The following is a 104,109-nucleotide window of genomic DNA, read 5'->3' as shown; positions in this document are numbered from 1 at the left end:
AGAGCGTCACGAACTGCATGCCAACGCGGAGCATTGGCACGATAGTCATCTTGATACGTCAGTTAACTATCGTTCCACGCTCCAGCGTGGGAATGCCGTTCTGGACGCTCCGCGTCCGATCTTGAGTATTCGGTGCGGCGCAAACTTGTGACGCAGAGCGTCACGAACTGCATGCCAACGCGGAGCATTGGCACGATAGTCATCTTGATGCGTAGGTTAACTATCGTTCCCACGCTCCGCGTGGGGACGCGGTTCTGGACGCTCTGCGTCCGATCTTGAGCATGCGGGATGGTCAAAAGCGCACGTTCAGCCACCCTGGCGCAGCAGCGGCAGGCTGGTGGTGGATTTGATCTCGGACAGCGCCACTGTCGAGTTCACTTCCTGAATGCCGGGCACCAGCGACAGTTTTTCGAAGAAGAACCGCTCGTATGCCTCGATATCCGGCGTCACGATACGCAGCAGAAAATCCACTGACCCCATCAGCACATAGCACTCCAGCACTTCCGGGAAGCCACGAATCGAGTCGGTGAACTCGGTGAAGTTGGAGCGCCCGTGGGCGTTGAGTTTCACCTCGGCGAAAATCTGTGTGTTCAGGCCGATTTTCTTGCGATCCAGCAACGCAACCTGACGACGAATGACCCCTTCATCCTTGAGCCGCTGAATGCGCCGCCAACAAGGCGATTGCGAGAGGCCGACCTGCTCGGCAATCTGCGCGCTGGAGAGCGACGCGTCCTCTTGCAGCAGCGCCAGAATCTTGCGGTCGTAAACGTCCAGCTCGGTTTGCATAATTAATTTTCCGCATTGGCTTTTTACGCATTAACAAGTCCAATCAAGCCTAATCCAGATGATGATGGACCAGAAATTTCTTTTTTGGCATGTAAAGATTCTCCCACTGTTCTGGAGTATCCACATGCCTGACCTTGAAGCCGTTACCGCCCCCTTGCAGCGTCCCGACAACTGGTCATCCAGGAATGCGGCATGCTGTGCGCGCTACCAAATTGTTGCTGCAGCCGAGCCTGCATTGCTTTGTCAGGTGCTGAACCTGTTTGCAATGCAGTACCTGATTCCCGACCAGCTCAGTGTGGCGCGACAAGAGAAGACGCTGCTCATCGGTCTGCAAGTTGCCAGCCTGAGCTGGCACAGAGCGCAGGTGATCGGCGAAAAAATGCGTAACCTGATCGATGTCTGCTCGGTGGAAGTCGAACAGATCGACGCGCAGAACAGCCCACAAACACATGTGGCGCTAGCGACCGGCTGAATCAATTTAGCCGCTTCGGCAATTCCCGGTCGCATAGAACGAGTAACGCTGTCACGCTTGGCGTCTACTCTTGTTCATCGCCCAATGACGAATTGCCTCAAGGAGCGCACATGGCAGCCCTGGCCCCCTCTTCACAGGATCGCTGGCTTGACCTGAATGATGTGCTGCGAGATCTGGTTGCCGAAGGCTATCTCGGCCAGGACGACGCAGAAACGGCACTCACACAGCGTCGCAGTGCGGTGAACATCCAGCTGCATCCTCTCGAATTTCTCGCTTCGCTGCAGTTTGACGACTTGAAGCGGCCTGGCAAGAAGCTGGACCTGGAAACCCTGACCGCTTGGCTGGCCAAAGCCTGTGGCCAGCCCTACATGCGCATCGACCCGCTGAAAATCAACGTGGCAGCCGTCACGCCATTGATGTCCTACGCCTTTGCCCAGCGCCACAAGATTCTGGCTGTGGCGGTTGACCGCGAGTCGGTGACCATCGCCAGCGCCCAACCCTACGTGCGCTCCTGGGAAGGCGATCTTGCGCATGTGCTCAAGCTGCAGATCAAGCGTGTGGTCGCCAACCCGACAGACATTCAGCGCATGGCGATGGAGTTTTTCAGGCTGGCCAAGTCGGTCAGCGGTGCCAGCGCCTCTGAGCAAAAAATGAGCAACATGGGCAATTTCGAACAGTTGCTCAAGCTAGGCGCCAGTGATCAGGAGCCGGACGCCAACGACGCGCACATCGTCAATATCGTCGACTGGCTGTTCCAGTACGCATTTCAGCAGCGCGCCAGCGATATTCATATCGAGCCGCGCCGCGAACAGGGCACCGTGCGGTTTCGCATCGACGGCGTGCTGCATAACGTTTACCAGTTTCCGGCGCAGGTGATCATGGCGATTGTCAGCCGCCTGAAAAGCCTTGGCCGGATGAACGTCGCCGAAAAACGCAAACCACAGGACGGGCGGGTCAAAACCACCACACCCGAGAATCGCGAAGTGGAGTTGCGCCTGTCGACGCTGCCGACGGCGTTCGGCGAAAAAATGGTGATGCGGATCTTCGACCCCGAGGTGCTGCTCAAGGACTTCGACCAGCTGGGTTTTTCCAGTGATGACCTGCGTCGCTGGCAGGAAATGACCCGCCAGCCCAACGGCATCATTCTGGTCACCGGCCCGACCGGTTCGGGTAAAACCACCACGCTGTACACCACCCTCAAGAAACTGGCGACCTCCGAGGTCAACCTGTGCACCATCGAAGACCCCATCGAGATGGTCGAGCCGGCCTTCAACCAGATGCAGGTGCAGCACAACATCGAACTGAGCTTTGCCGCCGGCGTGCGCGCGCTGATGCGACAGGACCCGGATATCATCATGATCGGCGAGATTCGCGACCTGGAGACCGCTGAAATGGCCATTCAGGCGGCACTCACCGGGCATTTGGTGCTGTCGACGCTGCACACCAACGACGCACCCAGCGCCATCAGCCGTATGCTCGAGCTGGGTGTGCCGCATTACCTGCTCAAGGCGACCATCCTTGGCGTCATGGCCCAGCGTCTGGTGCGGACCCTGTGTCCGCACTGCAAGGCACCGATCAATCTGAACGAAACCGACTGGCAAACCCTGACCCGCCCGTGGCAGGCACCCGTACCGCCCGGCGCGCATCAGGCGGTCGGTTGTGTGGAATGTCGCGATACCGGCTATCGGGGACGGGCCGGGGTTTACGAGATCATGGTCATGTCCGACAACATCAAGGCATTGATTTCTGCGGACCTGGACCTGACCGCCATGCGTCGCCAGGCCTTCAAGGAAGGAACGCGCAGTTTGCGTCTGTCCGGTGCTCAGAAAGTCTCGGCAGGTCTGACTACACTTGAGGAAGTGCTGCGAGTGACACCGCAGAGCGAGCAACGCTGATCAGGGCTGAAAGCGTTGTTCCAGAAGGCTGTGCATCGTGGTGAACCAGCTAAAGTGAACTACTTGGTACACCTTGATTGAACTAGTTCGTGGCTTTAGCTATCCAACCCCTCAGAACAACCACAGTTGGAGTAACTCATCATGCGTCTCAAGTTTGCTGTCGCCACCGTAGCCTTGCTTTCCATCCCAATGGGTTCAGCGATGGCTGACACCTTCTGGCGTAATGTGCTGTCTTCCGGTGCAACCACCGGCTCGACTTACCTGACCTTCAAGGATCACAAGCTGATCGTTGCCGCCCAAGACGACGCAGGCAGCTTCGTCGCCAGCGACGGTGGCATTCGCGGTCCGTTTCTGGAAGCGGCCATCGAGCAGGTGCGCAAAGACAATCCAGGCCTGAAAGCCACCGACATGGAACTGGCCAACGCGATCCTGGATAAGAATCTGGTCGCTGAAAACCAGTAAGCCTTGCCGATTAGCTTCGCGCATAAAAAATGCCGCTCCATGAGCGGCATTTTTGTGAGCGGCAATCGTTTATTCGCCGATAGCGCTCTTGTACCCGGCTGCATCCAGCAGCTTGGCCAGATGACCGCTGGCGTCGCTTGGCTTGAGCTTGAAGATCCATGCGTCGTACGGATCACTGTTGAGCGACTCGGGCGAATCGCCCAGTGCTTCATTGACCTCGACCACCTCGCCAGCAACCGGCGAGTAGATATCCGAAGCAGCCTTGACCGACTCGACGACACCGGCGGTGTCACGGGCAGCGAACACTTTGCCGATTTCCGGCAGCTCGACGAAGACCACATCGCCCAGTGCTTTCTGTGCATGGTCCGAGATGCCGACGGTCACGGTGCCATCTGCTTCAAGACGTGCCCATTCATGACTTTCGGCGAAACGCAGCTCGGCGGGAATATTGCTCATTTAGTCATCCTCAACATCGGGTCAGCGGAAAACCCGCCATAGGTTAAATCAGGGTCTTGCCGTGGCGCACAAACGCTGGCTGCACCACCCGCACCGGATACCACTTGCCGCGGATTTCCACCTCGGCCCGGTCAGCGGTTGCCATCGGAACGCGCGCCAGAGCAATGGATTTGCTCAGCGTAGGAGAGAAACTACCACTGGTGATCTCTCCTTCGCCAATTTCTGCGACACGTACCACCTGATGCGCCCGTAAAACGCCGCGCTCTTCGAGCACCAATCCCACGAGTTTGAAGGCGGTTCCTTCAGCCCGTTCGCTCTCCAGCGCCTTGCGACCGATAAAATCACGGTCGGCAGGCTCCCAGGCAATGCTCCAGGCCATATTCGACGCCAGCGGTGAGACATGCTCACCGATGTCCTGACCATACAGGTTCATGCCTGCCTCCAGACGCAACGTATCGCGAGCGCCCAGACCGATCGGGGAGATACCCGCGCCGACCAGTTCATTGAAAAAGCGCTGGGCCTCTTCGGCAGGCAGCATGATTTCCAGGCCGTCTTCACCGGTATAACCGGTGCGCGCGATGAACCAGTCGCCATCATCAAGACCTTCAAACGGCTTGAGCTGGTGGATCAGTTCGGCGCGGGCGCTTGAAACCAGCTCGGCGATACGGGTTCTGGCCTTTGGCCCTTGAATCGCGAGCATCGCCATTTCGCTGCGCGCGATCAGTTGTACATCGAAGTCGCCCAGCTGCGACTGCATCCAGGAAAGATCCTTGACCCCGGTCGCGGCATTGACCACCAGCCGATAACCTTCGGGCGTGAGGTAGACGATCATGTCATCGATGACCCCGCCTCTTTCGTCCAGCATGGCGCTGTACAAGGCTCGACCCGGGGTCTTCAGTTTTTCCACATCGTTGGCCAGCAGGTAACGCAGCCAGGTTCTGGCTTGACGGCCAACCACATCAATCACGTTCATGTGTGAGACATCGAAGACCCCACAGTCGCGACGCACCTGATGGTGTTCCTCGACCTGCGATCCGTAATGCAACGGCATGTCCCAGCCACCAAAATCGACCATTTTCGCGCCAAGGGCGAGGTGCAGGTCGAACAGGGGGGTACGCTGTCCCATGGGTTTCTCCTTCCGGGCGTGGCGAAGGTGCGGGCAGAAAAGATCGGCAAGCCCCCAATAAACCGGAGTTTGCAGCACTTACAGCTGGCCGAATTTTCTGACAGACCGCACCAATTGCGGCGCATTGTAGCGGCAAGGTGAAGGGCCCGCACCTAGCCAATCTGACGGGCAGAGCGACGAATCAACCCGATGACGGGTAATAATCCTACAAGCACCAGCGACAAAGCTGGCAATGCCGCTCGTGCCCACTCACCCTCGCTGGTCATTTCAAACACGCGTACCGCCAGCGTATCCCAGCCAAACGGGCGCATCAGCAGGGTCGCAGGCATCTCTTTGAGTACATCGACGAACACCAGCAACGCAGCACTCAAGGCTCCCGGAACCAAAAGCGGTAGATACACGTTGAGAAACAACTTTGGTCCGCTGACCCCCAGACTGCGTGCGGCTTCAGGCAATGAGGGACGGATACGCGACAGGCTGTGCTCCAGCGGGCCGAAGGCGACCGCGATGAAACGTACAAGGTAAGCCAGCAGCAGCGCCGAAAGGCTGCCCAGCAACAACGGCTTGCCTGCACCGCCCAGCCAGCCGGAAAGCGGAACGACCAGCTCACGGTCCAGATAACTGAACGCCAGCATGATTGAAACGGCCAGTACCGAACCCGGCAGCGCGTAACCCAGGTTGGCGAGGCTGACGCCAGAGCGGATCGCAGGTGTGGGTGCCATGCGCCGCGCGAAGGCCAGAATCAGCGCCACGCTGACAGTGATCAACGCCGCCATACCGCCCAGATAGAGCGTGTGCAAAATCAGGCCGGTATAGCGCTCGTCGAGGTCGAATCGGCCGCGCTGCCAGACCCAGACGATCAATTGCAGCATCGGCACGACGAAGGCACAGAGAAAAACCAGCCCGCACCATAAACTGGCTCCCCAGGCCTTGATACCGCTAAGCGGATAAAGCGCAGCGCCACGCGGCCGTTCATTGGTCGGTCGGCTTGCACCGCGGGCACGACGTTCGCCATACAGCAGCACCAGGACTGCCAACAGCAGCAGGCTGGCCAGTTGCGCGGCGCTGGACAGGCTGAAGAAGCCGTACCAGGTCTTGTAGATTGCGGTGGTGAACGTGTCGAAATTGAACACCGATACCGCACCGAAATCGGCCAGGGTCTCCATCAGCGCCAAAGCTACGCCCGCACCGATGGCTGGACGCGCCATTGGCAGCGCCACACGCCAGAACGCCTGCAAGGGCGTGTTGCCCAACACTCGTGCAGCTTCCATCAGCCCCTTGCCCTGCGCCAGAAACGCCGTGCGCGCCAACAGGTAGACATAGGGATAGAAGACCAGCACCAGCACGATGATCACCCCACCGGTGGAGCGCACACGAGGCAGGCGCAGGCCGGAGCCGAACCATTCACGCATCAGGGTTTGCACCGGGCCGGAAAAATCCAGCAGCCCGACAAATACAAACGCCAGTACGTAGGCGGGGATAGCGAAAGGCAGCATCAGCGCCCAGTCCAGCCAGCGCCGACCAGGGAATTCACACAGGCTGGTCAGCCACGCCAGACTCACCCCCAGCAGCGTTACACCAAAACCGACACCCAGCACCAGAATCAACGTGTTACCCAGCAGACGGGACATCTGGGTTTCCAGCAGGTGTGACCATATCTGTTGGTCAATGGTCTCCCACGACAGCAGCAGCACGCTCAGCGGCAATAACACCAGCGCAGCGATGGCGAAGACCAGTGGGTACCAGCGGCGTTGGACAGGATGGGCCAAGGAGGTTCTCGAAATGAGGGGGTTCAAGAGGGTAAGCAGAGCGTGCGCACAGGTCTGCTTCTGATTCTGGCTGAAAGCCGTAGGAGCGGACTTGTCCGCGAAAAGGCCGGTACATTCTCAGAAAATGCACTATCTGAACTGACGGCTTCGCGGACAAGTCCGCTCCTACGCCCTGCGGGCAGAAGCCTGAAAGCCACGCTTTTCGGGCTATTCAAGATTTGTGTAATGAGCGCGAAGCGTATCAACGAGAGCCAGGCACTGGGTATTAAATCAATTCCAGCCCGCGCGATCCATCATGCGGATCGCTTCTGCCTGACGCTTGCCTGCCACTTCGACCGGAATGGTGTCGGCCTTGAACTGGCCCCAGCTCGCCACTTCTTCTGACGGCGCCACGTTCGGGTTGGCCGGGAACTCCTGATTGACGCTTGAGAAGATCTTCTGTGCATCGGGACCGGTCATCCACTCGACCAGCGCCTTGGCAGCCTCAGGGTGCGGTGCGTACTTGGTCAGGCCGATACCCGACAGGTTTACGTGTACACCCCGGTCCGCCTGATTCGGCCAGAACAGCTTCACCGCCAGGTCAGGTTTTTCCTTGTGCAGGCGACCGTAATAGTAGGAATTGACGATGCCCACATCGCACTGCCCGGCGTTGATCGCCTCAAGCACTGCGATGTCGTCGGAAAAAACATCGGTGGACAGGTTGTTCACCCAGCCCTTGAGGATTTTCTCGGACGCTTCGGCGCCATGGGTTTCGATCAATGTGGCGGTCAGCGACTGATTGTAGACCTTCTTCGCGGTGCGCAGGCACAGGCGCCCTTCCCAGTTCTTGTCGGCCAGCGCTTCATACGTGGTCAGCTCGACAGGTTTCACCCGGTCAGTGGAGTAGGCGATGGTTCGTGCGCGAAGGCTCAGGCCGGTCCAGCCGTGAGTGGATGAGCGGTATTGCGGCGGAATGTTGGCTTCTATCACCGGTGAGGTGAATGGCTGCAGAATGCCCATCTGTTCGGCTTGCCAGAGGTTACCGGCATCGACCGTCAGCAACAGGTCGGCAGTGGCATTCTCGCCCTCGGCCTTGATGCGCTGCATCAATGGCGCTTCCTTGTCGGTGATGAACTTTATCTTCACCCCGGTCTTGGCCGTATATGCATCGAACACCGGCTTGATCAACTCGTCGATCCGGGACGAATACACCACCACTTCATCGGCAGCCTGAGCGGTACTGCCCAGTAAAGTCAGTGTCAGAGCAGCCAGAAGACGCTTGCTTGCCTGCATCGGGGTATCTCGAGTTCGCAAATGAGGCGAAATGGTAGTGAATCCCATTTGCTATCTCAATCGAAGAGGCAGCGGAGCCGTTACCGGATGTTTCTGGCTGACAGCCTGATCAGCAAACGGTCCTGGCTTTGGAAAAGTTCGCAACCCTGCGCAGCTTGTCCACATCGAACACTTCCAGCTGCCCTTCTCCCAGGCGCACGATCTTGCGTTCATGCAGATCCTGAAGCACTTCCAGCAAGGCCGGCGGGGATAGCGCGAGGCACTCCACTGCCTGAATGTCCTCCAGCACAATCAGGCGGCGTGCATGGCTCAACGGGCCATAACCCTCACTGAGCATCAACAGACGCCATGCGACCCTCGCTCTGGGAGGCAGTCGGCGCATTTTCTCGGGGTTCTGCAGCGGCAAACCGATTTTCTGGCTGAGTAACGCGGCAAACCAGCGCCAATATTCCGGGTGCCTGTCGAGCAACTCGAGCAGAAATTGCTGAGGGACATGCAGAAAGATACTTTGCTCCAGTGAGCAGACCTCGAAACGGCGCGGCAACCCGTCGAACAGCGAGACTTCGCCAAACCACATAGGCGCACGCATCGGCTCCACACCCGAAAGTCGCTGCTCATGGGCAGCGCCGATACGCACACAGCCCTCCAGCAACACATAAAGACCGCAAGGCAGATCGCCTTTCTCGAACAGCGTCCTGCCAGGCGTCCTGCGCTGCTGGCGAGCAGCGTCCAGCAGGCTATCCTGCAAACCGGCAGGTAAATGAGAAAACCAGTAATCGGATAGCAGTCGTGACCGCCACGACACTCCATTTGTCATTTTTGCTCCCTTTTATTTCAGGCATGCGTGTTGTACAACAATCCTGGCTCAAGCCGATCATCGTCTCAGGCAGGAATAATAATGAAAACCCTTGTCGATCATCTCAGCCAATACGCTGCGTATCACCGTGATTCACGCAATATCGTGACGCACTTCGTGGGCATTCCATTGATTGTACTGGCCGTGGCGGTACTTCTGTCGCGTCCCGGCTGGACTGTAAGCGGCGTGTGGGTTTCGCCTGCGGCCCTGCTAGCCCTGGGTTCGACGATTTTCTATCTGCGCCTGGACCGTCCGCTGGGCGTGGTCATGACAGTGCTGCTGGCACTGTGCATCTGGGCCGGGGCCAACTTGGCGCAACAGGCGACCATGGTCTGGCTGAGCGCGGGCGTCGGGCTCTTTGTGATCGGCTGGATCATCCAGTTCATCGGCCATTACTACGAAGGGCGCAAACCGGCGTTTATCGATGACGTGACCGGCCTGATCATCGGCCCGCTGTTCGTGATCGCGGAGCTGGCGTTCCTGATGGGCTTGCGCAAACCGCTGCAACACGCCATCGAAGAACGCTCCGGCCCAGTGGGGCGCAATACCCGTAAGGCTGCGATGTAGCGACCGTTAACGATCAGTCTCCGTGCTCTGGCCCGTCAGTCCGCTGGTCCCGCTGGTGTGGTGCAGCCCGGCCAGCAGCAGTCGCTGATACAACTCTTCGCGCAAGCCCTGAGGCTGGTCGAGTTGCATTCGTTGCAAGTGCTCCGGGAAGGCTTCGGGGGCCGGGGCGTCGAGAGTGGCCTTGCCCAATTCCAGAATTTCGGTAAGTTTGAGCTTGCTCTTCAGCCAGTTCAACGCACGCATCAGGTCGCGCTCTTCACCTGTAAAATCGCATCCCAGCGGGTATTCAGTAAACAGCGACGGATAGCGCGATGCCGTCTCCTTGAGGCGTTCCGGGGTGTTTTCTATGAAGCGTGGATCAAGGCGGAATTCCCTGGGCAGCTTTCCGGCCTTTTGCGCCTGCTCGATCAAGCCGGGCTGAAAGCGCGAGTCAGTGATGTTGAGGATGCGCTCGATCACCGTGGCGTCGGTCTGACCGCGCAGATCGGCAATGCCGTATTCGGTCACGACAATATCGCGCAGGTGCCGGGGGATCGTGGTGTGGCCGTACTGCCAGACGATATTGGAGCTGACCTCGCCACCTGACTCACGCCAGCTGCGCAGCATCAGGATCGAACGAGCGCCCTCCAGGGCGTGAGCCTGCGCCACAAAGTTGTATTGGCCACCCACACCGCTGAGCACTCGGCCATCTTCCAATTGATCGGCCACGGCTGCGCCCATCAGGGTGACGGTGAACGCACTGTTGATGAAGCGCGCATCGCGGCGTTGCAGGCGTTTGAGTTCTTCCTGACCGTAAAGCTCGTTGATATAGCTGATGGCAGTCATGTTGAACTGCGCCAGTCGCTCGGCGGGCAGCTCGCGCAAGCGCTCGTAGAAACTACTCGGGCCAAGGAAAAAGCCGCCGTGCACCACCACGCCTTCGGGATGGGCGTCTTCATCCAGCGTGCCCAGGTTGGCCAGCCGTTGCAGCTCTGCGTCGGCATACACCTTGCGTCGCACGATCCCGGCATCGGCCAGTACCAAAAGACCGTTGACGAACATTTCGCTGCAACCGTAAAGGCCGCTGGCGAACGGCTGAACGCCGCCTTCGCGGTCGATCAGGGTCTGCCAGTTACTCATGTTCAACTCAGCCAGAAGACTGCGCCAGGTTTCATTGTCGGCTTGCCTGGCCAGCAGTGCGCCGGTCAGTGCATCGCCCATCGAGCCGATGCCGATCTGTAGCGTGCCGCCGTCGCGCACCAGTGTACTGGCATGCAGACCAATCAAATGGTCTTGATAACCCACCGGCATGTTCGGGGTGGAAAACAGCGTGCTGCGCTCATCTTCGTTGATCAGCAGGTCAAACGCATCGACATCCAGCTCCGAGTCGCCCGGCATGTAAGGCAGGTCGGCGTGGACCTGACCCAGCATGAGGATCGTTTCTCCGGCGGCGCGGCGTTTGGCGATCATGGGCAGCAGGTCGAGGGTCACATCAGGGTTGCAACTCAGGCTCAGCTTGCCCGGGTGCTGATCGTCACGGGCCACCAGTTGCGCGACCAGATTCAGGCCGTTGGCATTGATATCGCGGGCGGCATGACTGTAATTGCTGCTGACGTAGTCTTGCTGGGCTGACTCGCTATTCAGCAGGCTGCCCGGCTGCATGAAGAATTGCTGCACGCGAATGTTGTGTGGAAGTTTGTCGCGACGCAGCGCGGCTAGAAACTCCAGCTCCGGATAGTCACCGAAGACCCGCTCCAGAAACGGCTCCAGAAACCGCGCCTGCAAACCCTCTCCCGGCGTTGGCCGCCCGAGTGTCAGCGCGGTGTAGATCGTCAGCCGTCGCTCGGGCAACTGGCTGATGCGCTGGTACAGCGCATTGACGAACCGATTGGGCTTACCCAGCCCGAGCGGCATGCCGAGGTGAATATGCTCGGGCAACTGCGCCAGAACGTGATCGACAGCGTGCTCGATGGAACAGGAATACGGCATCCCAGCTCTCCTGAATTGTTATTGGTGCAGCTTGGACCGGTGGCAATCTGAAATTGCTGCATGCTCGCTGCGCAACTATCGTTCCCACGCTCCAGCGTGAGAACGGAGTGCACCTCACTTCAACCCGGACATGCTCTGAATGGCGCTCTTCAGTTCGTCGTTAGTGCAATCGCCGCAGGTGCCTTTCGGCGGCATGATGCCAATGCCTTTGATGGTGCTGGCCAGCAGGCCGTCAAGGCCGCCTTTTTGTCTGGCCCGCTCTTCCCAGGCGGCCGTGTCACCGGTTTTCGGCGCGTTGAGCAGGCCGACGCTGTGACACGCGACGCAATGGGCGGCGATGATGTCGTCAGGGGCTCGGGCGGTATCGGCGGCTTGCACATTGAACACCCACAACGTCAGAACGCCAGCGTTGCTCAGAATCTTCCGGGTCAGCTTCACGCGTCACTCACTGCAAGGGGCGGGTCAGAAATTGGCTGGCGTTGCCGCACTGATCAATCGTGCCGGGACGTCGAACGGGTTGCGGAAGCGGTGCGGCCGGGTGCTTTCAAAATAATAGCTGTCCCCGGCTTCCAGTACGTAGGTGTCGAGACCCACCACCAGCTCCAGTCGCCCCTCGACGAGGATTCCGGTTTCTTCACCGTCGTGGACGAGCATTTCTTCGCCGGTATCGGCACCCGGCGGGTAGGTTTCGGTAAGAAAGGCGATGGCACGGCCCTGGTGCGACTTGCCGACCAGCTTCATGGTCACGGCACCGTCCGAGATATCAATCAACTCGCTGGCCTTGTACACCACCTGCGCTGCGTTTTCCGGAACGGTTTCTTCCGAGAAAAACTCGACCATGGACATGGGAATGCCGCCGAGCACTTTGCGCAGCGAGCTGATCGAAGGGCTTACGCTGTTTTTTTCGATCATGGAGATGGTGCTGTTGGTCACGCCTGCGCGCTTGGCGAGTTCACGCTGGGACAGGCCCTTGAGCTTGCGGATCGATTGCAGTCGTTCACCCACGTCCAATGCGATATTCCCCCAGGTTTTGTCAGGTCTAGTCGAGATGAACGCCATCATGGCAACAGCGTTCAATATTTACAACACTTCGACAGACACCAGACATACAGCGGCCTGACGGACAGGGGCTCGATCAGTCTTGGGAATAGATACGCGGAACGCGACGCAGATTGCAGAAGATTTCGTAGGGAATCGTTTCTGCCAGTGTGGCCACTTCACTGGCGAGCACGTGCTTGCCCCATAACTCGACCCGGCTGCCAAGCCCGGCCTGCGGTACGCCGGTCAAGTCTACGCAAAGCATGTCCATGGACACTCGCCCGAGCAGCCGGGAGGCCTGACCGTCGATCTGCACAGGCGTGCCGGTTGGCGCATGACGCGGATAGCCGTCGGCGTACCCCATCGCCACCACGCCAATACGCAATGGCCGATCACAGACAAACGTCGCGCCATAGCCCACGGCTTCACCGGCAGGCAGTTCACGCACGCTGATGATCTTCGATTCCAGGGTCATGACCGGTTGCAGGCGGTCAGCCAGCGGGTGCGCCTGACCAAACGGCGTAGCGCCGTAGAGCATGATGCCGGGGCGCGACCAGTCGCTTGGAATATGCGGCCAGCCCAGAACGGCCGGGGAGTTTTTCAGGCTGGTTTCTGCAACCAGGCCTTTGCGAAAGCTCTCGAATACAGCGAACTGTTCATCACTGCATCCACTGTTCAGTTCATCGGCGCGGGCGAAGTGGCTCATCAGGACGATTCTGGCCACTTTGCCGGTTACCAGCAGGCGTTGATAGGCGGACTGATATTCATGCGGGTACAGGCCGACGCGGTGCATGCCCGTGTCAATCTTGAGCCAGACCGTTAAAGGTTTGGCGAGCTGCGCCTGCTCGATGGCCTCCAGCTGCCAGGTCGAATGCACGACCGTCCAGAAGTTGTGCTCGACAATCAGCGCCAGTTCATCGGCTTCGAAAAAACCTTCAAGCAGCAGAACAGGTGCGTGGATGCCTGCCGCGCGCAGCTCAAGCGCTTCTTCGATGCAGGCCACTGCGAAACCGTCGGCCTGGGCTTCCAGTGCCTGGGCGACGCGTACCGCGCCGTGACCATAGGCATCGGCCTTGATCACCGCGAGCGCTTTGCCGCCGCTGTGTTCACGAGCCAGTTGGTAGTTGTGACGCAGTGCCTGAAGATCAATTAAGGCGCGGGCTGGACGCATGATGACGTTTCTTGCCTGAAGGGTGAAAAGGGTCAGAAAAACCCCGACGCAGAGATGCGTCGGGCACAACAGTATGAAGACAGCAGACTCAAGGCAGCGCGGCGACAACCGACAGTTCGACGAGGATTTCCGGCTCGCACAGCTTGGCCTCGACGGTTGCACGCGCAGGCGCGACACCCTTGGGCAGCCATTTGTCCCAGACGCTGTTCATGCCGGCAAAATGAGCATCGATGTCTTTCAGATAGATCGTGACCGACAGAATGCGAGTCTTGTCAGTGCCGGCCAGGTCGAGCAGGCGCTCGATACTGTTCAGAACCTCGCGAGTCTGTTGCTCGACACCTGCAGTCATGTCATCGCCGACCTGGCCCGACAGATAGACGGTGCCGTTGTGGACAACGACCTGACTCATGCGCTCATTGGTGAGCTGGCGCTGGATTGACATGCTGTGCATTCTCCTGAGTGTTGCCGTAACGAGAGATATCGAGGCCTTCGGCACTGATACGGGGTGTCTTGCGGGCAATGAGGTCTGCCAGCAAGCGACCGGAACCACACGCCATCGTCCAGCCCAATGTGCCATGGCCGGTATTGAGGAACAGGTTGCGGAACGGTGTTGCACCCACAATCGGTGTGCCATCGGGAGTGGTCGGACGCAACCCGGTCCAGAAACTGGCCTGGGTCAGGTCGCCACCCTGAGGATAGAGGTCACCGACGATCATCTCCAGTGTTTCGCGTCGACGCGGATTGAGCGACAGGTCGAAACCGGCGATTTCCGCCATGCCGCCGACCCGGATGCGGTTGTCGAAGCGGGTGATGGCGACCTTGTAGGTTTCATCGAGAATGGTCGAGGTCGGAGCCATGGCCGGGTTAGTGATCGGCACCGTCAGCGAATAGCCCTTCAGCGGGTAAACCGGAGCCTTGATACCCAGCGGTTTGAGCAGTTGCGGAGAATAGCTGCCCAGCGCCAGCACGTAGCGGTCGGCTGTTTCCAGATTGCCGTCGATCCACACACCATTGATGCGGTCGCCAGCGTGGTCGAGGCGCTCGATGTTCTGTCCGTAGCGGAACTCGACACCCAGCTCTACGGCCATTTCTGCAAGGCGCGTGGTGAACAACTGGCAATCGCCGGTCTGGTCATTAGGCAAGCGCAGTGCACCGCTGAGAATACCGGTCACACCGGCCAGTGCGGGCTCGACACGGGCGATGCCTTCGCGATCCAGCAGTTCGTAAGGAACACCGGACTGCTCGAGCACGGCAATATCCTTGGCAGCGTTGTCCAGCTGGGCCTGAGTGCGGAACAGCTGAGTAGTACCCAGGCTGCGCCCTTCGTAGGCAATACCTGTTTCCAGGCGCAGTTCATCCAGGCAATCACGGCTGTATTCGGACAGGCGCACCATGCGCTCTTTATTCACGGCATAGCGGCTGGCGGTGCAGTTGCGCAGCATTTGCGCCATCCACAGGTATTGATCGATATCTGCCGTGGCCTTGATCGCCAATGGCGCGTGGCGCTGCAGCAACCACTTGATCGCCTTCAGCGGAACACCCGGCGCTGCCCATGGCGAGGCATAGCCTGGCGAGACCTGGCCGGCATTGGCAAAGCTGGTCTCCATGGCGGCAGCTGGCTGGCGGTCTACCACGGTCACTTGAAAACCGGCACGCGCCAGATAATAAGCACTGGTTGTACCGATTACACCACTTCCAAGGACCAGAACGCGCATGTAGATGACCTCATCGCGGATATCCGCTGACGTTTTGAAGTTTTAAGCAAGAATGTGCGCAGTATATTGAGCAATGGGCAGTGCTTCTCACTGTATAAACATCTATATTTGGCGTTTATTCCCGGCGATAAACGCTTTGGTAGAGGGGAAATAACCCATGCGCACTCAACACCAGTCAAATCGTGAACTGGACAAGATCGACCGCAATATCCTGCGCATCCTCCAGGCAGATGGGCGTATCTCGTTTACCGAACTGGGCGAGCGCGTCGGCCTCTCGACCACTCCGTGTACCGAGCGGGTTCGCAGGCTGGAACGCGAGGGCATCATCATGGGCTACAACGCCCGCCTGAACCCGCAAAGCCTGAAGGCCAGCCTGCTGGTATTTGTGGAAATCAGTCTGGACTACAAGTCTGGCGACACCTTCGAGGAGTTCCGCCGTGCCGTGTTGAAGCTTCCGCATGTGCTGGAGTGCCACTTGGTATCAGGCGACTTTGACTATCTGGTCAAGGCGCGCATTTCCGAGATGGCGTCCTACCGCAAACTGCTGGGCGATATCCTGCTCAAGCTGCCGCACGTGCGTGAGTCCAAGAGCTATATCGTGATGGAAGAAGTGAAAGAGAGCCTGAACCTGCCGATTGCCGACTGATTGCGCTAGGTTCTGTACGAAAAGTCGGCGAGCGAAGGTCAGGCAAGGCAAAAACAGGCGAGGAAGCGGAGTCTACGTGTTGTAAATGAGCATTCCGAGCCTGTTTTTAACGCAGCATCACCGAGCGCAGCCACTTTACGTACAGAGCCTAGACCAGCACTTGTCGGGTGGAAGCCATATATTCGTGTATCTGCTTCTCTACCCGCGGGTGAATCAGTTCGACCGGGCGACGGCCATTCGGGCATGGCAGGCTGTCGGTGGTGCCGAACAGACGGCAGATCAACGGGCGTTCGTCATACACGGTGCAGCCCTGTGGGCCAAGGTGCACGCAATTGAGCTCATCGAGCGCGGCGTCCTGTTCGGCGGCAGTCTTGCGCGGCAAGCGCGACATTTCTTCGGGCGACGTGGTAACCGGGCCGCAGCAGTCGTGGCAGCCAGGCACACACTCGAACGAGGGAATCTGGCGGCGCAGATCACTTATTTTCTGACGGTTGCAGCTCATTGAATCAACCATTCCTACACAATGCGCTGAGTTTGCCCCAGTTGGCAGGCTCATGACAGCGGCTTATCCTCCCCACACGCAAACCGCCACCGACAGGACCCGCTCATGAACGCCCGCGTTCAGCACCCGACTCTTCACGACGACCAGCATGTTGCCTCCTACTACGCCGCCAGCAGCCATCCGCAACCGGATCACCCTGCGCTGCAAGGCGAGGTGAAGGTTGATGTGTGCGTGGTGGGCGGCGGATTTTCCGGCCTCAACACTGCCATCGAGCTGGCCGAGCGCGGGCTGAGTGTCGCGTTGCTTGAGGCACGCAGGATTGGCTGGGGTGCCAGCGGACGCAATGGCGGCCAGCTGATTCGCGGGGTCGGCCACGGCGTCGAGCAGTTCGCCAATGTCATCGGCAGCGAAGGTGTGCGGCAGCTGAAGCTGCTGGGCATCGAGGCGGTCGATATCGTGCGTCAGCGCATCGAGCGGCACGCTATCGATTGCGACCTGAAATGGGGTTATTGCGACCTGGCCAACAAGCCGCGCGACCTGCACAGCCTTGCCGAAGATGCCGATGAACTGCGCAGCCTGGGTTACCGTCATGAGCTTAAGTTGCTGCAAGCCGATCAGATGCGCAGTGTCGTAGGCTCCGACCGTTACGTCGGCGGTTTGATCGACATGGGTTCCGGACATCTGCACCCGTTGAATCTGGCTTTGGGAGAAGCGGCCGTAGCGCAGTCATTGGGCGTTCGGTTGTTCGAACATTCTGCAGTGACGAGAATCGACTACGGCCCGCAGGTCAAAGTGCATACGGCTCAGGGGGCGGTGCTGGCGAAAACTCTGGTGCTGGGCTGCAATGCCTACCTCAACGATCTGAATCCGGAAATAAGCGGCAAGGTATTGCCCGCGGGCAGTTACATCATCGCGACCGAACCCTTGAGCGAGGCTCAGGCCCGGGAAGTGTTGCCGCAGGACATGGCGGTCTGTGATCAGCGCGTGACTGTAGATTACTACCGGCTGTCAGCGGATCGGCGTTTGCTGTTCGGGGGCGCCTGTCACTATTCGGGCCGCGACCCACGGGACATCGCCGCTTACATGCGGCCGAAGATGCTCGATGTGTTTGCGCAACTGGCTTCAGTGAAGATCGATTACCAGTGGGGTGGGATGATCGGCATCGGTGCCAATCGCCTGCCGCAAATTGGCCAGCTCAAGCAGCACCCCAACGTTTTTTATGCGCAGGCTTATTCGGGGCATGGTCTGAACGCGACACACCTTGCAGGTCGCTTGCTGGCCGAAGCCATCGCCGGGCAACACAGCGATGGCTTCGAGTTATTCGCCAAAGTGCCACACATGACCTTTCCGGGCGGTAAACACTTGCGCTCGCCGTTACTGGCATTGGGCATGCTCTGGCACCGGCTCAAAGAGCTGCGCTGAACGGCTCAGGGCCTCCAGAACGGTTTCATCGCTTCGACCCGCGCCTGCTGGAAATCCAGCCCGATGTCGCGCAACTGATCGTCCGTCAGCTCCAGCAAGGTGCGGCGAGAGGCCCAGCGGTGACGATACAGCGCCCAGCGACCCATGCCCGCCAACAGATCGGCCTTGTTTGAGCGGACCGTTCTGACCGCAGTTGGCCGATAGTCATTCAATTCCTGGCTGTGAAGCGCAAGGCGTACATCGCTGAACCCGTTCATTTCCGATTCCCTCATCCTGGGTGGGTGTGGGTCTATGATGAAACGAACGGCCAAACCATTACAGATTCAAAAACAGGTTATATTTTCCATACAGATGAGGCAAAAACAGCACTGAATGCTATATTTTTGCCCAATCTGTATTGCTATACCACGCTCACCAGCCTGAGAGTACGTCATGACGCTTTACGTCAACCTCGCCGAACTGCTCGGCTCGCGGATCGAAAACGGCTTCTACCGCCCCGGCGACCGCCTGCCATCGGTGCGTGCGTTAAGTGTCGAACATGGCGTCAGCCTGAGCACCGTGCAGCAAGCGTATCGGGTGCTGGAGGACAACGGCCTGGCAGCGCCGAAACCCAAATCCGGCTATTTCGTATCGGTCAGTCGAGCGGCACCTGCGTTGCCTGCTGTCGGGCGACCCGTCCAGCGGCCTGTGGATATCTCTCAATGGGATCAGGTACTGGACCTGATTCGGGTGGCACCTCTCGAAGCGGTCACGCAACTGGGGCGCGGCATGCCCGATGTCACCAGCCCTACCCTGAAACCGTTGATGCGCGCGCTGAGTCAGCTGAGTCGCCACCAAGACATGCCGGGACTGTATTACGACAACATCTACGGCGTGCGCAGGCTGCGTGAGCAAATCGCCCGACTGATGCTCGACTCGGGCTGCAACCTGACCGCCAATGACCTGATCGTCACCAATGGCTGCCATGAAGCGCTGTCAGCGAGTGTCCGGGCCATCTGCTCGCCGGGTGATATAGTTGCGGTGGACTCGCCCAGCTTCTTCGGCGCCATGCAGACGCTCAAGGGTGTGGGCATGAAGGCCCTCGAAATCCCCACCGACCCATTGACCGGCATTAGCCTCGAGGCGCTGGAACTGGCCCTTGAGCAATGGCCGATCAAGGTCATTCAGCTGACGCCCAATTGCAACAACCCGCTGGGTTACGTCATGCCCGAAGCCCGCAAACGTGCGTTGCTGACGCTGGCGCAACGTTTCGATGTGGCGATCATCGAGGACGATGTGTATGGCGATCTTGCTTACAACTACCCTCGCCCGCGCACCATCAAATCCTTCGATGAAGACGGTCGTGTCCTGCTGTGCAGCTCGTTTTCCAAGACCCTGGCACCCGGCCTGCGGATTGGCTGGGTAGCGCCGGGGCGGTATCTGGAGCAGGTGCTGCACATGAAATACATCGGCACCGGCTCGACTGCACCGCAGCCACAGTTGGCCATCGCCGACTTCATCGAAGGCGGCCATTACGAGCCGCATGTAAGGCGCATGAGAACCCAATACCAGCGCAGTCGCGACCAGACGATCGACTGGGTGATGCGCTACTTTCCCGAAGGCACCCGCGCCAGCCGCCCGCAAGGCGGTTTCATGCTGTGGGTGGAACTGGCCGAAGGCTTCGACACGCTGCGCCTGAACCGCGCGCTGCTGGGCAAGGGTGTACAGATCGCGGTGGGCAGTATTTTTTCCGCCTCGGGCAAGTACCGTAACTGCATGCGCATGAACTTCGCGGCCAAACCGAGCCGCGAAATCGAGAACGCTGTGCGTATCGTGGGCGAGACAATTGCACTACTAAATGCGCAAACTGACTGACGTTGGCAAATCTTTCCCGGTTTTTCGGGTCATAACGCCAAGTCGAGCCATGTACAGACGCGGAAGATCAATTTGAATAACTCATGGGCCTTGCCCTTTTGCCTGCTGGTTGCACTGTGCGTCAGCGGTTGCGCACATCAGCAACTTGCCAGCGAGCCAAGCCAGGCCATGCCGCCCTCGAGTTCTGCTTTCGGCCGCTCTATTCAAGCCATGGCGATGCCCCACGACGGGCGTTCCGGCTTTCGCCTGCTGCCCGACAGCAGCGATGCATTCAAGGCGCGCGCCGAGCTGATCCGTAACGCCAAAAGCAGCCTCGACCTGCAGTATTACATCGTCCACGACGGCCTGAGCACGCGCGCTCTGATCGACGAACTGCTCAAAGCGGCAGACCGTGGCGTGCGGGTGCGCATCCTGCTGGACGACACCACCAGCGACGGGCTGGATCAGGCCATCGCCACCCTCGCCGCGCACCCGAACATTCAGATTCGCCTATTCAACCCGCAAAATCTGGGGCGCGAGACCGGCATCACGCGCAGCCTGGGGCGTTTGATGAACCTGTCGCGTCAGCACCGGCGCATGCACAACAAACTGTGGCTGGCCGACAGCAGTGTGGCCATCGTTGGCGGGCGCAATCTGGGCGATGAATACTTCGACGCCGAGCCGAACCTGAACTTCACCGATATCGACATGCTAAGCGTGGGACCGGTCGCCGAACAGCTCGGCCACAGCTTCGATCAATACTGGAACAGCACGCTCAGCAAGCCCATTGATGCGTTCATGTACTTCCTGCCCGACGGTGAGGATCTGGCCCAGGCGCGGCAGCGACTGGACGATTCACTGGAGCAGGCGCATCAGCAACACAAGGCTCTGTATGAGCGATTGATGGCCTACAAGACTCAGCCACGCATGAAGACCTGGCTCAACGAGCTGGTCTGGGCGCACAACCAGGCATTGTGGGACGCGCCGACCAAGGTACTGGCGCAGGGAGACCCGGATCCGCACCTGCTACTGACCACGCAACTGGCCCCCGAGCTGCTGAACACTCGCAAGGAACTGATGCTGATTTCGGCGTACTTTGTACCGGGTCAGGAAGGTTTGCTGTACCTGACCGGCCGTGCCGATGCCGGCGTCAACGTCAGCCTGCTGACCAATTCACTGGAAGCCACCGACGTTCCTGCCGTGCATGGCGGCTACGCGCCTTACCGCAAGGCGCTGCTGGAGCATGGCGTGAAGCTGTTCGAACTGCGCCGCCAGCCTGGCGATACCGAAACCATGCGCGGCAGCGGTCCGCACTTGTTCAAGAAAAGCAGCTCGTTGGCCAGTTCGGAATCAAGCCTGCACAGCAAGGCGATGATCTTCGATCGGCAGAAAGTCTTTGTCGGCTCATTCAATTTCGACCCGCGTTCTGTGCTGTGGAACACCGAAGTCGGCGTGCTGGTCGACAGTCCGCAACTGGCCGAAGAGCTGCGCGAACTGACGCTTCAGGGTATGGCTCCCTCGCTCACTTACCAGGCGAAGCTGGAGGATGGCAAAGTGGTGTGGGTGACCGAAGACAATGGCCAGATCCACACGCTGCATACCGAACCCGGTGATTGGTGGCGGCGTTTCAACGCGTGGATGAGCCGTGCCATCGGCCTGGAAAGAATGCTTTAGGCGGGCGCAGCCTGGGCAACCCCGAACGCTCCACGTCGCCTGATCAGAATCAGCAAGCCAAAGGCACCTGCCGCCATCAGCAACGGCAAGGCCTCACCGCTGACCCACTGACTGCCCGCGCCCGCTATCAGGGGCCCGATCAGACAACCGATGCCCCACAGTTGAGCGACATGCGCATTGGCGCGGACCAGTGAATCATCTCGGTAACGCTCGCCGATCAGGATCAGCGACAGGGTAAACAGCCCGCCAGCACTGGCGCCGAACACTGTCCAGAGCGGCCAGATCAGAATGGTATCGATCAGTAACGGCACCAGCAGACTGGACGCCAGCAACAAAACGGCGCATCCGGTAAACATTGCGCGGCGCGAAACGCGATCAGCGAGCATGCCGATCGGCAGCTGCAGTAACGCGTCACCTATCACCACCACACTGACCATGATCAGGGCGATTTCCGGGGTGAACCCGTGGCGTATGCAGTAGAGCGGCAGTAGCGTGAGGATCAAGGCTTCGAATGCAGCGAATAGCGCCACTGCCCAGGCGATAGCGGGCATGCCGCGACAGAAGCCCGCCAGATCAGTGAAGGTCACGTTGCAGGATTCAGTCGATGGCGCACCCGTGCGACCCAGCAGCAGGAACGGGGAGCCGACCAGTAGCAGCACGCCAATCCAGAAGCCGTAGTCGGCCTGAGTGCCGATAACGCCCAGTAACAGCGGGCCAGCCAGTTGGCTCAAGGCGTAAGTGCTGCCATACAGCGCTACCAGCCGTCCGCGCAGACGCTCGATCACCAGCTGGTTGATCCAGCTTTCACCCAGCACGAAGACGATGGTCAGAATCACCCCGAGCGCCAGGCGCAAGACCAGCCAGACTCCGTAATACGGCAGCAGCGCCAGTGCGCCGACCGAAACGGCGCCGCCCCACAGGCACAGGCGCATCAGGTTAGCGGTACCGAAGCGCGCGGCGAGACGACTGGCCAGCGCCGCCCCCACCAGCACACCCATCGCAGGCATCGCCGCCATGATGCCAATGGCAAACGAGCCGTAGCCCCAGCCTGCCAGACGCAATGAAACCAGCGGCATGCTGACGCCCATTGCCAGCCCGACGCCCAACACGGACGCCAGCACGGCAAAATAAGTACCCCAACGCATTATCAAGCTCCTGCTGCCCTAACGGCGCAATCAAGACCGGACGCAGAGCGTCCAGAACGGCATGCGACGCGGAGCGTCGCACGATAGTTGAGGTTATCGCTCCTCACGCTCCAGCGTGGGAATGCCGTGCGTGACGCTCCGCGTCACAAATCTGCGCCACGCCGCAGACGCAAGCCAGGACGCGGAGCGTCGCACGATAGTTAAGGTTATCGTTCCTCACGCTCCAGCGTAGGAATGCCTTGCGTGACGCTCCGCGTCACAAATCTGCGCCACGCCGCTAACGCAAGCCAGGACGCGGCGCGTCGCACGATAGTTAAGGTTATCGTTCCTCACGCTCCAGCGTGGGAATGCCGTGCGTGACGCTCCGCGTCAAAAATCTGCGCCGCGCCGCAGACGCAAGACCGGACGCGGAGCGTCCAGAACGGCGTACCGACGCTGGAGCGTCGGCACGATAGGTATCACGCTCCTGACTTACAGCTTGATCCAGGTGGATTTCAGCTCGGTGTATTTGTCGAAGGCGTGCAGTGATTTGTCACGACCGTTGCCTGATTGCTTGAAGCCACCGAACGGGGCAGTCATATCGCCGCCGTCGTACTGATTGACCCATACGCTGCCCGCGCGCAGTGCCTTGGCGGTCAGGTGTGCTCTGGAGATATTGGCGGTCCACACGGCAGCAGCCAGGCCATAAGGCGTGTCGTTGGCTATCTGTATCGCTTCTTCGTCGCTGTCGAACGTCAGCACTGAAAGTACCGGGCCGAAGATCTCCTCTTGGGCGATCTTCATGGCATTGTTCACGCCGTCGAAAATGGTCGGTTCGACGTACGTGCCGCCGGTCTCCTGCAGAACGCGCTTGCCGCCCGCAACCAGTCTGGCACCCCCGGCGTGGCCGGCTTCGATGTAAGACAGCACTGTGTTCATCTGCTGGGTGTCGACCAGCGCGCCCACATTGGTCGCAGGGTCCAGCGGATTGCCGGGCTTCCAGGTGGCCAATGCCTCAAGCACCATAGGCAGGAAACGTTCCTTGATAGAGCGCTCGACCAGCAGCCGAGAACCGGCAGTGCAGACTTCGCCCTGATTGAAGGCAATTGCGCTGGCGGCTGCTTCGGCGGCGGCCTGCAAATCCGGCGCGTCGGCAAAGACGATATTCGGGCTTTTGCCACCGGCTTCCAGCCAGACGCGTTTCATGTTCGACTCGCCTGCGTAAATCATCAGTTGTTTGGCGATTTTGCTCGAACCGGTAAACACCACGGTATCCACGTCCATATGCAGCGCCAGCGCCTTGCCGACGGTATGACCGTAACCCGGCAATACGTTGAGCACGCCCGCAGGAATGCCTGCCTCGATGGCCAACTGCGCAATACGAATGGCGGTCAGCGGAGACTTCTCCGACGGCTTCAGGATCACGGAATTGCCGGTGGACAGTGCAGGACCAAGCTTCCAGCAAGCCATCATCAACGGGAAGTTCCACGGCACGATGGCGGCGACGACGCCGACCGGCTCTCGGGTAACCAGGCCCAATTGGTCATGAGGCGTTGCGGCGACCTCGTCATACAGCTTGTCGATGGCTTCGCCGCTCCAGCTCAGGGCTCTGGCAGCACCGGGGATGTCGACACCGAACGAGTCGCCAATCGGTTTGCCCATGTCCAGAGTCTCAAGCAGGGCCAGCTCTTCGGCATTTTGCTTGAGCAGCCCGGCGAAACGGATCATGGTTTCCTTGCGTTTGGCCGGAGCCAGTCGCGACCAGGCACCCGAGTTGAAGGCGCTGCGCGCACTGTCGACAGCGCGTTGCGCGTCAGCGGTGTCGCAACTGGCGACCTTGGCAAGCATCCGGCCATCGACCGGGCTGATGCAATCAAACGTCTCGCCGGAGGAGGCTGCGGTGTATTCACCTTGAATGAAGGCACGGCCTTCGATCTTCAAATGCTGGGCGCGTTGCTCCCAGTCGGCACGAGTCAGGGTGGTCATTTGCATGTCCTCCTCTTGTTGAATGTGGGTGTGTCATGGTTGATTAAAGACACAATCTGAAATTTTTCAGGAAGACCGTTACCCTAAACCAGCGGCCCGACAAAACCAATATATTTGACATAAATAGCCGCCAAGGCGCTTTTTTGTTGATTTTATTAAACAGCTCCGCGCGTGCGAGGCACTAACGCACAGCACGCACGTCAAACCCTCAACGCATTCAGGACAAGGGGCCCATCATGAGCATCGAAAGCATCGTCGACTTCAGTGAAGCGAGCACCGCCGCCGAGCACTATCGCCCTGCACCGGAAAAGGTCTTTAAGGGCGATCCGGCACAAACCCTCTACAACCACTACAACAGCCCCTGCGGACAGATGAGCGCGGGGGTCTGGAATGGCGAGCCCGGGCAGTGGCGGGTGAGTTACTCGGAGCATGAGTATTGCGAGATTGTGCAGGGTGTTTCAGTCCTGCGCGACGAGCAGGGCAACGCGAAAACCCTGCGCGCAGGCGACCGTTTCGTGATTCCGGCCGGCTTCAAGGGCACCTGGGAGGTGCTGGAAACATGCCGCAAGATTTATGTGGTGTTTGAAGCCGCTGCGGATAAATAAGTACTGCCCTTGCAGCTATGCCAGGAGCGCAGACACAAAAAAACCCGCCGAGGCGGGTTTTTTTGTAGCCGACAGAATCAATTACTTGATTTTGCCTTCTTTGTAGATCACGTGCTTGCGTACAACCGGATCGAATTTTTTGATTTCGATTTTATCCGGGGTAGTACGTTTGTTCTTGTCGGTGGTGTAGAAATGGCCTGTACCAGCGCTCGACACCAAACGGATCAATTCACGCATGATTCTCTCCCTTAAATTTTGCCGTCGCGACGCAGTTCAGCGAGCACAACTTCAATGCCACGCTTGTCGATGATACGCATGCCTTTAGCAGATACGCGCAGACGAACAAAACGCTTCTCGCCTTCAACCCAGAAGCGGTGATGCTGCAGGTTTGGCAGGAAACGACGACGGGTTTTGTTGTTTGCGTGGGAAATGTTATTCCCAGTCACCGGACCCTTACCGGTAACTTGACATACTCTCGACATGCCTCAGCCCTCTAAAACCACATGCCCAACCCGGCATGGGTTGGCCGCTTAATCTCTCAGTCATTTGGCGCCAGGCGCCGCGTTTCTTTAAGGGTCTTACCGGCTACACCTACAGTGAAGGAACCGGGCCCCTAGAAAAGAGCGCTGCTTTATACCAGAAACCCTTGGACGCAACAACAGGCAAAGCACTTTGACCCGAATGAATCCGCTCTGCGCGGCGGTATGCTCAAGCAATGCGGGGGCACAGGCAAATCGACCGCTCGTCGCACCGTGACGATTGTTCTACGCCAGTAGATGGTCTAGGGTTAGTCCCTCACCAGACTGCGCCGGCAGATGGGGCCCTTTCTGAACAGGAAATAACGCCATGCGCCTAGCTGCACTCCCTTTTTTGCTTGTTCCGTTGCTGCTTCCGATTGCCGCCCAGGCATCGAGCCTTGTGGTTTGTACCGAAGCCAGTCCCGAAGGCTTCGACGTTGTGCAGTACAACTCACTGACCACCACCAACGCATCGGCCGACGTGCTGATGAACCGTCTGGTGGACTTCGATGCCCAGAGCGGCAAGCTGGTACCGAGCCTGGCAGAAAGCTGGACCGTATCCAAAGACGGCCTGACTTACGACTTCAAGCTGCGCTCCGGAGTGAAATTTCATACCACAGACTATTTCAAGCCGAGCCGCGAGCTGAGCGCCGATGACGTGCTGTTCAGCTTCCAGCGCATGCTCGACCCGCAGAACCCGTGGCACAAGATTGCCCAGAGCGGCTTCCCGCATGCGCAATCCATGCAGTTGCCCGCGCTGATCAAGAGCATCGAAGCGCCTGACGCGCACTCCGTCCGCTTTACACTCAATCGGGCGGACTCGACCTTCCTGGCCACGCTGAGCATGGGTTTTGCGTCGATCTACTCGGCCGAATATACCGCGCAACTCCTGAAAGCCGGCACGCCGGAAAAACTCAACAGCCAGCCGATCGGCACCGGGCCGTTCGTGTTCAAGCGCTTCCAGAAAGATGCCGTGGTGCGTTATGAGGCGTTCAAGGATTACTTCGCCGGCAAGTCTGATGTCGACACCTTGGTGTATGCCATCACAGCGGACGCCAATGTGCGCCTGCAGAAAGTCCGTCAGAACGAGTGCCAGATAGCGCTTTCGCCAAAGCCTCTGGATATTCAGGCGGCCAGCGAGGATGACTCGCTCAAGGTCGAGAAGACTGAAGCATTCATGACCGCGTTTGTCGCGATCAACAGTCAGCACCCGCCATTCGACAAGCCTGAAGTTCGTCAGGCCATCAACCTGGCGTTCGACAAGGCCAATTACCTGAAGGCCGTGTTCGAAGGTACCGCCGCGGCGGCCAATGGCCCTTATCCGCCCAACACCTGGAGCTACGCCAAAGACCTGCCCGGCTATCAGCACGATGTCGCCAAGGCCAAGACTTTACTGGCCAAAGCCGGTCTGAAGGATGGTTTCAAGACCACTATCTGGACCCGGCCTTCCGGCAGCCTGCTTAACCCCAACCCAAGCCTGGGCGCTCAACTGCTGCAGTCTGACTTGAAACAGATCGGTATTGATGCCGAGATCAAGATCATTGAATGGGGCGAATTGATTCGCCGTGCCAAGGCTGGCGAGCATGACCTGCTGTTCATGGGCTGGGCGGGCGACAACGGCGACCCGGATAACTTCCTGACGCCGCAGTTTTCCTGCGCAGCCGTGCAGTCAGGCACCAACTTTGCCCGCTATTGCGACAAGACGCTGGACAAGCTCATCACCGACGGTAAGTCCGTCAGCGATCAGGGCGAACGCAGCAAGCTGTACCATTCGGCGCAACAGCAGATCCAACAGCAGGCACTGTGGATACCCCTCGCCCACCCGACCGCAGCAGCCTTGGTACGCAAGGACGTCACGGGTTATCAGGTCAGCCCGTTTGGCAGGCAGGATTTCTACAAGGTGCAGGTCAAGTAAGTCGTCAGACCTAGGCCTGTCTGCGTAACTGGCGTGCCAATGCCCTGCATTGGCACGCCCCACCTCAAGACCGGACGCAGAGCGCGGGAACGACAAGCCGAATCCCGCCCTATCGCTCCGCGTGAGCGCTACATCAACCCGCGCTCGACCATCGACAGTGGCTCGCCGTCGCCCACGATCACGTGGTCCAGCACATGAACATCCACCAGCATCAGTGCTTCCTTGAGGCGCTTGGTCAGGTCTATGTCGGAACGGCTGGGCGTGGTGATGCCGGAAGGATGGTTGTGGCAGAGGATCAGGCTGGCGGCGTTGTGAGCCATCGCTCGCTTCACCACCTGGCGCGGATGCACATAGGAGGCGTTGATCGTCCCGCGAAACAGTATCTCGAAGGTCATGACCCGGTGTTTGTTGTCCAGAAAAAGGCAGGCGAAAACTTCATGCTGTTCATGTCTGAGCTGAGCCTTCAGGTAGTTGCGCACCTGAGTGGGGTTTTCCAGCGCTGAGTCACGGCGCAAGGACTCGGCCATGTGCCGGCGCGCCATCTCCATGACAGCCTGCAACTGAGCAAATTTGGCAGGTCCCAGCCCGAGCTGGGAGGTAAACGTGGACAGGTCAGCATCCAGTAACGATCTGAGCCCGTCGAATTGATTCAGAAGATGACGAGCAAGGTCTACGGCGCTTTTTCCGGCCACCCCGGTGCGTAAAAAGATAGCCAGCAACTCGGCGTCGGAAAGGCTCCCCGCCCCCAACTCCAACAAGCGTTCCCGCGGGCGTTCGGCCGCGGGCCAACTGCGAATACTCATAGCACCTCCATGTGATTGGGCACCGCTGTTGCGGTGCAGTCGCTGTGCTATCTTAGCCCATCTTTTTTGCGCGACGGCCTGGCCTGGGGAGGCGTCATGGGCGTCGCGTATTCACTCGACCAAAAAGGCAGGTCTATGCAGCGGCTGTATCGAAAACGCATCGTTCTTGGCGTCGGCGGCGGCATCGCGGCCTACAAGAGCGCCGAGCTGGTCCGCCGCCTGCGCGATCAGGGCGCTGAAGTGCGTGTCGTCATGACCAAAGGCGGAGCAGAGTTCATTACGCCGCTGACCATGCAGGCCCTGTCCGGGCACCCTGTGCACCTGGACCTTCTCGACCCGGCCGCAGAGGCCGCGATGGGCCACATCGAACTGGCCAAATGGGCCGATCTGATCCTCATCGCTCCGGCCACCGCCGACCTGATCGCGCGCCTGGCGCAAGGCATCGCCAACGACTTGCTGACCACCATCGTGCTGGCAACCGATGCCACCGTCGCCATCGCACCGGCGATGAATCAGGCAATGTGGCGTGACGCCTCAGTGCAAGCCAATACCCGGCAGCTTGAAGAGCGTGACTTTCGTGTGTTTGGGCCAGCGTCCGGCAGTCAGGCCTGCGGCGATGTCGGCTTCGGTCGCATGCTGGAGGCCGACGATCTGGCCCAGTGCGCAGCGGACTGTTTCCAGCGCCTGAGCCTGACCGGCAAGCATGTGCTGATCACCGCTGGCCCGACCCAGGAAAACATCGATCCGGTGCGCTACATCACTAACCACAGCTCCGGAAAAATGGGCTTTGCCCTGGCCGAAGCGGCTGTGGAAGCCGGTGCGCGCGTCACGCTGATCACCGGGCCAGTCAATCTGCCGACGCCGGATCGCGTCTCGCGCATCGACGTGGTCAGCGCCCGCGACATGCTGGCGGCGTGCGAGGCTGCCATCCCCTGTGACCTGTTCATCGCCTCGGCAGCGGTGGCTGACTACCGTCCGGAAGTTGTCGCCCCGCACAAATTGAAGAAAGATCCTTCAAACGGTGACGGCTTGCTGCTGCAGATGGTCCGCAATCCGGATATTCTGGCGACCATCGCAACCCGCCCGGATCGCCCTTTCAGCGTCGGCTTCGCCGCCGAGACCGAACACCTGCTCGACTATGCTGCCCGCAAGCTCAAGGACAAGAACCTGGACCTGATTGTCGCCAACGATGTCGCCAACCCCAGCATCGGCTTCAACAGTGAAGAGAACGCTTGCAGCGTGATTGACCGGGCGTTGCACGCAACGCTTTTTGCCCAGACCAGCAAGGCCAAGATTGCCCGCCAGCTGATCACTTTTATCGCCGACCGCATGAATCAGGTTTAACTACGAATGCACGCTCTACAAGCCAAGATCCTCGACCCTCGCATTGGCAACGAATTTCCACTCCCGGCCTACGCCACTGTTGGCTCGGCAGGCCTGGACCTGCGTGCCATGCTCAAGGAGGATACCGTCCTCGAGCCCGGCCAGACCCTGCTGATCCCTACCGGCCTGTCGATTTACATCGGCGATCCGGGCCTTGCCGCGCTGATACTGCCGCGCTCCGGCCTGGGTCACAAACATGGCATCGTGCTGGGTAACCTGGTGGGTCTGATCGACTCCGATTATCAGGGAGAATTGATGGTGTCGTGCTGGAACCGTGGCCAGACTGCATTCAACATCGCGGTGGGCGAGCGTATTGCGCAACTGGTGCTGGTGCCTGTGGTGCAGGCGCACTTCGAGCTGGTTGAAGCATTCGACGAAAGTCAGCGTGGCGCAGGCGGCTTCGGCCACTCCGGCAGCCATTAATCGTCATTCGGCACATAATCCGGGTTCGGAAAAAGGCTCAGGGAGAGGTCGGTGAAAGGCAGTCAGCACAGCGCTCCAAAACATGCTATTGCGGCCGATAACTCTCCCCCTGCAGCGAGCCTGAAAGGGCTTGCTCCAGGCCTTGTGCCTGCGACAATCGGCCTGATAATCGCCGCGGCGCTGGTCTGGGTTGCGCTGATATCCAGCCCCCAGCAGCAGGATCAGCTTATTCAGGCATGGGGCGGCAGTCAGGCGGCAGCCATTGGTCTGGCGCTGCGGCAGATCAATGCCGACACTCAATCGGCCGCCTCCGGCGCAACACTTGTACAGACGCTTCAGAGCAATGATGCCTCCGCATTGCTGGCAGCACAGGATCGCTTCACTCGCTGGGACGGCCTGGCAGGCGCGCGGCTTTACCCCAAAGGTCTGGCTGACGTCGATACGCAGGGCGCGTTGCCGGTAAGCTTTGCCACGCTGGATATGCTCAACAAGGCTGCACAAGGCGAGGTCGTCGCCCCGGAGGCTCGCAAGGTGGGCGAGCGCTGGTTGATCTACAGTGCTGCGCCGGTACGTGCCGCGCCAACTCAGCCGGTGGTGGGCACATTGCTGCTGGCCTTTGACCTGCAGCGCTTGCTCAATGCCTTGCCGGCACTGCCTGCCGAAGCCGGGCAAGTGGTGCTCAGCCAGCAGTTTGGCAACGGACCTGCGCAGGTTTTCCTGCAGCGCGGTCAGGCCGACGGCGGCAAACCGCAGGTGTTCGATACCGGCTATTCAGGCTGGAAACTCGAATTCACGCCCGGCCCCGGCCTGAAAACTTCGCCTTCCGTCGTACTTTTGCTGCTGGCGCTGGTTATCGCTGCAGCGGGCGTGCTGCTTGGCTTGCATCGCAGCGAGAGAGCTCTGCAACGGCGTATTTGCGCCGACGCACGACAACTGGATCAGTTGCTCCAAGAACTCTCACGCGGAAAAGCCGTCAAACCCTTCGGTTTGAGCCTCCCGGCCCTGAGTGGTCTGGCCCAGGCCCTTGCTCGTGTCTCGCTTCGCAGTCAACCCCAGGCAGTGCCTGCGTTGGTTGCCGGTGAGCAGCGCGATGCAGATATTGTCAAAGGCAGTGCTCCGTCCACAGTGGCTGCATCACGCACCGACTGGACCGATCCACTGTTTCAAGATACCGATATCCTTGATATCGACCTTCTCGATGAAAACCAGGACTTCCTGAGATCGGAGCATCCCCTCGCTATGAACAGCCCAGCATCCGTGGCACCCAACCTTCCCGAGACTATTTTCCGCGCCTACGACATCCGCGGCGTGGTCGGGGACACCCTCAACGCTGAAACGGCTTACTGGATCGGCCGCGCCATCGGCTCCGAAAGCCTGGCGCAGAACGAACCCAACGTCAGCGTCGGTCGCGATGGTCGCCTTTCCGGTCCGGAACTGGTGCAGCAACTGATTCAAGGCCTGCACGACAGCGGCTGCCATGTCAGCGATGTGGGCCTGGTGCCGACGCCTGCACTGTATTACGCCGCCAACGTGCTGGCAGGCAAGACCGGTGTGATGCTGACCGGCAGCCACAACCCCAAGGACTACAACGGTTTCAAGATCGTCATCGCGGGCGACACTCTCGCCAACGAGCAGATCCAGGCGCTGCACGAGCGTATCAAGACCAACAACCTGACTTCGCAGAAAGGCAGCATCACTAAAGTCGACATCCTCGATCGCTACTTCAAGCAGATCAAGGACGACATCGTCATGGCCCGCAAGCTGAAGGTCGTGGTCGACTGCGGCAACGGCGCGGCAGGCGTGATCGCGCCGCAGCTGATCGAAGCGCTGGGTTGTGAAGTGATCTCGCTGTTCGCGGAAGTGGACGGCAACTTCCCCAACCACCACCCGGACCCGGGCAAGCTGGAAAACCTGCAGGATCTGATCGCCAAGGTCAAGGAAACCGGTGCCGATCTGGGCCTGGCATTCGACGGTGACGGCGACCGTGTCGGTGTCGTGACCAACAAGGGTAATGTGGTTTACCCGGATCGCCTGTTGATGCTGTTCGCGCTGGACGTGCTCAAGCGCAACCCGGGTGCCGACATCATTTTCGACGTCAAATGCACACGTCGCCTGACTCCGCTGATCAGCGAACATGGCGGTCGTCCGGTGATGTGGAAAACCGGCCACTCGCTGATCAAGAAAGAAATGAAAAAGAGCGGCGCGCTGCTCGCAGGTGAAATGAGCGGCCACATCTTCTTCAAGGAGCGCTGGTTCGGTTTTGACGACGGCATCTACAGTGCGGCACGTCTGCTGGAGATCCTTAGCCAGGAGTCAGCCAATGCCGAAGACCTGTTCGAAACCTTCCCGAACGATATTTCGACGCCTGAAATCAACATCAAGGTGACGGATGTCACCAAGTTCAGCATCATCAAGGCCCTTGAAACCGACGCGCAGTGGGGCGACGCCAAACTGACCACCATCGACGGTGTCCGCGTGGACTATCCGAAGGGTTGGGGTCTGGTTCGTGCGTCCAATACCACGCCGGTACTGGTGCTGCGTTTCGAGGCCGAAACCGAGGCTGAGTTGCAGCGCATCAAGGACGTGTTCCACGCTGAGCTGAAAAAAGTTGCACCGGATCTCGACCTGCCATTTTGATTGTTTTTCCTTTTGACTGGAGCCCTGAATGACCCTCGAACGTGATGCCGCCTCTAATGTAGCCAAGGTCCTTTCCGAAGCGCTGCCTTACATTCGCCGCTTTGTCGGCAAGACGCTGGTTATCAAGTACGGCGGCAACGCCATGGAGAGCGAAGAGCTGAAAACCGGCTTTGCGCGCGACATCGTGTTGATGAAAGCGGTGGGTATCAACCCGGTGGTGGTTCACGGCGGCGGGCCGCAGATCGGTGATCTGCTCAAGCGCCTGTCCATCGAGAGCCACTTCATCGATGGCATGCGCGTGACCGATGCGCAGACTATGGATGTGGTGGAGATGGTGCTGGGTGGCCAGGTCAACAAGGACATCGTCAACCTGATCAACCGTCACGGCGGCAGCGCGATCGGCCTGACCGGCAAGGACGCTGAGCTGATTCGTGCGAAGAAACTCACCGTCACGCGCCAGACGCCGGAAATGACCAAGCCCGAAATCATCGACATCGGTCAGGTCGGTGAAGTGGTCGGGGTCAACACCGGGCTGCTCAACATGCTGGTCAAAGGGGATTTCATTCCGGTCATCGCGCCTATCGGCGTGGGCCCGGACGGCGAGTCGTACAACATCAACGCCGACCTGGTCGCAGGCAAGGTTGCCGAAGCCCTCAAGGCCGAGAAGCTGATTCTGCTGACCAACATCGCCGGCCTGATGAACAAGCAGGGCGAAGTGCTGACTGGGCTGACCACCGAGCAGGTCGACGGCCTGATCGCCGACGGCACGATCTACGGCGGCATGCTGCCGAAGATCCGTTGCGCGCTGGAAGCGGTTCAGGGTGGGGTCAATAGCTCGCACATCATCGATGGACGAGTGCCCAATGCGGTCCTGCTGGAAATCTTCACCGACAGCGGTGTAGGTACTCAGATCACCAACCGCAAGCGGCATTGATTCAGGCGTAACACCCAAAGGCCGCGTGAGCTGACGCTGACGGGGCCTTTTTGTTGGTTGATGATGATCGCTGATTATCGTTCCCACGCTGGAGCGTGAAGAACGATAGGTGCCTGGCTTCGACCCCTTTCGCGAACAAGTTCGCTCCTACGGCCTTCGGCCAGAATCAAAAAAAGGCGTGGGCATGCGCTTCTGGACGCTCTGCGTCCGGTCATTGAGTCAGGCGCTGGACGCGTGCACGATCGACGGCGAAATCTGCTTCAGCCTTTACCCGTGCGGCCTGATACCCGGCGATATCGGTTTGCAGCTTCTGCTGCTGATCGCGCAAGTCATTCAACTGATCGACCAGCCCCTGCTGAACCGGACGCCCCGCACGCTCCAGGTCGGCTGCCTGGCCTTGCAGATTGCGCTGCTGAGCCGCCAGCCCCTGAATATTGCCCTGAGCAACGCCAATCAGCGCATCCAGCTCGGCCAGTTTACGGACCTTGACGCGGTCCACCTCATCGACACTGCTGTAAAGGCTTAACAGCTGTGCATCCGCAGCGGCCTGGCGCTTGTCTGCTTCGGACTGACGAATCTGCTCGGCAGTCGGCGCGGGCGGTACGACCTGTATCACCCGGCCACGACCATTGAGCACTTCATAGCCTTTGGCAACGTAGTCGGGCGGCACGCCTTGCGTATCGATCACGGTCACGCCACGGCTGTCGACGTAGCGATAAAGTCGAGCTTCAGGCGCATCAGCCGCTTGAGCGAGCGAGGGCGCAAGCATGCCAAGAGCCAGCCAGAACCCCAAAACGCTCAGTACGCCTGAAACCGAAGCCCGCTCCGTGCCGCTGACTGCCATAGGCTCGTCCTCAGATTCCGTATTGCGCGCGATAGGCTTCGACGGCAGGCAGATGCTGCTTGAGCTGCGGATCGTCGGCCAGGAACTCAAGCACTTGATTCAATGACACGATACTCACTACCGGGATGCCGAAGTCACGCTCGACCTCCTGAATCGCCGACAGCTCGCCATTGCCGCGCTCCTGGCGATTGAGGGCAATCAGGACACCTGCCGCAATCGCGCTCTGGTCCTTGATGATCTGCATAACCTCGCGAATCGCCGTGCCCGCAGTAATGACGTCGTCGATAATCAGCACGTTGCCCGCCAGCGGGGAGCCCACCAGGCTGCCACCTTCGCCGTGCGCTTTGGCTTCCTTGCGGTTGAAACACCACGGCAGATCACGGTCATGATGCTCGGCCAGCGCCACGGCAGTTGCCGAGGCGAGCGGAATACCCTTGTAGGCCGGGCCGAACAGAACGTCGAAGGCAATACCGCTTTCAACCACGGCTGCTGCGTAGAAACGCCCCAGTTGTGCCAGTGCGGAACCGGTGTTGAACAGCCCCGCATTGAAGAAGTACGGGCTGGTGCGCCCGGACTTGAGAGTGAACTCACCGAAGCGCAGAACACCGCGATCGATGGCAAAACGAATAAAATCGCGCTGATACGCTTGCATGGAAAAAGCTCCGGATACCACGGATTTAGCTAATTAGGTAGAGCTCGGGTATCATACACGCACGTGATTTTTGGGGCCATTTATGCGGATCATCAGTGTGAACGTAAATGGCATTCAGGCTGCGGTCGAGCGTGGTTTGCTCAGCTGGCTGCAAGCTCAGAATGCCGACGTCATCTGCTTACAGGACACCCGCGCCTCCACCTTTGAACTGGATGATCCAGCCTTTCAGCTGGACGGTTACTTCCTCTATGCCTGCGAAGCCGAGGTTCCCGCTCAGGGTGGTGTGGCGCTTTATTCGCGGTTGCAACCGAAGGCGGTAATCAGCGGTCTCGGTTTCGAGACAGCCGACCGCTACGGGCGCTACCTGCAAGCAGATTTCGACAAGGTCAGTATCGCTACCCTGCTCTTTCCGTCAGGGATGAATGGCGATGAAGACCTGAATCAGAAATTCAAGCTCATGGACGATTTCGGCAAGTACATGGACAAGCAACGCCGCAAGCGTCGCGAATACATCTATTGCGGATCGCTCTACGTCGCGCAGCAGAAGCTCGACATCAAAAACTGGCGTGACAGCCAGCAGTCTCCTGGCTTCCTGGCGCCTGAACGCGCCTGGATGGACGAGATTGTCGGCACCATGGGCTATGTCGATGCCCTGCGTGAAGTCAGCCGCGAAGGTGATCAGTACAGCTGGTGGCCGGATAACGAACAGGCCGAGATGCTGAATCTGGGCTGGCGCTTCGATTATCAGATACTGACCCCAGGCTTGCGCCGCTTCGTACGCAGCGCTCGCCTGCCGCGTCAGCCGCGCTTCTCGCAGCACGCGCCATTGATCGTGGACTACGACTGGACCCTGACTATCTGATCGTCAGACGAACAGTGCACACGAAAAAGCCGACTTCAAGTCGGCTTTTTGCGTTGCCCGAAGTGATGCTACTTGATCAGGCGCAAAGTGAACGGATAGCGATAATCGACGCCGTCATTGGCTTTTATCCCGGCAATGATCGCAAGCACTGCGGCTCCGATCCCCACCAGGGTCAGTAATGCAAAGCCGATGATCAGCAGCACCAGCAGCATGCTGACGGTGGCCGCAATGGCGACTGTGATCTGAAAGTTCAGCGCCTCCTTGCCTTGCGCGTCGATAAACGGATCGGAGTCTTTCTTCAACTGCCAGATAATCAGTGGGCCCAGTAGATTGCCGAACGGAAACATCAGTCCGGCAAACGCCGACAAGTGACAGAACATCGCCCACTGGCGAGCGCTTTGGGGCGGTTTGCTGAACGGTTGCAAGCTGTCACTCATTATCGGACCCCTTCTGGATATCAGTCGGCCAACGCGGCGCGCTGCAATTCAAACAGCTCGGTCATGCCTTTCTGAGCCAGGGCGAGCATCGCGTTCAGCTCTTCAGGCTGGAACGGTGCACCTTCGGCTGTGCCCTGTACTTCAATGAAGCCGCCTGCACTGGTCATGACCACGTTCAGGTCGGTCTCCGCAGCGGAATCTTCCAGGTAATCGAGGTCAAGCACCGGCTCGCCCTGATACATGCCGACCGAAACGGCTGCGATCATCTGCTTGAGCGGGTCACCGCCCTTCAGGCCGCCACGCTTCTTGATCACTTTCAAGGCGTCTGCCAGAGCAACCATTGCGCCGGTAATGGACGCGGTGCGAGTGCCGCCGTCCGCTTGAATGACATCGCAATCGACGTACAGGGTCACGTCGCCCAGCTTGGACATGTCCAGCGCAGCGCGCAGCGAACGACCGATCAGGCGCTGGATTTCGAGTGTACGACCACCCTGCTTGCCGCGACTGGCTTCACGCTGGTTACGCTCGCCGGTAGCGCGCGGCAGCATGCCGTACTCGGCAGTCAGCCAACCCTGGCCCTGACCCTTGAGGAAGCGTGGTACGCCGTTTTCGACGCTGACGGTGCAGATCACCTTGGTATCACCAAACTCGACCAGTACAGAACCCTCGGCGTGTTTGGTGTAGTTGCGGGTGATGCGGATCGAGCGGAGCTGATCGGCGGCGCGACCACTTGGACGTTTCATCTGGGATACCTGTACTGAGACGGAAAACTGCTGGGCATTATAGAGGTCACAGCTGCCGCTGGGCATCTCTAAAAGCCGCCAATGCCGATTTGCTACGACCAGAAGGCTCTGGATCAATACTTTCGACGCTCTGGCGTGATCGCAAGGAATGCCTTGTGTCACTTGTAACGCTGCCGGATTGGGAGCCTGCGCCGCACTGCGCTACAATCCTGCGCCTCTGCAGCCAGTCGGCTTTCACGACACCCATGAACGCCGATCCTGTGCACTCATGGGTTGAATCACGCTCCTGAATCGATAAGAGGTACTTCCCATGGTGCACAGCATGACTGCCTTTGCCCGCGTAGAGCGAGCCGGTGCCCAAGGCACACTGAGCTGGGAACTGCGCTCGGTCAATCACCGCTATCTGGAGCCGCACCTGCGCCTGCCAGAGTCGTTCCGTGATCTGGAAGGTGCGATTCGCGAAGCGCTACGCCAGGGGCTGTCGCGTGGCAAAGTTGAATGCACACTGCGTTTTGTCGAGGAAACCGCCGGCAAACCGCTGCAAGTGGATCTTGAGCGTGCAGGCCAGTTGATCGCCGCAGCCGAATCGGTTGCCGGCCTGATCAAACAGCCTGCCGCGCTGAATCCCCTGGAAGTTCTGGCATGGCCCGGCGTACTGGTGGCCGACGCCAGCGATCCACAGGTGTTGAACACCGAGGCGCTGAAGCTGTTCAATGATGCACTGACTGAATTAAAGAGCGGGCGCGGACGCGAAGGTGCAGACCTGGCCAGACTGCTTGATGACCGGTTGTCTTCCATCGTCGAGGAGGTTGCCACCCTGCGCACCCTGGTGCCGCAAATGCTGGCAACTCAGCGCCAGAAAGTACTGGATCGCTTTGCCGACATGAAAGCCGAACTGGATCCGCAGCGCCTTGAGCAGGAAATGGTTCTGTTGGCACAGAAAAGCGATGTTGCCGAAGAGCTGGACCGCCTCAGCACACACGTCACCGAAGTGCGTCGCGTACTCAAGGCTGGCGGTCAGGCAGGCCGGCGCCTTGATTTCCTGATGCAAGAGCTTAACCGCGAAGCGAATACACTGGGCTCCAAGGCCTTTGACCCACGCAGCACGCAGGCTGCCGTCAACCTTAAAGTGTTGATCGAGCAAATGCGCGAGCAAGTGCAGAATATTGAGTAAGGCTGAACCTCACATGAACCATATCACTGGCACCCTGTATATCATTTCCGCCCCGTCCGGCGCGGGCAAGACCAGCCTGGTCAAGGCCCTGATGGACGCCCAGCAAGAGCCTCAGCACGGCGCGCAGGCGAAGATTCGCGTCTCGGTCTCGCACACCACCCGGGCCATGCGCCCCGGCGAAGTGAACGGCGTGAACTACAACTTCGTCGATCGTGCCGAGTTCGTGCGCATGATCGAGCACGGCGACTTTCTTGAGCAGGCCGAAGTCTTTGGCAATCTGTACGGCACCTCGCAGAGCCACCTGCAGCAGACCCTGGACGAAGGCCACGACCTGATTCTGGAAATCGACTGGCAGGGTGCCCGGCAGGTTCGTGCACAAATGCCGCAGGCCCGGTCGATCTTCATTCTGCCGCCTACCCAGCAGGCATTGCGTCAGCGTCTGACCAATCGTGGCCAGGACAGTGACGAGATCATTGAAGCGCGGATGCGTGAGGCGGTCAGCGAAATGAGCCACTACAACGAGTACGAATACGTTGTGGTCAATGACGATTTTGCCGGTGCACTGGAAGACCTCAAGGCAATATTCCGCGCCAATCGCCTGACTCAGCAGCATCAGCAAGAGCAATACAGCGAGCTTTTTCAGGAGTTGCTGGCTTGATCGAGTCGTTTCCAGACATCAGGCAACAGGTTAAAAGCATGCCGTTGGTGGCTTGCCGCTTGATGCCTGGTGCTGTCCGCTTGTAAACTATCGAGTCCGCTCGCCCATCCGGGCATCGCGCATCCGCATTTGCTACGAGGAATACCCATGGCCCGCGTAACCGTTGAAGACTGCCTAGAACACGTGGATAACCGCTTTGAGCTGGTCATGCTCTCTACCAAGCGTGCCCGTCAACTGGCAACCGGCGGCAAAGAACCAAAGCTGGCCTGGGAAAATGACAAGCCTACCGTTATGGCACTGCGTGAAATCGCGGCTGGCCTGATGGATTACGCTGTAATCGCAGAAGCCGAAATCGTTGAAGATGAACCATTGTTCGCAGCGTTCGAGGACGAGTCCAACGAGGCCGTCTAAGCCTATGCCAGGTCGACGTAGTACGGCGCAGGGTAAAAGCCATTGGCAAGGGGTAGCGCCTTGCCGAGCATAGACGCCCTCGCCGAAAGACTGTCGGCCTACCTCGGCAAGGACCAGGTCAACCTGGTGCGCCGAGCGTATTTCTATGCCGAACAAGCCCACGATGGCCAGCGCCGTCGCAGTGGTGAAGCCTACGTCACGCATCCTCTTGCGGTGGCGAACATTCTTGCAGACATGCACATGGACCATCAGAGCCTGATGGCTGCGATGCTGCATGACGTTATCGAAGACACCGGGATTGCCAAGGAAGCGCTCAGCGCGCAGTTTGGCGAGACTGTCGCGGAACTGGTCGACGGGGTCAGCAAACTGACCCAGATGAACTTCGAGACCAAGGCCGAAGCCCAGGCGGAGAACTTCCAGAAAATGGCCATGGCCATGGCGCGCGACATTCGCGTGATCCTGGTCAAACTCGCCGATCGCCTGCACAACATGCGCACGCTGGAAGTGCTGTCGGGCGAAAAGCGTCGGCGCATCGCCAAGGAAACCCTCGAAATCTATGCACCCATCGCCAATCGACTGGGTATGCACAGTGTGCGCATTGAATTCGAAGACCTCGGTTTCAAGGCGATGTACCCGATGCGCTCCTCGCGAATCAACCAGGCGGTCAAGCGCGCCAGGGGCAATCGCAAGGAACTGGTCAACAAGATCGAAGAGTCCCTTAGTCATTGCCTGGCCGTTGACGGCATCGAAGGGGACGTGAGCGGGCGGCAGAAGCATCTTTATGGCATCTACAAGAAGATGCGCGGCAAGCGTCGCGCCTTCAACGAGATCATGGATGTCTACGCATTCCGCATCATCGTCGACAAGGTCGATACCTGTTATCGCGTACTTGGCGCTGTACATAATTTGTATAAGCCGCTGCCCGGCCGCTTCAAGGACTACATCGCGATCCCCAAGGCCAACGGCTACCAGTCCCTGCATACGACCTTGTTCGGTATGCATGGCGTACCGATCGAAATCCAGATTCGCACCCGCGAAATGGAAGAGATGGCCAACAACGGCATCGCTGCACACTGGCTGTACAAATCCAGCGACGACGAGCAGCCAAAAGGCACTCATGCCCGTGCCCGGCAGTGGGTCAAGGGCGTGCTGGAAATGCAGCAGCGTGCGGGTAACTCTCTGGAGTTCATTGAAAGCGTCAAGATCGACCTGTTCCCGGACGAGGTTTACGTTTTCACCCCCAAAGGCCGGATCATGGAGCTGCCCAAAGGCTCCACGGCGGTGGATTTCGCCTACGCGGTACACACCGACGTCGGCAACAGCTGCATTGCCTGCCGGATCAACCGCCGCTTGGCACCGCTGTCCGAACCGCTGCAAAGCGGCTCGACGGTCGAGATTGTCAGTGCGCCCGGCGCACGTCCGAACCCGGCATGGCTGAACTTCGTCGTCACCGGCAAGGCGCGTACGCATATTCGTCACGCGCTCAAACTGCAACGCCGCTCCGAGTCGATCAACCTCGGCGAGCGCCTGCTGAACAAGGTGCTCAACGGCTTTGAATGCAGCCTCGACAAGATCACCCAGGAACGCATTCAACTGGTGCTCAACGAATACCGGGTTGAAGTACTGGAAGACCTGCTCGAAGACATCGGGCTGGGCAATCGCATGGCCTATGTCGTTGCGCGCCGTCTGCTGGGCGAGGGCGAGCAGTTGCCAAGCCCTGAAGGTCCGCTGGCGATTCGCGGTACCGAAGGCCTGGTGCTCAGCTACGCCAAATGCTGCACGCCAATCCCCGGCGACCCTATTGTCGGCCACCTGTCTGCAGGCAAGGGCATGGTTGTGCATCTGGATAACTGTCGCAACATCAGTGAAATCCGTCACAACCCGGAAAAATGCATCCAGTTGTCCTGGGCCAAGGATGTCACCGGCGAATTCAACGTCGAATTGCGTGTCGAGCTCGAACATCAGCGCGGCCTGATTGCCCTGCTGGCCAGCAGCGTCAACGCGGCCGACGGCAATATCGAAAAAATCAGTATGGACGAACGCGATGGTCGCATCAGCGTGGTCCAACTGGTGGTCAGCGTGCACGACCGTGTGCATCTGGCTCGTGTGATCAAGAAACTGCGCGCCCTGACCGGTGTCACACGCATCACCCGGATGCGCGCGTAGGCCATCCCATCATCAGGAGTTCTCATGACCAAGACTGTCATCACCAGCGATAAAGCCCCTGCGGCAATCGGCCCATACTCTCAGGCCATTAAAGCTGGCAATACCGTCTACATGTCCGGACAGATCCCGCTGGACCCGAGCAGCATGGAGCTGGTCGAAGGCATCGAAGCACAGATTACCCAGGTCTTCGAAAACCTGAAGTCTGTTGCCGAAGCGGCGGGCGGATCCTTCAAGGACATCGTCAAACTGAACATCTTTCTGACCGATCTGGGCCACTTCGCCAAGGTCAACGAGATCATGGGTACCTATTTCACCCAGCCTTATCCGGCTCGCGCAGCCATCGGCGTTGCGGCATTGCCGCGTGGCGCCCAGGTTGAAATGGACGCGATTCTCGTCATCGAATAATCCCCCGACGGAGCGTGCCTTGCGCTCCGTTCTCCCTGAAGGAAGGAATCCGTTATGCGCTCCGCGCTCGCCATCTCGCTGCTCGCCGTCATTCTGGGCGGCTGCGCCAGTCACGCCGACCGCAATCCGGACGGCACCTGGATCAACCAGACCGCCATCGACGCCGCCGTCAAACAAGGCAACCTGCGTCAGGCACTGCTCGCCAACGGCCCCAATCTGGAGTGGAAAATCAACTCCAAAGCCAATCAGGCCATCTATTCCAACGGTTTCGAGCTGGGTGAAGGCAAGATTGTCAGCGCTGCTGAAGGCAAGCTGCACATCGACTTCTACGGTAACTTCTTCGAAGACCTGAGCGTGAAAGGTGATGAGCTGGTTCAAGCTGCCAGCGAGTCAGGTCCTGAGCAGCACTTCCAGAAGCCCGAGAACCCGGCACCGGAAGGCGCTCAGCCTGGCACCAGTTTCGAGAAAGCCTTGTATGGTGCCTACATGGGCGGCAAATGGACCATCGTAGAAGGCGACGGCCAAGGCAGCACCGTGCAATTCATGCCTGACGGCAGTGTGCAGGGGCTTCCCGAAAACGATCGCTACGCACTATGCCTGGCGGGCGATTGCGCAGCCATGAGCGGCGAATACGATAGCATGTGGCTGGAGAAAGCCGAAAAAGGCAACCCGTGGATCTTTGCTCGCAAAGGCAAGCAGCTGGAGATATTCCAGGCTATGAACAATGCCGGTGCTGACCAGATGCCCGAGCTGCGTCCAGGCCCACGTCGCTGGTTGCTCGAACAGCAGTAAGCAACTCAAGCCTCGGGAGCGCCCTTCAAGGCGCTCCTGACTGCGACGTTTCTACCCCAACAAAGCCGCATAGCCAGCCCGATAATCCGGGTACATTGGCGTCCATCCCAGTGCGCGCGCCCTGGCATTGCTGCAACGCTTGCTGCCCACGCGCTGCACGCTGACCTCCTCCGACCATTCGGTCACCCCCAGATATTCACGTATCCACGCCACCACATCGGCCAGCGCGGCCGGATCGTCGTCAACGCCCAGATAGCAGCTCTCCAGTGCCACACCTCGTTGATCCGCCTGCAGCAGATGCTCCAGCAAGCTGGCGGCATCGTCGGCATGAATGCGATTGGCATAGACCGGCGGATCAATTCTGACACTGTGCCCCTGACGCACACGGTTCGACAGGTCACTGCGTCCGGGTCCGTAGATACCGGTCAGCCTCACCGCCGTGGCTGGCAGTCCGCTGTTCAGCGCGAGCTGCTCGGCTTCCAGCATCACAGTACCGGTGTAGTTGGCCGGTTCGGTGACGGAGTCTTCATCAACCCACTCCCCGTTCTGCTGACCGTACACACCGCTGCTTGAGACAAAGATCAACCGCTTTGGACGCTGCCCGGTCTGCTCAAGCCAACTCAATACATTGCGCAAGCCCTCGACATAGGCCATCCGGTAACCCGCCTCGTCACGCTGCGAAGGAGTTGCGCAATACACCATATAGTCCAGTGCCGCAGCGGGCCACAGGGCAGGCTTGCGGGTATCGAACAAATCGCCCGCCACACCGTGAACACCGGCAGGCAGCTCGGAAACAGTGCGCCGCAGCCCATGCACGGTCCAGCCGTGAGGCAGCAGGCGGCTAGCGAGTCGCGAACCGATGTCGCCACAGCCGGCGATTAGAAGCGAAGGGGCAGTCATTCGGTATCTCCATAACAGGTGGCGTCAGCGCCGTACAAAATGATCATCGACAGGCGAAAATTCGGGCGAATATGTAAAAAAGATACTGTATTACTTTTGTTAACAAGAACGATTTGCAATAATGGCAGCCCATTTGTTCCCCGTGAGCGTCGAGAGCACTGAACGACGCACTGGAACCATCCCCTATTTTTCTCTCAGGTCCGGCCAGCATGACACGCATTCAATCAATCGCTTCGCCTACCCGGATGCCTCGCCTGCCTCGTGCATGGCGCGGTGTCGCAGCCCTCGTCTTGAGCCTGATGTTCGTACCTATGGCGCTTGCAGATCAATCGGCACCTACTGCTGCACCTGCAGCCTCTGCCGCACCCGCGGCGACAGCTCCTGTCGCGCCTGATGCAGCTGCCCCGGTGCAGGCCATGGAGCCTGCAGCCGAAGACAACAGCCTGGGCATGGCACATGACCTGTCGCCATGGGGCATGTACCAGAACGCCGACGTCGTGGTCAAAGCGGTCATGATCGGTCTGGCCATCGCATCGATCATTACGTGGACCATCTGGATCTCCAAGGGTTTCGAACTGCTGGGTGCCAAACGCCGGTTGCGTGGTGAAATCGTCAACCTGAAAAAAGCCCGCTCCCTGAACGAAGCGAGCTCGACCGCCAGCAAGGAAGGCACTCTCGCCCACCTGCTGGTGCATGACGCTCTTGAAGAGATGCGCCTGTCGGCCAACAGCCGTGAGCGCGAAGGGATCAAGGAACGTGTCAGCTTCCGCCTCGAGCGCCTGGTCGCAGCCTGCGGCCGCAACATGAGCATGGGCACCGGCGTACTGGCGACCATCGGCTCTACCGCACCGTTCGTGGGTTTGTTCGGTACGGTATGGGGCATCATGAACAGCTTCATCGGCATCGCCAAGACCCAGACCACCAACCTCGCTGTCGTGGCACCGGGTATCGCCGAGGCCCTGCTGGCCACGGCACTGGGTCTGGTTGCCGCAATTCCTGCGGTAGTGATCTACAACGTGTTCGCCCGCTCCATCGCCGGTTACAAGGCTCAGGTTTCTGATGCTTCGGCGCACGTTCTGCTGCTGGTCAGCCGCGACCTGGATCATCTGCCAGAACCGACCGAGCGCAATCAACAACAACCGCACATGGTCAAGGTGGGCTAACACGTGGGCCTGCATCTTAACGAAGGCGGCGATGACCTCGCCGAGAACCATGAAATCAACGTGACGCCGTTCATCGACGTCATGCTGGTGCTGCTGATCATCTTCATGGTGGCTGCACCGTTGGCGACCGTGGACATCAAGGTCGACCTGCCGGCATCCACTGCCACGCCACAGCCCAGGCCCGAGAAGCCGATCTTCCTCAGCGTCAAGACCGACAAGAGCCTGTATCTGGGTGAAGAGAAGGTTGCCCGCGAGCAGATCGGTCAGGTGCTGGACGCCCGGACCAAGGGCAAGAAGGACACCACGATCTTCTTTCAGGCCGACAAGGGCGTGGATTACGGCGATCTGATGGAAGTCATGAACACGCTTCGGGGTGCGGGTTACCTCAAGGTTGGTCTGGTGGGTCTTGAGACGGCTGGTAAGAAATGATCAGTACGCGCCAAAAACTGACGCGCTATAGCGGTAGTCTGTTGTTGGTGCTGGCCGTGCACGCTATCGCGATCATCATCGCCGTTCGCTGGCCCGCCTCTCAGGCGATTGAGCTACCGCCAGCGGCCATGATGGTCGAGCTTGCGCCTCTGCCTGAGCCCGCACCGCCGCCACCACCAAAAGTCGTTCAGCCACCTCCGCCGCCAGCCCCTGAAGAACCAGAGCCCATGCCGGAAGTCGCGCAAGCGCCGAAGCCGGAAATCGTGGTGCCCAAAAAGGTTGAAAAGCCCAAGCCAAAACCGCAGCCGCCAAAGCCGCAGAAGAAGCCTGAGCCACCTCAGGAAAAACCTGCTGACGAAAAACCGGTCGACACGCCGCCTACGACTGCCAAACCGGAAAAAGCAGCTGCTCCGAAGCCCGCTCCTGCGCCTGCGCCGCCCAGCAATGCGCTGCCAAGCTGGCAGGGTGACCTGTTAAGTCATCTGGGCAAGTACAAGAAGTATCCCGAGGATGCGCGTCGTCGTGGCATGCAGGGTGTTGCACGCCTGCGCTTCGTTGTCGATGCTGACGGCAACGTGCTGTCTTACTCGATTGCCAACAGTTCAGGCAGCCCGGCGCTGGATCGAGCGACCATGGAAATGATCCGTCGTGCTCAGCCACTGCCCAAGCCGCCCAAGGAAATCCTCAACAACGGCACCATTGAAATCCTCGCACCGTTCGTTTATTCGCTGGATAAACGCTGAATTGTACTTTTGTTACTTGTGAGTGCTTCTGATAACGTGCGTCTATCGATCGCACCCGCTATGCTGGGGTCGCAACTTCATGGATGCACGTTATGACTCTTACAGAATTACGCTACATCGTCACGCTTGCCCAGGAGCAGCACTTTGGCCATGCGGCTGAGCGCTGCCACGTCAGCCAGCCAACGCTGTCGGTGGGCGTCAAGAAACTAGAAGACGAACTCGATGTGCTCATTTTCGAGCGCAGCAAGAGCGCCGTGCGCCTGACACCGGTCGGTGAAGGCATCGTTGCGCAAGCGCAGAAAGTGCTGGAGCAGGCTCAAGGTATTCGTGAGCTGGCCCAGGCAGGCAAGAATCAGCTGACCGCGCCGCTGAAAGTCGGCGCTATTTATACCGTCGGCCCTTACCTGTTTCCTCACCTGATTCCACAACTGCACCGGGTTGCGCCGCAGATGCCGTTGTACATCGAAGAAAACTTCACGCATGTGCTGCGCGACAAGCTGCGCAACGGTGAGCTGGATGCCGTCATCATTGCCTTGCCGTTCAACGAAGCCGACGTGCTGACCCTGCCGCTTTACGACGAGCCGTTCTCCGTCCTTATGCCGGCCGATCACCCCTGGACTCAGAAAGAGACCATCGACGCCTCGGCACTCAACGACAAGAGCCTGTTACTGCTGGGCGAGGGTCACTGTTTCCGTGATCAGGTTCTGGAAGCCTGCCCTACCCTGGGCAAAGGCAATGAAGGCGCCAAGCACACGACAGTAGAATCCAGCTCGCTGGAAACCATTCGGCACATGGTCGCTTCCGGGCTGGGTATTTCGATCCTGCCGCTTTCGGCCGTTGACAGCCACCACTACGCGCCCGGCGTGATCGAAGTCCGCCCGCTGACGCCGCCTGTGCCTTTCCGCACGGTCGCCATCGCCTGGCGCGCAAGCTTCCCGAGACCCAAAGCCATCGAAATTCTCGCTGACTCTGCTCGCCTGTGCTCGGTGGCACGTCCGAAAACAGTCGCAAGTTAGGCAGAAAAGAAATGAGCGAGCTTTCCAGGGTCTCGGTCACGGCGCTCAAGGGCGTCGGTGAAGCGATGGCAGAAAAGCTGGCCAGGGTCGGGCTGGAAACCCTGCAGGACGTGCTGTTCCATCTGCCGTTGCGTTACCAGGACCGGACCCGCGTCGTACCGATTGGCGCATTGCGCCCTGGCCAGGATGCCGTGATCGAAGGCGTGGTCAGCGGCGCCGATGTGGTAATGGGCAAGCGCCGTAGCTTGCTGGTACGGCTTGGCGACGGCACAGGTGTCGTCAGCCTGCGCTTCTACCACTTCAGCAACGCGCAGAAAGAAAGCATGAAGCGTGGCACGCACCTGCGCTGCTTCGGCGAAGCGCGTCCCGGTGCTTCGGGCCTGGAAATCTATCACCCGGAATATCGGGCAATTACCGGTGATGAGCCCGCGCCCGTTGAACAGACCCTCACGCCGATCTATCCCACGACCGAAGGCCTCACCCAGCAGCGCCTGCGTCAGTTGTGTCAGCAAAGTCTGGCGATGCTCGGCCCCAAAAGCCTGCCGGACTGGCTGCCGGATGAGCTGGCCCGCGACTATCAGCTGGCCCCTCTGGATGATGCGATCCGCTATCTGCATCACCCGCCCGCCGATGCCGATGTGGAGGAACTGGCCCTCGGGCATCACTGGGCGCAACACCGGCTGGCTTTCGAGGAATTGCTTACCCACCAGCTTTCCCAGCAGCGCCTGCGCGAAAGTCTGCGCTCACAGCGCGCACCGGCGTTGCCTGTTGCGAAAAAACTGCCGAAACAATTTCTCGCCAACCTCGGCTTCTCGCCCACGGGTGCCCAGCAGCGGGTCGGCAAGGAAGTTGCCTACGACCTGAGCCAGCCTGAGCCGATGCTGCGGTTGATCCAGGGTGACGTTGGTTCGGGCAAGACCGTGGTCGCCGCTCTGGCTGCCTTGCAAGCGCTGGAAGCAGGTTATCAAGTGGCGCTGATGGCCCCCACCGAGATTCTCGCCGAGCAGCACTACATCAACTTCCAGCGCTGGTTAGAGCCGCTGGGCGTTGGCGTGGCCTGGCTGGCGGGCAAGCTCAAGGGCAAGGCGCGCGCGACGTCCCTGGAGCAGATCGCCAGTGGCACCCCCATGGTAGTGGGCACCCATGCGCTGTTTCAGGACGAAGTGCAGTTCAAGAACCTCGCGCTGGTGATCATCGACGAGCAGCACCGGTTCGGTGTTCAGCAACGTTTGGCGCTGCGTAAAAAGGGCGTCGGCGGCCTGATGTGTCCGCATCAATTGATCATGACCGCCACACCGATTCCACGCACGCTGGCGATGAGCGCCTACGCCGATCTGGACACATCGATTCTGGACGAACTACCGCCCGGAAGGACACCGGTCAATACCGTGCTGGTTGCCGACAGCCGCCGCCTGGAAGTCGTGGAGCGTGTGCGCGCAGCTTGCGCCGAAGGTCGCCAGGCCTATTGGGTGTGCACGCTGATCGAAGAATCCGAAGAGCTGACCTGCAAAGCGGCTGAAACCACCTACGAAGAACTGAGCAGTGCCTTGGGTGAGGTTCGCGTCGGGTTGATACACGGACGTATGAAGCCCGCAGAAAAGGCCGCGATCATGGCCGAATTCAAGCAGGGTGCGCTGCAATTGCTGGTGGCAACTACAGTGATCGAAGTTGGGGTCGACGTGCCGAACTCCAGCCTGATGATCATCGAAAACCCCGAGCGCCTCGGTCTGGCTCAATTGCACCAGTTGCGCGGGCGCGTCGGGCGCGGCAGTGCGGTCAGCCATTGTGTGCTGCTCTACCACCCGCCGCTTTCACAGATCGGACGGCAGCGGCTGGGCATCATGCGCGAAACCAACGATGGCTTTGTCATCGCCGAAAAGGACCTTGAGCTGCGTGGTCCCGGCGAAATGCTGGGAACCCGACAAACGGGCCTTCTGCAATTCAAGGTCGCCGACCTTATGCGTGACGCAGACCTGCTGCCGGCCGTACGCGACGCGGCTCAGGCCCTGTTGGAGCGCTGGCCCCAACATGTCAGCCCACTGCTCGACAGATGGCTGCGTCATGGCCAGCAGTATGGCCAGGTGTGATGCAGGCTACGCTTTGAACACCACGTGCGACCGAAAACGAATAACGTGGTTATACTTCAAAAAATGTAGGAATTTGGACATAGCTCATGACAGAAGTCGCCCACGTCAATGATCCGCAGCATGCGCCGTCGGTAATCCGGCAGTTGCTTGAAAAATTGGCTATCAGCTACAACGAAGTCATGGACAACAAAAGCTTGCCCCCGGCGCGCAAGGTTCAGGCTGTGCTGGTCGAGGACGCTGTCGGTGCGCTGCTTATCCTGTTCCCGCAGAGCCAGTTGCTCGACCTCAGCCGAATCACCGAGCTGACCGGGCGCCAGTTGACCGCTGTGCCGCATGATCGTTTGCAGCGCATGCTCACCAAGCACAACCTGCAAGTGCTGCCGGGGCTCCCGGCACTGACCAGCTCACCGTGCCTTTACGATGATCGCCTGCTGCAAGAGCCGACACTGCTGGTGGGCTCGGGCGAAAAGGGCCTGTTGCTGGAAATCAGCAGTGACGACTTCAAAGGCATGCTGAGCAAGGCCAGCGCCGCGCACTTCGGCCAGTCGGTCGCAGCCATTCGTCCGAACCTGGATCGTCCTGACGACGATCCGGCAGAAATCACCCAGGCCATGCATGTTTTCACGGCGCGTCGCATCCAGCAGCGTCTGGAAGCGACCCTGGAAATACCACCACTGGCCGGAACTGCACAGAAAATCATCAAGCTGCGGGTCGACCCCGATGCGACCATCGATGACATCACCGGCGTAGTCGAAACCGACCCTGCGCTGGCGGCACAGGTCGTGAGCTGGGCGGCATCGCCCTATTACGCGTCGACCGGCAAGATCCGCTCGGTAGAAGATGCAATCGTCCGCGTGCTGGGCTTTGATCTGGTGATCAACCTGGCACTGGGCCTCGCTCTGGGCAAAACCCTGAGTCTGCCCAAGGACCAGCCGCAACAGACTACGCCGTATTGGCAGCAATCCATCTATACAGCTGCCGTCATCGAAGGTCTGACCCGCGCCATTCCCCGCGCCAGTCGCCCGGAAGCTGGCCTGAGCTACCTCGCCGGTTTGCTGCACAACTTCGGCTACCTGCTGCTGGCCCATGTGTTTCCGCCACACTTCACCCTGATTTGCCGCCAGCTGGAAGTTAACCCGCACCTGCACCACAGCTTTATTGAGCAGCATTTGCTGGGTATCAGCCGCGAGCAGATCGGGGCCTGGCTGATGCGCTATTGGGACATGCCGGATGAACTCGCCATCGCGCTGCGCTTCCAGCACGACCCGCACTACAAGGGCGAACATCACGTCTACGCCAACCTGGTTTATCTGGCCGTACGTCTGTTGCGGGTGAACGGCATCGGTGCCGGGCCAGAGCAGGAGATTCCTGATGAGTTGTTCGAACGTCTGGGCCTGAGTCGCGAAAAAGCCAACGAGTCAGTGAAAAAAGTGCTTGAGGCCGAGGTACTTCTGCGCGAACTGGCTTCGCAGTTCAGCAAGTAATGCGCTGATGTAATGTGCGAACAGTGCCTAAGGCTCTGGCTCAGGCACTATATATCTCCTCAAACCTCAGAAAGGCTCGCCCTCTACCCCTGGCAGGTGCTGATCCAGGCGTAGCCAGGGAAGCCGGTTCTCTATCCAGATGTGTCGTGAGGGCGTTGCCAGCTCCGGTTGGTCAAGTGTCGCAATGGTGACGTCGATCTCGTCCGGGCTGTTGCGCGTGAACAACGCCAGGTGAGCGCCGCACTTGCCGCAGAAATAGCGTACGCAGCTGGGTGAGGAGTCATACGCACAGGGGCTGCCTGTCAGCCACGTGAACGAAGCCAGCGGCACACTTATCCAGGTTACAACCGTTGCACCCGAGGTGCGTCGGCAGATGGAGCAATGACAGTGAGCGATGTCCCGCAACGGCGCATCGAACTGGTAACGCAGCCCGCCGCAATGGCAGCCACCCGAGTGTATCTCGCTCATCCATGCTTCTCCTTCATGCCCATAATCCGTGTGACAATAAAATTTCAACAATAGCTGATTGAAAGGTCGGTGAAAGCTTGGCCAATTAGCATCGCCTCACTTCCGGCAAAAAGACCGGCTAGCCAGGAACGGATTCCAACGTGTTTCAGGCCCAATTAACAACAATAATGGTGATTCCGATGCTTGCTGACTTCTCGTTCCACACCCTCCTTGCGCCTCCACTCCACGTACCGATCTGCTGAGCTGACTCGTTCATTTCACGTTCTGTAGCCGTATTACGTCTGGAGTATTCCCATGCTGACTTTCCTTGGCTTTGCCATGGTTATTGCGTTCATGTACCTGATCATGAGCAAGCGCCTGACTGCGCTGATCGCCCTGATTCTGGTTCCAATCATCTTCGCCCTGTTCGGTGGCTTCGCGGCCCAGATCGGCCCGATGATGCTGGCAGGTATCACCAAGCTGGCGCCAACCGGCGTGATGCTGATGTTCGCCATCCTTTATTTTGCGCTGATGATCGACTCCGGCCTGTTCGACCCGGCCGTGCGCAAGATCCTGAAAATGGTCAAGGGCGACCCGATGCGCATTTCGGTCGGCACCGCCGTGCTGGCGCTGGTGGTGTCCCTCGACGGTGACGGCGCGACCACCTACATGATCTGCGTCGCCGCCATGCTGCCGCTGTACAGCCGCGTCGGCATGAGCCCGCGCATCATGGCCGGCCTGATCATTCTGGCGGGTGGCGTGATGAACATGACCCCGTGGGGTGGCCCGACCGCTCGTGCGGCCAGTGCCCTGCATGTCGATGCATCCGACATTTTCGTACCGATGATCCCGGCAATGCTGGCTGGCGTGGTTGCGATCCTGGCAATTGCCTACTTCTACGGCAAACGCGAACGCGCTCGTCTGGGTGAACTGCACCTTAAGGGTGATGAAGTCGATCACAGCGAAATCAGCGTCTCGCAATTCCCGGATGCACGTCGTCCAAAGCTGATCTGGTTCAACGGCGCGCTGACCTTCGCACTGATGGTTGCCCTGATCATGGGCCTGCTGCCGCTGCCGGTACTGTTCATGATCGCGTTCAGTATCGCGATGATCATCAACTACCCGAACCTGCAGGACCAGAAGGACCGCGTATCAGCCCACGCCGGTAGCGTTCTGGCAGTGGTCGGCCTGATCTTCGCCGCAGGTATCTTCACCGGTATTCTGTCCGGCACCGGCATGGTCGACGCCATGTCGAAAAGCCTGCTGGCAGTGATCCCGGATGCACTCGGCCCGTACCTCGCCGTCATCACCGCGCTGGTGAGCATGCCGTTCACTTTCTTCATGTCCAACGACGCGTTCTACTACGGCGTACTGCCAGTGCTATCCGAAGCCGCTGCCCACTACGGCATCAGCCCGGTTGAAATGGCCCGCGCGTCCATCGTCGGTCAGCCGGTCCACTTGCTCAGCCCTCTGGTGCCATCGACCTACCTGCTGGTTGCCCTGGCCGGTATCGAGTTCGGCGACCATCAGCGCTTCACCCTGAAATGGGCGATTCTGGTGTGCCTTTGCATTCTGGTTGCCGCGCTGCTGATGGGGATCTTCCCGTTCTATAGCAGCATGTAAAACGCAGTACCTGTCACAAAGGCTCGCCGTCGACTTGATCGTTGACGGCGAGTTTTTGCGTTTGAACGGTCAATTGGTTGAGGGCCGATACTGCAACGCCTCGGCCAGATGGCTGATCTCGCGGTTGATTCTGATTACACTTCTGACGGGTGTAAAAGGCCCGCCGAGGATCGCAGGCCCGGCGCATCGATTGTCATTAGCCCATTTCTATACTTGCCGAGGGATAGCCCATTCAGTTGGCAGACAGCGTTGACATTCAAACTAAACAATGAAACCATAGATGGCGCGTATGGAAAGCGCAAATAATTATAAATATCTAAAGGAATAGCATGCTTTATACCCTGCGTTCTCATTTGCATTCCCCTCAATTCAAGTGGCCCTCGAAAGTATCTCGTATACTGTCGGGCTCTGTGCGTCTCTCTTTCAACGATTATTATCATTCCGCCACCGGGGCGGGTTGATTTTCGACTGACTGAAATCTACTCACTATACAAACTCTCTACCGCATAGCGTTCTGCTATTTGTACGGTCGTGCACGCTACGTTTCTGTCGCAGAAACGTACAGCAACCGGTATTGAAAAAATATCAATACCGCCGCGTATAAACCACGGCAGAGGCCCAATGCGTTATTCCCTATGCGTTAATTTATTGGTCGGTTCGACCATGAAAGGTAGTGTATGAAGACTGTCGTAATGATCGGTGGCCATGATGAAACTTTTATGCATTATGATGGCTTGGGTTTTGACTTTACCGTGCTGCAATTGCCGGACTCGGTAGGTCCTAACCTCGCCGCACTCACAGACAAAATTCATCTTGTCAGCGATTTCTCCGAAGCCACCGTACTCGGCAAAATCGATGAAATCCTTAAAAAGCAGACAGTCGATTTCATTTTTTCGTTCACCGAAGACGGACTGCTGGCAGCGGCACGAGCGAGCCAGCATTATGCTATTCCCGGCATGGACTTTGACGCATGCGAAGTCTGCATAAACAAGGCGCTGATGCGCACCAGGCTGGAAAATACAGAGTTTGCGGTCCATAGCGCAATCTGCAGAACACGCGCTGACGTTGAGCATTTTTTCAATTCCCGCAATGGCCCGATTGTGCTGAAAGACCCCACAGGCTCCGGGAGCGAAAACGTATTCATCATCAAAGATGCCACGTCTTTGCAGAGCACGCTGGACGGGTTTTCTCAGGAAAATTTCGTTATGTTGGCGGAGGAGTTTCTGAACGGTCGAGAGGTCAGTGTCGAAACGTTGACCATCGACTCACAACATCGTGTTCTTGCCGTCACCAACAAGCGACTGTACAAGACCTCCCTGGCGGAAGAGCAGCACATCATCTCGCCAGATAATCTGGAGGCCGCGGTGTTCGAGCAGTTAGCTGGCTATTGCGAGCGGTTGTTGACTGCCCTCAATCATACACACGGCCCCTGCCATATTGAGGTGACCATCGCGGATGGACAGTTTCATCTCATAGAGGTCAATAACCGGGTCGGCGGCGATTATATTGGCTTGCTGGTTGAGCTGACTACAGGCGTTGACCTGTTCAGGGAGACTTTGCAGTTCCATAGCTATGCGGTGGATAAAAACAGTTTCGAACAGCCGGCCCGTTACATGTTCGCGGGCTCTCATCTTTTTTATGAGCCGCTGGACACTGCACTTCTTAATGATGTTTTACAGGAAGTGGATATCATCAGGTTGATCATGGGCGAAGCCAATCCGCCATTGAACAGATCGCACACCAATGATGACAAGGTCGGCATGGTGGTCATCGCTAGTCATGACCGGGAAAAGTTCTATGCCGCCATCGAACGTCTCAACACACTGAGTTCCGCCAACTAAGTTTATTACGCAAAGGAATAGCAGATATGGAAGTCATCTCTCGTAACGATATCGAGACCCTCAACAGCGTAATGGTTGATGGCGCCTTGCACGATTTAGGCGTTGTGAAGATATTCTCCCAGCACCCTGCGCTGGCTGAATTCATCCCGTCCAACAGTGAGCTTGCTATCAGTTGGGTCCGGCTCGAAAAGGATCAGGAACTGTCGGTTCATCAGCATCCCGAAGCAAGCCTGATACTGATTTGTGATGGTTCGGGGGAAACGTTGGGGGCGACCGAGCGTGCGATAGAAGCGGGTGACATGGTTTTAGTGCCACCTCATGCCCTGCATGGCTTCAAAGGCACCCAAAATGGTTTTTGGGCACTTTCCATTCAGTTCAATGGCAAGGCCCTGTACGAAGACACGTCGCGACCGAGCGTCGTCTTCAAATCACAGGAATCCGATACCGCGAAGCCTGCCGATGTGCTGTTACGAGACAATCAGGCTTACCTGGATAGCTTCAAGAATAGTCGGCTGTTGTCGCTCATCAATTCGCCATCCATTGATCAACCGCAAGTGCGCGAAAAACTCCTCGACTGCCTGCAGACCTGGTCAGATATGTTTCAGGATTTGCTGCATATCCGAGTGGCGATGACGCTTGATCAGGCTCACAAAAAAATTGCTCTTGAGCACTTGATAGAAGAGCTGGGTCATAACAATAACCTGCGTCTTCAGCGCAACACCAACCCTTCCCCGGTTTCGGATGCAGCCTTTCATTCCACTATGGAATGGTTCAGGCACCAGATGCTTTATAAAAGCGATATGGTCAAGACGCTCTTGATGCACGTCGTACTGGAAGGCAGCGGTGAAATTTTCCACAGCGAAGCCGCTCGGGTATTCGCTGGCATGCCGCACTTTCAGGAACATGGCGAAGACGATGGTCATCACGTCAGTATGGGCATAGCGCTGCTGAACGACGCGTCGCCAAGAGAAGTCGAGGATTTACGCGTAGCGTTAAGTGAAGGCTGGGAGATGATCACACTGCTTTGCGATCGATTTGCCGATATTGCCTGTCGAGACTCACTGGGACGTAAGACCGTCACGGATCTTCAATCTGTGCCGGTATATAACTGATTCCTATGAAGATTGCAGAAGTCTTGAAAACCGTCCTTTGCTTCCGTACGCCTGAAGGAGCTCGAGGAGCGCATTTGGTCCACGCCTACCGCTGGCAACGCTGGTGCAAGGCCGCGATCGATGATGCAAGTAGAGCCGGAAACAGACGGCTTCATATCGAGATTTTTGCAGCCCTCAAACGGGATGTCATGTTAGCGCTGATTGCAATCGGGGTGCATACTGCGGCGGCTTTTGGTGCCGCAGTCACCTTGAAATCATTGCTGATCCAACTGATGCGGGCTGACTCGTCCGTGCTCTCGAATATTACCCAAGGCACCACCTGTCTTCTGCTGATTTACTGTGCCTGGCTGGCGCTCAACCACACTTTCTTTCTGGCTGAGCTAGTCGGCGTAGGCAGTCGCTCCTATGTGGAACAAAGGGTATTAATCAAAAGGACTGTTGCGCAAAACGGCATCTTTGCGCTCAGCCTGACAACGTTGCTCGACCGAGAGGCCGCGCGTGTCGAATCCTCATGGTCAGGATTGATTACGATAGCGCTTGCGCTGGCAACGGTGCTTTTCACCTCCGCTTTTTTCTTTCTTGCTCTGGGCGCTAGTGCGGTGGCTGCCCTTGCGGTCATCGCTGGCAGTTCAATGATCGTGTTCTGGGTTGCTCAACGACTGGGCGCAACCTATGAACAGTTATCGTTGAGTGCGACTCAGCGCATAGAGGTGGGGGTATTCGCAACGAAAAATCGGCGTCAAGCCTGGCTGAAGAACTGGAATGCCGAACTGATCCGTGACTACGCCGCCAAACGAAACCTCGAAGAGGGCTCCTTGAAAAAAGCTGCTCGCCTGGTCGCGGCCATTAGTCTGATCTCGACCATGACGCCGATTACCGCACTGTTAAGCTCGGCGCTGCTACAACTAATCTATCTGGGCCAAGTCGATACACCAGGGGTGCTGGCCGCCATCGCGTTGATTGGGGGACTGAAGTCAGTCGCCAATAATATTCCAGACATTGTGCAAAGTATTTCCCAAGGCTTTGTAGGCCACCGTCATATCGAGCAATACCTTGACGCCCCTGAGCCCGTTAACTCCCCTTGCGCAACATCAATACCGCCCTCCACGAAGGCAAAGCATATTGCCATTGTCGGCGCCGCAGGCAGTGGCAAGACATCTATGCTGAGAAACTGTGCGCAACGCTTTCCCGGGGCTGACGATCAGGCGATTTTCATTCCGGACGAACCGTGGATATTCGCTGGCGGTCTTGGCGAAAATCTGAGTATCTATCGGCGTGAATTTTCAGACGAAGAGGTACAGGAGGCGATTGCGCTCGCACGCCTGCCCGGGGACTTTTATCTCGACTACATCAGAGAGCGGGATTGCGGCGCAATCAAGCAATGGGACGTTTCCAGAGGCCAGGGAAAACGAATAGAACTGGTCCGCGCCCTAGTGGCACGCACAGACTGGATCTACATCGACCAACCGACCTCAGGGCTGGATGACGCGCTGGCTGCGGGATTGTTGAGAACACTGCTGGACGGCCCATGGCGTGATACAAACGTAATGTTCGTCACGGATAAGCCGGAGGAAAGAGACACTGCCGAAGAAATCTGGACTGTTTCTGGCGGTAGGATTATCGACATAAAAACTCACCACGCTTGCGCTTCTTCGCGACCTCTCGCTTCACCGGTGGCAAGCTCTTTCTCTGCGTCCTCGCCGCCAAAGGCAGTACACAGTAAAAATGATTCGACAGAACAGCCTGAGCGGGTTTCCAGATCAATCACCAGCAGCCTGATAGCGTTCGGCACGGGCGCCATCACGTTGGTCGCATTCACCCTGATGGCACTCAAAGAAGTGCTCACTATTGCAGGCGACTACCTGATCGCTAGCGGTTATCTGGGTACGCATCTGAATGCATCTTTGCTCGGGCTGGCCGGCGTTTTGCTAGTGAGTGCTTTGCTGTCGATTTCCGGGGCGTTGGTCACGGCGAAGAAATGTATTGAGGCGGCGTCTGCACACTGCAATCGATACCTTTCTTATTTAATGAACCCGGGCCTTGATGAGCGTCTGACCCAGAAAATCAATCACGACAGCCAAAACAAGCTGACATGGGATCAGCGGCGCGTCGATGAAGTATTGCCCGTTCTGTTGCTGGAAACCATCGGCGCGGCAACCTTGCTGTCGGTCACGGCAGGGTATGTTGTGCTGAATAACATTTACGTACTGTTTCCGTTTGTTTTCATCAGCCTGTGTTATTGGCGGGGAGCACGACGCTCCGGCGAGTTGCTAAAAAAATCCAACACTCGGGAAATCGACACCACCGCCCTATTGTTCACACGCATTCAAGCACTGAGTTGGGACGGCGGTCGATTTGAAAGCATGGCCAGAAACTCCAGCATCCTGAACTGGTTGAGCGGCAACCTGGCCGCTCGAGCGTTTGCTTCTCTGGATAATGCTGCGATGCGTCGTTGGTATAGCTACAAACTGGATTTGATGGGTGTTTTCTTTCTTTCCGGCATCGTGGCATCAACCCTTTACTTTCACGCCATCGGCGTAGCCACGATGGCGAACGTTCTGGCTGTGAGTCTTTCATACAGCCTGATTGCGATTTTCGCGCGCTTGGGAAGGTGCGTAGTGGAGTTGCGACAAGTCCTCGACAGTGCCGATCGCCTGGTCGTGGCTGGCCTCTTGCCAACGGCAGCGCCGAGATGCCAATACGTTCAAAATGGTGCGCCATTGGTATCGTTTTCAAACGTCACATTCGTTAACCCTCACAGCGGAATAACGGTGCTAGAAGATTTCGACCATGCGTTTCACGAGAATGATGTCGTGGTGATCATGGGGGCAAGCGGTGTCGGTAAATCAACCTTCGCCAGTCTGGTAGTGGGCAGCCTGCTGCCAAGTCAAGGTCAGGTATCGACGCTGGGTGGCACTATCGGGTATCTGACACGGCCACATGCCGAAGACGTTCAGTTATTGACCTCCAGCCCGATATTCAAGCCGGGACCGCTGTTTGAACATTTCAATAGCACGTCTCAGGAAGAACTTTATCAGCAGGCCTCTTATCTGGGCCTCTCGAGCATTATCGAGCGCCTGCCGGAGGGCTTCAATCAAGAGGTTGCCTGGAGTGGTGACGTTAACCTGAGCAAGTCAGAGCTTCAACGACTTGCGCTGCTTGATTTGACCATCAATGCACCGTCCATCGCCATCCTCGACGAGGCCACCTCCGAGCTGGACAGCGTCGAAGAACTTCAGCTCATCAGGAAGTTGATGGCAGCCCTGCCAAAAACCTTGTTTTTCATCATTACTCATAACGCTGAGCTTTCTGCGCTGGGAAACAGAAACTTTACCTTCAACTCTGAAAAGCGATTGGTTGAAAAAACGATATAAGCCTATTCTCACACATTGTTATACAAGGATCGTAAGTATGGAGTTGCCTGCGCAGCGGGAGGCGTTTTGCATCAGTTATGGCGTCTCTAACCCACAGCTGCCCTTGAGCGGTATTGCCCACTGGGAGTCAATGCTCAAAGGGCTTGCGGAGCAAGACGGTATCCTGCATGAAGAGCAGGCCTATGTCGCACCCGGCTTCTTTTATATGCCTGTTACTGCGCAGCCGGACCCACCGTTTCTGAAGCAATTGATACGTCAGGCACATACAGCCGACTGGCTGTTGGTTCCCTCCCTGAAGAAAACCGATCACTCGCTGCGCCAGCAATATGAAACAGACATAATAGTGGTTCCCTTCATGCAGGTTGCCTATCTGCATGTTGACGGAGAACTTGACGCTTGTTTGCTGACTGCCATGGGCAGAAAAGCATACAAGGAGATGGTACGTCTTACCCGAAGGACTGAAGAACTGTGCCATACGCGACTCTATCGCTTGGACGAACTGGTTGAAAACAATCAAGTATTGGAAGCGTTTTCAACACTGCAGTCGTTAAACGTGGACAAATACCAGCACGTGAGGAACCTGTACGCTCTTGAAACACTGCAGGCACTGGCACGCTCAACTGAAGGTCCAAAATACTATATAAAAATGAATTATGAAAAATTGAATAATGTCGCTGTCTACGGTTCCCTAAGCTACGCTGATCAGCAACAGGGCGTTTTCTCTCAGCTGGTGCAAGGTCAAGACCGCAGCCAGGTACCCCCCGGGCTCAACTTGTACGTCAGCGATTACTATCAACTTTATAAAGTGGCTGATGAGCTTGGATTCAAGACAAGCTGTCTTGGCCGCGGCGCCATCGATATGAAAAAACGAATGGGTGCCAACCGGGTAGTCGACCTGGACAACTGGCTGATTCCTGTCAGAACGAGTCGGCAAAAACAAATGCATGCATTTTCAGTCAGAGCATACGGTTAATAAGGAATTTTCGTGTCTTTCTTTGATCTCAATCGGCAACTTGATAGCCAGCACATAATAGAGAATGGTATCTCGATTATGGACTACTCGACATCGACCTTCGATTTGGCTGGTACACTTCAAAAAACGCTCGTCGGCCGCTATAAGCTCAGGGCTAACTTCCCGCTGGACAAGATTCACGAATGCCTCGAACACGAAGAAATCCAACGCCACCGAAAAGAGTCTGGCCACTGGTATGACCCGTTACAAACGCTGGGTGAGCCAATGATCAATGAATACTACACCTTTGTGAATGGGCTCAGTCAGCGTCTGGGTTTCGACTTTGTGTTCGAACATAACCCGCTGGTGCGCTACCACATTCCCACGACACTGGATGACCGTTACAGACTACCGGACGGCGAGTTGTTTACTCACCACTCGGATACCTTACTGGGCGACTATTTCCAGCAAATCAATATATGGTTACCGTTCTGCGACGTTAAAAATACCGCAGCACTCAGCGTTTGCTCGAAGCGTGCCAGTCTGCGCGCTCTAAAAACGTTCGCCCATGAGCAGAGTTATAGCTACGACGAATATAAGGACAGTCGAATCGATTTCTTCGATTATGCAAAACAACGTCCGCAGTTCATATCGGACCTCAGGATGGATGCCATGCCGACCAACCTTCGCTACGGCCAGTGCCTGATGTTTGATCCACGTGTACTGCACGGGACGGCAGAGAACTCGGAGAATGTAACGCGTGTGAGCATGGATTTCAGGATTATCCCGGTGGATGATTACGAGTCCATCATCAAGGAACTCCAGCTTCAAGGGGGTCGCCCTAATAGCTACGAAGGCGAAGGTTTGATCAAGGGCGAGTTCTACAACGCATTGACTGCACGTGAAGTCGTCAGCCGCTGATTCCTCTGCACTGTCATAACACCTCAATAATTAACCCGAGAACGGATCATGACGACGACAATCGCGTGGCTGGACGGCCAGTACCTCGAGATAGACAAAGTATCTTTTTCACCCGTCACTCACTCGCTTTCTTATGCGTCATCAGTTTACGAGGGTATGCGCAGTTACGGCTCAAGCATTTTCAAATGCGAGGAGCACTTGCAACGTCTGCAACGGTCAGCGCAGGTATTCAAACACGAAGTGAATTACAGCAACGCCATGCTGGCGGAAGCCTGTCATGAACTACTGAGACGAAATGAACTTGTAGACGCTTACATTAAAATCGTCGTGTTCTATGACGATGTCGACGTCAGTTTTATGGGCCGAAACTGTCGCAGCAAAGTGGTAATATTTGTCCTTCCATTCGCCCCCAAATCCGCGACCACACCTTACCGGCTGACGATAGCCAATTGGCGTCGAGCCCCTGCTGCTTGTCATCCCTACCAAGCAAAAACCTCATCTACCTATGCGCTCAGTTTTTTGAGTTTTCGTGACAAGGGCGAGTGTTTCGACGACGTGCTGTTTCTTTCTACGATGGACACGGTCTGTGAGTCCAGCGGCTCGAACGTCTTTTTTGTGAAAGAAAACCTACTCATCACGCCGACCACTGACATGGCATTGGCGGGAATAACGCGCCAGGTTGTCATCGACGAGCTGTCTCAGTTACTGAACTTGCAAGTTGTGCAGCGGGATATTTCAAGCTTGGAGCTGAACCAGTTTGACGGTGCCTTTCTGTGCGGTACCGCTATGGAGATCACAGAGGTCAGTTGTATTGATGACGTCATCTACAAGAAAAATTCATGGGTCGAGTTATTGGCTACCGCGTATAAAAAAATGGTGATGAGCGCGTCGGGTTGACCCACACAGAAGCGAGTGCGCCCCTGTTGTTTATCCATGGTGGACTTACATTCTGCCGAGTCAATTATTCGAAGGCCGATATTGCAACGCCTCGGCCAGATGACTGCGGCTGATCGCGTCCACTTGCTCCAGATCCGCCAACGTCCGTGCCACTTTCAGCAGTCGATGCGCCGAACGTAATGAGAGGGTCAGACGCTCGCAGGCCGTCTCCAGCCAGCGTTCATCGACACTGGACAGCGCGCAGTGCTCGCGCAGCCCCGGCAGGTCGAGAAACGCATTGGCACAGCCCTGACGACGTTGCTGACGGTCTCTCGCCTCAGCGACCACGGCTGCGGCACTGGCAGTGTTTTCACTGGTGGTCGGGTCAGGGTTGAGGGCGGTGGCTTCGCGGGCGACGGTCAAGTGCAGATCGATCCGGTCCAGCAGCGGGCCGGACAGCTTGTTGCGATATCGCTGCACCTGCTCGGTGGAGCAACGGCAGCGCCCGGTCGGCTCACCAAGATATCCACAGGGACACGGGTTCATCGCTGCCACCAGTTGGAACCGCGCCGGAAAGCGCACGCGATCCCGCGCACGGGAAATCACGATATGCCCGGACTCCAGTGGTTCGCGTAAAACCTCCAGCACGCGGCGATCGAACTCCGGCAGTTCATCAAGAAATAAAACGCCGTGATGCGCCAACGTGATCTCGCCAGGTTGCGGACGACTGCCACTGTAGGATGACGAAATAGATGCGACAGCGGTATGCTAAAGGCAAGCAATGTCGTCGCCATTATTCGTAATAGCTGCGACGAATTTTCGAATTAGGCGCGACAATACTCATTATGATCGGAAATAGCTGCGACAGTCCTACGCCACGGCAAACCCGTGCGATCAAACCTACCAAGCGCAGCTTGTCTGGGGTTTTCCCTTTAAAGAATCAGGCCGGAATCGCGTACGAATCGTTGCTTGAAAGGGACTTCCTCTTCCGTACAGCATTTTCAGTCGAGGTGGATACCATCATTCCTCAGCCTGTAAAGATTGATTTCACCGGCAGGGATGGCCGGATTTTTCAATACACGCCAGATTTTCTTGTCTACTACCATCTCGGTAACCGGCACTATGACGACTATCCGAAACCAATGTTGGTAGAGGTCAAACCTGAAAAGGAATGGCGGCAAAACTGGCGCAGCTGGCTGCCCAAGTGGAAAGCTGCTTGGCGATATGCGCACGATCAGGGCTGGGTTTTTCACATACACGACGAAAACCGGATCCGCGATAACGTCTTCTCCAATATCGAGTTCCTTGAGCGCTACAAACGCTTCAACTTTCCGGTCGAGAACACTGATTGGGTCTTGGAAACCGTTCGCCAAATGGGCACGGTCCCTTTCCATTACCTGCTGGCCCGTCATTTTTCTGGAATCTACAAAGCCGAAGGCATCAGCCTCATCTGGCATATGGTCGCCACAAGACAGCTTGACTGTGACATCAGACAGCCTCTCAACAGCTTTCTCGAACTATGGGTGCCCGAGCGATGAGCTGGATAGAAAATAAGGAGAATGCACTCGTTCCGTATGAGCCAAATCGTGCGCGTCTAAATATCGACGTGAACTCAACGGTCAGATTCGGCGATAACGTCTACCGGATCTCACAGATTCTCGACTTCAAGACGGTCATAGGTATTGACGTCGAATCAGGTCGTGCGGCTTCGCTGGCAATTGCAGCACTCATCCCAATCGGACAGGACAAAGTTGATGGGCTGTATGCCAATTACGACGTAAGCGCTATCGCGTCTGAAGACTGGGCTATAGCGCAACGACGATTCGCTGCGATCGAGCCTCTGTTAGGGCACACGATCGTTGGTCGGAAAGAAACGGAGCAGCGTGCGAGAGAGACAGGTGTGGACGCGGCCACCCTGTATAGATGGCTCGGTAAATACAACGAGTGGGGCGAGTTGCTTGCGCTTGTGCCTCGCAAACGCGGTTGGCAGACGGGGAACTCACGCATTTCCCGCGAAGCAGACGAGCTGATCACCAAGGTTATCAAGGATTACTATCTGACCAAGCAGCGCCCGACTGTCCAGAAGGCCATTGAACAGGTCAGGGAGCTCTGCGATCAGTCCAAAATTCCACCTCCGAGCGCCACGGCCATTCGCGCCCGCATTAAAGCAGTCTCAGATCGGGACTACTTGCGAGGCAGAGGTTTTTCCGATAAGGCGCGTAACAAATACACGCCGTCCCCTGGAACCTTCCCAGGTGCCGATTACCCACTAGCTATTGTGCAGGTAGACCACACGCCCATCGACGTCATGTTAGTTGACGACGTGCATCGCCTGTCTATCGGACGACTCTGGCTTACGCTCGCTATTTGTGTGCACACGCGCATGATCACCGGATATTACTTGGCGCTGGATGCGCCCTCCGGAATTTCGGTTGCGATGTGTGTGGCCCATGCAGCCTTACCTAAAGAAGAATGGCTGACTGTTCATGGTATCGAAGGGGATTGGCCCGTGTGGGGCTTCCCGAGCGTTTTGCACACAGACAACGGCCCTGATTTTCAAGCCGAAACCCTGAAGCTCTCTTGCTCAAACTACGGAATCGAAAACCGCTTTCGCCCAGTGAAAAGACCTAAGTACGGCGGGCATATCGAACGTCTTCTTGGAAAATTCATGGACAAGATTCACGCCTTGCCAGGCACGACATTTAGTAATGTCAGCCAGCGAGAGGGTTACGATTCGGACAAGCAAGCGGTGATGAGCGTTTCAGAATTCGAAACCTGGTTGGTTCGCGAAATTCTGAAGTACAACGAGAGCTATCACTCAAAGATATTCATGAGCCCTTCGCGCAAGTGGCATATAGGGATTTTTGGTAACACTGGCGTGGATCCGCTGGTAGGTCTTCCAATGCGTCCTGCGGACCCGCTCACCGTACAACGTGACTTCTTACCCTCGTACGAGCGCACCATCCAACACTACGGTGTCGAGCTTGATGTCAGGTATTACTCTGAGGCACTAAGGCCTTGGATCAATGCCAAGGACGAGCAGACAGGAAAAACACGCAAATTCATCTTTCGCCGAGACCCTCGCGATATCAGCTTGATTTGGTTTTACGACCCTTTGCTCAAGCAATATTTCAAAGTGCCAGTCGCCAACCAAGCATTTCCGGCCGCGAGTGTCTGGGAGTACAGAGCCGCCAAGAAAAAGGCGGTCGAAGAAGGTCAAGCTCACGTAAATGAGGATTTGATCAAGCGGTACATCCTGGAAAATCGCGATCTGGTCCTGTCATCAGAGGCCAAAACCAAGAAGGCTCGTCGAGAGGCGCAACGCCACCGTGTGCATGCTAAGAAGGTTACACCTGCCCAGCCAAATCCTAAGGCAGTGGCTTCCAAGCGTGATGAAACGCCCATGCTGACGGATATGCTGGATATAGAGCTCGATAGCTTTGGGGACATATCATGATGTCGTACGAGCATATACACCCAGACTTTCGGCCTACGCTGAATCTTTCTGACAAGGACCGCATCGAGTTTCTACATGAGCCTCGCTGGATCGGTTATCCAGCAGCTCACAAAATTTTAGAGACAATGCATCACCTGCTGGAGATCCCGTCACGGCCGCGGATGCCCAATTTGCTGATAGTGGGAGATTCCAATAATGGCAAGACCACTGTCGTGCGCAGATTTATGGATCTGCACGGAAAAGGCTACGTTAACGCGGCTTCGGAGCCGGTGAAGCCGGTCATCCTAATAGAATCGCCTCCAAATTCAGACGAAAAAGGGCTCTACATTTCCATCTTGGAACAGTTCTGGGCACCGTACCGAGCTTCGGACCCAGCCCTCAAGTTACGGTATCAGATCGTTCACCTGTTCAGGTCTTGCAGCGTCAAGATGCTGATCATTGATGAGTTTCATTCCATGCTGACTGGCTCGGTAGTCAAGCAGCGCGAAATCATGAACACAATCAAGTTTCTCTGTAATACCTTGGCCATTCCAGTGGTCGGCGTGGGCACGCCAGACGCAGTGCGCGTTCTGCATACGGATCCCCAGCATGCCAGTCGCTTTGACGTGATGCCCTTACGTATTTGGGAGCCGAATGCTGATTTTCAAAGACTGCTGAAAGGATTCGAGTCGGTTCTCCCGCTGCGCGAGGCTTCTGGCCTGTCCAAGCCTCAGCTGGCTATGCTCCTGCACTCCATTTCTGGTGGAAATACAGGAGACCTTCATCGTCTGCTGATCGAGTGCACCACTGAGGCCATTAAGTCGGGTAAGGAGCACATCGATCAAGCAATCATCGAGAGCAAATCGTGGCTGCAACCTACTCGTGGCATCCGAGAGTTGATCTGACCGCACCGCTGTGGCCTTGCGCACAGCCTATCTTGGAGGATGAGCTGATGTCCTCCTGGCTGGTTCGCACGGCTCTGGCTCACGGCTGCTCCCCGCTTACGTTGACTAACAGCATCTGGCCACGCTGGAGGGCATGGTCTACAGATATGGATCGTGGACTAGGCACAATCCGCGCTGCCCAGCTAGCCCATTTGGCAGGCTGCGCGACAATGGATATCGAAGTTTGCAGCCTGGCGGCGGCCTCAAGGTTGATCACTTCAACCCGCAAGACCGGTTCAGGAACACTGCCTTGGCTTTTAGCACGGGGGTCAAGGAATCTTCGTTGTGCTGGCGGTCTACAGATTTGTCCGCAATGCTTTGGCCAGTCAATACCTTATTACCGCATTAGTGCTCGGCTGGCCTGGCACGTTGCCTGTCCCGTGCACCTCGTCCGATTGGTCGACCGGTGCCCGAACTGTTGCACCGCCTTACAGCCCCACAGACTGGTCCCCCCTGATGAGAGCTGCGCTCATTGTCATAGATGCGGCGTTGCACTGGCTGACGCGCCTGCGATCCCAATGACTCATGCTGAGTTTGGCTTTCAAATAGACGCAGATGATCATTTACGAAAATACGCCTCTGGAGAGACGCAAGTTGCACCGCAAGCCCGGTTCCATCAGGCTGTACGCGCAATTTCGTTTCTCCGGGCTGCGGCACGTCATCAATCCGTCTCAACAGAACGTGCGCTTGCATCGCTTGAAATTTCCATGACTACTCTGCCAATTTCAGGGTTATGTCTGGAAATGCTTTCTGTAGCAGATCGTGCAACGCTTTTGGGTTACGTCTGGGCGATAATGACGACCGACCAAGATCAACTGGGGGAGCTGTTCAGGGAGTGTCCGGCCTCTTGCACTGCGTTTTACTTGCAACAAAATCCTCCAGAGTTATCTGGCCGGGCGTTGCGGGCAAGCATTGGTCAGGCAAACGTCGACCCGAGGCGTGAGAAAGGTTCAGGGCAGTTACCTAACAGCAAACTGGCTGTGCAGAGAATGTGGATCAGGCTATGGAGGCGATTTTTGCGTGACAGCTGAAGAAGGAGCGGCCCCAAAGCTGGCTACTTGTGGTGGCTGCGGCAATTCGATTACCAAGGCGAAGAAAGTTCATAAGCAGCTGAAGTACTGCGAAACCTGTTACCCGCGCCTGTTCAAACGCAGCATGTGTGCCAGCTGCGGAAATTTCGCGAGACTTCCCGTTTTCGATCCGACATCGCCTTGTCAGCGTTGTGTGAGCGCCAAGCCATGTGTGCGCTGCAAGCGTACCGGAAGGCCGGTTGGTAAGCTGACGCCCTATGGTCCAGCTTGCAACTCCTGCGCTCACTACTATTCGAAGCTGGAGCCCTGCGAGATCTGTCAGGCAATGTCGACACGACTCAGCAGAACTGTGGTCGACGGCGAGCCACGCAACGGCTGTCCACGATGCGTCCGTGCTTCACAGGGCTCGTGTCAGGCGTGCAGACGCCACCGTGTTCTCATCGAGGCAGTTGACGGTCGAAAACTCTGTAAGGCGTGCAATACGCTAAAAACCGTGCCATGCACGCATTGCGGCGATTTGATGCCCGCAGGACTGGGCAAAGAATGTCTGAACTGCTTCTGGCAGAAGACATACCAGAAGCGTCTGACGATGAATACTGAGGCTTTCAACACTAACTGGATGCGCCGGTTGTTTATCCAGTTCGGCGAATGGCTGCCTTCACATGTATCCATGATGAAAGCAGCTCGATCGATCAATAGATATCTGATCTTTTTCGTCGAGATCGAAAGACAATGGTCGACGCTTCCGACATACGCGGAACTCGTGCACCACTTCACTGCAGATGGCTTGCGTCGGATGCGGATTCCTATGGCTTGGCTGCAATCCGCTGAAGGCGTAGCTGTCGATTCAAAGGTCAGAACATCAAGCTCGGAGCAGCGCCGAATAATGACAACGCTTGCGGCGTTTCCAGACGGTCTCAAGCATACTGCACTCAATGGTTACTACCGAAACCTGCTCACCCGCGTTGAGCAAGGCACGACCTCTCAACGTTCTGTTCGCATGGCTTTAACGTCGGCGGGGGAAGCGTTACTAGCTTGCGGACCTGATCGGGACGATCTCCCATCAACTCAGAGCATGCTTGCCCTGCTGAGAAAATCACCAGGAAGTACAGCGTCCCTTACCGGCTTCGTTCTTTACCTGAATAAATGCTTCAACCGAGATATCGACATTCAACTCATGAAGCAGCGGGCTCAACTTTATGCGCAGCAAAAACTTGAACAGCAAATCCTTGATCTGGTGCAAGAGGCGCAATCAGGCGTTGAGGTTGAAGAGAGGTGGATTCCTCTAGCGCTCAAGCATTTTCATAAGGTGACGCGAATGCCGCCGGGAGATCAGCTTCAGGTGAGAACCGCTGACGAGGGCGGGCTATGGATAACTTTGAATGCACGAGAATACTGGGTACCCGATCCGCGCAACCTGTCACAGGCTTAGGTGTGAGGTGCTTACACTTGAGCGGCAATCGGAGGCTTAGAAGGTGCTTTGATCGTAAGATTGGGTACCTCGGATGGCGCGGGCCTTCGGTTACTGATCCTTAGAAAACTTAGCTGTAGCATCGAAGCGGAAGGATTGTAAGGTCTTCCATTGATCATAAAAGGCAGGCTTGTCGCAGTCGGCGCCCTGTGCCCCTACGTACTTGTAGCGAGTAGTCGCCCTCTGCAGATGGTAGGCACAACCTAAGATCTCAATGTAATCCCCATCTTTGTTTTTGATCTCAAAAAAGCCTGCGACTCGCAAAATCTCTTCTTTACCCTTCCCCGGGATGTTGAACGTCACTCGAAAAGTCGCGCCGTCCTTATATCCATTGATGTCCCCAGATGGCCACCGGTAGCCCGGCAGGAAGTAGCTACCCCGAATCTGGTTATCAGCACCTTGCTTGATCAGCATCGACCCGGTTTGGCCACCAACGTCGATTCGCCAAGTCCCCGACAGCACAACACGGTTCGTGTCGCTGTGGTCGAAATGTGGATTTTCAGCAGCCTCCGGTTGAACGATATCCAGCATGAGTGCGTTCGAATTCACCTTCAAGTCGCCGGAGACGAACTGGGCATAGACCTTCACCTTAGTCGGAGAAACCTTGATTGCTTTGACCGCCGGAAGCTCAATAATCGCCATCGAGCCAACAATCTTTTCGACTTTCACCGTGCTCGGTGGGCCGACTTTGAAAAACTCGCTATCCGCGTAAATTGTGATGGTGCCTGGGGATAGGTCAGAGATGCCCGTAGAGTCCACGCGAACGGTGAGGGGCACATCCCGATACAGGTCGACAGACGCCTTTGGAGTTAAAATTTCTACGTCAGCTTTGCGCGAGAATAAAACTGTTTTGATCTCTGGCTGAAAATAGGTAGAGCCATACACCAAAGCACTGCCGATTGCGCCGAAGCTTACAAATCTGAGATTTCGAGAAATGAATCCTGAGATTTTTTGGAAAATGGAGCTGATCATCAATTCTTTCCGGCGTGGACTGAATCAAAGCGCACAGCGTTGGGGAAGTACGAAACTCCACTATCACCGAATCTCAGTTTCAATGATGGGATGGAAATCTGGGCTCCTGCCCCGCCATCCATCGCTAAAGCACGGATGACCATTACTCCTTGTTCATCGGCGATTTTTTTATAAATTTCTGCGAACTGGACGAGCGTTGCAGCTTGACCAAATCCATGAAACGCACCAACTATGAGGACGTCACCAGCTTTCGACACGCCGATTGCGACTCGATTGAACTCCGCATCACGCAGGCTCTTTGAGACATCGACAACGTTATTGATAATAATGATGGGTTTGGATTGCAAAGCCTCTGACCACGCTCCAGCCTGAGAGGCGTTTTCGGCAGCGATCACCTTTACGCTTCCTTTCGCATCCGAAACTATCACCCCGCCATGACTCCAAGGCATGAGCGATACCAACCGCTTACCCTGTGAACGCACCAATCCAATCGGCTTCTCTCTACCGGATGGCGAAAATCCGAAAAAGCTGCCACTTGCGACGACTAAAGTATTCTTGGTCATGAGCTTGCGGTACGCCATGGCAGACGTCCCCTTCGCCTTAAGTTCATGGACAGTCATGGCGGTTGCTCCAGCGAAAAGGTGGACTGCAACAACCTGGTACTCGCCGATCTGGTGGACTACCACTTCACCCGCAGTACCTAATTTGGAGACGCTTTTCTCATGCGGCGCAGTAAATTCGGCAGCGATACCTTCGGCCTGAGATAGCTGTGAGAACCCACCTACAAGAAGCAGAAGAGAGATTACGTGCGAAATCCGTTTCATTTACCGCATCTAATTGTAAATAATCCAAAGGTAAGCATATCAAATAGCCACGAAAAAATGCTACGCATATCAACCGCTTACTTTTCTTGTACTCGAACGGTGGGTTTGCAGGACGCTTACGACTCACGCAGAGCTGCGATCACTACACGGCTAATCGCTGCTGTATCTCCGCCTGTTGTGGGCCGAACCTGACATTCCATCTTGGAAACCTCAATCTTTAACGACCACAGCTTAACCCATCGCAATGTGCCTTCACCGGACGGTTACAACTCACCTTCCTGATCCCGACGCCAGAGGCGATGGTGCCCACCTTATTTGGTGGACACCTAATAGTAACCGTCCGGGCAACTCATCTAGCGTAGCTGGCTCTATTGTTTTACGAGATTGCGCAACGATGAAGCTCAGCCCTCAATGTCGATCAGGGACTGCCGGGCATCATCACCCCAGTCAGACCCGATCAAAGCACTTTCTCGTGCTATCAACAATTGAAACGCTTGAGATTCCTTTCAAGCGTTGCTGGATAACTTAAACTTGCCGACTACGCTGCGAAGTTCATTAGCGAGCAATGAAAGCTCGTCAGCCGTTACGGCGTTGTCCTCTACGCCTTCCATGACGATTAAGCTGCTGTTTCGAATGCCGATGACGTTGCGATTGATATCCTCTGAGACCGAATGTTGCTGCACCGCCGCACTTGCAATCTGAGTGTTCATGCCCACAATTCCGTCTACTGCTTCATTGATCTGGTTCAGGCTGCCAGACGCTTGGCTCGCTGCCTGAATGCATTCCCTAGCTCGGGTTTGCCCAGCTTTCATCTGTTGAACAGCGGCATCAGTAGCGCCTTGCAACTGTTGGATGATCCGTCGAATTTCTTCTGTGGAGTTTTGTGTGCGCGAGGCCAGAGTCCGCACTTCGTCAGCCACGACCGCGAAACCACGGCCTTGCTCGCCAGCTCGCGCCGCCTCGATGGCCGCGTTAAGGGCCAGCAGGTTAGTCTGATCCGCGATGGTACTGATGACCTCGATGACACCACCGATTTCTTTGCTGTGTGTCGCTAACGCTTCGACTTTGCTTGCACTGAGCTCCACTTCGTTGGCCAACGCCTCAATAGCGGCACTTGTTTCAATCATAACTTTCAAGCCGTCGTTAGACGCACTGCTTGCAGATTCAGCGGCACGTGCTGCGCCCTCGGTATTCTGGGCCACGTCGGCAACGCTCGCGGTCATTTCGTTGATGGCAGTAGCAACCTGCTCGGTTTCAGCCTGTTGTGAGTTCATTGAGGCTTTGGCTTGGCCTATGGAGATCTCTAGTCGCTTTGCCGCATCTGAGACTGAATGCGAGCTACGCTCCACCTGGCTCAGTGAGCCAGAGAAGGCCGTTACCATGCGGTTAAGTCCCTCGCCTACATCACCGATTTCATCGTGGCTGTTGATTCGGACGCGCGCGCTCAGATCGCCTTGAGCAATACGTGCCGTCACAGCTAGGAGCTCATCAACCCCAATCCGCAGAGCCTTGTAGATGCCGACGAACGCATAGAGCAGCAGTATCGCAATGGCGATAAATAGCTCAGTGCCGAAAGTACGCTCATTACTCAGTGTATTCAGACGCTCATCAATTCGAATTCGCAGCGATTCCTGGATCTGATCCTGAGCTTTGTAAAACTGAGCAACGACGGCGTTTCCACGCTCGCCCAAGGTGTTGGCATTCACGTTTGAGCGCTTGCTCGGATCAAGGTAGTCCACCAGGTCTTTACGCAGATTTTCCAGGTCGGTAATGGCTGTTGTTACAGACGGCTGAACTACACCAGATAATTTCGGCTCTTCTCGGCGAAGCAGGGAAAGGCTCTGCTGCAACTCTTGACGCATTAGCAGCTCCTGTTTCAACAAAGTCTGGGCAAAAATACGAGTGGTGTCGTCCAGAGGACGGTCAGCGCTAAAACCGCTGGCCAGACCGCGAATCTGTCCGACCAGATTTATTTGCCGAGGCAGACGTATAGAGCTTAGATCGATGAGGTACAACGAACCTGCTTCTTCGTCCAAAATCATGCCGGAAGTGGCCGTAATGTAGTAAACGAAATTCATTAGGTCGGTTAACTGGTCGTTCCACGCGGAAAAGATCACCAAAGGTGCTTCGCCTGCTTTGGCGCGTTCAACCAGCTGCACACTAGCGGTACGCAACGTCTGAACTCGGTCTGTCGTTGCCAGTTGGGTGCTAAATTTTGCGTCCTGCGCAGCAAGAGTCGCATAGGCATCGTTAAGCTTTTCAGCATTGCGTGCTGCATTGGCTACTGCGTTGGTGTCACCGCTGAGCATGCCGTGTGTCAGCGCCCTCTGAATCATGGTTAGACGCAGGATAGGGGTGACGTCCAACAAGTATTGTTGACCCACCTGTTCATGCTTGATGCCCGTGATGCTCGTGTTCAGTGAAAGCATCACCCGGGTGCCTAGCAGGAGCAGAGGAATCAGGACAATAAATCCCAAAATTGCGAATTTCATGGGGAATCGAACACGGTTGGTAACGAACAGGGCAGGCGCTAATAAATTCATCGGGTTCTCGATCACTCAAGGTCTGTGAGTGCTTTCTTAGGCGTTAAAAAGTGCCCATCTCTCATTTATGGTTATGAGGTAATGAAAGCATTCCAAGAGATCTTCCTCAAAAGCCGCTTACTCTCCTTTGTTACAGGATCGAATTGCCGCGCTTCTCTTGGTACGAAAACTATCGGCTGCACCGGGCGAAGCTGTAGGGAGGAATGCATGGATAACCAGCATAAAGGCTAAGTAGACCGGTAATGGCACCAGTTGGAGGTGCGTCCGGGCATCCCGTCTTGCGCAACTAAACCGGTCGCCACCTATGCGGTAGTAGCTCCGCAATCTCACTTGCCCGCTGCGTCGGCAGGCGCGTGAGGACGTCCTTCAAATAAGCATACGGATCATGGCCGTTGAGTCGCGCCGATTGGATCAAACTCATGATCGCCGCTGCACGTTTACCGCTGCGTAACGATCCCGCGAACAGCCAGTTCGAACGCCCAAGAGCCCACGGCCGGATTTGATTCTCGCACCAGTTATTATCGATCGGCACGGCACCGTCATCGAGATAGCGCGTCAGCGCTATCCAGCGTTTGAGACTGTAATCCAGCGCCTTGGCGATGGCCGAACCCTCAGGCACAAGCTGTCTTTGGGCGATCATCCAGGTATGAAGTGCGTCGGCGATTGGCGCTGCTTTTTCCTGCCGTATTCGCTGCCGATCACCCGGCTCCAGCTCTCGGACTTCTCGTTCAGCTTCGTACAAGGCCGCGATGTAGTTCAGCGCTTTTTCGGCGACCTGGCTCTTGTTGGTCACGTGCAAGTCGAAGAACTTCCGGCGGGCATGGGCCATGCAGCCGATCTCCGTAACGCCCAGTTCAAAGCCTGCCTTGTAGCCGGCAAAGTCATCGCAGACCAGCTTGCCGTTCCAACTGCCCAAGAAGGCTCGGGCATGTTCGCCAGCGCGGCTCGGGCTGAAGTCGTAAACGACCGCCGCCAGGTTGGAGAACTGACTGGTGGCATAGGCCCAGACGTAAGCGCGATGAGTTTTTTTCGCACCAGGCGTCAGCATTTGTACCGGCGTCTCGTCGGCGTGAACGACGTCGTGCGTCAGCACGGCTTCGCGCAGCGCATCAACCAGCGGCTGTAATTGCACGCCGCAGTTGCCCACCCACTGCGCCAAGGTCGAACGGGCGATGGGCAGCCCGGCGCGGCCGAAGATTTTCTCTTGGCGATACAGCGGCAGATGGTCGGCAAACTTGGCCACCATGATGTGGGCCAGCAGGCCTGCGGTCGGGACGCCTTTGTCGATGACGTGCGCCGGTACCGGCGCCTGGATCAGTGTTTCGCACTGTTCGCAGGCCCACTTTCCACGGATGTGGCGTTCGACTGTGAACACGCCGGGCGTGTAGTCGAGCTTTTCGCTGGCGTCTTCGCCGATGCGCTTGAGTGCGCAGCCGCACTGGCAGTGGCTGTTGTCCGGTTCGTGATGGATCAGTGTGCGAGGAAACTGCGGTGGCAGCGGTGCGCGCTTGGGTTGCTGGCGCACTTTGGCTTCGACAGGTGCCGGTTGCAGCGCCTCAAACTCGACTTCGATAGCGGCGATATCCGTATCGATCAAGTCGTCGAGCAGGCTGGCTTGATCCGGGCTCAACTGCTCGCTGCGCTTGGCAAACTTGAAGCGTTTGAGCAGCGCGATCTCGTGGGCCAGCTTCTCGTTGACCGATTTGTGATGAGTGATTTGCTTGTCCATCGTCTCGACGCGCTGGATCAACTGCGCCGCCAAGGCACGCAGTTCTTCAGGGTTTAATTGATCGAGATTCGGATGCGAAGTCATGCCGCCGATTTTGCCAGAGAGGGCTAGTGGCGGCGATAGACTGATGGGCCAATTGCGCTGGCAAGCAGGCCATGGCAGGCGAATTAGAGCACCGTGATGGCTGCTCCGGAACCGACGCGTTGCCAAGGCAAGCCGAGCACCAAGGCTTGAAGTTGCTCTGCATCCAACTCGACTTCAGAGCCGTGCCGCACGCCCGGCCAAAAAAAACGTCCTTGATTCAAGCGCCGGGCAGCAAGCCAAATCCCCAAGCCATCATGCACCAGCACTTTCATGCGATTGGCACGACGGTTGGCAAACAGATAAGCACAGTGCGGCTTCGCCGCACCGAACACCGCCACGACCCGCGCCAGCGCAGTTTCAGTGCCTGCGCGCATGTCCATGGGCTCGGTGGCAAGCCAGATGGAGTCGATGCGGATCATCGCAGCAGGTCTCGCAGGAAAGCAGAACACGCCGCTGCATTTTCTGCCGGCCAACTCACCACGACTACGCCTTTTGAATGCGGCACTTCGATTCGGATCGTGGCAGGAAGGGCCTGATGCATCGGCACCGGCGGCGATGTCTTGACCGGGATGAAGGCGGTTTGAAGTGTCAGGTTTTTCTGTGCATGCACCCGAATCCATTTATGGACGAGGTTTGCATTGAGGTTGTGGGTCAAGGCGACATTGGCAATTGAAGTGTCAGGTTGGGCGCACTCAGCAATGACCTGGGCCTTGAAGGACTTGGAATAGGAACGGCGTTCTTGTGGCATGGGCGTCCGCTTAAAAAGGCTAAAAATGGTGTCCACCTATATTTGGGTGGACACCATCGCCTCAAGCGACGGTGTCAGGAAGGTGTGTTGCCCGGACGGTTACACCTAATAACTACTTTCAGGCAGCGGGTCGTTCGAAGCTACCGAGGTAACGCTGTGTATTACCGGTGACGTACTCGCCCATCGTGCGGTTTATCAGGTTTTCAACATTAAGGATCTTGGCTGCATCCTCCGTGATGAATCCGAATGGGATAGGTACCGGAGACAACGTCGGCAAAACCAAATGGTAAATCACGACAGCGCACTTTCCGTGAATGACCATCGCCTCAAGCGGCGCCAGTTGCTCTGACTCAACAAAGCCGCACAGTAGCAACTTGGCATTACTGCAATCGCCTTTTGCGCGCTTGATCGCAGGCCAATCATCGCTGGCAGAAACTGGGATCAAAATCTTACCGTCAAAAACCGATTTCCCATCACTCCCGCCTCCCTTGCTTTTTGTTTTTGAGAGATCAAAAAATGCACTGCAAATCTGGGCATGCCTTGCCGAGCGTCCCCAGAGTTCATGTGAGGAAGGAGCCAGCCAGGAGAGGCTAATCGGGGCGGCTTGCGGTTCACTCTGAAGCGCTTTCTGATGTTTGCGCAGCACTGAAAAAACTCTATCCCAGTTTTGCTGTAGCTGAAGCGATCCAAATAGTCGCAGACCGGAAGACTCTCTAACCTGTGCAACGGCACTTGCGCTGTAATACAGTGCAGAAAGGTCTAGACCATTTGAAGACACCAAGTCGTAGGCGTCCGAATCCCCCAGAATGTCGGCAAGCTGAAGAACCTGATCGAGGTTTTCTCTACCCAGCATTCGGCTTAACTGCTCCGTACGCTGACGCATGTAGATCTCGTTTTCGCGCAGGCCTTCCTTAGCGACAAAGCGTATCTGCCGATAGTCGGCATCAATGCTTACACGCTCTTCTATCTTTTCCCACCCATCCCTCACTTTTTTAACGCCTGCGACCTTGTAGAGCTCCGGCGGGCCCTCATCCTGCTCCTGCCCGCCTAGGTGACCAGCGCGATGAATGTCGTAAATCTGAAGCATGAACGCACCTACGGCCTTTGCTCCAGACTCGGAAAGCATATCGCTTGGAGCCTGTAACTCCAGGCACCGTTTGGAGTCAGCATCTCCAAGGCTTTTTCCAAGATAAGTAAACGCCAAGAGATCAAACACGAACATCTGCTCGCGCTCTTCTTTGCGCTTCACAATCGGTGACTCATGATTACCGGCAAACAAACCACGGCCCTTATCGGTCAGCTCTATTCGTCCATCAGACCGCGTTTTAAGCTCCCCCGTTTGTAGAAACGGTGTGATCGCGAAACTGAGCTCTTGAGCCGTAAATCCGAAATAATTGGCGATTTCTGCTGGCAGCAACGCCGAAATCTTGAGTAGTCGCAGAAGAAACTCCGGTACGACTGGCAGGCCTCCTTTGTCCACAAGGGTGTACTCAATTCGGAACTGTTGCGCAGGCACTACGACGTCCAGCTCAAACAGAACAACTGGGTTAAGCTCCATCAGACAACCCTCCTGGCCGGCTTCACTGGTTTGATACAGTAGTTGGTGGTGTCCTGTTTTGTCTGGATAAAGCTGGCTACCTGACCCAATGGAAGCCTCGCGTTCCTGCCACTCCACATTCTCAAACTGCCGACGATGACCAACCGCTCCATCGCGCGTGACATCGCTACGTTGATACGATTCGGGGTCGCCAAAAAGCCAGTTGATTGATCCGCTTTGGCCCGAGTTAGGGAAACGATGATGATGTTGTTTTCTTTACCCTGATAACTGTCGACGGTCTCGATTTTTACCAATTTTCGGAACTCTTCCGACCAGTTTTTTTCGGCAAACCTCTTCCTCACCAGTTTTCGCTGATCGAGATACATGCAGATGACCCCAATTGGAGGTTCTTGCGACTCGGCCATTTCCTTAGCCATGCCCGCGCAAAATTCGGTGTCCTCCGCGATTTCTTCCAGCATCTGTATGATCGCATCCGCTTCAGCATTGTTAGACAGACTCAGCGTGCCGCTGTCGTAAGCTTTCTTGCCTAACCCGCTGGTGTCGACCCAAGTGACCACATGGGACAGGCACTCAGGAACTTTTTGTGAAAAATAGGGAGGACTTGGTCTGTAGCCGTTATTAAGGTCGATGTCATAGAAGATATCGTTAACCAGATCGCCAATCGCTGGGAGCATTCGGTACTGCGTATTGAGCGTCGCCCGAGTGGCACGCCCATACGGGGATTGGAACACTCGCTCAAAGTCGCTGCGCATGACGTGCTGGAATTCAGCAGAGCCGGTAGTAACGCCCAAGGAACGGGCAATAGCTGCCTTATGGTCTTCCTCATACGTAGGGCGTAGCTGGTTGTGGTCGCCGACCAGAAGAACCCGAGAACCCACCTGCATGGCGATCGCCAATTCACTCGGTGCCGATCGAGCAGCCTCGTCGATAATGACCCAATCGAAATGGGTCTCTGCAAGCTTGAGATGTTGCAGCCCGATACCCACGCAGGTGCCGCAAACCAATGTCCTGGACCGCATCAAGAACTCATCATAATTGGCCCTATTGCTCGACAGGCGCTCAACGTACTCCTGAGAAAGCTGGATCAGCTCAAGGCAGTGTTTGAGTTCCGGAGCCCGTACACCATGAACGGTTTGGACATGGTCATAGATACGCTCCAGCAATTTTGGGGGGGGGCTTTCCCCCTCCACCAACTCGCCAAGAAACAAGCTGGCATTCAAATTCAGCTCGCCCAATAGAGAGGACTTAAGCGTTTGTAACGCCTTTCGATCTGCGCCGTCTGCCTGTGTACGCTGAATCTCCTCGTCCAGCTTTTTCAACGACCGAACCAACTGGAACACTCCCTGATTCACATCGACCATTGTCTGGACAAAGGCTTTGCCCAACCCCAGCGACGAAGCCATGTAGCCCACGCGTTCTTTTAGTTCAGCACTAAACCCGTTTCTCTGGCGGTCTACGATATTGCGAGAATAAACGTCCAGCAGCTCTTCAGAAACAACCTGGTCACGGTTACTGAAGCGCACGACGTTAAGCTCGGTATTCAGTCGACGGCAGTGCGCGCGTATCCTTTCTGCTGCAGTATTCACCGCCTCATGAGACTGGCTGACGAGGAGGATATTTCGCACCCCGACCTTGCTGATCAGATAATGGATGAAGGCCGCGATGAACTCCGTCTTACCTGTCCCCGGAGGTCCCTGCAAAAGGCCCACTGGTCCCGTGGTAATGAGTTGGGTGAATGCTGCGCGCTGGGCTTCGTTCAGTCCGATGACCGCACCACTAGCAGTGGTGCGTTCGTACACTGCAAAGTCCGCATCGGTAGGCTCGTCAGAATACCCCCTTGGTGCCAGCTTGCATCTCTCGTCGAAATAATCCATCAAATCTGGCAGAACTGACTGCCGGTTTAGAATCCGTTCCATCGCACCACGACGACGCGCCATTGATGTCTTGTTCTGCTGGCTTTGGAGAAACAACTGGGAGCCAGCCTGTACGCGTTTCGAACGACTGGACGCAAGGACATAGACTGCAGCACGCACGCTCATACCCAGGTTGATCTCACCGATATCAATATCCTTCTCCCCGTCCCTGAGGATCAGTCGGATGTTGTCTCCCGCTTCAAACCCCTCAAGGGCCTTTGCATCAATGGGGTAGGGAATCAAGAGGCCTAAGCCATCCTTATGGAAATGTGGTTCTTCGGAAACACGGAAAGAAGGCTGGGCCTCAAGCTCAGTGGTGGTGATGGTTTTCCATATCTGGCTGACAGGAAAACTGCGCACCTTCACAGCTTCTAACTCTGCCTCATCTATGACCAGTCCGTTGTCCTCGTCTTCACCGGTAATCGAGCCCGCAACGCTTTCACCCCCCTCAATTGACGTTTGCTTACGCACTTCGGCGTCATGTACCTGCGCGGCAAGGTTTAAAAACGCCTCGTCTTTGGCCAGAAGCTTGGTTAGTTCATGAACATTGACGCTGGCACCGCCCGAAACGCTTAACCTCGCCTCGATGTGGTGATTTGCCTGACGCGCAAGATAGGGCGGAACCCGCATCTCCTGATTGGCCCTGAACGCATTTATAAACTGCTTGGATGCAGGATTGAATTCGGTCATCAATTGCCCGCCAACACCTGCAAACGTCACCTCTAAGGCTTTTGTGGGGGCTCTTTGGTCGGGCTTCACGACAACAAATACTTTCCCGTTGTCAGGCAGGATCTCAAATACCTCGCCGCTTCTGTTTCTTATGACGACAGAGACGGTTTCAACCGTTTTTGCAGGAGTGAAAGCGGCGTCCAGAGCATCCTTAAAACGCTCAAGGGAAAAAAAGCCGGATTCAGTATCCATCTCGTGCGCGACGGCCGTCCTCAGGGCGGGAATGTCCTTTGGCGACGGCACGTCCCAGTCCATGTCCAGGAGCTCAAACACCATTCTCATCACAGCAAAGTTGTCTCGCTCTGCTGGGGTGCAGTTTTCCAATATGGGGCTGTAGCGGGTGTTGACCGGTGACGCGCCTGAAACCGAGAAATCCGGACAGTCGAGCAGGTAGACCTGGGTATTTTCGGGAGCGGAACCGACATTGACTTTGACGTTGTGTGGATGCAGATCGCCGTGGCCCAATTGCTGGCCATGCAACCCGTCGATTGCCTCGATTAGCCCATGGGCGACGACGATACGGGCATCAACCGACAATCCCTTCAGCTCATCCCAGTGCTCACCCTCGATATGCTCCTGAGCCAGGAATGGGTTACCGCTGCGATCGTAACCAAAGTGTTCAATTTTTGGCAGAAAGGCGAAACCGCTACCTTTCAGCTGTTCCAGGACTCCAAAGAAAGCCATCAACATCGGCCCTTGGCCATCCTTGGGGTCCCGGGCATTGATCGACGGCCATGATTTCACGACCAGGGGGCCGGATCGATAAATCAGTTTCTCAGCCGTGTCGGCGATAGGGTCATCGTCTTCCCGGTAAGCGGAGCTCAGCCGTAAATCGGTAGAAAAAACGTCCAGCCGCCGGTTATCAAACTCAAAACTGGCAGAGTTGTCCGGCGTGGACTCGCTCAATGCCTGCTGAAATGCGCTGGCGTGATCGAATCGATCCTTTGGATCATTCCGCAACGCTTGTACAAGTACCTTGGCAGGCCAATCTTCTGACGACTCAACCTGAGCTTGAACACCTGCAACGTAGGCAACGTCGAGCTTTAGAGGCATGGGGCGGGCCTCAAGCAAATGCCACCCCATCAGCCCGAGCGCGAAGACATCACGACGAAATGGCGTACTCCCCTCCATCGCGGTGTCCTGGTCTTCAGGGAGCGCGATAGCACCGATGCTCAGCAAGGTACGCAAATCGCCGAGAGTACCGACAGGCTGGTAATAAGCGCTGATGAAGTTGGAAAGAGCGATCGATAACGATGGAGAGAACCACACACTATGGTCACCCAAATCACGGTGAGCAATGTTGAATCCGTGCAGTCCGGCAAATTGGGCCAGCAGGATTTTAAAAAGCTGGACGCGCTCAAGCGAAGTCATCCGCTCCACAAAGCGATTGATGAACTCGTTTAGGCGGTAATGCCCGTCCGGCATTTCAAGCAATTCTGCATATTGCTCGGTGACACTGTCTGGGCTGGCATTACGCTTAGGACGAGCACAACGATGCATCAACTCCTGATCGCGCAGGCGGAGGTGGACCATGACATCCCTCTCGCGCGAGAGGATTCGGTACCGTCCTTCAGCCGTTCGAGCGCGGGTGTCATCGAGCTTCGAAAAGTCCCAGAGCCGGACCATCGCATGGTCATCCTTATTATGGATATTGACCGCGTCGTACTCTCGGTAGACTTCTGTAGGGTGTGTGAACACTGCTTGAGACTGCGCACGATAGTCATCTACAACAAGCTCTTTGGGCTTTACCGTGCCTTCATTGATGATGTCATCGAAGAAGCCGAAATGCTCATTCAAGCCGATATTCGAGCGCGCGTTGAATCGGTCTTTAAACCGCTTAGGGTCGGCCATTTCCAGAAAGTCGTCCAGCAGCATGACATGCTGCATCTCGACCTCAGGAAGATTCAGGGTGCATTTGCCGGTGAGCACGATGCAGAAGTCGACCCAGGGCTCTTTCCCATTAGGCAACTGAGACTTTAGGCCCTTGATTCGTTTCCTCAGCTCAAAGGTTTTCCGACGGGTTTTGTCTACCGGCGAGACTTCTGTTTCCTTCCCGTCTTGATGCCATTTACCTCCGTGGTTCGTGATCTCGCCGCGCCAGTGCTTAAGCTCTACAACAAGAACGAGGCTATGGGTAACGATGACAAGATCGAACTCCCCATCTGAGCCCCGCGAGTTCGCAAAACGAAAGCCGGCATAGCCGCGCCAAGGCCATACGCCATTGCCTGCCTCAGGTTTCTTCAATTGTTTCAGAACGTCAAACGACTTCCCTTTCGTGGAGCCTGGCCCAGGTTCCGAAGGAAGCTCTTTAGGCCCGAATGCTTTGGCCATCTTGTCGATAGCGTCGATCTCAAAAGAAAGGAGACCTCCTTCCCAATAGCTTACGTCCATGCAATCCCCGCGACACTAAACAATGGAGTCAATCTGCCATAAGCTAAGGGAAATGGTGGCGTATTGAAATGCAATATTGGAGAATTTGCCGATTTTGGATCCTTTTTTTGAGAGCCATCCTAACCGACAATTTTCACTTTCTGGGGCTTACTTGGACTAAACCCGCGCTCAACGCTCGGAGCTTTATCGATGACGACTGCGAACTGCCCTCACGATCCATTCACTCTCACCGACGGGCTAGACGATCGCTACATCCGATAACTGACCGTCGTAGGGCCGAACTTGTGCTTTTGTCCGACTTTCGCTTTTAGCTACCATTTGCTCTAGGTCGAGTCAGGCCAGTCATGCAGATCATGTGCGCGGGTCAAGCCGGATGCAAATGGGTGGTCAAGTCCATGCAATTACTCACTTTAATTTCAAGAAGCGTGCAATTCGATCTAGCCAGCTAATTTTCTTAAGGGACATTTCTGATGGATCCGTTGGTATTGGCTTTTCCACATTTTCCTTAACCTTGGCCGACGTAGCAGCCATCGACGTCTTACATCTTGCCTGGGCGGCCTCCAATGAGTATATGTAGTCAATTTTTGGGACAAAATCAGCTCCGCTCGCGGAACGTAGGGTGAATGCGTAGTGTTTCTTATAGCTGTCGTAGAATCCGGCCGCACCGTTGGCGTTAATATGGATTGCACCGTTGATGAGTGGAATATAGGCGCCGCCCTTACCGTATTCGGCGTTACGCCAATCAGGCAGTTCGGGAATGGTCATCGGGTCAGGATCATCTAGTGCGTAGCTGCTCTCGATGCGGTTCATTACCTGCGCCATCAGGTTTCTGGACTCATTCAAAGAACCGGGGGGAGTCTCCTTTGCCAGCTCTGCGTAAAACAACCTGAGCCGCTGGCCTTTCTTCAATTTCTCAGACATCTAGCATCCTGGACTTGGGGGACTATTGGAATGACCTGCCGCGCACGCTGTGGCCTTCAGTGAGGGCCATAATACGGGGCCGCTCAAAAAAGCGAATGCGATGGCCTTTAATGCTGGGGGTTGGTCGGCGTGTTCGCCGGCCCGTTACGCAATATGGCCCGTATCTGAAGGTAAACTGTTTTGTAGCAGAGGAGATGCAATCACGATGGCTAGCCAACGTCTTTCTGAACAGCAATCTAAGACAGGCCTGAAGGTCGCGCTACGGATCATTCATGCGTGGCAAGCGACCCCTGCCCAAGCATGCAGAATTCTTCGTATTTCGCCCTCTACCTTCCGTCGGGCTTCAAAAGACGCGGGGGCAGGTAGTAGGCTGGATTTGGATCAGCATCAGCGTATCAGGATGGTACTTGGTATCCACGCAAGCTTGCGTACCGTTTTCGAAAACCCGGCAAACGTTCAAGGCTTTCCTAGCTTTTCAAACCATAATCCCTTCTTTGAAGGACGGTCACCCATCGAGATCATGGCAGTTGGCGACATGATTTCTTTTTACGAAACCTACAAGCGCATCATGCAACTTCAGTTCGGTCAGCCTTGAGCCTTAGGGCTCATCTCCCATTTAGACCAAGGCAGGAATATGGACTTGAAGCAGCAGGAAGTAACTTCGGAAGCTTTCAGGCGGTTCTTCAGCGAGTTCGATCCAGACGACATTCTCGAATGCGACGAACTGGCTGCTAAGCTCGTCGACATGGCCGGTGAGCCAGCCGGTTTAGTCGTGTACTGCGCAGCGACGATGATGCTCCATCCTCGCGAAAAGCGTGCCCCTTTCAAACCCCTATGGCGTACCGAGCAAGGCACAAGCGCACGCGTCGGTGATTTCAATAGCGAGACAATGCTAGCGCTCGCTAACGCGACCCCCCATATTAAAAATCATGAGTTGAGAGCTAGACTCGCCGATCTGGTGTGGCTGGAGGTGCGTGACAAGAGTCAGCCAGACATTGCGGTAAATGCGTACATTCAGTCCGCCAAGCAACTGTTTCAGATCGGGAGAAGCTTCCCCGCATTTACGAGGCTTGAGCGCGCGCTCAGACTGGTTTCCTCGCTACGGAACCTCACCGACCATACTGTGTTACATGACTACGTAAAGGAGCTACTGGCCACGGACGATCTGCTGCGCTCCAATGTCAATTTGCTGAGGCTCTGCTGGGAATACGGTATCAAAGACGATGACTTTATCTATGCCAAAGCTCTCGAAACTCATGAGCACTTCTCTGACCGAAAACAGTACCGAACGGCCGTTTCAGTTCTGGAAATAGCGCTCAAAAGCTGCCATGGCGACAAGCCACGGACTTACCAGATTTTCCACCTGCTTGCCGAGTGTCACGAAGCGGAGGCGCGGCTTCATAAAGGATCCATCGCCGCGTCGTGCTATATGCAAGCTATCGAAGCTCTTGAGCGTATACCGGAAACGAGGCCCAAGCGAGACGAACTCTACAGGGAGCTAAGAGAAGCCCAGCGTGCTATCCAACATGAGATGGGGATTTTTTCTCATTCGCTCGGAAACCTTCGAGAGTATGCCGAACAGGCTATCAAAATCGTTGAAGGAGCCGACGTTTATGATTCTATCTTTAGACTCGCCTTCATCATCTCGAAGCCTTCAGACCTTGAGGTTCATAAAGCAGCCGTCGCATCAGGTCTGGACCCTTTGCTGGCAGATTTCGGTGGGCACCACATTGATCACGAGGGAATGACAGTTGCTATTACGCCAAGTGCTATTGAAGGAGAGGAAGCGCATGCAGATGTAGCTGATGCTTGGGCTATGCAGAGTCTTCGCAACGATCATAGGGTCGAAGTCAACGGTAGGATTCTGCCCGCGCTGGAGAGTATAGCGAGCAAGTACTATTTTCATGATGAAATACTGGATTCGTTCCTGGCGAGAAATCCGATTGTGCCGGATGGACATCAAGAGTTCTTTTCGCGTGGTCTGCGAGCCGGGCTCAATGGCGATTTTCTCGAGGCGGCCCACTACCTGATCCCTCAGTTGGAAAACTCACTGCGTTATCGTCTGAAGCAATTTGAGAGGGAGCCCTCGAAGCAATACCCGGACAAATCTCAGGAGCGAGACGGCTTAAAAGCTCTGCTCGATGACGAAGTCATCATTGCTGACCTAGGCGCACCTCTGCTGGGAAATCTACGTGCCATCCTATTGGATAAAGTGTACGGAGACATGCGCAACTACCTTTCTCACGGATACGCGCCCGCTGAGTTCTACAAAGGCGATGCAGCTGTAATGCTCTGGTGGTTGGTGTTACGAATGGTAATAGGGCCTTACATAAGGTTCTGGGAGCAAAAATACGGCGACAACTTCCGAGATGAGGTTAAATCAGGACGTTTCGCCTTTGTGGACTCAGATGAGGGCGACTAATATCTCGCACCAATAGGCTCAACGGCGACTAATGCTAGGTATGAGCTTGCGCTCGCTTCACCTTAGATCATTGGTCCAAAGGCGCAGTTGGTGCTCTCGTAGACTATAGCGGCAAGTCTTACTAACTTACCGCTATACCCCCCTCAGCCCTAAATAAGGAAAAAGGTTACCAGTTTGAATATAGCCCCAGCCACAATACCACGCAGCAGCGGTGCCCATTTAAGGCCTGCAGCGCTAGGTTGAGGGTTGAGGATATTAATATTCACAGTGTGCTGTTCAGACAACACTAGGAACACTTGACCATTGCCGTAATGGCTTGGGCACGACGGGTCCTTGCACTTGTTGCGATTATTGAGTTGCATAGAAAATTGCCTTTGAGAGGTTGAGGGGGGATCAACGAATCAAAGGGCGACGCGAAGCCTGTGACGGACGATGCTCAGTTCGGCATCATAGGCGAACAGAGGAGTGCGCAAAGTTGCGTTCCGTGAAGCGGTGGCGAGCGAGCAAGCGCGTGCGGAGAGGAGGCACGCAGCGAAAATGGCCACGATCCTACTGATGACGGCCTGAACTGCAGAGATCCTGGCATGTTCGTAATGGAAGTCGTAGAAGAAGTGCCTACCTGATGTCAGGCCGTGCAGAGCTCTAATGAGATCGTCGTCGTAGTCACCCAATTGGATAATGCGACGGCGAGCTTCAAGCTGTTCGTGGTTTGAAACTACAGAGTCCAGCTTGTCTAAGGCGGCTTTTGCCCGAGCGATCGCTGCCGAGTCGCCGTCAGTGGTGGTTGAAATTACACGACGAGTTACCCCGTATTGCCGCACTACATGTACGTAATTCGAGTACTCCTCCTCTAGGTCCTCCTTATAAAAATCGTCCCAACTCAGCATAAAATTACCCGTATTAGTAGCCTTTTTAAGGTATGACGCTGTCACGATACTCGGTTTGACTCTCTCTGCCAAACGAAGAGTGTTGCAGATCAATTCGGTGGCTCGATCCAACAGAGGAGCGTGCTTTGCTAGCTGCCTGCGCTCCAAATAGCTTGGCGTCTCACCAGGAAATCTGGTCTCTGAAGCGTGAAACCACTTTTGCGGAACTCACTAATCCCACTCGCCCACGGTGCTGGCAGACGGGTGAGAGCGTCCTTCAGGACGCACATGGATTATGCCCGTTTAGCCATGCTGTCTGGATCAAACTCATCATGACGGCCACACGCATGCCGCTGCGTGACGAGCCCGCGAACAGGCACTCGACTGCCCAGAGTTCATGGCCGGATTACAGTCGTACACCAGTTATTATCGATTGGTACAGCGCCGCAATATAGTGCAGCGCTTTTTTGCCCAATGGCTCGAGCTGGGCGCGTGCAAGTCGAAGATTTCGCGGCAGGCATGGACGATGCATCGATCTCGGTAAAGCCCAGTTCAAACCAGCCTCGTAGCCGTCAAAATTTTCGCACGTCAGCTTACCGTTCCGACAGCCTAGTAGGGTTCGAGCATAGGCAAGTCCCCGCGGTTAAGTGCGGGGGATTATTAATCACTCTTTTTTTGTGTTTATGCACGTCTAGGCGTATTCGACTAATGCCTTAACATTGCCATCTTCGAACTTCAGCGATTCACACCAAGGGCCGATGGTATGAAGCGCTTCCACTGGCGACCATTCGTTGTTCGAAACGTAGCTGATATGAAGCAGATCTCTCGCCCGAGTCATTGCCACATAAAGTTTCGCGACATCTCCCGCTTCCGTAGCCTCCTGCGGGCGGGCGTTTGAGACGGCCTCGGAGACATTGGCAAGGAATACCGTACCAAACTCGAAACCCTTGGCGCTTTCCACTGTAGAAACCCGAACACCGGGGGAATCGATGGAAAAGTTACCTTTGACGTCAACACACGGTATGCCAAGTCCCTGCATGGCCTGGATCGCCTGGGTTCGAAACGGTTTCGATCTGGAAATCACGCATACATCGTCAAGCGCCTGCTCACCGTGAATTTCCCTGATCTTAATGATGGCTGACAAGACATAATCAAGCTCGTCTGCTTTCGACTTACACCGGACAAGACCAGGGCGCTCCCCTCGTCGGACTGCAAAATCAGGAGCCAGTGGCTTCTGCTGAGAATCCTCGTCAATGTCCGAGAACTCGTAATTGATGATCAAGGCATAGGCGGCCTGAAGGATTTCCTTGGTATTCCGGTAGTTTTTCTTGAAGACGCTAGCGCGGTAGAGGTTGATACCAAGAGTCTTCAGTGAAAAACCACGTTTGTAGATGGTTTGTGCGCCGTCGCCGACGAGGAAGAGGCCATCTGGTGCCGTTTTGAGCAATTCTCCTGCAGGTGTCCGGATCAGCGACAGCATATAGATTTCGTTCTGGCTAAGATCTTGAACCTCGTCAGCCAAGACAGCACGCCAACGCTTACTGCTTTTGTCGCCTTGGGTATCCAGCAGAGTGACGGCTTCCTGCAGCATGCCCTCAAAGTCCGGTGCACCGGACTCGGTAATGTATTGCTCATAAGCCTGAAGGGCTTGCATAACCTGTTTACGCGCTGTTTCCCCCAGCGCTTTGCCTCGACCGATACGGCGGAACGAAGACGTCGCATAAGTTGAATATTGTGCCGGCAGTAAACGGGTTCGAATGTAGCTCAGCTCTTCTCTCAGGAAATGCTTGAGATCATGAGGCAAAAGCCTGCCTAGCGCATGCGTACCGCTGCTGAATTCAGGTACTGACTTAATGACTGCGGCCATCGCACCTTCAGCATAAGATTCAACTGGCCGGCGGGTTACAGCAGGATTCAGGTCTTGGACAACATCACGAGCTAGCCCCTGAATTGTCGCAACATGAATCAGCGCCCGCTCTGGCCCACACAACGCGGTGACTAGAGACGTGAGCAGCTTGCGCATGCTTTCAGTCAGGGTTACTACCAATACTGGCTCCCCGTATTTATTAGCCAGAAACTGGGCCCGGTGCACTAATACACACGTTTTCCCGCTTCCAGAAACACCTCTCAGGCGTGACGGGCCTGCAAGGTCAGCGTGCGCGATTTTCCGCTGATCAGGGTGTAGGTAAAGCATCCACTCTTCTCGATCGGAAGGGTCGGGCATCCCCTCTTCTTCTTTCCAGGTGTAGAAGGTTTCAGCGTTGATAGGCGAATTAACTGCTTCGAGAAGCTCAGCTGTTGACGCTTCGTGGGCTTGACTTGCATCCAGATGCAACCGTTGGCGAGCACCTTCGATGTCACTGTGATCAGCCATGGACAGTAAATCGAGCGCCAGCAGTGCAGACTCAGTGTCTGACTGCTCTTCGATCCTTGTGATGATGCTGTCTGAAGATTCTCCCCAGTCGCCCTTCGTGACGCCCAGAAGGATTTGGGATATCTCTAGGCCTAATGTCGAACCCTTGAAGTCATCTGCGGTGAAGGTCGACAGCAGCGGCTCATCCAGGACGTGATCGGGGGTATCGATCGACAGATCTATGAGGGGTGGCCTGCGCGGCTCATAAGGACTTGAAACCTGAATGAAATCGATTTTACCGTCGGAGTCCTTGCGCACCCATTTGTATCCCCGGTGCATAGCCAGCCAAGTGTCGGAATCCGTATGCGATCCGACAAACAGCATGATCAGAAAGTCTTCTGAATCCACCTTGTTCCGCTGAAGAACCAGGCGATAGCCGTCACCAAGGTCGTACTTTTCACAGTCGAGCCGTGATTCACCGTGCTGAGTGCGCTCAAGCCGGATCTGGTCATTGAGGTTTGCTTGGGTGCAAGCGGCTTCCGCGCGTTGGGCCACCTGTTTGCCTATTCGGTCAGCCTTGCTGAGATCTTTTAGCATTTTCCTAAATGAGCGCGGGATGATGACTTGGGGCATATTCTTCCTTGATGTGTTGAGATGGATGTCAAATCGCCCGGTGTCTTAGCATAAGGCGTCAGGCTGCTATCATGGCATATTGAAATCACCTGTTCGAGATACATGAGTACAGACCTGCTCTAGGGAAACTCTGAAGAAGACCTCCAAATTTGGCAGAATGCCTGATCTCAACCGCTGAGACGCCTGATGAAGCAGATGACCTTCGCCGACGCCGAGTACGCTGGCAAACGCAAGCAAACCCGTAAAGAGCGTTTCCTGGTCGAAATGGATCAGGTCGTGCCCTGGATGGGATTGATCAATCTGATCGAGCCTCATTACCCCAAGGGCGACGGTGGCCGTCCGGCCTATCCGTTAATGGCGGCGCTGCGCATACATCTGATGCAAAACTGGTTCGGCTATAGCGATCCGGCGATGGAGGAAGCGTTGTACGAAACGACGATCCTACGCCAGTTCGCGGGATTGAGTCTGGATCGGATTTCTGATGAAACCACCATTCTCAATTTCCGGCGCTTGTTGGAAAAACACGAACTGGCAGGCGGGATTTTGCAGGTCATCAACGACTATCTGGGTGATCGTGGTTTGATGCTGCGCCAAGGCACCGTGGTCGATGCAACGATCATTCACGCGCCGAGTTCGACCAAGAACAAGAATGGCAAACGCGATCCTGAGATGCATCAGACGAAGAAAGGAAATCAATATTTCTTTGGCATGAAGGCGCATATCGGCGTCGATACCGAGTCGGGTTTAGTCCATAGCCTGGTGGGCACTGCGGCGAATGTGGCGGATGTGACTCAAGTCGATCAGTTGCTGCACGGCGAGGAAACCTATGTCATAGGTGATGCGGGCTACACCGGTGTGGACAAGCGTGCGGAGCATCAGAATCGACAGATGATCTGGTCAATTGCGGCCCGTCCCAGCCTTTACAAAAAGCATGGTAAGACAAGTTTGATCACGCGGGTATACCGCAGGATCGAGTTCGCGAAAGCCCAGGTACGAGCCAAGGTTGAACATCCGTTTCGCGTGCTCAAGCGCCAGTTTGGCTATACGAAAGTCCGGTTTCGCGGCTTGGCTAAAAACATCGCGCAACAGGCCACGCTGTTTGCATTGTCGAATCTTTGGATGATGCGAAAACGGTTGCTGGCGATGGGAGAGGTGCGCCTGTGATGCGGAAAAACGCCTTGGAAAGGTGCTATACGAAGGAAAAACGATAACTTAAAGGCGGGAAAGTCGGTTTATCTGACTCTGGCTTGCTTTTTTTAACCTCCGGTCACGAGGGCATCAAAAATCGATGCCTACTTCAGAGCTTCCCTAGATCTGGATGCTTGGATTTGTTTTCGGGAGTGACGCGGCGGCGCTGGTCTTTTTTACCGGTCGATTCAGCTATCGGTTTCGGTCCTGGTTTGGTGCTCATACAGAGTTTTCCTGTAGTCGATACCCACACGTCTGTGTTAACCATGCCAGCGTGGAGCGCGCCTTTAGGCAGCCACGCTGCTGGCAACCCAACGACTATAGCTCAATATTTTTATGCCTCCACTTATCTCGCCCTCCGGCTTTGGTTTCCGAGCCTCGTCTGAACTACGCAACCATTTACCTAACTTTGTTCAGCCATTCTCATCGTCTTCAATGCCTCACATGCAGGATAGGCCCAAATGTGCACGTCAATCTCGTAAGTTGAAGCCCAGCTCGGATAGATGGTTTGTCAGTGCCCCTTCATACAACACATCGCCTGACGACTTCGGGTCATGATTGTAGAAGCTGTGCGGAAACACCAAACCTCGCATCTTTTTCACCCGACCTTCGACGTATCGTAAGTTCGAGCAAATGGTCCTCAACGCCATCTGGGTATCTGCCAGACTTGCACTGATTTCCGTTAATAACCCTTGGCGGCCTTTTTCTTCTGTCTTGCGCTGGTCAGGGGTAGCGGTTCTTGGACGTCGCTGAGATTCGATCGCGTAGAAACTGCGGTCACCGCACTTAATCCTGATGATCAAAACGCCTCTCGCAATCCTTGCCTTAACGTCCAGAAAAACCCAGTTCCTGAGGGGCGTAGGCATGGCGCTATCCGTGAAGGGTTGGAGCAGCTGGAGTTTGGGTGGGCTTGTGATATTAAAGCCTTCATCAAATGTGAACCACTCTACCTTCTGAATACGCGTTGGGTATTTGATCGCTAAATGTTGGCATGCCTGCCAGATGTCCGTCAGATGACCTTGAGACTCCCAAGATAGAGTTGCCATAAACTCAGCTTTGCCCACGCCTTTTCCCGTACCTTGGGCATCTCCCGTAGCGAGTAAAGGCAAATCGGTGGTGCTAGGCAACGCCGTACCAACTGATCCTTTGCGTACTCGATACGTGACTTTCGTCGGGCGCCTTTTACCTAGAATTTTGATAGGGGGATCAGGCAGCCTTAGAACCTCCGACTCCACGTCTGGCGGCATTGAGTCCGTTAGATCGACCAGTTGGTCCTGAGGCAACTGCCTCACTGCAGCTTTTCGGTAGTGCCCTCCATCGCTGGTACCATCAGACTCATATCTGGAGCGCTCAATCTCCACTAGCGGACCGTCGGGTTCGCTCAAGCCCGTAAGTCGCATGCAAAGAAAGGTCTGCCCTCCGTTAACCCATTTACCTTTACCTTCTAGCAGGGCGGGTCCCTCAAACCAGGGGCCCGCCTTGAGAAATCCTTTAGATGCTCTGCCTGCAGACATTCCTGTGAATTGTGCTTCTAGCTCAGCGTAAATACCTCTGCACGCGTTTTCGGTCACCGGATCATGCAGCATATGCCATAGAAATACCGCTTCCCCGGAAGCGACCCAGTTCTTCAGACATACTTTTTTTGATACTGGTGGTCGGAAATCAGGAGCTGGGATAGAGACTGACGCAGCTATGGTCGGAACGGTAGCGTCAGGATTGGAATCTTCGTAGAAGAAACGCGATTTGACCGTCTCCCAAGGGTAGGTAGCCAAGATTCGGCTGGATTCAGAGTTTCGCCCATAGCTGCGGATGAAGAATTCGACACATGGGATAAGGAGAGTTTCTCCCGTCACAAGGTCAATTTCGACGAGCCATGTTGATGCTTCGGCAGAAGAGGTGTCGTGCTCACCCGCCGTTCTCCAAGCTAGCTCACGCAGTTGTACAAATCGCCATGTAACGCCGTGCTCAAATCTGACAGCGGTCGTAGGAAGGCTTTCCAGTGCCGAGTCAGCAATACCTTGGCCTTCACGCCAGATACTGCCCATCCGGATGTTACCTAAATGTGTCATCGCTACAGGGACTACTTCCACGGTGCCAACCGTTCCATCTGGATAAAGCCGCCGGAAAACGACGTCCACCAGAGGTACACAGCCGGGTTTGGGATTCTTCCACACGCCGCCGTACCACCAGACTAGAAGATCATAGATCTTGTTTTTCAGAGCACCTTGGAAGCGTGCCTGTGGTTTGAAATCAGTGAACGATGTGCGTTGAATGGAATGCGACAAAGCGGTTCCCGACTCGAATATGCGCGTGGTTTCACATTGCCATATCCATATGGTTTTTATCTATCTTTTTGAGAGGCGGTATTTCGGAGCACAGGGCTACAATCCAGTTTAAAGGGTTCGCTTGACTGAGCGAGGTTCCGCAATATGACAAAAATGCGAGAGGCACCGGTAGGCAAAAATAAAAAGACCCAGCCTTGAGAGCTGGGTCTGATCCCATACCGCCTTTGCAGAGGTTGATCGCTACGGGACCACAATCGGTTTATCTACTCAACTGATCCAGTAAGTCGTGTCCTGTCCAGGTAAGCTGATACCTTCCATTATCACAGGTCAAAAAACCACCATCCACCATCAACTTCATTCCGTAAGACCAGTCGTAACCCGAGAATCCGGCGGCTGCAGCGAACTTATCCAGGTCCAGATAGGTAATTCCAGTAATGTCAGGGAATTCCTGAACAGAAAAAAGGATGCATCTGGCGACCTCAAAATTACGTCTCATTGAGCATCCTTGGGTCATCACCCTAGTGAAAGCAGTAGCTTAGACCAGTTTCGCAATTCTGCTTGGCGCCCCCCCCATGTGATTACTAATGATATGCGTCCAGCGAAGAGCCAGTTTTACACGCCTAGCGTGATTAAACCGGTTGCCACTTATGCGGTAGCAACTGATCGATCTCACTCGCTTGCTGCGTCGGCAGGCGCGTGAGTACATCATTCAGGTAGGCGTACGGATCATGTCCGTTGAGCGGCACCGACTGGATCAGACTCATGATCGCCGCGGCCCGCGGCCCGCGGCCCGCGGCCCGCTTTCCGCTGCGTGCCGCCCCGTATCACATGTCCGTTTCGACCTGCATGAGGTGATGGGATGCCCGACTCAAATTCGCGTGCGCTTTCACATTGCCATATCAGCAGATTTTTTTACTATCTTTTCAGGTCCGAGAGTTCAGAACAGAGAGCTATAATTCAGTGGAGAGGGTCCGTCTGGCTGAGCGAGGCTGCGAAAATGAATGATCAATTCCCTGCCTTCGGGTCATCCGAAGGTGACACTGAGGGTGAGTATGAACATCGGAGCAGCCTGAGCAAGGACGAGATCGAGGTCAGACTCGCAATCGCTGATTACGTAATTCGTCGTGCTAATGGTACAGCTGACGGCAGGAAGATTTTTGATGCGCTGATACCCCGGTTTCAGGGGCGTTACCCGCACCATAAGGTTTTAGCCCACTGCCTGACAGCGCCAGAGTATATCAATCAGGAAGACACCGATTTGTATGAAAGCCCTCCTGATCAGTTGCTGGCCCCGCCTAAGCCTACGTGATGATTGCGATAACGACGTCGACGGCATTGTAGAGATCGACCGTCGTCTCTTCAGTTTTGATGAAACGACAAGACTGTACCTGGCCGGCTCATTAAACCGTTTTTTCTTTGACGAGGTTTTCCACCAGCCCGGTGCTGGGTAAACTCCGATCATGCCTAGGCCAGCGAGATCCTAGGCAGGCCCGCGCCAGATGTCGGAATGCACCGATCCCTTGTGGAGGGCTCGGGTGCCCATCACCCAGTGCGCGTCGGAATGGCTGGAGACATATGGAGTGTCATCGTTAGCATCTCGTGCTCGCTTGTTGATGCGCTGCCGAAAGGCTGTAGCATCCTCGCCAAGACGGCTTACTTCGAAGCGCAGGCATGAACTTATACTGGTATCGGCCGTTAATAGACGCGAGATAGGCTAACCGCAAGCCGATAGTGTTAAATTGCTATTAATTTATTGGAACCAGTCGTAACGACAGTCGAATGGATGGGATATTGCACGGTTCAATGCTTTTTATAAAGGACTGAGGTGGATGGTTTTCTCAGTTAAAAGCGTCAGCGAGTTGAAAGCGCTCTAACGCTCTGCTGAATCCGGTACCCACAAAGCCAGTGGGGCTCATTCGACGGGTATCGCGCATGCGTTCCTGTTTAACAAGCTGAAATGCACCGCTGGGAACTCAATCCAGAGCTTGGCGCAACGAAACGTTGCAAATTCTGCGGTATCGACTTAAATTCAAACATCAAGTGTACGATTTTCTTACCTCGGAACCATCGAAATGAAAGACGAAATTGAGAAACACCTTGGCCAATTTTGGGATAAGCGTGCGCTCGAAATCGTTGATGACCCGCTTTCGGTTGATGACTTGGGTGCGCCTATGGAATCGGTAATGGCTATCGAGGCGCTTGTTGATATCGGAAAAATGTTGAAAGTTAAAATTCCGGTGGATGTCGTGATCCGCAACGGCGGCTACGAGACCAAAGAACAGTTTGTCGGGCTGGTCACGTCTGGAATCATAAAGCATCTGAAGAACAAGACCCATGAATAGCTCATTGACGGAGGATCAAGACAGGCTTCGCCTAGCTGAGCGCTTACGAGATGCTCGGGAATACGTTGGGCTTTCCCAGGATGAGGTTGCTCATGCGCTTGGGCTGTCTCGCCCGGCTGTAACCAACATAGAATCGGGCAACCGTAAGGTTGAAGCCACAGAGCTGAGCAAGCTGGCCAAACTCTATCGCAAGTCTATGGAGTACTTGATGACTGGAAGGGACCCAATGCCTTCCGGTCCCACTCAGCTCGCATTTCTGGCCAGAGCAATAAACGGACTTTCGCAGCAGGACATCGATGAGGTAGCTCGCTTCGCCGAGTTTCTCAAGCACAAGGGACAGTGAATGGGCTTCCGTGATGTTGTTTTGCGAGCTGCACAACGTGCGGTCGAGGTCATAGATGAGAGCGGTGCGATGGCCCGCATCGAGCAGCACGGATATACGCGTATAGATCCTTTCCAGATAGCTGCTGATTCAGGTGTCATGGTTATGCTGCGCCCCATGCAGAAGTTGCTCGGGGCGTTTCTGGGTGATGAATCGCCTGGAATACTGGTCAATGTCGATCGCCCGGCTGGCTTGGTTCATATGACCTGCGCCCATGAGTTGGGGCATTTTTTCATGGGGCACGGCAGTAGCGCCGACGAGAAGATCTATTACGGTTCTCACGCTGCCCTCGTCGAGCAGGAAGCGGATCAATTCGGTTACAACCTGCTAGTGCCTCGCAAGTTGATTGTCAAAATCATGCAGCGCAAGCAATGGACCAAGCAGGCGCTATTCCGGCCTGATGTCCTTTATCAATTGGCGTTACGCATGGGAGTCAGCTACGAAGCGGCGGCATGGTCACTCAGCCGTCATAACGTCATGAGCCCTGATCAAGTCCAAAAAATGTTGCGGACCAAGCCCGCGATGATTAAAAAAGCGCTGCTCGGCGACCGTCTGGTGGATGCCCGTAAAGAGGTTTGGCTGCTCGACAACGATGATCGAACCTCAATCCTAGAGCCTCGCCCGGATGACCAGCTAGTGGTTCGATTGCCAAGCCGAGCAGCGTCAGGATATCTCTGGGAAGCCGATTCCGTCGAAGAATTGAAGGCGCAGGGGTTTCAGTTGGAGCCGTTGACCGTTCCCTCGAAGCCTTCTGTGGAGGAGCCGTTGGTTTTCGGCGCTCCAAGTATGATGGACTATATCCTCACTGGCGGCCGGACCAGTCTTACAAGTCCTGTAAATGTGCAGCTCTCAGAGCGAGCGCCATGGGATTGTTCTAGCCCAGTCATTGGTACGTTCAGATCCAGCGCCAAGTTTGAGCCCTTAAGTCTCGGGCTGACACCGCACTCGCGTAAGCAGTTGCTCAAGGGCGGGCTGGAGTGATCGTCCCCAAGGTATTGCTCGATGGGTATGACTCGCCAGCAAGGCCTCAGGGTCAGCGCCCGACCTGCTTGGCATTTGTATTATCTGATCTGAATCGACCGAAATCTCCCGCCGATTTGAGCCCTGAATACCTTTATCGGGCAGCCGCCATCTTGTCGCCAGGGTGGGCACCAGGCGGCGGAATCACTTTCGAAGCGATGCGAGAGGCATCTCGTGCCGGGCAGCCTGAGGAAATCGCGTTCCCCTACTGCTCCGAGGAGCCAGCGCTCCCAATTCCCGATCTTCCCTCGGGACTTCAACACTATGGCGACGTTCTGCAGCGCGTATCGGCTGATCCTACCGATATCGCCTGTTTGATAAGTGCCGGTCGGCCTATCGGTTTGGGTTTGCGGGTAACGCCTGAATTCTTCAGACCTGATGGGAGTCTGGTGGCTTTCAGTGATCAGGTCATGATGGGACTTCTGCATGCGGTAGTCGCTATTGGCGTGGGATATGAAGATGGAAATAGTGCGCCATGGTTCTACGTGCGCAATAGCTGGGGCCCCAACTGGGGTGTAAATGGACACGCCTGGATTTCAGGCACCTATGTAAGCGCGCATGCCGAATGTGCTTTTGGAGTAGAGAATGGCAAAACTGATCCCATCTGAAAGTATAGGGCTGGCTTGGGTTGCTGCGGCGCGGCATCTAGCGGGATGCAAGCAGCGCAAGGAGCGGAATCTGATTCTGGAAATCAGCGCCCCTCAGAAGCTATGCAAGGATGACCTGAAAATCATTGATGCCGTAGATGTGGTTTTACGCAAGAGTCGTAAGGACCTGAGTGTCGAGACCGTTGCGAGTACTATTTTCCCCAATGGGTTGGCCCGACGATTTTCTCGCCCTGAGCTATACACAAATTACTTGGCCCTGCTGGCCAAGGGCAAGAAACGTAACTCATGGGGCACGTATGCTCAACGTATGATGAGTCGTCCGAGCCGCAACGCAACAGGGATGATCAATCCATTAGATGACCTGATTGAGCGTCTGCTTCGAACGCACACCGGTACCAAGTACCAGTCGGCTTTCGAGCTGGGTGTCAGCGATCCTGATATTGATCTGGCACCACCACTTGAAGGACATGGGTACGAGCTACCGGTGTTCAATCCTGCTCAAGACGCCAAAGCCCTCAACGTCCCTTGTTTGAGTCATCTGAGTTTTAAAATTACAGATGGCAAGCTGGATTTGACGGCGATCTACCGCTCTCAGTGGTACTGCCAGCGGGCGCTAGGCAACCTTGTTGGCCTGAGCCAGCTTCACTCATTTGTAGGCAAAGAATCCAAATATGAGTGCGGAGTGCTTACCTGTATCGCAACGCACGCCTACTTGGATACGGAGACCTTTGGCAAGGTAGGTGTCACCAGAGATCTCTTGGCGTCTCTACCTGGTTGAAAGCATTCGTCAGAGCAGCGAAGTCTGGCGGTTTTGTTGGGAAATCTGAGGGGGCAGATCGTAGAGTTTTGCCATCCCTGCTCGGAAGTCACGGACTCCACCGTAGCTTGGGTGGCGAATAGTTTCTATGGGCAGGCCGAAGCGCGATGCATAGTGTGCGGCGTCCTGTCCAATCGCGATGATCTTCCTAATCCTAAGCCAAGTGAAAAGCTCGCTATTGAGCTCATCCACCAAAGCCAGTTCTTTTGAGCTGAATTTTCGGTTGGTGAATGGGTTGCCTGGTTCATGCGGATGGAATGGGAAAACATTCCACAGCAGTGGAGGAATATCTACAGACTTCAGGACCGCCCAGATCTCTGCGGCAGTCCGTTCGGCAATTGCTGGGCCATGGGTCGCTTGTTGCGAATCACATCCCGGATAGACGCGGGTCATCTCAGATAGGTGATATTCGTCAGTAAGGGCTAGCCCAGTTCGTCGTCCGCCGCGATATCCGAGATCACGACCCATCCAGATGGTGTCGGTGCCGATATCGGATACGGCCTGAAGATAATTTTTCAAATTCTTGCGACGAGATGCGGCCGCTCCCGCGCGATCATGGACTGGGCAGGTGTCTGCGTAGGGATTGAATACATTGTCCAGGCTAAATTCAGCTAAGGCCTTTACGAAGGAGGTGGGAGTCATTGCGTTGAGGCCTCTGTGAGGGGCTTGTTAAAAGTCAGCGTCCCTTCAGTAATGTTGACTACCACTGAGCCCCCTCGATGCTCGCGCAGTTCGCGGAACATCCTGAAGCCCTCGATAATCGCAAGCTCCCACTGCCAAAGCTTGCATCGCTCAACCTCGTAGCCCCGAACCATCCCTTCGATCTGCTTGAGTAGGCCATAGTCGAGGCGGCCAGGTTGTGTTGCTGAGTAGTAATCATATTTTTTCGCATGATCGAAGATCCAAGTGGCAATGCCTTCCTCAATGATCGCTGCACGAGCGCCATCGTCGTTCTCATCCTTGGCTGGATCAGATTTTCGTTTGCGCTTCAGTAATGTTCGCAACACTGGCGACCAACCCAGATATGCCACATAGGCCAAATGGAAAACATCGTGGAAGCGATAGTCGTCAGGCTCGTTGCTGTTGTCTGTCAGGCGGTCACCGATGTAGACGCCGTTCAAGCGCTGAACCACATGCTTATTCAGCCCTTCGCCGCGCTCGATGAACTCGATTGTGAACTCACGCTCGAACTGTTCATGCTCAGGAAAGCCCTCATCGAAAAGTGGGAACTCCCGCTTCTGGTCGCTTGGCCAGCGACTGGCTGTTTTCTCCAGGTTTCCCAAGGCCACATCTTCGAGGTTCAGGTTGAAGCTGGAGCAGGTTTTGGCAAGTTCCGACAACAGCAGTCCAAAATAAGCCTCGCGCTTGAGTGGAGCCATGCTTTCCAGGTTGGCATGAGACATTTCAGCCAGCATTCCGGCGCTAAGCGCAAGCTTCCCCAGCTGGCTCGGGCGGGGGATTGTATCCTCATCGCGCTGTGTTTCGATAAGACCGTCTATCTGGCGGAACGTGATCGGCGGTGCGGGAACCTTCTTGCTTTCGCCGAATTCTTCGCGAAGGACAAGGATGCAATGCTCTCCCAGGGCGTCGGCGGGGATGCCCAAGAGGTGCGCAGCAATGGTCAAGTACCACAGCGCGTCGCCCAACTCTTCTGCCGCCAAGTCGTTCTGTGCGGCCTGTAAACGATCACGGCCGGCCTTTTTTACAGAAGAAAGTAAACCGCCAATCTCGCCAAAATACCCGAAGCGGATATATTGAAGGCTATCGGCATCATCCTTGAAGCGCATGCTCTCACGCGCTTTCAGCATGTACTTGGCTACGGTAAGTGCGACAGGGCGCGGTTGAGGTACGGGTGCCATATATCCTCCTTGATCATATTTACGCTGCTTCAGGCTAGCGCTAGCAACTGTTGCCGTAGCTCCATCTTCAGCTGCTTGCAGCGGCCGACGATTGTTTCGCGATCGGCATCGATTGCTCCCATTCTCAGCGCGCGTTCACGCACCGAAACTGTCACATCGTAGTGCGGGTACCCCTTGGATTGGAACCAGCTTTTGCGCAGTCCCAACCTAGTGGCGAATGAGTGAAGCTCATCCAAGGTATCCGCTGCCAGATGGCACCAGAGTTTGCCGCGCCACAGGATTTCTTCCGAATCCACGTAGACCGCCATAGTGCTCGCCTTCTGTGAAAATATGTGCAAATATTTTGCACATTATGGGAAAAAAATTCAACTCCTTATCAGATGTGGCTCTTGTTGGGGCCCGAATTCGTCAGGCCCGCCTAAGCAAAGGTCTCACGCTCGTCGGCCTCGGCCGCGCGATCAATGTCCATCATTCTCAGATTTCTCGTTACGAGCGGGGACAGATGAGCAGTGCTGGCAAGAATTTGCATAAAATATGCACATTTCTGCAGCTTGGGGACGATCCGATAGAGTATCCAACCGGTACCGCGAGCTTAGGGCGAAAAGTGGACGAGCTTCTACGCGTTGCGCCTGGATGTGAACCAGCAGTGAGGAAGTTGGTAGAAGCATTTGAAGAGCTCATTGCAGCGTCACTTCCCGCTAGCATATCTGCGAGCTCTGTGTATTCGACGGATTAGAATTCATCGCTTCTCCTACTGCTCTCTCGTCACCTATTGATGAAATTTGCTCGAGTAATTCAGCAAAAGCGATTCAGACTGGGGATCAACATTGAGGGATAGCGATCTTTGATACTTGGTGGTTATCGCCCAATCTGTCGTTCATCGCGTCGCATTTATTTCGGAAATGTCGCATTTATTTCGAAAACCTACAGCCACCGCCCACCAATGCAGGCCCGGACGCCGAGTGATGTGGCTGGCGAAACGGCCGCTGCGGCCAACTGGTCAGCGGCACCTGACTGGCGACCGACTGAATCGCCGCCACCTCCAGCGCTTCGTGCTCGTCCAGCGGCGGCAACAAACCCGGCAGGCGGCTGGCGAGCAGCGTCTTGCCGGTGCCGGGTGGCCCACTGAACAGCAGGTTGTGCGCACCCGCAGCGGCAATCACCAACGCACGCTTCGCGGCGGTCTGGCCCTGCACTTCGCTAAGGTCCGGATACGGCTTGGGCTGATGCAGCAGGCCGCTGGACTGATACGGCGCAATCACCGTGCGCCCGTTGAAATGCGCAACCAGCTCCAGCAAGTGATTCACCGCAATCACCCGCAGCCCCGACGCCAGACAGGCTTCTTCGGCGTTCACCGCCGGAATGATCAGCGTCCGCTCCGCTGCACGTGCCGCCAGCGCAGCAGGCAGCACGCCCTGAATCGGCCGAATCGCCCCCGACAACGCCAGCTCGCCCAGGCATTCAACATCCTGTAACGCAACCAGCGGCACCTGCCCGCTGGCAGCCAGCAAACCCAGCGCAATTGCCAGATCGAACCGCCCGCCATCCTTGGGTAAATCAGCAGGCGCGAGGTTGAGCGTGATCCGCCGCGCCGGAAAATCCAGCCCGGAATTGAGAATGGCACTGCGCACCCGGTCCTTGCTCTCCTTGACCGCCCCCTCCGGCAACCCCACCAGCGTCAGGGCCGGCAGGCCGTTGGCCAGATGCGCTTCAACAGTAACCGCCGGGGCTTCCACCCCGACCTGGGCACGACTATGGACGATAGCCAGCGACATGGATCATTCCTTGATATGAGCGATGGGCGGGTATCGTGCTTTATTTGCGGGGTGGGGGTGAGGGGGGAATGGATACAGGGTGTGAGTGGGACAAGAAAGACGGATATATATTTTGGTTGCGTAGAAATGCCATAAACATTGCTTTAAATGCTCAAACACACCGAGCAGGAGCATTGATATGAGCATCCGCCTTGCCCTTCCCGAGGACTCGCTGCAGATAGCGACGATTCATCTGGAGTCATGGAGAAGTGCCTATGAGGGCATCATTCCCTCTGCCTATATCAATCGGATAACGCTTGAGGCGAGGCTGTCCCACTGGACCAAGGAGATCGCTTCAGGCGAATCGGACCTGTACGTCAAAGTCGACAGGTTAGACCGGGTCTTGGGCTGGATGGCCACGGGGGCTGACAGGGACCATCCTGAAGACCGCGACGTCGCGGAAGTACAGGCCATTTATGTCAGCCCAACGTACACACGCCAAGGTATTGGGCGAGAGCTGTTCGACTATGTGATACCTCGCTTTCAATCCGCTGGCCACACCAGAGTTGTCGTCTGGGTGCTGGAGAGCAATGCCCCTGCCATCGATTTCTACCATCAACGAGGGTTCGCAAAAGAGCCGATCGAAACCAAGACGATCGAACGAGACAATGCCAGGTTGGTCGAGATCAAACTTGAACAGCTCATCACGACACCGTCCTCAACGGTGCCCTGCTCACCTTAGTCAGGCCTGCCCCTCAAGAAGTACTCAGGGTGTGAGTGGGGAATTGCCTCTGACAAGCGATCCCCTCTGATTGGCACAGAAAAAATGACTTTAATGAAGCTCCTTACATCTCCATCACACACAATTGCAGGTGGCCATACTTCATGGTCAATCCTTGGCTAAAACCTTTTATGGCTAACCATACTCAAAACCACGGAGCTCTAATGACCATGGCTGATCAAGCCCCCCCTGACGCATCTCCGCATGCTGCTAGCTCACCGCGCAGTAAGCTTTACGATGGCACTCTAGCCGTCACCATCGCCATTGCTATTATATTTGCCGCTTCCAGCATCGTCCCCCACGCCTTTGAGAAACCTATACCTGCCTGGTGGTTTGGCATTGGCGGGATAGCGTCGTTCTTTATCCTCTACGCCCGGTTGCGCTCAACCAAAGTGGCGACCGTATTTGAATCCTGGGAAATCCTCGCTATGGTCGCCAATAGCAAGCCGGCTCAATTTTTGATTACTGCGTTCAGCATTGTTCCTATGATTGTCTCCATCGCCAAAACCGCTGGTGTACAACAGCAAATCCCGTTCACGGTTTATTTATACTGGGCCAGCGGTCTGGCACTGTTTATATTCCTGCTACTGTTCAAAGTGACCGCTCCGCTTGTGTACCGATATAAGTCATATCAGGAGGTGCTTGACCAGAGTGGCGGGCTTGAAGTCTTTCGTGAGGAACTGCTTGAGTTGCAAGTCATGGCGTCTAGTAGGACAGCACCCTTCGATAAGGCTAATGATCATATCTTCCTGGCTGACGATATCGCCACGATTCAATGGTTGCGCATCAGCGACAAAGCAGAAGCTCCAGAACTGTACTTCCTGATTCGCAAGTATTCCACGGGGCTTAAAGTAGGCTGGCGCCGAGCGTTGACACCCTTGCTTTTCATACCGGCGTTTGTCTTGGTAACTACGACGTTGGGTAATACATTAAAAGTCGGGGTTGAGGCTGCCGCTCAAGCTCACTGTTCCGGTGGGCTGATCAAAAGCATCTACGGTGGCATACTGTCGATTGATCCTGATTACAAAAAAAACGCCAAGCCGCCTGAAGGATGCGAGAGGTTCGATGCCCGGTAAAAGTAGGCTCTGTAAGCGAATGGGCAATACTTCTTGTGCACATCAAGCGATGTCCAATGGTAAGGCAGTCGACACAATGCTCAGCTCTTTGAATACCTGTGATGCGCAGACTTTTGCGCATCCAAAGCCCCGGTGAAACAGGCAGCGCTTTATATTCAAAGCGCTGCAGCACACATGAACGAATTCGCACGTATGCGCAGAAGCTTGCGCGCTTTTTAGCGGTTTCTTGGTTGAAAATTGATCAACTACTTCGCGAAAAATTTTTATCTATCTGTTTTTATTAGATAAAAATCTTCTCGGCATGCATCTTGGAATGTACTTCTGCATACAGCGGGCGAAATTGCCCGTTTCTGCGCTGA

The 104,109-nt window shown here is 56.1% G+C and carries 92 protein-coding genes and 7 pseudogenes; 52 read left to right on the top strand and 47 right to left on the bottom strand.

Translation table 11 applies throughout. The features are described 5' to 3' along the window. Positions 1-306: 306 nt before the first annotated feature. Positions 307-786, bottom strand: a complete 480-nt coding sequence (locus tag RYA97_RS19430; protein ID WP_002551538.1) for an Lrp/AsnC family transcriptional regulator — start codon at positions 784-786, stop codon at positions 307-309. Between the two features lie 124 nt (positions 787-910). Here RYA97_RS19430 and RYA97_RS19425 point away from each other — a divergent pair, with 124 nt between their 5' ends. From RYA97_RS19425 to RYA97_RS19415, 3 genes are all read left to right on the top strand, one after another. Further along, the gene (locus tag RYA97_RS19425; protein WP_057459371.1) at positions 911-1,258 is read left to right on the top strand and encodes a hypothetical protein; all 348 of its coding nucleotides are present in this window, start codon (positions 911-913) and stop codon (positions 1,256-1,258) included. A 110-nt stretch (positions 1,259-1,368) separates the two neighbouring features. Further along, on the top strand, positions 1,369-3,153 hold the full coding sequence (locus RYA97_RS19420; protein ID WP_004666547.1) for a GspE/PulE family protein: 1,785 nt from the start codon (positions 1,369-1,371) through the stop codon (positions 3,151-3,153). Positions 3,154-3,294: 141 nt separating this feature from the next. Then, positions 3,295-3,615: a DUF2388 domain-containing protein gene (locus tag RYA97_RS19415; protein ID WP_002551535.1), complete on the top strand. Its 321-nt coding sequence runs from the start codon at positions 3,295-3,297 to the stop codon at positions 3,613-3,615. A 69-nt stretch (positions 3,616-3,684) separates the two neighbouring features. Here RYA97_RS19415 and gcvH read toward each other — a convergent pair whose 3' ends face one another. The 5 genes from gcvH to RYA97_RS19390 form a co-directional block, all read right to left on the bottom strand. Then, the gene (gene gcvH, locus RYA97_RS19410; protein WP_117140255.1) at positions 3,685-4,071 is read right to left on the bottom strand and encodes a glycine cleavage system protein GcvH; all 387 of its coding nucleotides are present in this window, start codon (positions 4,069-4,071) and stop codon (positions 3,685-3,687) included. Between the two features lie 43 nt (positions 4,072-4,114). Then, positions 4,115-5,197 (bottom strand): glycine cleavage system aminomethyltransferase GcvT, encoded by a 1,083-nt coding sequence (gene gcvT, locus RYA97_RS19405; RefSeq protein ID WP_117140256.1) that lies wholly within the window; start codon positions 5,195-5,197, stop codon positions 4,115-4,117. Between the two features lie 152 nt (positions 5,198-5,349). Beyond that, positions 5,350-6,966 (bottom strand): ABC transporter permease, encoded by a 1,617-nt coding sequence (locus tag RYA97_RS19400; protein WP_117140257.1) that lies wholly within the window; start codon positions 6,964-6,966, stop codon positions 5,350-5,352. Between the two features lie 270 nt (positions 6,967-7,236). Then, a complete protein-coding gene (locus tag RYA97_RS19395) occupies positions 7,237-8,238 on the bottom strand; it encodes an extracellular solute-binding protein (protein WP_005744832.1) in 1,002 nt (333 codons plus the stop codon). Positions 8,239-8,347: 109 nt separating this feature from the next. Then, positions 8,348-9,055: a Crp/Fnr family transcriptional regulator gene (locus RYA97_RS19390; RefSeq protein WP_002551530.1), complete on the bottom strand. Its 708-nt coding sequence runs from the start codon at positions 9,053-9,055 to the stop codon at positions 8,348-8,350. Between the two features lie 81 nt (positions 9,056-9,136). On the opposite strand from RYA97_RS19390, the gene RYA97_RS19385 reads away from it, so the two are divergent. Beyond that, on the top strand, positions 9,137-9,661 hold the full coding sequence (locus tag RYA97_RS19385; RefSeq protein ID WP_005744833.1) for a DUF962 domain-containing protein: 525 nt from the start codon (positions 9,137-9,139) through the stop codon (positions 9,659-9,661). Between the two features lie 6 nt (positions 9,662-9,667). Here RYA97_RS19385 and RYA97_RS19380 read toward each other — a convergent pair whose 3' ends face one another. The 6 genes from RYA97_RS19380 to dadA form a co-directional block, all read right to left on the bottom strand. Next, positions 9,668-11,629, bottom strand: coding sequence for an acetyl-CoA hydrolase/transferase C-terminal domain-containing protein (locus tag RYA97_RS19380; RefSeq protein ID WP_005744834.1), 1,962 nt, complete (start codon positions 11,627-11,629; stop codon positions 9,668-9,670). A 114-nt stretch (positions 11,630-11,743) separates the two neighbouring features. Further along, positions 11,744-12,067: a c-type cytochrome gene (locus RYA97_RS19375; protein WP_016982492.1), complete on the bottom strand. Its 324-nt coding sequence runs from the start codon at positions 12,065-12,067 to the stop codon at positions 11,744-11,746. A gap of 24 nt (positions 12,068-12,091) precedes the next feature. After that, positions 12,092-12,640, bottom strand: coding sequence for a cupin domain-containing protein (locus tag RYA97_RS19370; RefSeq protein ID WP_004655316.1), 549 nt, complete (start codon positions 12,638-12,640; stop codon positions 12,092-12,094). Positions 12,641-12,764: 124 nt separating this feature from the next. Then, positions 12,765-13,838: an alanine racemase gene (alr, locus tag RYA97_RS19365; protein WP_117140258.1), complete on the bottom strand. Its 1,074-nt coding sequence runs from the start codon at positions 13,836-13,838 to the stop codon at positions 12,765-12,767. 88 nt (positions 13,839-13,926) lie between these two features. Continuing rightward, positions 13,927-14,280 carry a RidA family protein gene (locus RYA97_RS19360; protein ID WP_002551525.1) on the bottom strand — a complete coding sequence of 118 codons (354 nt, stop codon included), beginning with the start codon at positions 14,278-14,280 and terminating at the stop codon, positions 13,927-13,929. After that, positions 14,252-15,553: a D-amino acid dehydrogenase gene (gene dadA, locus RYA97_RS19355; protein WP_117140259.1), complete on the bottom strand. Its 1,302-nt coding sequence runs from the start codon at positions 15,551-15,553 to the stop codon at positions 14,252-14,254. Before dadA ends, RYA97_RS19360 begins: the two co-directional genes overlap by 29 nt. A 157-nt stretch (positions 15,554-15,710) precedes the next feature. On the opposite strand from dadA, the gene RYA97_RS19350 reads away from it, so the two are divergent. Beyond that, positions 15,711-16,199 (top strand): Lrp/AsnC ligand binding domain-containing protein, encoded by a 489-nt coding sequence (locus RYA97_RS19350; protein WP_004655323.1) that lies wholly within the window; start codon positions 15,711-15,713, stop codon positions 16,197-16,199. Between the two features lie 148 nt (positions 16,200-16,347). Here RYA97_RS19350 and RYA97_RS19345 read toward each other — a convergent pair whose 3' ends face one another. Continuing rightward, a complete protein-coding gene (locus tag RYA97_RS19345) occupies positions 16,348-16,701 on the bottom strand; it encodes a YkgJ family cysteine cluster protein (RefSeq protein ID WP_004655325.1) in 354 nt (117 codons plus the stop codon). Between the two features lie 105 nt (positions 16,702-16,806). On the opposite strand from RYA97_RS19345, the gene RYA97_RS19340 reads away from it, so the two are divergent. Beyond that, positions 16,807-18,123: an NAD(P)/FAD-dependent oxidoreductase gene (locus RYA97_RS19340; protein ID WP_005744842.1), complete on the top strand. Its 1,317-nt coding sequence runs from the start codon at positions 16,807-16,809 to the stop codon at positions 18,121-18,123. Between the two features lie 5 nt (positions 18,124-18,128). On the opposite strand, the gene RYA97_RS19335 is transcribed toward RYA97_RS19340, so the two are convergent. After that, positions 18,129-18,380, bottom strand: a complete 252-nt coding sequence (locus tag RYA97_RS19335) for a DUF1127 domain-containing protein (RefSeq protein WP_004655331.1) — start codon at positions 18,378-18,380, stop codon at positions 18,129-18,131. A 175-nt stretch (positions 18,381-18,555) separates the two neighbouring features. Between RYA97_RS19335 and RYA97_RS19330 the strand changes: the two genes are divergently transcribed. Further along, positions 18,556-19,977, top strand: coding sequence for a PLP-dependent aminotransferase family protein (locus RYA97_RS19330; protein WP_117140260.1), 1,422 nt, complete (start codon positions 18,556-18,558; stop codon positions 19,975-19,977). Between the two features lie 72 nt (positions 19,978-20,049). Continuing rightward, positions 20,050-21,630, top strand: coding sequence for a phospholipase D family protein (locus RYA97_RS19325; RefSeq protein WP_004666554.1), 1,581 nt, complete (start codon positions 20,050-20,052; stop codon positions 21,628-21,630). Here RYA97_RS19325 and RYA97_RS19320 read toward each other — a convergent pair. After that, positions 21,627-22,775: an MFS transporter gene (locus tag RYA97_RS19320; protein WP_117140261.1), complete on the bottom strand. Its 1,149-nt coding sequence runs from the start codon at positions 22,773-22,775 to the stop codon at positions 21,627-21,629. The genes RYA97_RS19325 and RYA97_RS19320 overlap by 4 nt on opposite strands. A 471-nt stretch (positions 22,776-23,246) precedes the next feature. Next, complete coding sequence (locus tag RYA97_RS19315) at positions 23,247-24,740, bottom strand: aldehyde dehydrogenase (RefSeq protein ID WP_117140275.1); 1,494 nt, start codon at positions 24,738-24,740, stop codon at positions 23,247-23,249. A gap of 236 nt (positions 24,741-24,976) precedes the next feature. Here RYA97_RS19315 and RYA97_RS19310 point away from each other — a divergent pair, with 236 nt between their 5' ends. After that, on the top strand, positions 24,977-25,345 hold the full coding sequence (locus tag RYA97_RS19310) for a cupin domain-containing protein (RefSeq protein ID WP_117140264.1): 369 nt from the start codon (positions 24,977-24,979) through the stop codon (positions 25,343-25,345). 81 nt (positions 25,346-25,426) lie between these two features. Here RYA97_RS19310 and rpmG read toward each other — a convergent pair whose 3' ends face one another. Next, on the bottom strand, positions 25,427-25,582 hold the full coding sequence (rpmG, locus tag RYA97_RS19305) for a 50S ribosomal protein L33 (RefSeq protein ID WP_002551515.1): 156 nt from the start codon (positions 25,580-25,582) through the stop codon (positions 25,427-25,429). Between the two features lie 11 nt (positions 25,583-25,593). Next, positions 25,594-25,827, bottom strand: a complete 234-nt coding sequence (rpmB, locus tag RYA97_RS19300; RefSeq protein WP_002551514.1) for a 50S ribosomal protein L28 — start codon at positions 25,825-25,827, stop codon at positions 25,594-25,596. 364 nt (positions 25,828-26,191) lie between these two features. Here rpmB and RYA97_RS19295 point away from each other — a divergent pair, with 364 nt between their 5' ends. Further along, a complete protein-coding gene (locus RYA97_RS19295) occupies positions 26,192-27,778 on the top strand; it encodes an ABC transporter substrate-binding protein (RefSeq protein ID WP_117140265.1) in 1,587 nt (528 codons plus the stop codon). 128 nt (positions 27,779-27,906) lie between these two features. Here the strand turns inward: RYA97_RS19295 and radC are convergent, their stop codons facing one another. Then, positions 27,907-28,581: a RadC family protein gene (radC, locus tag RYA97_RS19290; RefSeq protein ID WP_002551512.1), complete on the bottom strand. Its 675-nt coding sequence runs from the start codon at positions 28,579-28,581 to the stop codon at positions 27,907-27,909. 135 nt (positions 28,582-28,716) lie between these two features. Between radC and coaBC the strand changes: the two genes are divergently transcribed. Genes coaBC through argB form a run of 4 tightly spaced genes read left to right on the top strand, consistent with a single transcriptional unit; the run spans position 28,717 to position 33,958 of the window. Beyond that, positions 28,717-29,925, top strand: coding sequence for a bifunctional phosphopantothenoylcysteine decarboxylase/phosphopantothenate--cysteine ligase CoaBC (gene coaBC, locus RYA97_RS19285; protein WP_005778507.1), 1,209 nt, complete (start codon positions 28,717-28,719; stop codon positions 29,923-29,925). Positions 29,926-29,931: 6 nt separating this feature from the next. Further along, entirely contained in the window at positions 29,932-30,387 is a 456-nt protein-coding gene (gene dut / locus RYA97_RS19280) for a dUTP diphosphatase (protein WP_005731629.1), read from the top strand. 51 nt (positions 30,388-30,438) lie between these two features. After that, complete coding sequence (locus tag RYA97_RS19275) at positions 30,439-33,024, top strand: phosphomannomutase/phosphoglucomutase (protein ID WP_162882938.1); 2,586 nt, start codon at positions 30,439-30,441, stop codon at positions 33,022-33,024. A 28-nt stretch (positions 33,025-33,052) separates the two neighbouring features. Further along, entirely contained in the window at positions 33,053-33,958 is a 906-nt protein-coding gene (argB, locus tag RYA97_RS19270) for an acetylglutamate kinase (RefSeq protein ID WP_002551508.1), read from the top strand. Between the two features lie 211 nt (positions 33,959-34,169). Here argB and RYA97_RS19265 read toward each other — a convergent pair whose 3' ends face one another. Beyond that, positions 34,170-34,802: a DUF4124 domain-containing protein gene (locus tag RYA97_RS19265; RefSeq protein ID WP_117140266.1), complete on the bottom strand. Its 633-nt coding sequence runs from the start codon at positions 34,800-34,802 to the stop codon at positions 34,170-34,172. Positions 34,803-34,812: 10 nt separating this feature from the next. Then, positions 34,813-35,454: an orotate phosphoribosyltransferase gene (gene pyrE, locus RYA97_RS19260; RefSeq protein WP_117140267.1), complete on the bottom strand. Its 642-nt coding sequence runs from the start codon at positions 35,452-35,454 to the stop codon at positions 34,813-34,815. An 82-nt stretch (positions 35,455-35,536) separates the two neighbouring features. Between pyrE and RYA97_RS19255 the strand changes: the two genes are divergently transcribed. Beyond that, positions 35,537-36,316 carry an exodeoxyribonuclease III gene (locus tag RYA97_RS19255; RefSeq protein ID WP_002551505.1) on the top strand — a complete coding sequence of 260 codons (780 nt, stop codon included), beginning with the start codon at positions 35,537-35,539 and terminating at the stop codon, positions 36,314-36,316. Between the two features lie 68 nt (positions 36,317-36,384). Here RYA97_RS19255 and RYA97_RS19250 read toward each other — a convergent pair whose 3' ends face one another. Together RYA97_RS19250 and rph are read right to left on the bottom strand one after the other, a co-directional pair. Then, positions 36,385-36,753 carry a DUF4870 domain-containing protein gene (locus RYA97_RS19250; protein ID WP_003313990.1) on the bottom strand — a complete coding sequence of 123 codons (369 nt, stop codon included), beginning with the start codon at positions 36,751-36,753 and terminating at the stop codon, positions 36,385-36,387. 20 nt (positions 36,754-36,773) lie between these two features. Beyond that, complete coding sequence (gene rph, locus RYA97_RS19245; RefSeq protein WP_003313989.1) at positions 36,774-37,496, bottom strand: ribonuclease PH; 723 nt, start codon at positions 37,494-37,496, stop codon at positions 36,774-36,776. Positions 37,497-37,806: 310 nt separating this feature from the next. Here rph and RYA97_RS19240 point away from each other — a divergent pair, with 310 nt between their 5' ends. The 6 genes from RYA97_RS19240 (at position 37,807) to RYA97_RS19215 (ending at position 43,102) form a co-directional block, all read left to right on the top strand. Then, positions 37,807-38,670, top strand: coding sequence for a YicC/YloC family endoribonuclease (locus tag RYA97_RS19240; protein ID WP_002551502.1), 864 nt, complete (start codon positions 37,807-37,809; stop codon positions 38,668-38,670). A 13-nt stretch (positions 38,671-38,683) separates the two neighbouring features. Next, the gene (gmk, locus tag RYA97_RS19235; RefSeq protein WP_005744853.1) at positions 38,684-39,328 is read left to right on the top strand and encodes a guanylate kinase; all 645 of its coding nucleotides are present in this window, start codon (positions 38,684-38,686) and stop codon (positions 39,326-39,328) included. A 147-nt stretch (positions 39,329-39,475) separates the two neighbouring features. Beyond that, entirely contained in the window at positions 39,476-39,739 is a 264-nt protein-coding gene (gene rpoZ / locus RYA97_RS19230; RefSeq protein WP_002551500.1) for a DNA-directed RNA polymerase subunit omega, read from the top strand. A gap of 60 nt (positions 39,740-39,799) precedes the next feature. After that, positions 39,800-41,905 (top strand): bifunctional GTP diphosphokinase/guanosine-3',5'-bis pyrophosphate 3'-pyrophosphohydrolase, encoded by a 2,106-nt coding sequence (gene spoT, locus RYA97_RS19225; RefSeq protein WP_004655368.1) that lies wholly within the window; start codon positions 39,800-39,802, stop codon positions 41,903-41,905. Between the two features lie 24 nt (positions 41,906-41,929). Then, the gene (locus RYA97_RS19220) at positions 41,930-42,310 is read left to right on the top strand and encodes a RidA family protein (RefSeq protein WP_004655371.1); all 381 of its coding nucleotides are present in this window, start codon (positions 41,930-41,932) and stop codon (positions 42,308-42,310) included. Positions 42,311-42,364: 54 nt separating this feature from the next. Further along, positions 42,365-43,102: a hypothetical protein gene (locus RYA97_RS19215; protein ID WP_004655373.1), complete on the top strand. Its 738-nt coding sequence runs from the start codon at positions 42,365-42,367 to the stop codon at positions 43,100-43,102. Positions 43,103-43,153: 51 nt separating this feature from the next. Here RYA97_RS19215 and RYA97_RS19210 read toward each other — a convergent pair whose 3' ends face one another. Continuing rightward, positions 43,154-44,002, bottom strand: coding sequence for an SDR family oxidoreductase (locus RYA97_RS19210; protein WP_005744854.1), 849 nt, complete (start codon positions 44,000-44,002; stop codon positions 43,154-43,156). 209 nt (positions 44,003-44,211) lie between these two features. Here RYA97_RS19210 and exbB point away from each other — a divergent pair, with 209 nt between their 5' ends. From exbB to RYA97_RS19180, 6 genes are all read left to right on the top strand, one after another. After that, the gene (exbB, locus tag RYA97_RS19205) at positions 44,212-45,165 is read left to right on the top strand and encodes a tonB-system energizer ExbB (protein ID WP_117140268.1); all 954 of its coding nucleotides are present in this window, start codon (positions 44,212-44,214) and stop codon (positions 45,163-45,165) included. A gap of 3 nt (positions 45,166-45,168) precedes the next feature. Beyond that, positions 45,169-45,594: a TonB system transport protein ExbD gene (exbD, locus tag RYA97_RS19200; protein ID WP_002551495.1), complete on the top strand. Its 426-nt coding sequence runs from the start codon at positions 45,169-45,171 to the stop codon at positions 45,592-45,594. Continuing rightward, positions 45,591-46,337 (top strand): energy transducer TonB, encoded by a 747-nt coding sequence (locus tag RYA97_RS19195; protein WP_005731616.1) that lies wholly within the window; start codon positions 45,591-45,593, stop codon positions 46,335-46,337. The genes exbD and RYA97_RS19195 overlap by 4 nt, the downstream gene beginning before the upstream one ends. 92 nt (positions 46,338-46,429) lie before the next feature. Further along, positions 46,430-47,353 (top strand): hydrogen peroxide-inducible genes activator, encoded by a 924-nt coding sequence (locus RYA97_RS19190; RefSeq protein WP_054097600.1) that lies wholly within the window; start codon positions 46,430-46,432, stop codon positions 47,351-47,353. 11 nt (positions 47,354-47,364) lie between these two features. Continuing rightward, positions 47,365-49,440, top strand: coding sequence for an ATP-dependent DNA helicase RecG (gene recG, locus RYA97_RS19185; protein WP_117140269.1), 2,076 nt, complete (start codon positions 47,365-47,367; stop codon positions 49,438-49,440). An 86-nt stretch (positions 49,441-49,526) separates the two neighbouring features. Further along, positions 49,527-50,924 (top strand): aminoacyl-tRNA deacylase and HDOD domain-containing protein, encoded by a 1,398-nt coding sequence (locus RYA97_RS19180; protein WP_002551491.1) that lies wholly within the window; start codon positions 49,527-49,529, stop codon positions 50,922-50,924. A gap of 66 nt (positions 50,925-50,990) precedes the next feature. On the opposite strand, the gene RYA97_RS19175 is transcribed toward RYA97_RS19180, so the two are convergent. Further along, positions 50,991-51,392, bottom strand: coding sequence for a GFA family protein (locus tag RYA97_RS19175; protein WP_005778491.1), 402 nt, complete (start codon positions 51,390-51,392; stop codon positions 50,991-50,993). Positions 51,393-51,686: 294 nt separating this feature from the next. On the opposite strand from RYA97_RS19175, the gene RYA97_RS19170 reads away from it, so the two are divergent. From RYA97_RS19170 to RYA97_RS19140, 7 genes are all read left to right on the top strand, one after another. Next, entirely contained in the window at positions 51,687-52,994 is a 1,308-nt protein-coding gene (locus tag RYA97_RS19170; protein WP_002551489.1) for a CitMHS family transporter, read from the top strand. A gap of 677 nt (positions 52,995-53,671) precedes the next feature. After that, on the top strand, positions 53,672-54,835 hold the full coding sequence (locus RYA97_RS19165) for an acetyl-CoA carboxylase biotin carboxylase subunit family protein (RefSeq protein ID WP_117140270.1): 1,164 nt from the start codon (positions 53,672-53,674) through the stop codon (positions 54,833-54,835). A 26-nt stretch (positions 54,836-54,861) separates the two neighbouring features. Then, positions 54,862-55,947 carry a cupin domain-containing protein gene (locus RYA97_RS19160; RefSeq protein ID WP_316892913.1) on the top strand — a complete coding sequence of 362 codons (1,086 nt, stop codon included), beginning with the start codon at positions 54,862-54,864 and terminating at the stop codon, positions 55,945-55,947. 5 nt (positions 55,948-55,952) lie between these two features. Further along, entirely contained in the window at positions 55,953-59,321 is a 3,369-nt protein-coding gene (locus tag RYA97_RS19155) for an ATP-binding cassette domain-containing protein (RefSeq protein ID WP_117140272.1), read from the top strand. Positions 59,322-59,358: 37 nt separating this feature from the next. After that, positions 59,359-60,294 carry a hypothetical protein gene (locus tag RYA97_RS19150; RefSeq protein ID WP_316892911.1) on the top strand — a complete coding sequence of 312 codons (936 nt, stop codon included), beginning with the start codon at positions 59,359-59,361 and terminating at the stop codon, positions 60,292-60,294. 12 nt (positions 60,295-60,306) lie between these two features. Continuing rightward, positions 60,307-61,194 carry a hypothetical protein gene (locus RYA97_RS19145; RefSeq protein WP_005778484.1) on the top strand — a complete coding sequence of 296 codons (888 nt, stop codon included), beginning with the start codon at positions 60,307-60,309 and terminating at the stop codon, positions 61,192-61,194. A gap of 48 nt (positions 61,195-61,242) precedes the next feature. After that, positions 61,243-62,091, top strand: coding sequence for an aminotransferase class IV (locus RYA97_RS19140; RefSeq protein WP_117140274.1), 849 nt, complete (start codon positions 61,243-61,245; stop codon positions 62,089-62,091). Positions 62,092-62,151: 60 nt separating this feature from the next. Here RYA97_RS19140 and RYA97_RS19135 read toward each other — a convergent pair. Beyond that, positions 62,152-62,802, bottom strand: a pseudogene (locus tag RYA97_RS19135) (ATP-binding protein); the annotation flags it as partial. Between the two features lie 233 nt (positions 62,803-63,035). Between RYA97_RS19135 and RYA97_RS19130 the strand changes: the two are divergent. The 6 genes and pseudogenes from RYA97_RS19130 (at position 63,036) to RYA97_RS19110 (ending at position 68,913) form a co-directional block, all read left to right on the top strand. Further along, positions 63,036-63,608, top strand: a complete 573-nt coding sequence (locus tag RYA97_RS19130; protein ID WP_016981931.1) for a heteromeric transposase endonuclease subunit TnsA — start codon at positions 63,036-63,038, stop codon at positions 63,606-63,608. Next, the gene (locus tag RYA97_RS19125; RefSeq protein ID WP_316892905.1) at positions 63,605-65,527 is read left to right on the top strand and encodes a Mu transposase C-terminal domain-containing protein; all 1,923 of its coding nucleotides are present in this window, start codon (positions 63,605-63,607) and stop codon (positions 65,525-65,527) included. The genes RYA97_RS19130 and RYA97_RS19125 overlap by 4 nt, the downstream gene beginning before the upstream one ends. After that, positions 65,524-66,411 (top strand): TniB family NTP-binding protein, encoded by an 888-nt coding sequence (locus tag RYA97_RS19120; protein ID WP_122292243.1) that lies wholly within the window; start codon positions 65,524-65,526, stop codon positions 66,409-66,411. The genes RYA97_RS19125 and RYA97_RS19120 overlap by 4 nt, the downstream gene beginning before the upstream one ends. Continuing rightward, positions 66,372-66,836 (top strand): annotated as a pseudogene (locus RYA97_RS26615) (TniQ family protein); the annotation flags it as partial. The gene RYA97_RS19120 and the pseudogene RYA97_RS26615, both read left to right, overlap by 40 nt. Positions 66,837-66,968: 132 nt before the next feature. Further along, positions 66,969-67,481, top strand: a complete 513-nt coding sequence (locus RYA97_RS19115; protein WP_316892901.1) for a hypothetical protein — start codon at positions 66,969-66,971, stop codon at positions 67,479-67,481. Positions 67,482-68,001: 520 nt separating this feature from the next. Continuing rightward, the gene (locus RYA97_RS19110; RefSeq protein ID WP_016981926.1) at positions 68,002-68,913 is read left to right on the top strand and encodes a hypothetical protein; all 912 of its coding nucleotides are present in this window, start codon (positions 68,002-68,004) and stop codon (positions 68,911-68,913) included. A gap of 90 nt (positions 68,914-69,003) precedes the next feature. Here RYA97_RS19110 and RYA97_RS19105 read toward each other — a convergent pair whose 3' ends face one another. The 11 genes and pseudogenes from RYA97_RS19105 to RYA97_RS19060 all read right to left on the bottom strand — a co-directional run bounded on the left by RYA97_RS19105 (position 69,004) and on the right by RYA97_RS19060 (position 83,364). Continuing rightward, positions 69,004-69,924 carry a hypothetical protein gene (locus RYA97_RS19105; RefSeq protein WP_316892899.1) on the bottom strand — a complete coding sequence of 307 codons (921 nt, stop codon included), beginning with the start codon at positions 69,922-69,924 and terminating at the stop codon, positions 69,004-69,006. Next, positions 69,924-70,748, bottom strand: coding sequence for a phosphodiester glycosidase family protein (locus tag RYA97_RS19100; protein ID WP_316892897.1), 825 nt, complete (start codon positions 70,746-70,748; stop codon positions 69,924-69,926). Before RYA97_RS19100 ends, RYA97_RS19105 begins: the two co-directional genes overlap by 1 nt. A 119-nt stretch (positions 70,749-70,867) precedes the next feature. Beyond that, a pseudogene (locus tag RYA97_RS19095) lies at positions 70,868-70,948 on the bottom strand (GNAT family N-acetyltransferase); the annotation flags it as partial. Between the two features lie 306 nt (positions 70,949-71,254). Beyond that, complete coding sequence (locus RYA97_RS26610) at positions 71,255-71,971, bottom strand: methyl-accepting chemotaxis protein (protein WP_370445645.1); 717 nt, start codon at positions 71,969-71,971, stop codon at positions 71,255-71,257. Between the two features lie 159 nt (positions 71,972-72,130). After that, positions 72,131-72,610: pseudogene (locus RYA97_RS26605) on the bottom strand (HAMP domain-containing protein); the annotation flags it as partial. Between the two features lie 967 nt (positions 72,611-73,577). After that, positions 73,578-75,104 (bottom strand): IS66-like element ISPsy43 family transposase, encoded by a 1,527-nt coding sequence (locus tag RYA97_RS19085; protein WP_122310392.1) that lies wholly within the window; start codon positions 75,102-75,104, stop codon positions 73,578-73,580. A gap of 83 nt (positions 75,105-75,187) precedes the next feature. Next, complete coding sequence (gene tnpB, locus RYA97_RS19080; protein WP_004409766.1) at positions 75,188-75,523, bottom strand: IS66 family insertion sequence element accessory protein TnpB; 336 nt, start codon at positions 75,521-75,523, stop codon at positions 75,188-75,190. Then, on the bottom strand, positions 75,520-75,852 hold the full coding sequence (gene tnpA / locus RYA97_RS19075; RefSeq protein ID WP_003317539.1) for an IS66-like element accessory protein TnpA: 333 nt from the start codon (positions 75,850-75,852) through the stop codon (positions 75,520-75,522). Before tnpA ends, tnpB begins: the two co-directional genes overlap by 4 nt. Positions 75,853-75,970: 118 nt before the next feature. Continuing rightward, positions 75,971-77,410: a hypothetical protein gene (locus tag RYA97_RS19070; protein ID WP_057413630.1), complete on the bottom strand. Its 1,440-nt coding sequence runs from the start codon at positions 77,408-77,410 to the stop codon at positions 75,971-75,973. Next, positions 77,410-82,443: an AAA domain-containing protein gene (locus RYA97_RS19065; protein WP_316892886.1), complete on the bottom strand. Its 5,034-nt coding sequence runs from the start codon at positions 82,441-82,443 to the stop codon at positions 77,410-77,412. The genes RYA97_RS19070 and RYA97_RS19065 overlap by 1 nt, the downstream gene beginning before the upstream one ends. Positions 82,444-82,848: 405 nt before the next feature. Then, positions 82,849-83,364 (bottom strand): hypothetical protein, encoded by a 516-nt coding sequence (locus RYA97_RS19060; protein WP_316892884.1) that lies wholly within the window; start codon positions 83,362-83,364, stop codon positions 82,849-82,851. Between the two features lie 205 nt (positions 83,365-83,569). On the opposite strand from RYA97_RS19060, the gene RYA97_RS19055 reads away from it, so the two are divergent. Both RYA97_RS19055 and RYA97_RS19050 read left to right on the top strand, forming a co-directional pair. After that, positions 83,570-83,959 (top strand): antitoxin Xre-like helix-turn-helix domain-containing protein, encoded by a 390-nt coding sequence (locus RYA97_RS19055; protein ID WP_316892882.1) that lies wholly within the window; start codon positions 83,570-83,572, stop codon positions 83,957-83,959. A gap of 39 nt (positions 83,960-83,998) precedes the next feature. After that, on the top strand, positions 83,999-85,786 hold the full coding sequence (locus RYA97_RS19050) for a hypothetical protein (protein ID WP_316892880.1): 1,788 nt from the start codon (positions 83,999-84,001) through the stop codon (positions 85,784-85,786). A 401-nt stretch (positions 85,787-86,187) separates the two neighbouring features. Here the strand turns inward: RYA97_RS19050 and RYA97_RS19045 are convergent, their stop codons facing one another. The 3 genes and pseudogenes from RYA97_RS19045 to RYA97_RS19035 all read right to left on the bottom strand — a co-directional run bounded on the left by RYA97_RS19045 (position 86,188) and on the right by RYA97_RS19035 (position 89,638). Beyond that, positions 86,188-86,673, bottom strand: a complete 486-nt coding sequence (locus RYA97_RS19045) for a hypothetical protein (RefSeq protein ID WP_074908815.1) — start codon at positions 86,671-86,673, stop codon at positions 86,188-86,190. A 128-nt stretch (positions 86,674-86,801) separates the two neighbouring features. Beyond that, a pseudogene (locus tag RYA97_RS26600) lies at positions 86,802-87,280 on the bottom strand (hypothetical protein); the annotation flags it as partial. A 63-nt stretch (positions 87,281-87,343) separates the two neighbouring features. After that, positions 87,344-89,638 carry a 3'-5' exonuclease gene (locus RYA97_RS19035; protein WP_074908813.1) on the bottom strand — a complete coding sequence of 765 codons (2,295 nt, stop codon included), beginning with the start codon at positions 89,636-89,638 and terminating at the stop codon, positions 87,344-87,346. A gap of 186 nt (positions 89,639-89,824) precedes the next feature. Here RYA97_RS19035 and RYA97_RS19030 point away from each other — a divergent pair, with 186 nt between their 5' ends. After that, complete coding sequence (locus RYA97_RS19030) at positions 89,825-90,802, top strand: IS5 family transposase (RefSeq protein WP_316892877.1); 978 nt, start codon at positions 89,825-89,827, stop codon at positions 90,800-90,802. 494 nt (positions 90,803-91,296) lie between these two features. Here the strand turns inward: RYA97_RS19030 and RYA97_RS19025 are convergent, their stop codons facing one another. The 3 genes and pseudogenes from RYA97_RS19025 to RYA97_RS19015 all read right to left on the bottom strand — a co-directional run. After that, positions 91,297-93,111 (bottom strand): hypothetical protein, encoded by a 1,815-nt coding sequence (locus RYA97_RS19025; protein WP_316892875.1) that lies wholly within the window; start codon positions 93,109-93,111, stop codon positions 91,297-91,299. A gap of 259 nt (positions 93,112-93,370) precedes the next feature. Then, positions 93,371-93,607: a hypothetical protein gene (locus RYA97_RS19020; RefSeq protein WP_316892873.1), complete on the bottom strand. Its 237-nt coding sequence runs from the start codon at positions 93,605-93,607 to the stop codon at positions 93,371-93,373. Between the two features lie 133 nt (positions 93,608-93,740). Continuing rightward, positions 93,741-93,932: pseudogene (locus RYA97_RS19015) on the bottom strand (transposase domain-containing protein); the annotation flags it as partial. Between the two features lie 176 nt (positions 93,933-94,108). On the opposite strand from RYA97_RS19015, the gene RYA97_RS19010 reads away from it, so the two are divergent. From RYA97_RS19010 to RYA97_RS18985, 6 genes are all read left to right on the top strand, one after another. Beyond that, positions 94,109-94,420, top strand: a complete 312-nt coding sequence (locus RYA97_RS19010; protein ID WP_316892870.1) for a hypothetical protein — start codon at positions 94,109-94,111, stop codon at positions 94,418-94,420. 763 nt (positions 94,421-95,183) lie between these two features. Then, positions 95,184-95,453 carry a hypothetical protein gene (locus RYA97_RS19005; protein ID WP_316892868.1) on the top strand — a complete coding sequence of 90 codons (270 nt, stop codon included), beginning with the start codon at positions 95,184-95,186 and terminating at the stop codon, positions 95,451-95,453. Then, positions 95,446-95,796, top strand: coding sequence for a helix-turn-helix domain-containing protein (locus RYA97_RS19000; RefSeq protein WP_074908807.1), 351 nt, complete (start codon positions 95,446-95,448; stop codon positions 95,794-95,796). Before RYA97_RS19005 ends, RYA97_RS19000 begins: the two co-directional genes overlap by 8 nt. After that, a complete protein-coding gene (locus RYA97_RS18995) occupies positions 95,797-96,816 on the top strand; it encodes an ImmA/IrrE family metallo-endopeptidase (RefSeq protein ID WP_316892865.1) in 1,020 nt (339 codons plus the stop codon). Continuing rightward, positions 96,813-97,463 carry a C1 family peptidase gene (locus tag RYA97_RS18990; RefSeq protein WP_316892863.1) on the top strand — a complete coding sequence of 217 codons (651 nt, stop codon included), beginning with the start codon at positions 96,813-96,815 and terminating at the stop codon, positions 97,461-97,463. The genes RYA97_RS18995 and RYA97_RS18990 overlap by 4 nt, the downstream gene beginning before the upstream one ends. After that, on the top strand, positions 97,441-98,241 hold the full coding sequence (locus tag RYA97_RS18985; protein ID WP_316892861.1) for a hypothetical protein: 801 nt from the start codon (positions 97,441-97,443) through the stop codon (positions 98,239-98,241). Before RYA97_RS18990 ends, RYA97_RS18985 begins: the two co-directional genes overlap by 23 nt. A 9-nt stretch (positions 98,242-98,250) precedes the next feature. On the opposite strand, the gene RYA97_RS18980 is transcribed toward RYA97_RS18985, so the two are convergent. From RYA97_RS18980 to RYA97_RS18970, 3 genes are read right to left on the bottom strand one after another with little or no spacing between them, the layout of a single operon-like run. Beyond that, on the bottom strand, positions 98,251-98,922 hold the full coding sequence (locus RYA97_RS18980) for a uracil-DNA glycosylase (RefSeq protein ID WP_016982626.1): 672 nt from the start codon (positions 98,920-98,922) through the stop codon (positions 98,251-98,253). Then, entirely contained in the window at positions 98,919-100,139 is a 1,221-nt protein-coding gene (locus tag RYA97_RS18975; protein WP_016982625.1) for a nucleoside triphosphate pyrophosphohydrolase family protein, read from the bottom strand. Before RYA97_RS18975 ends, RYA97_RS18980 begins: the two co-directional genes overlap by 4 nt. A 29-nt stretch (positions 100,140-100,168) precedes the next feature. Then, positions 100,169-100,447, bottom strand: coding sequence for a DUF4031 domain-containing protein (locus RYA97_RS18970; RefSeq protein ID WP_046718789.1), 279 nt, complete (start codon positions 100,445-100,447; stop codon positions 100,169-100,171). Positions 100,448-100,491: 44 nt separating this feature from the next. Between RYA97_RS18970 and RYA97_RS26595 the strand changes: the two genes are divergently transcribed. Beyond that, entirely contained in the window at positions 100,492-100,875 is a 384-nt protein-coding gene (locus RYA97_RS26595; RefSeq protein ID WP_032638631.1) for a helix-turn-helix domain-containing protein, read from the top strand. A 187-nt stretch (positions 100,876-101,062) separates the two neighbouring features. On the opposite strand, the pseudogene RYA97_RS18965 reads toward RYA97_RS26595, so the two are convergent. Next, a pseudogene (locus RYA97_RS18965) lies at positions 101,063-101,914 on the bottom strand (YifB family Mg chelatase-like AAA ATPase); the annotation flags it as partial. A gap of 178 nt (positions 101,915-102,092) precedes the next feature. On the opposite strand from RYA97_RS18965, the gene RYA97_RS18960 reads away from it, so the two are divergent. Together RYA97_RS18960 and RYA97_RS18955 are read left to right on the top strand one after the other, a co-directional pair. Then, positions 102,093-102,635 carry a GNAT family N-acetyltransferase gene (locus RYA97_RS18960; RefSeq protein WP_117140638.1) on the top strand — a complete coding sequence of 181 codons (543 nt, stop codon included), beginning with the start codon at positions 102,093-102,095 and terminating at the stop codon, positions 102,633-102,635. Positions 102,636-102,844: 209 nt separating this feature from the next. Then, positions 102,845-103,750, top strand: a complete 906-nt coding sequence (locus RYA97_RS18955) for a hypothetical protein (protein ID WP_232829598.1) — start codon at positions 102,845-102,847, stop codon at positions 103,748-103,750. Positions 103,751-104,109 lie beyond the last annotated feature (359 nt).

This window comes from Pseudomonas syringae group sp. 26L6 (genome assembly GCF_032587815.1).
In the GTDB taxonomy this organism is placed as follows: Bacteria; Pseudomonadota; Gammaproteobacteria; order Pseudomonadales; family Pseudomonadaceae; genus Aquipseudomonas; species Aquipseudomonas amygdali.
This window is presented reverse-complemented; position numbering and strand designations above follow the sequence as displayed.

What these genes read in the sequence shown, in the direction of transcription:
- RYA97_RS19420 (WP_004666547.1), top strand. Translation starts at nt 1,369, where the DNA reads ATGGCAGCCCTGGCCCCCTCTTCACAGGATCGCTGGCTTGACCTGAAT.
- RYA97_RS19220 (WP_004655371.1), top strand. Translation starts at nt 41,930, where the DNA reads ATGACCAAGACTGTCATCACCAGCGATAAAGCCCCTGCGGCAATCGGC.
- RYA97_RS19005 (WP_316892868.1), top strand. Translation starts at nt 95,184, where the DNA reads ATGAAAGACGAAATTGAGAAACACCTTGGCCAATTTTGGGATAAGCGT.
- RYA97_RS19210 (WP_005744854.1), bottom strand. Translation starts at nt 44,002, where the DNA reads ATGACTGCCCCTTCGCTTCTAATCGCCGGCTGTGGCGACATCGGTTCG.
- RYA97_RS19395 (WP_005744832.1), bottom strand. Translation starts at nt 8,238, where the DNA reads ATGCAGGCAAGCAAGCGTCTTCTGGCTGCTCTGACACTGACTTTACTG.
- RYA97_RS19050 (WP_316892880.1), top strand. Translation starts at nt 83,999, where the DNA reads ATGGACTTGAAGCAGCAGGAAGTAACTTCGGAAGCTTTCAGGCGGTTC.
- RYA97_RS19190 (WP_054097600.1), top strand. Translation starts at nt 46,430, where the DNA reads ATGACTCTTACAGAATTACGCTACATCGTCACGCTTGCCCAGGAGCAG.
- RYA97_RS19215 (WP_004655373.1), top strand. Translation starts at nt 42,365, where the DNA reads ATGCGCTCCGCGCTCGCCATCTCGCTGCTCGCCGTCATTCTGGGCGGC.
- RYA97_RS19175 (WP_005778491.1), bottom strand. Translation starts at nt 51,392, where the DNA reads ATGAGCGAGATACACTCGGGTGGCTGCCATTGCGGCGGGCTGCGTTAC.
- rph (WP_003313989.1), bottom strand. Translation starts at nt 37,496, where the DNA reads ATGAAACGTCCAAGTGGTCGCGCCGCCGATCAGCTCCGCTCGATCCGC.
- RYA97_RS19035 (WP_074908813.1), bottom strand. Translation starts at nt 89,638, where the DNA reads ATGCCCCAAGTCATCATCCCGCGCTCATTTAGGAAAATGCTAAAAGAT.
- rpmB (WP_002551514.1), bottom strand. Translation starts at nt 25,827, where the DNA reads ATGTCGAGAGTATGTCAAGTTACCGGTAAGGGTCCGGTGACTGGGAAT.
- coaBC (WP_005778507.1), top strand. Translation starts at nt 28,717, where the DNA reads ATGCAGCGGCTGTATCGAAAACGCATCGTTCTTGGCGTCGGCGGCGGC.
- RYA97_RS19170 (WP_002551489.1), top strand. Translation starts at nt 51,687, where the DNA reads ATGCTGACTTTCCTTGGCTTTGCCATGGTTATTGCGTTCATGTACCTG.
- RYA97_RS18960 (WP_117140638.1), top strand. Translation starts at nt 102,093, where the DNA reads ATGAGCATCCGCCTTGCCCTTCCCGAGGACTCGCTGCAGATAGCGACG.
- RYA97_RS19345 (WP_004655325.1), bottom strand. Translation starts at nt 16,701, where the DNA reads ATGAGCTGCAACCGTCAGAAAATAAGTGATCTGCGCCGCCAGATTCCC.
- RYA97_RS18955 (WP_232829598.1), top strand. Translation starts at nt 102,845, where the DNA reads ATGGCTGATCAAGCCCCCCCTGACGCATCTCCGCATGCTGCTAGCTCA.
- RYA97_RS19315 (WP_117140275.1), bottom strand. Translation starts at nt 24,740, where the DNA reads ATGACCACCCTGACTCGTGCCGACTGGGAGCAACGCGCCCAGCATTTG.
- gmk (WP_005744853.1), top strand. Translation starts at nt 38,684, where the DNA reads ATGAACCATATCACTGGCACCCTGTATATCATTTCCGCCCCGTCCGGC.
- RYA97_RS19150 (WP_316892911.1), top strand. Translation starts at nt 59,359, where the DNA reads ATGGAGTTGCCTGCGCAGCGGGAGGCGTTTTGCATCAGTTATGGCGTC.
- rpoZ (WP_002551500.1), top strand. Translation starts at nt 39,476, where the DNA reads ATGGCCCGCGTAACCGTTGAAGACTGCCTAGAACACGTGGATAACCGC.
- RYA97_RS19000 (WP_074908807.1), top strand. Translation starts at nt 95,446, where the DNA reads ATGAATAGCTCATTGACGGAGGATCAAGACAGGCTTCGCCTAGCTGAG.
- RYA97_RS19240 (WP_002551502.1), top strand. Translation starts at nt 37,807, where the DNA reads ATGGTGCACAGCATGACTGCCTTTGCCCGCGTAGAGCGAGCCGGTGCC.
- RYA97_RS19045 (WP_074908815.1), bottom strand. Translation starts at nt 86,673, where the DNA reads ATGCTGAGTTGGGACGATTTTTATAAGGAGGACCTAGAGGAGGAGTAC.
- RYA97_RS19010 (WP_316892870.1), top strand. Translation starts at nt 94,109, where the DNA reads ATGAATGATCAATTCCCTGCCTTCGGGTCATCCGAAGGTGACACTGAG.
- RYA97_RS19320 (WP_117140261.1), bottom strand. Translation starts at nt 22,775, where the DNA reads ATGCGTTGGGGTACTTATTTTGCCGTGCTGGCGTCCGTGTTGGGCGTC.
- RYA97_RS19055 (WP_316892882.1), top strand. Translation starts at nt 83,570, where the DNA reads ATGGCTAGCCAACGTCTTTCTGAACAGCAATCTAAGACAGGCCTGAAG.
- RYA97_RS19250 (WP_003313990.1), bottom strand. Translation starts at nt 36,753, where the DNA reads ATGAGTGACAGCTTGCAACCGTTCAGCAAACCGCCCCAAAGCGCTCGC.
- RYA97_RS19065 (WP_316892886.1), bottom strand. Translation starts at nt 82,443, where the DNA reads ATGGACGTAAGCTATTGGGAAGGAGGTCTCCTTTCTTTTGAGATCGAC.
- RYA97_RS19310 (WP_117140264.1), top strand. Translation starts at nt 24,977, where the DNA reads ATGAGCATCGAAAGCATCGTCGACTTCAGTGAAGCGAGCACCGCCGCC.
- RYA97_RS19020 (WP_316892873.1), bottom strand. Translation starts at nt 93,607, where the DNA reads ATGAGACGTAATTTTGAGGTCGCCAGATGCATCCTTTTTTCTGTTCAG.
- RYA97_RS18970 (WP_046718789.1), bottom strand. Translation starts at nt 100,447, where the DNA reads ATGGCGGTCTACGTGGATTCGGAAGAAATCCTGTGGCGCGGCAAACTC.
- RYA97_RS19030 (WP_316892877.1), top strand. Translation starts at nt 89,825, where the DNA reads ATGAAGCAGATGACCTTCGCCGACGCCGAGTACGCTGGCAAACGCAAG.
- pyrE (WP_117140267.1), bottom strand. Translation starts at nt 35,454, where the DNA reads ATGCAAGCGTATCAGCGCGATTTTATTCGTTTTGCCATCGATCGCGGT.
- alr (WP_117140258.1), bottom strand. Translation starts at nt 13,838, where the DNA reads ATGCGTCCAGCCCGCGCCTTAATTGATCTTCAGGCACTGCGTCACAAC.
- RYA97_RS19165 (WP_117140270.1), top strand. Translation starts at nt 53,672, where the DNA reads ATGAAGACTGTCGTAATGATCGGTGGCCATGATGAAACTTTTATGCAT.
- RYA97_RS19265 (WP_117140266.1), bottom strand. Translation starts at nt 34,802, where the DNA reads ATGGCAGTCAGCGGCACGGAGCGGGCTTCGGTTTCAGGCGTACTGAGC.
- RYA97_RS18995 (WP_316892865.1), top strand. Translation starts at nt 95,797, where the DNA reads ATGGGCTTCCGTGATGTTGTTTTGCGAGCTGCACAACGTGCGGTCGAG.
- RYA97_RS19140 (WP_117140274.1), top strand. Translation starts at nt 61,243, where the DNA reads ATGACGACGACAATCGCGTGGCTGGACGGCCAGTACCTCGAGATAGAC.
- RYA97_RS26595 (WP_032638631.1), top strand. Translation starts at nt 100,492, where the DNA reads ATGGGAAAAAAATTCAACTCCTTATCAGATGTGGCTCTTGTTGGGGCC.
- exbB (WP_117140268.1), top strand. Translation starts at nt 44,212, where the DNA reads ATGACACGCATTCAATCAATCGCTTCGCCTACCCGGATGCCTCGCCTG.
- RYA97_RS19390 (WP_002551530.1), bottom strand. Translation starts at nt 9,055, where the DNA reads ATGACAAATGGAGTGTCGTGGCGGTCACGACTGCTATCCGATTACTGG.
- radC (WP_002551512.1), bottom strand. Translation starts at nt 28,581, where the DNA reads ATGAGTATTCGCAGTTGGCCCGCGGCCGAACGCCCGCGGGAACGCTTG.
- RYA97_RS19330 (WP_117140260.1), top strand. Translation starts at nt 18,556, where the DNA reads ATGACGCTTTACGTCAACCTCGCCGAACTGCTCGGCTCGCGGATCGAA.
- RYA97_RS19155 (WP_117140272.1), top strand. Translation starts at nt 55,953, where the DNA reads ATGAAGATTGCAGAAGTCTTGAAAACCGTCCTTTGCTTCCGTACGCCT.
- RYA97_RS19340 (WP_005744842.1), top strand. Translation starts at nt 16,807, where the DNA reads ATGAACGCCCGCGTTCAGCACCCGACTCTTCACGACGACCAGCATGTT.
- RYA97_RS19070 (WP_057413630.1), bottom strand. Translation starts at nt 77,410, where the DNA reads ATGGAGCTTAACCCAGTTGTTCTGTTTGAGCTGGACGTCGTAGTGCCT.
- RYA97_RS19255 (WP_002551505.1), top strand. Translation starts at nt 35,537, where the DNA reads ATGCGGATCATCAGTGTGAACGTAAATGGCATTCAGGCTGCGGTCGAG.
- RYA97_RS19335 (WP_004655331.1), bottom strand. Translation starts at nt 18,380, where the DNA reads ATGAACGGGTTCAGCGATGTACGCCTTGCGCTTCACAGCCAGGAATTG.
- RYA97_RS19100 (WP_316892897.1), bottom strand. Translation starts at nt 70,748, where the DNA reads ATGAAACGGATTTCGCACGTAATCTCTCTTCTGCTTCTTGTAGGTGGG.
- gcvT (WP_117140256.1), bottom strand. Translation starts at nt 5,197, where the DNA reads ATGGGACAGCGTACCCCCCTGTTCGACCTGCACCTCGCCCTTGGCGCG.
- gcvH (WP_117140255.1), bottom strand. Translation starts at nt 4,071, where the DNA reads ATGAGCAATATTCCCGCCGAGCTGCGTTTCGCCGAAAGTCATGAATGG.
- RYA97_RS19350 (WP_004655323.1), top strand. Translation starts at nt 15,711, where the DNA reads ATGCGCACTCAACACCAGTCAAATCGTGAACTGGACAAGATCGACCGC.
- RYA97_RS19060 (WP_316892884.1), bottom strand. Translation starts at nt 83,364, where the DNA reads ATGTCTGAGAAATTGAAGAAAGGCCAGCGGCTCAGGTTGTTTTACGCA.
- RYA97_RS19115 (WP_316892901.1), top strand. Translation starts at nt 66,969, where the DNA reads ATGACTCATGCTGAGTTTGGCTTTCAAATAGACGCAGATGATCATTTA.
- RYA97_RS19195 (WP_005731616.1), top strand. Translation starts at nt 45,591, where the DNA reads ATGATCAGTACGCGCCAAAAACTGACGCGCTATAGCGGTAGTCTGTTG.
- RYA97_RS18985 (WP_316892861.1), top strand. Translation starts at nt 97,441, where the DNA reads ATGGCAAAACTGATCCCATCTGAAAGTATAGGGCTGGCTTGGGTTGCT.
- RYA97_RS19125 (WP_316892905.1), top strand. Translation starts at nt 63,605, where the DNA reads ATGAGCTGGATAGAAAATAAGGAGAATGCACTCGTTCCGTATGAGCCA.
- RYA97_RS19430 (WP_002551538.1), bottom strand. Translation starts at nt 786, where the DNA reads ATGCAAACCGAGCTGGACGTTTACGACCGCAAGATTCTGGCGCTGCTG.
- RYA97_RS19085 (WP_122310392.1), bottom strand. Translation starts at nt 75,104, where the DNA reads ATGACTTCGCATCCGAATCTCGATCAATTAAACCCTGAAGAACTGCGT.
- dadA (WP_117140259.1), bottom strand. Translation starts at nt 15,553, where the DNA reads ATGCGCGTTCTGGTCCTTGGAAGTGGTGTAATCGGTACAACCAGTGCT.
- RYA97_RS19105 (WP_316892899.1), bottom strand. Translation starts at nt 69,924, where the DNA reads ATGATCAGCTCCATTTTCCAAAAAATCTCAGGATTCATTTCTCGAAAT.
- RYA97_RS19385 (WP_005744833.1), top strand. Translation starts at nt 9,137, where the DNA reads ATGAAAACCCTTGTCGATCATCTCAGCCAATACGCTGCGTATCACCGT.
- dut (WP_005731629.1), top strand. Translation starts at nt 29,932, where the DNA reads ATGCACGCTCTACAAGCCAAGATCCTCGACCCTCGCATTGGCAACGAA.
- recG (WP_117140269.1), top strand. Translation starts at nt 47,365, where the DNA reads ATGAGCGAGCTTTCCAGGGTCTCGGTCACGGCGCTCAAGGGCGTCGGT.
- RYA97_RS19415 (WP_002551535.1), top strand. Translation starts at nt 3,295, where the DNA reads ATGCGTCTCAAGTTTGCTGTCGCCACCGTAGCCTTGCTTTCCATCCCA.
- RYA97_RS19425 (WP_057459371.1), top strand. Translation starts at nt 911, where the DNA reads ATGCCTGACCTTGAAGCCGTTACCGCCCCCTTGCAGCGTCCCGACAAC.
- RYA97_RS19360 (WP_002551525.1), bottom strand. Translation starts at nt 14,280, where the DNA reads ATGTCAATCCAGCGCCAGCTCACCAATGAGCGCATGAGTCAGGTCGTT.
- RYA97_RS19110 (WP_016981926.1), top strand. Translation starts at nt 68,002, where the DNA reads ATGCCCGCAGGACTGGGCAAAGAATGTCTGAACTGCTTCTGGCAGAAG.
- RYA97_RS19180 (WP_002551491.1), top strand. Translation starts at nt 49,527, where the DNA reads ATGACAGAAGTCGCCCACGTCAATGATCCGCAGCATGCGCCGTCGGTA.
- RYA97_RS19160 (WP_316892913.1), top strand. Translation starts at nt 54,862, where the DNA reads ATGGAAGTCATCTCTCGTAACGATATCGAGACCCTCAACAGCGTAATG.
- RYA97_RS19295 (WP_117140265.1), top strand. Translation starts at nt 26,192, where the DNA reads ATGCGCCTAGCTGCACTCCCTTTTTTGCTTGTTCCGTTGCTGCTTCCG.
- tnpA (WP_003317539.1), bottom strand. Translation starts at nt 75,852, where the DNA reads ATGCCACAAGAACGCCGTTCCTATTCCAAGTCCTTCAAGGCCCAGGTC.
- RYA97_RS18975 (WP_016982625.1), bottom strand. Translation starts at nt 100,139, where the DNA reads ATGGCACCCGTACCTCAACCGCGCCCTGTCGCACTTACCGTAGCCAAG.
- RYA97_RS18980 (WP_016982626.1), bottom strand. Translation starts at nt 98,922, where the DNA reads ATGACTCCCACCTCCTTCGTAAAGGCCTTAGCTGAATTTAGCCTGGAC.
- argB (WP_002551508.1), top strand. Translation starts at nt 33,053, where the DNA reads ATGACCCTCGAACGTGATGCCGCCTCTAATGTAGCCAAGGTCCTTTCC.
- rpmG (WP_002551515.1), bottom strand. Translation starts at nt 25,582, where the DNA reads ATGCGTGAATTGATCCGTTTGGTGTCGAGCGCTGGTACAGGCCATTTC.
- RYA97_RS19120 (WP_122292243.1), top strand. Translation starts at nt 65,524, where the DNA reads ATGATGTCGTACGAGCATATACACCCAGACTTTCGGCCTACGCTGAAT.
- RYA97_RS26610 (WP_370445645.1), bottom strand. Translation starts at nt 71,971, where the DNA reads ATGACCGCGAGCGTTGCCGACGTGGCCCAGAATACCGAGGGCGCAGCA.
- tnpB (WP_004409766.1), bottom strand. Translation starts at nt 75,523, where the DNA reads ATGATCCGCATCGACTCCATCTGGCTTGCCACCGAGCCCATGGACATG.
- RYA97_RS19380 (WP_005744834.1), bottom strand. Translation starts at nt 11,629, where the DNA reads ATGCCGTATTCCTGTTCCATCGAGCACGCTGTCGATCACGTTCTGGCG.